Origin of the sequence: Pseudomonas veronii, from assembly GCF_002028325.1 — a bacterium.
Classification (GTDB): domain Bacteria; phylum Pseudomonadota; class Gammaproteobacteria; order Pseudomonadales; family Pseudomonadaceae; genus Aquipseudomonas; species Aquipseudomonas veronii.
The window spans coordinates 1,992,700-2,105,459 of the sequence record NZ_CP018420.1; the positions used below are offsets into that span (position 1 = coordinate 1,992,700).

A 112,760-nucleotide genomic window follows, 5' to 3' on the forward strand; every position below is an offset into this window, starting at 1 on the left:
TAGGTTGGCGTAGTGTCCGCTGGGTCAGTGACTGAGCCTGCGTCAATCACCCGTGTTCCTTCGGGTTAACCAGGCCTCAGGCACTACCCAGAATAAAAATAATTCGGTAGGTGCCTTCATGAAACAGGTCAAACAGACGCTCTATGCCGTAACGATCACCCTCGGGCTGTTGTCGGTGGCCCATGCGCAGCCGCTGCGTTTCGCCACGGAGGGTGCTTATCCGCCTTTCAACTACGTGGACTCGAATAACCAACTACGTGGTTTTGACGTCGATATGGCGAACGCCCTGTGCGCCAGGCTCGGCGTCGAATGCACGATTGTTGCCCAGGACTGGGAGGGCATCATCCCGGGCCTGCTCGCGAAAAAGTACGACGCGATCATCGCCTCGATGGCCATCACCGAAGAGCGCCAGAAGACCGTCAGCTTCACCCAGCCCTACAACCGCACGCGCATGGTCCTGGCAGTGCCCAGGGGCAGCGACATTCAGGACGCCGCGCCGGCCACGTTGGCCGGCAAGACGGTCGGCGCTCAGTCGTCGTCCACCCAGGGTATCTACAACCAGGATGTCTATGGCGCCAATGGGGCGCGGGTCAAGTTGTACGTCGGCCAGGACGAGGCCAACAGCGACCTGCTCAACGGCCGCCTGGATGCGGTGGTCAACGACAGCGCGCCGATGCAGGAGTGGTTGAAGAGCACCGACCCGCAGTGTTGCCGGGTGCTGGCTATCCCCGGTACGCAAAGCGACGCCGGTATTGCCGTGCGCAAGGCCGATGAGGCGTTGCGCGCGAGGCTGAACCAGGCCATCGCGGACGTGATCGCCGACGGCACGTATCGACAGCTCAAGTTGGCCCATGGCCTTGAGGATGATTAAGCGCGGGGGCGTCTTCCATGTTCGAGTCATTAGGGTTGTTGTCGTTGGGCGCCGGTGGGTGGGGCGGCGCGCTGCTGGCGGGCGCAGGGGTCACGATGGCGCTGGCATTGGCGTGTGTGCCGCTGGGGTTGCCATTGGGGTTGTTGGTGGCGCTGTGCAGCAGATCGGCAAACGCCACGGTGAGGGCGATGGCTGCGCTGTTCTCCACCTGTTTTCGTGGCCTGCCGGAGTTGCTGACGTTATTGATCGTGTATTACGGCATCCAGATCGCGCTGCAGAAGTTCCAGGCGTATTGGGGCGGTTCGGCCGAGTTTGGCATCAACGCCTTCGTGGCGGCGGTGATCGCGTTCAGCCTGGTGCTGGCGGCCTTTTCCAGCGAGGTGTGGCTGGGGGCGTTGAAGACCGTGGCGCGCGGCCAGTACGAAGGCGCCCAGGCACTGGGCTTGAGCCGCAGGCACACGTTTTTCAAGGTGGTGCTGCCGCAGGTGATGAGGATCGCCTTGCCGGGGCTTTCGAACAACTGGTTGAGCCTGCTCAAGGACACGGCGTTGGTGTCGACCATTTCCCTGGTGGACCTGATGCGCCAGACCAGCCTGGCGGTGAACGCCACCAAGGAACCGATGCTGTTTTATCTGGCGGCGTGTGGCCTGTACCTGCTGCTGTCGTCGATGTCGGGGTTTTGCATCGCGCAGCTTGAAAAGCACTACGGCCAGGGTCGGGAGCGTGCCTCATGATGGGGGGCGAGCGTTTTGCCGAGTGGCTCGGGCTTGAACTGCTTCAGCGCTACGGTGCGCAGTTGTTCGATGGCTTGTTGCTGACCCTGCAATTGGTGGCGATATCCAGCAGCGCCGGGATGGTGCTTGGCGTGCTGTTGGCGTTGGGCAGGACTTCACGCTGGCGTTTGTTGCAGTACGGGTGCAGGGCCTATCTCTACTTTTTCAGGGGCTCGCCGCTGTTGGCGCAGTTGTTCCTGATCTATTACGGCTTGGGTTCCTTCCACGGTTTCTGGCGCGACCTTGGCCTGTGGGGCTGGTTCGGCGACCCGTGGTTTTGCGCCGTACTGGCGTTCACCTTGAATACGGCGGCCTATCAGGCCGAGATCTTTCGCGGCGGGTTGCTCTCCGTGCCTCGTGCCCACTATGAAGCCTCGACGGTGTTGGGGTTGAGCCGCACCACCACGTTTTTCAAGGTGACCTTGCCGCAGGTGCTCATCGTGACGGTGGGGCCACTGGGCAATGAACTGATTTTGATCATCAAGGCCAGCGCGATTGTGTCGCTGGTGACCTTGCTGGATTTGATGGGCGTGGCCAAGCTGGCGTTCTCACGCACTTTTGATTTCCAGGTGTATGTGTGGGTGGCGCTGGTCTACCTGCTGGTGGTCGAGTGTGTCCGGCGAGGGGTGAACCGGATCAATCGTCGACTCACCCGCCACATGCGGCCAACTGACGAATGATAGGGAAGGGTGGATACATGGGGTCATCAGGGGAGTTTGAGCGGTCGATCTGCGCGCCTGCGCCGGTGGTGATCGACGTCGAAGGGCTGAGTAAATGGTACGGCCCATACCAGGTGCTGCACGGTATCGACCTGCGCGTGGTGCAGGGCGAGCGGATTGTGCTGTGCGGCACCTCGGGCTCCGGCAAGTCCACATTGATCCGTTGCCTCAATCGTCTGGAACCGGCGCAGCAGGGCCGAATCCAGGTGCTGGGCGCCGACTTGAGCGCTTCGCCGACGCTCTGCCGCGCGGCCTTGCGTGAGGTCGGCATGGTGTTTCAGGGCTTCAACCTGTTTCCGCACCTGACCGTCTTGCAAAACTGCATGCTGGCGCCGATGTCCGTGCGCGGCATGCCCCGCGACAGCGCGCAGGACCAGGCGATGGCGCTGCTGAAAAAAGTCGGGATCGATCAACACTGGAAAAAATACCCGGCGCAACTGTCGGGCGGCCAACAGCAGCGGGTCGCGATAGCCAGGGCATTGTGCATGACCCCGAAAATCATGCTGTTCGATGAGCCGACGTCGGCACTCGACCCGGAGGCTGTCGGCGAGGTGCTGGACGTGATGGTCATGCTCGCCGAAAGTGGCATGACCTTGCTCTGCGTCACCCACGAAATGGGCTTTGCCCGGCAAGTCGCCGGGCGTGTGCTGTTTCTCGATGGCGGGCGGATCATCGAAGACCAGCCGCCGGAGGCGTTTTTCACTGCGCCACGCACACCTCGCGCGCAAGCGTTTCTGGCGCAGGTGCTGGGGTAGGCGGCTGGTATCGAGCAGGCAAAAAAAAGCCATTCGAGCGCGTCGAATGGCTTTTTTACCGCGCGCTGCGCTTATTCGGCAATCTGCAACTTGCGCGATTCCGTATAGATGTAGCGCACCTTTTCGTACTCGAACGGCGAGTTCAACTGACCGTAGCGGAAGCTGGTCTGGTAACGCTTGTCGACCACGCGCAGGGCCCAGATCTCCGGATGGTTGGAGCTGACTTCGGAGACGTTCAGGAAGTTGATCTGCGATTCGGCGCTGTAGTCGACCACCAGGCCGCTGGTATCGCGCAGGTTCGATGGGCCCAGGATCGGCAGCACCAGATAGGCGCCGCCAGGCACGCCGTAGAAGCCCAGGGTCTGGCCGAAGTCTTCGCTCTGGCGCGGCAGGCCCATGGCGGTAGCCGGGTCCCACAGCCCGGCAACGCCGATGGTGGTGTTGAGCAGCAGGCGCCCGGTGGTTTCCAGGGAGCGGTGACCCTTGAGTTGCAACAGGCTGTTCAACAGGTTGGGCACATCGCCCAGGTTGTTGAAGAAATTGCTTACGCCGGTACGCAGGAAGCTCGGCGTGACGTAGCGGTAACCGTCGACCACCGGCAGGAACACCCATTGGTCGAAGCGGTAGTTGAAGTGGTAAACGCGACGGTTCCACGATTCCAGCGGGTCGTACACGTTGAGGGCGGTCAGTGACGAGCGTTCGAACTCGCGCTGGTCCAGGCCCGGGTTGAACTTGAGCTTGCTCAGCGGCTCCTTGAAGCCGTCGGCACCCACGACGGTGGGCGCGTGCGCCTTGCTGTTGTCGGCATTGGCCACGCTTGCGCACATCAGGGCGGCAAGCAGCAGAAGATATTTAGCCACGGAAAAACTCCAGCATGGCGTCGGCGTTGACGCGGTAATTGAGGTTGCCGCAATGGCCGCCCAGCGGGTAGACAGTCAAGCGATCGCCGAAGGTTTGACGCAGGAAGCCGAGGTCGCCCGGGCCGAGGATCACGTCGTCGGCGTTATGCATGACGGCGATTTTCGGGCTGGTGTGCAGGTAGTCCTTGAGGGCGTACAGGCTGACCTGATCGACCAATTGCAACAGGCTGCCGCCATCGGAACGGGCGCGCCACATCGGGATGACCTGTTCGGTGAGGTAGCAATCGAAGTCACATTGCAGCGCGCGCTTGAGGAACGGCGTGAGGCTGGTGCCTTCGGTGATCGGGTACTTCGGCGGGATGATCAGGCCGCGGCGGTTGATCAGGTCCGAGGTGAACGCGATGTCGGCCGCCGAAAAACGGAACGTGGTGCCGATCAGCATGGCCATCTGTTCGTTGGTCAGGTGCTGCTTGGAGTTCTGGAAGTCGTAGAGCAGGGCGTCGTTAAGGTCGATGTAGCCCTTTTGCTGGAAGTAGCGGGTCAGCTTGTTCAACACCAGTTCATAAAAGGTCGTGGTGTTGTTGATGCCCTTGACCTCGGTCTGCACCAGCTTGTCGAGGTTGGTGATCGAGGTGTACAGGTTGACCGGTGGGTTGAGCAGCAGCACTTTCTTGAAGTTGAAGCTGCGGCGGGTTTCGTCGAGCTTGCTGACAAAGGCCGCATCCAGCGCACCGAGGCTGTAGCCGCTGAGGTAAAAGTCGGTGACCGGCAGTGAGGCGTTCTGCGCACGCACTGCTTGCATCACGCGGTACATGTCTTCGGCGTCTTCCTGGGTGATACCCGGCGTGGCGAAGCGCGAGGCGGCGCTCATGAAGTCGAAGCTGGTCGGCGATGACAGTTGCACGACGTGGTAGCCGGCCTGGTAGTACAGTTTTTTCAGGTATTCGTTGATGCTGCTGTCAAACCGCGCACCGGTGCCCGAGATCAGGAAGATCAGCGGCGCGGCGCGGTCTTGCTTGGCGATGCGGTAGGTGAGTTTCTTCACTGCCCAGAAGTTGTCGGGCAGGCTGAACTCGCGCTCGGGACGCATGTTCAGGGTGTAGTCGGACTGGTTGATTTCGTCGTCGCTCGGCAAGCTGGGCCGAAGGTCAGGCGGGGTGGTGGCGATGGTCGCTTCGAACGGGTTGGTCAAAGGGAAGCCATAGCTGGCCTGGTCGATGTCGACGGCCAGTGCTGACGCACTCAAAAAAAGGCTGCCCAGCAAGGCAGCGCAGCGCAAGGAACGGAGCATGACTTAATCCCTAAGAGGAAACGTGCTGAATGAAGTTCGCAGGCTATGACCACCGCGTTGCCACCGAAGTGCCAGCCATCGGCACGAAAAGTCGGATAAAAAACGTCGGAGTCGGGGTAATAGTAGGCAGAAGATACACTTTGCCGCGTATTGATGGACACTTATCTGCGTACACATCTTGCTAACGGCCACCGGGGGATTAAGCTGAGCGCCGTTTTTGCCTATCGGAGTGCTCCATGTCCCGCCGCTTGCCGCTGACCCTACTGCTCATTGCCTTGCCATTATGGCTGGCCGCCAGTTATGCCGCGCGTTACGGCTTCATGGAGGATGGCCGGTGGGTCGGCATTTGCGCGGATGAAGCCAACCGCTGGGAATGCCAGGTGCGTTCGAACCTGGGCTTGATGATTCACTTCCAGGTGATGGGCTGGGCTGCGCTGATCGCGTCGGTGCTGGCGTTTTTCGTGCCGGGCCGTGCGGGGTGGGGGTTGGCGGTGCTGGGGCTGGTGTTCGGGTTGCCGGCGTTGGCGTTGTACAACACCACATTTGCGGTGTTTGCGGTGGTGATTGCCGGGTTGCGCTTGGTCCGCAAGCCACGGGCGGCCTGATAGGGGCAATCGGGGCAAATCGAATCGTCGCACCGCCCCTTCCACATGGGAACGCATTCCAAATGTGGGAGGGGCTTGCTCCCGATGGCACTCTTAAGCCTTGCGCATCCGCAAGCACCGCCACAAAGCCACAACCATCAACCCACTGACCAGCGCCCAACCCCACGCCTGCTGGTTCAACAGACCTTCGCGGAACAGCTGCGGCGCAATGCCTGCACCGATGATAAAGGCCAGTAGGGCAATTTCCCGACGTGGCCCGGTCACCGGGCGAATCAGATAGACCAGGGCAGGCAGCACCAGCGCCGCACTTGGGAAGCTGCGGTAGCGCGGGTCAAACACCAGCGCCAGCATCATCACCGCGCCAGCGAACCCGGCGATTGCCACCAGCCAGCCCGCGCGCGGCTCCAGCCAGTTGAACGCCCGCTCGCGCCAACCCTCGCGGCTGCTCAAGGCCAGGGCCGCATGTGCCAGTACCAGCAGGTTCAACGCGACCAGCAGCCCCGCCCACACCCATTCATCATTGAAGCGTGCGGTTACGCGGGTCAGTTCGGCCCAGGTGCCGATGGAACAGGCGGCGACGGCCCCGAGCAGCGGCAGCAGCCAGGCGGCGCGCACGCTGCGCACCCGCCCGCCGAGCGCCAGGGTGCCCAGCAGGATGAGTCCACCGACTCCCAGCCACAGTGGCCAGTACGGTGCGTTGGTCACTGGGCCTGCGAGGATGCCTTTGTCCTGGCGATCGGCGTCGAACAAGCCCCAGTAGCCGCCGACAGCGCCTTCACTGGCACGCTTCCACGGCTGGTCGAAGGCTTCTATCAGGTTGTAGTGCCAGCCATTGGCTTCGGCCATGGCCACGAAACCGCGCATGAACTTGGCCTCATTGACCCGGCTCGGCACCGCGGTTTCGCGCTGGCGGCCTTCGCTGGGCCAGCCGGTCTCGCCGATCATTACGTCCTTGGGCGCGAATTTATTGCCGAAGGTCTGGCGCACGTCGCCGACATGCTTGAGCGCCTGGTCGATTCCCGAGGGGGCGTCTTCCCAGTACGGCAGCAAGTGGATGGTCAGGAAATCCACCGCCGGGGCAATTTCCGGGTGTTGCAGCCAGAACTCCCAGACGTCGGCATACGTGACCGGCTGCTTGATCTGGCTTTTGACCTTATGGATCAGCTTCACCAACTGTGCGGCCGTGACTTCCTTGCGCAGCAGGGTTTCGTTGCCGACGATCACCGAAGTCACCACGTCGGCGTTGGCGTTGGCCGAGGCGATCAAGGCGTCGACTTCTTTTTCGGTGTCGACCGGGTTGCCGTTGACCCAGGCGCCGATCATCAGTTTCAGCCCGTGCTTGCGCGCCAGGTCCGGCAAGGCTTCCAGGCCGGTCATGGAGTAGGTGCGGATGCATTCGAAGCGGGTGGCCAGCAGGGCCAGGTCGGCGTCCATGCGCTCGGGGCGCAGCTTGAACGGCTGGTCGAACGGTGATTGGTCCTTGTCGAACGGTGTGTAGGAGGCGCATTGCAGTTTGTGGCTGGCGCTGGCCACGTCCGGCAGCACCACTGGCCGGCCGAGGCCATACCAGTACCCGACCAGCGCAAGCAGGCCGAGGATCAAGGCGAATAAATAGGGCAGGGCAGGGAAGCGGGCAGTTGCGGGCATGGTCGGCTTATCTGGGGAGCAAAGGCGCGCATCTTACCCGGATTTGTCGCGTCCCAGTGGGGCTGCATGATTTAGACATGCAAAGTTCGGGCGGGGTATGAGGTGAGCGTCCCATAACAGCGCTAGCTGGCGATGTGATGTCGTTTCTTGCTTACCTGAGGTCGCTGACAGAGCAGGACAAAGGCCCCGGCAGGTTGATGATCGAAGTATCAGCACTCCACTGATGTCGTTGCCGCCGGATCGATGCGCGTGAAGGGGGCGTGGCGCACCACATAACAACAGGTTGACGTCGCTCGACATCCGTCGGGCGCAGCACTTTCGGGGAAGTACGATGAAGATGCGACGACTCTTGGGCGCAGTTGCCACTCTGGTAGTTGCGATGAGCTCCACACTGGCCAGCGCCGACAGCAAAACCCTGAGCATCGGCTACGTGGACGGTTGGTCCGACAGCGTTGCCACCACTCATGTGGCGGCAGAAGTGATCAAGGCAAAGCTCGGTTATGACGTCAAGTTGCAAGCGGTCGCCACTGGGATCATGTGGCAGGGTGTTGCCACCGGCAAGCTCGACGCCATGCTCTCTGCCTGGCTACCCGTGACCCACGGTGAATACTGGGCCAAGAACAAGGACAAGGTGGTCGACTACGGCCCCAACTTCAAGGATGCGAAGATCGGCCTGATCGTGCCGGAGTACGTCAAGGCCAAGTCCATCGAAGACCTCAAGACCGACACCACCTTCAAGAACAAGATCGTCGGTATCGACGCCGGTTCAGGCGTGATGCTCAAGACCGACGAAGCGATCAAGGCCTATGGCCTGGACTACAAGCTGCAAGCCAGCTCCGGTGCCGCGATGATCGCCGAACTGACCCGCGCCGAAGACAAGCAGGAATCCATCGCAGTCACCGGGTGGGTGCCGCACTGGATGTTCGCCAAGTGGAAACTGCGGTTCCTGGACGATCCAAAAGGGATCTATGGCGCTGCTGAAACCGTCAACAGCATTGGTAGCAAGGGCCTGGAGAAGAAAGCCCCGGAAGTCGCGGCGTTCCTGAAGAAATTCCAATGGGCTTCCAAGGACGAAATCGGTGAAGTCATGCTCGCCATCCAGGAGGGTGCCAAGCCCGATGCAGCCGCCAAGGACTGGGTTGCCAAGCACCCTGAGCGGGTTGCCGAGTGGCTCGCCAAGTAACCCCCCTTTGATGTAACCCCTTGTGGGAGGGGGCTTGCCCCCGATAGCGATGGATCAGTCAGATCATCAGCGACTGACACACCGCAATCGGGGACAAGCCCCCTCCCACATTATTATTTTCGCCGCCCGCAAATGTTTCTGCGCCCTCGCAAACCCTCGCTACACTCCCTCTAATACTAAGGTCGTCTGGAACCTGCCCCGTAGCCGCATACAGTGGCTATTGTTTCAATAATAACAAAGCTGTGCTGCGAGGATAAAAACAATGAACGACAGCATTTACCTCTCGATTCAAAACAGCCCGCGCTTCAAGGAGCTGGTTAGAAAAAGGGAAAGGTTCGCCTGGATTCTCTCGGCGATCATGCTAGGGCTTTACTCCGGATTCATCCTGTTGATTGCCTACGGGCCACAATTGCTGGGGGCTAAGATCAGCTCCACTTCGTCCATCACCTGGGGAATCCCTATCGGTGTCGGGCTGATTCTATCGGCCTTTGTCCTCACTGCGATCTACGTGCGACGCGCCAACGGCGAATTCGACGATCTGAACAATGCGATTCTCAAGGAGGCTGCGCAATGATCCGTCGTCTATTGGCTGTACTGGGTGCTTCGGTCTTCGCGCCTGCTATATGGGCGGGGGAGGCGTTGACCGGTGAAGTGCAAAAACAACCGCTGAATATTCCAGCGATCCTGATGTTCGTGGTCTTTGTCGGCGCGACGTTGTGCATTACCTACTGGGCGTCCAAGCGCAACAACTCGGCGGCCGACTACTATGCGGCCGGCGGCAAGATCACCGGTTTCCAGAACGGCCTGGCGATTGCCGGCGACTATATGTCGGCCGCGTCCTTCCTGGGTATTTCCGCACTGGTATACACCTCCGGCTACGACGGCCTGATCTACTCGATCGGCTTCCTGGTGGGCTGGCCGATCATTCTGTTCCTGATCGCCGAGCGCCTGCGTAACCTGGGCAAATACACCTTTGCCGACGTGGCGTCCTATCGCCTCGGGCAAACCCAGATCCGTAGCCTGTCGGCTTGCGGTTCGCTGGTGGTGGTGGCGTTCTACCTGATCGCGCAGATGGTAGGCGCGGGCAAGTTGATCCAGCTGCTGTTCGGCCTTGATTACCACGTAGCGGTGATCATGGTGGGTGTCCTGATGTGCCTGTACGTGCTGTTCGGCGGCATGCTGGCGACCACCTGGGTGCAAATCATCAAGGCTGTGTTGCTGCTGTCCGGCGCCACGTTCATGGCGGTGATGGTGATGAAGCACGTCAACTTCGACTTCAGCACGCTGTTTTCCGAGGCGATCAAGGTTCACCCTAAAGGTGAAGCGATCATGAGCCCTGGCGGTTTGGTGAAAGATCCGGTCTCCGCGTTCTCCCTGGCTCTGGCACTGATGTTCGGTACCGCCGGCCTGCCGCACATCCTGATGCGCTTCTTCACCGTGAGCGACGCCAAGGAAGCGCGCAAGAGCGTGTTGTACGCCACTGGTTTCATCGGCTACTTCTACATCCTGACCTTCATCATCGGTTTCGGCGCGATCCTGCTGGTCAGCACCAACCCGGCGTTCAAGGATGCTGCAGGCGCCTTGCTCGGTGGTAACAACATGGCGGCGGTTCACCTGGCCAACGCGGTGGGTGGCAGTATCTTCCTGGGCTTCATCTCGGCTGTGGCGTTTGCCACCATCCTCGCGGTGGTTGCGGGCTTGACCCTGGCCGGTGCTTCGGCGGTGTCCCATGACCTGTATGCCAGCGTGATCAAGAAAGGCAAGGCCAACGACAAAGAGGAGATTCGCGTCTCGAAGATCACCACTATCGCCTTGGCGGTGCTGGCAATCGGTCTGGGTATCCTGTTTGAAAGCCAGAACATTGCGTTCATGGTCGGCCTGGCGTTCTCTATCGCTGCCAGCTGTAACTTCCCGGTGTTGCTGCTTTCCATGTACTGGAAAAACCTCACCACCCGTGGCGCAATGATTGGCGGCTGGCTCGGGTTGGTCAGTGCCGTGGGCCTGATGGTCCTGGGGCCGACCATCTGGGTGTCGATCCTGCATCACGAAAAAGCCATCTTCCCGTATGAGTACCCTGCGCTGTTCTCGATGTTCATCGCGTTCGTCAGCATCTGGTTCTTCTCCATCACCGACAAGTCGGCGGCGGCAGTCAAGGAACGGGCGCTGTACTTCCCGCAGTTTGTGCGTTCGCAGACTGGCCTGGGGGCGAGTGGGGCGGTTTCTCACTAAGGTTGTAGCTCAATAGGAAGTGCCCCGGTCGATAGGCTGGGGCATTTTTTTTTGGCTGGAGTTTTGTGGTGGCTGGGCCATTGCTATCGGGGGCAAGCCCCCTCCCACAGCTGATTGCATTCCAAGGTGGGTAGTTGGTCAGGTTTGGGGGGGCTTAATAGGAAGTGTCCTGGTCGATAGGCTGGGTTTTTTGTGTTGGTGGGCTAGTGTCATCGGGAGCAAGCTCCCTCCCACATTCGACCGGGTATCTATCTTGGAATGCAGTCGGATGTGGGAGGGGGCTTGCTCCCGATAGCTGAATTTCAGACAAAACAGTTTCTTGGTTCCTGCACAAATAAAAACGGCCTCCATGAAGGAGGCCGCTTTTTTATTGCGCGTCGGTCAGATGCTTACTTGCGATCTTCCAACTTGGTAATGTCACGCGACTCGTAGCCGGTGTACAACTGGCGCGGGCGGCCAATCTTGTACGGGCTGGAGAGCATTTCTTTCCAGTGGGAGATCCAGCCCACGGTCCGCGCCAGGGCGAAGATCACGGTGAACATGCTGGTTGGAATGCCGATCGCCTTGAGGATGATCCCCGAGTAGAAGTCGACGTTCGGGTACAGCGAGCGCTCGATGAAGTACGGGTCGGTCAGAGCGATCTCTTCCAGGCGCATGGCCAGTTCGAGTTGCGGATCGTTCTTGATGCCCAGTTCCCTCAACACTTCGTCGCAGGTCTTCTTCATGACGGTGGCGCGCGGGTCGCGGTTCTTGTAGACCCGGTGACCGAAGCCCATCAACTTGAACGGATCGTTCTTGTCCTTGGCCTTGGCGATGTATTTGTCGATGTTCGAGACATCGCCGATTTCATCGAGCATGGTCAATACGGCTTCGTTCGCACCGCCGTGGGCAGGGCCCCACAGCGCGGCGATACCGGCGGCGATACAGGCGAACGGGTTGGCACCCGAAGAGCCGGCCAGACGCACGGTAGAGGTGGAGGCGTTCTGCTCGTGGTCGGCATGGAGGATGAAGATCCGGTCCATTGCCTTGGCGAGCACCGGGCTGATCGGTTTGATCTCGCACGGGGTGTTGAACATCATGTGCAGGAAGTTTTCCGCGTAAGTCAGGTCGTTGCGCGGGTACATCATGGGTTGCCCCATGGAGTACTTGTAAACCATTGCGGCCAGGGTCGGCATCTTGGCAACCAGGCGGATCGCGGAGATTTCGCGATGCTGCGGGTTATTGATGTCGAGGGAGTCGTGATAGAAGGCCGACAGGGCGCCGACCACGCCGCACATGACGGCCATCGGGTGGGCGTCGCGACGGAAGCCGTTGAAGAACGTCTTCAACTGCTCGTGAACCATGGTGTGGTTCTTTACAGTACTGACAAACTGGGCTTTCTGCTCGGCGGTTGGCAACTCGCCATTTAGTAGCAGATAGCAGGTTTCCAGGTAGTCCGATTTCTCAGCCAGTTGCTCGATCGGGTAGCCCCGATGCAGCAAAATGCCATTATCGCCATCAATATAGGTAATCTTCGACTCGCATGAAGCGGTCGACATGAAACCTGGGTCGAAAGTGAAACGGCCCGTGGCCGTCAGGCCCCGTACGTCGATAACATCAGGACCAACGGTGCCGGTTAAAATGGGCAGCTCGACGGGGGCTGCGCCCTCGATGATCAACTGCGCTTTTTTGTCAGCCATGTGGCCTCCTATTTATGCTTCAAATCATCAGACAGACCCCCCACGCAGGGCCCGCACCACTATAGTGAGATAAATTCAGATGTCAATTTGCCTAAAGTCTTGCCCCAGAAGGCTTTAACCGGACTTTTTCCTCGAAATTTACCGCCATTTACGCCTTTTATCCTGCCAACGCAATGCGCTATTAGGGTGAGGTCAGCGCGTTGTCATTAGTAACCTAACTGTCTATACTCGGCCACCGACCGCCAAGGGCTTTTGGGCTTGCTTTCATTGGGGGTCGCACTCCCTGGGTGGTGTTACCTGACCAGTCCGCTCCCCAACAACTTTGCCCTGATTGTTAGGGGCTCTTCAGTGTGAAAAAAAGCCGTGAATAGCCAACGACCTGTAAACCTAGACCTAAGGACCATCAAACTCCCCATCACCGGCGTTACGTCGTTCCTGCACCGTGTTTCCGGCATCATCCTCTTCCTGGGCCTGGGCTTCATGCTTTATGCATTGAGCAAATCCCTGGGTTCCGAGGAAGGTTATGCCGAGGTGAAGGCATGCTTGACCAGTCCGCTGGCCAAGTTCGTAGCATGGGGCCTCTTGTCCGCTCTGCTGTATCACTTGGTAGCCGGCGTGCGCCACTTGATCATGGATATGGGCATCGGTGAGACGCTGGAAGGCGGCCGCCTGGGCTCGAAAATCGTCATCGCCGTTTCCGTGGCGCTGATCGTTCTGGCAGGAGTTTGGATATGGTAACCAGCGTAACGAATCTGTCGCGTTCGGGCCTCTATGACTGGATGGCACAGCGTGTGTCTGCGGTCGTTCTCGCGGCTTATTTCATTTTCCTGATCGGATACCTCGTCGCCAATCCGGGCATCGGCTATGAGCAATGGCATGGCCTGTTTTCCCACAATGCGATGCGAATCTTCAGTCTGCTGGCCCTTGTAGCCCTGGGCGCTCACGCCTGGGTCGGCATGTGGACCATTTCGACCGACTACCTGACGCCGATGGCGCTGGGCAAGTCTGCGACAGCAGTACGGTTTCTCTTCCAGGCAGTATGCGGCGTCGCGATGTTCGCTTACTTCGTCTGGGGTGTGCAGATTCTTTGGGGTATCTGATCCATGGCTAACATTCCAACTATTTCCTTCGACGCCATCATCATTGGTGGCGGCGGCGCCGGCATGCGCGCAGCGCTGCAACTGGCTCAGGGTGGTCACAAGACTGCCGTGATCACCAAGGTGTTCCCGACGCGTTCCCACACCGTATCGGCCCAGGGTGGCATCACCTGCGCCATCGCCTCCGCCGACCCGAACGATGACTGGCGCTGGCACATGTACGATACCGTCAAGGGTTCCGACTATATCGGTGACCAGGACGCTATCGAATACATGTGTCAGGAAGGCCCGGCTGCCGTGTTCGAGCTGGACCACATGGGTCTGCCGTTCTCGCGTACCGAGCAAGGTCGTATCTACCAGCGTCCATTCGGCGGTCAGTCGAAGGATTACGGTAAAGGCGGCCAGGCTGCCCGTACTTGCGCCGCGTCCGACCGTACCGGTCACGCGCTGCTGCATACCCTGTATCAGGGCAACCTGAAAGCCGGCACCACGTTCCTGAACGAGTACTACGCGGTTGACCTGGTAAAAAACCAGGACGGCGCATTCGTCGGCGTGATCGCCATCTGCATCGAAACCGGTGAAACCACCTACATCCGCGCCAAGGCTACCGTTCTGGCGACTGGCGGTGCAGGTCGTATCTACGCCTCGACCACCAACGCACTGATCAACACCGGCGACGGCGTTGGCATGGCGCTGCGTGCCGGCGTGCCGGTGCAAGACATTGAAATGTGGCAGTTCCACCCGACCGGCATCGCCGGCGCCGGTGTACTCGTCACCGAAGGTTGCCGTGGTGAAGGTGGCTACCTGATCAACAAGCACGGTGAGCGTTTCATGGAGCGTTATGCTCCGAACGCGAAAGACCTTGCCGGTCGTGACGTTGTAGCCCGTTCCATGGTCAAGGAAATCATCGCCGGCAACGGCTGTGGCCCGAACGGCGACCATGTGCTGCTCAAGCTCGATCACCTCGGCGAGGAAGTGCTGCACAGCCGCCTGCCAGGTATCTGCGAACTGTCCAAGACCTTCGCGCACGTTGACCCGGTGGTTGCTCCGGTTCCGGTTGTTCCGACTTGCCACTACATGATGGGCGGCGTGCCGACCAACATCCATGGCCAGGCAATCACCCAGAACGCCGACGGCGTGGACGAGATCATCCATGGTCTGTTCGCGGTGGGCGAAGTGGCTTGCGTATCGGTACACGGCGCCAACCGTCTGGGCGGCAACTCGCTGCTCGACCTGGTGGTCTTCGGCCGCGCTGCCGGCCTGCACCTGGAAAAGGCGCTGACCGACGGCATCGAATACGATGACGCTACCGACGCCAACATCGAAGCTGCCCTGGCGCGTCTGTCCGCTCTGAACGAGCGTACCGAAGGCGAAGACGTGGCTACCCTGCGTCGCGAGCTGCAAAGCTGCATGCAGAACTACTTCGGTGTATTCCGTACCGGCGAATACATGCAGAAGGGTATTGCCCTGCTGGCTGACCTGCGCAAGCGCATCGCCAACGTCAAGATCAACGATAAGAGCCAGGCGTTCAACACCGCTCGTATCGAAGCCCTTGAGCTGCAAAACCTGTTGGAAGTGGCTGAAGCGACTGCGATTGCCGCCGAGGTTCGTAAAGAGTCCCGCGGTGCTCACGCTCGTGAAGACTACGAAGACCGTGACGATGAAAACTGGCTGTGCCACACCCTCTACTTCCCGGGTGAAAAGCGCGTCACCAAGCGTGCCGTTAACTTCTCGCCGAAGACGGTTCCGATGTTTGAACCGAAAATTCGGACTTACTAAGGGTGGCTGCCATGTTGAAAGTCAGTGTGTATCGCTACAACCCTGATCGGGACGCTGCGCCGTTCATGCAGGAATTCCAGGTCAATACCGGTGGTAAAGACTTGATGGTGCTGGATGTGCTGGCCCTGATCAAAGAGCAGGACGAAGGGTTCTCCTATCGTCGCTCTTGCCGTGAAGGTGTTTGCGGCTCCGACGGTATGAACATCAACGGCAAGAACGGCCTGGCGTGCATCACGCCGCTGTCCGCCGTGGTCAAAGGCAACAAGCTGATCATTCGTCCTCTGCCAGGTTTGCCGGTTATCCGTGACCTGGTCGTCGATATGAGCATCTTCTACAAGCAATACGAGAAGGTTAAGCCATTCCTGCAGAACGATACGCCGGCTCCGGCCATCGAGCGTCTGCAGTCCCCGGAAGAGCGCGAGAAGCTCGACGGCCTGTACGAGTGCATCCTGTGCGCTTGCTGCTCGACGTCGTGCCCGTCCTTCTGGTGGAACCCGGACAAATTCCTGGGCCCGGCTGCTCTGCTGCAAGCATATCGCTTCCTGGCAGACAGCCGTGACACCCAGACCTCCGAGCGTCTGGCTTCACTGGATGACCCGTTCAGCGTATTCCGCTGCCGCGGGATCATGAATTGCGTCAACGTATGTCCTAAAGGCCTGAACCCGACTAAGGCCATTGGTCACATCCGTAACATGCTGCTGCAAAGCGGCGTGTAATTGACGTTGTAGCAAAGCAGGACCGTTGTGCCCGTAAATGCTACGGCGCAGGCTTCAACCGGCGCCGTAGTCTTAACTTGAGCAGCGACTTACAAAGCCGCGGCTCTTATTTTGAAGAAATGAGACAAGCAGGGGCATTCGGGTTGGTACCCGAACTATCAGCGTGATCCTAAGTGGCTTGTTTTGGTCGCTGCACTTGGCCTTTTGCAAGCAAACTCGGTGTCGCCGCCGGTGGTGTCCCCAAATCGAGGGTGACCAAGCATGCAAGAAAGCGTGATGCAGCGCATGTGGAACAGCGGCTATCTTTCAGGTGGTAACGCTGCCTATGTGGAAGAGCTTTATGAGCTCTACCTGCACGACCCTAACGCTGTGCCAGAAGAATGGCGCACCAAATTTCAGACGTTGTCTTCAGACGGCAACGCTGCCACCGATGTATCGCACGCAACAATTCGCGATCAGTTCGTGCTGCTGGCAAAGAACCAGCGCCGCGCCCAACCGGTTTCAGCCGGAAGCGTGAGCAGTGAGCATGAGAAGAAGCAAGTTGAAGTACTGCGACTGATCCAGGCCTACCGTATGCGCGGCCACCAGGCGGCCCAGCTCGACCCGCTGGGGCTCTGGAAGCGTCCTGCACCTGCAGACCTGTCGATCAATCATTACGGCTTGACCAATGCCGATCTTGATACGACCTTCCGTGCCGGAGACCTGTTCATCGGCAAAGAGGAAGCGAGCCTACGCGAAATTCACGAAGCGTTGCAGCAGACATATTGCCGCACCATTGGCACTGAGTTCACGCACATCACCGACTCCGAACAGCGTCACTGGTTCCAGCATCGCCTGGAAGGCGTGCGTGGCCGTCCGGTGTTGTCTGCCGATGTGCGCAGCCACCTGCTTGAGCGCGTGACCGCAGCCGAAGGCCTCGAAAAATACCTGGGCACCAAATACCCGGGCACCAAGCGTTTCGGCCTGGAAGGCGGCGAGAGCCTGATTCCGATGCTCGACGAGCTGATCCAGCGTTCCGGCTCCTACGGCACCAAGGAAATCGTGATCGGCATGGCCCACCGTGGCCGTCTCAACGTGCTGGTCAACACCTTCGGCAAGAACCCGCGCGACTTGTTCGACGAGTTCGAAGGCAAGAAAAAGGTCGAGCTGGGTTCCGGTGACGTTAAATACCACCAGGGCTTCTCGTCCAACGTGATGACCACCGGCGGTGAAGTTCACCTGGCCATGGCCTTCAACCCGTCCCACCTGGAAATCGTTTCTCCAGTGGTCGAGGGTTCGGTGCGCGCTCGCCAGGATCGTCGTAACGACGCGACCGGTGAGAAGGTTCTGCCGATTTCCATCCACGGCGACGCGGCATTCGCCGGTCAAGGCGTGGTCCTGGAAACCTTCCAGATGTCGCAGACCCGCGGCTTCAAGACCGGCGGTACCGTTCACATCGTCATCAACAACCAGGTGGGCTTCACCATCAGCAACCCGTTGGACGCGCGTTCCACCGAGTACGCCACCGACGTTGCCAAGATGATCCAGGCGCCGATCCTCCATGTGAATGGTGATGATCCGGAAGCCGTGCTGTTCGTGACCCAACTGGCTGTCGACTACCGCATGCAGTTCAAGCGTGACGTGGTGATCGACCTGGTTTGCTACCGCCGTCGCGGTCACAACGAAGCGGACGAACCAAGCGGCACCCAGCCGTTGATGTACCAGCAGATCACCAAGCAGCGCACCACCCGTGAGCTGTACGCCGAAAGCCTGACCAAGGCCGGTGTGGTTGACGAAGCGCGTGTTCAGGCGAAAGTCGACGAATACCGCAACGCGTTGGACAACGGTCTGCATGTTGTAAAAAGCCTGGTCAAAGAGCCGAACAAAGAGCTGTTCGTCGACTGGCGTCCGTACCTGGGCCACGCCTGGACTGCGCGTCACGATACGTCGTTCGATCTGAAGACTCTGCAGGAACTGTCTGCCAAGCTGCTGGAAATTCCTGACGGCTTCGTCGTACAGCGCCAGGTCGCGAAGATCTACGAAGACCGTCAGAAGATGCAAGCCGGCGGCCTGCCGATCAACTGGGGTTACGCCGAAACCATGGCGTATGCGACCCTGGCGTTCGAAGGTCACCCGATCCGCATGACCGGCCAGGACATCGGCCGTGGTACGTTCTCGCACCGTCACGCGGTTCTGCACAACCAGAAAGACGCAGGCACCTACATCCCGCTGCAACACCTGTACGAAGGCCAGCCACGTTTCGACCTGTACGATTCGTTCCTGTCCGAAGAAGCCGTACTGGCGTTCGAATACGGTTACTCGACCACCACGCCTAACGCGCTGGTGATCTGGGAAGCCCAGTTCGGCGACTTCGCCAACGGTGCCCAGGTGGTTATCGACCAGTTCATCACCAGCGGCGAGCACAAGTGGGGCCGTCTGTGCGGTCTGACCATGCTGCTGCCACACGGTTATGAAGGTCAGGGTCCGGAGCACTCCTCGGCCCGTCTGGAGCGTTACCTGCAGCTGTGCGCCGAGCACAACATCCAGGTGTGCGTGCCGACTACCCCGGCCCAGATCTACCACTTGCTGCGTCGCCAGGTCATTCGCCCACTGCGCAAGCCGCTGGTAGTGCTGACGCCGAAATCGCTGTTGCGTCATAAATTGGCCATCTCGACCCTGGAAGATCTGGCGGAAGGCTCGTTCCAGACCGTTATTCCAGAAATCGATACACTGGACGCGGCCAAGGTCACTCGCCTGATCCTGTGCAGCGGCAAGGTCTACTACGATTTGCTGGAAAAACGCCGTGCCGAAGGCCGCGAAGACATCGCCATCGTGCGTATCGAGCAGCTTTACCCGTTCCCGGAAGATGACCTCATGGAGATCATCGCGCCTTACACCAACCTCACTCATGTAGTGTGGTGTCAGGAAGAACCGATGAACCAGGGCGCCTGGTACAGCAGCCAGCATCATCTGCGTCGCAGCATTGGTAACCACAACAAGGCCCTGGGCCTGGAATACGCCGGTCGCGATGCTTCTGCCGCGCCTGCCTGTGGTTATGCATCGATGCACGCCGAGCAGCAGGAAAAACTCCTGCAAGATGCTTTCACTGTTTAACGCCTTCGCGCTGACTGAAACCGAATTTTAAGGACCCACAGATAATGGCTATCGAAATCAAAGCCCCGACATTCCCGGAATCGGTTGCCGATGGCACCATTGCCACTTGGCACAAGAAACCAGGCGAGGCTGTAAAGCGTGACGAACTGATCGTCGACATCGAGACCGACAAAGTCGTTCTGGAAGTGTTGGCTGAAGCTGACGGCGTGTTGGGCGCGATCATTGCCAACGAAGGCGATACCGTCCTGTCCAACCAGGTACTGGGCTCGATCGAAGCGGGCAGCGCTGCTGCCGCTCCGGCTGCCGCTGCACCGGCTGTTGCGGCTTCTGCTCCAGCTGCCGCTCCGGCGGCGGGTGGCGAAGATCCAATCGCTGCACCGGCTGCTCGTCAGCTGGCCGAAGAGAACGGCATCAACCTGGCTTCCATCAAAGGCACCGGCAAAGACGGCCGTGTGACCAAGGAAGACGTGGTTGCTGCCGTTGAAGCCAAGAAAAACGCTCCAGCTGCCGCACCTGCCAAGGCTGCAGCACCTGCTGCCGCTGCTCCTGTGTTCGCCGCTGGCGACCGCACCGAGAAGCGCGTGCCGATGACCCGCGTGCGTGCCACCGTGGCCAAGCGTCTGGTTGAAGCACAGTCGAACATGGCGATGCTGACCACCTTCAACGAAGTCGACATGACCGAAGTCATGGCCCTGCGTTCGAAGTACAAGGACCTGTTCGAGAAGAGCCACAACGGCGTGCGCCTGGGCTTCATGTCGTTCTTCGTGAAAGCGGCCACCGAAGCGCTGAAACGCTTCCCGGCAGTCAACGCTTCCATCGACGGCAGCGACATCGTTTACCATGGTTATGCAGACGTCGGCGTTGCCGTGTCCAGCGACCGCGGCCTGGTGGTTCCGGTTCTGCGTAACGCCGAGCTGATGAGCCTGGCTGAAATCGAAGGCGGCATCGCCGGCTTCGGCAAGAAAGCCCGTGACGGCAAGCTGACCATCGACGAGATGACCGGCGGCACCTTCACCATCACCAACGGTGGTACCTTCGGTTCGATGATGTCGACTCCGATCGTCAACCCGCCGCAAGCTGCGATCCTGGGCATGCACAACATCATCCAGCGTCCGATGGCCATCAACGGCCAAGTCGTGATCCGTCCGATGATGTACCTGGCGCTGTCTTACGATCACCGCCTGATCGATGGTAAAGAAGCCGTGACTTTCCTGGTGACCATCAAGAACCTGCTGGAAGACCCAGCTCGTCTGCTGCTGGATATCTGATAGAAGCAGCTGCGGGCCTCAAGTGACAGGCTGCCGGATACGGCAGTCGGGCTTGGGGCCTGCGGCTTGACAGCTTGCTGCTAAATAGAGGAACTATTTTCATGTCGCAGAAATTTGACGTTGTAGTGATTGGTGCAGGTCCTGGCGGCTATGTTGCCGCTATCAAGGCCGCACAACTGGGCCTCTCGACTGCTTGCATCGAAAAATACACCGACAAGGAAGGCAAACTGGCACTGGGCGGTACTTGCCTGAACGTTGGTTGCATTCCTTCCAAGGCGCTGCTGGACAGCTCCTGGAAATTCCACGAAGCGCAAAGCGGTTTTGCCATCCACGGCATCAGCCACGCTGGCGTGACCATGGACGTACCCGCGATGGTTGGCCGCAAAGCCAACATCGTCAAAGGCCTGACCTCCGGCGTTGCCACCCTGTTCAAGGCCAACGGCGTAACTTCCCTGCAAGGCCACGGCAAGCTGCTGGCCGGCAAGAAAGTTGAAATCACCAAGCCGGACGGTTCGGTCGAAATCATCGAAGCCGAAAACGTGATCCTGGCTCCAGGTTCGCGTCCGATCGACATTCCACCAGCACCTGTTGACCAGAAAGTCATCGTTGATTCGACCGGCGCCCTGGAATTCCAAGCAGTTCCCAAGCGTCTGGGCGTGATCGGCGCTGGCGTGATCGGCCTGGAACTGGGTTCGGTCTGGTCCCGCCTGGGTTCCCAGGTCACTGTGCTCGAAGCCCTGGACACGTTCCTGCTGGCTGCTGACACCGCAGTGTCCAAGGAAGCCCTGAAAACCCTGACCAAACAGGGTCTGGACATCAAGCTGGGCGCTCGCGTGACCGGCTCGAAGGTCAACGGCGAAGAAGTGGTCGTGACCTACACCGACAAGGATGGCGAACAGACCATCACCTTCGACAAGCTGATCGTAGCCGTTGGTCGCCGTCCAGTGACCACCGACCTGCTGGCAGCCGACAGCGGCGTGAACATCGACGAGCGTGGTTTCATCCACGTTGACGATCACTGCGCTACCACCGTTCCTGGCGTCTACGCCATTGGCGACGTGGTTCGCGGCATGATGCTGGCGCACAAGGCTTCCGAAGAAGGCATCATGGTTGTCGAGCGCATCAAGGGCCACAAAACCCAGATGAACTACGACCTGGTCCCATCGGTTATCTACACCCACCCGGAAATTGCATGGGTCGGCAAGAACGAACAGCAGTTGAAAGCTGAAGGCGTTGAAGTTAACGTCGGCACCTTCCCGTTCGCTGCTTCTGGTCGTGCCATGGCAGCCAACGACACCGGTGGTTTTGTCAAAGTCATCGCTGATGCCAAGACTGACCGCGTATTGGGCGTCCATGTGATTGGCCCAGGCGCAGCAGAACTGGTCCAGCAGGGCGCAATCGGTATGGAATTCGGCACCAGTGCCGAGGACATCGGCATGATGGTTTTCTCCCATCCGACCCTGTCCGAAGCATTGCACGAAGCCGCGCTGGCAGTGAATGGTCATGCCATTCACATCGCGAACAAGAAGAAGCGCTAAAACGAGATAATAAGAAACCACGGCGGTTGCCCGTCGTGAGCCTTGCGCGCAAGACTCACCGCGGAATATCCGCTGGACGCAGTCTTGCGCAGCTTGACCGGGCTTGAGTCCGGCAAGTTGCGTAAGCAGCAGTCACAGGTGGCGCGGCACTCATAATGAGCGCAGCGCCGAATGCGCAGTACCTAACGAAGACGGTAAAAAGCATGAATCTTCACGAGTATCAGGGTAAGCAGCTGTTCGCTGAATACGGCCTGCCAGTATCCCAGGGCTACGCAGTAGACACCCCGGAAGCAGCAGCAGAAGCTTGCGATAAAATCGGCGGGACCGAATGGGTTGTAAAAGCCCAGGTTCACGCAGGTGGTCGCGGTAAAGCGGGCGGCGTTAAGCTGGTTCGCAGCAAAGAAGACGCCAAGGCCTTCGCACAGCAGTGGCTGGGCAAGCGTCTGGTGACTTACCAGACTGATGCCAATGGCCAGCCAGTCACCAAGATCCTGGTTGAATCGTGCACTGATATCGCTAAAGAGCTGTACCTGGGCGCTGTCGTTGACCGTTCGAGCCGTCGCATCGTGTTCATGGCTTCCACCGAAGGTGGCGTGGACATCGAGAAGATCGCTCACGATACCCCTGAAAAAATTCTGAAAGCCACTATCGATCCACTGGTTGGCGCTCAGCCATTCCAGGGTCGCGAGCTGGCTTTCCAGCTGGGTCTGGAAGGCAAGCAAGTTGCCCAGTTCGCCAAGATCTTCGTAGGTCTGGCCAAACTGTTCCAGGATCACGATCTGGCCCTGCTGGAAGTGAACCCGCTGGTGATCAAGGCTGACGGCGATCTGCATTGCCTCGACGCCAAGATCAACATCGACGCCAACGCCATGTACCGTCAGCCTAAGCTGAAGACTTTCCACGATCCGTCGCAAGACGATCCGCGCGAAGCGCACGCTGCCAAGTTCGAACTGAACTACGTAGCCCTGGAAGGTAACATCGGCTGCATGGTCAACGGTGCCGGCCTGGCCATGGGTACCATGGACATCGTCAACCTGCATGGCGGCAAACCAGCCAACTTCCTCGACGTGGGCGGTGGTGCTACCAAAGAACGCGTAACCGAAGCCTTCAAGATCATCCTGTCCGACTCCAACGTCGCTGCAGTACTGGTCAACATCTTCGGCGGCATCGTTCGTTGCGACATGATTGCCGAAGGCATCATCGGTGCAGTGAAAGAAGTCGGCGTGAAAATCCCGGTTGTTGTTCGCCTTGAAGGTAACAACGCTGAACTGGGCGCTAAAGTACTGGCAGAAAGCGGTTTGAACATCATCGCGGCTACCAGCCTGACCGACGCTGCTCAACAAGTTGTCAAAGCTGCGGAGGGCAAATAATGAGCGTCCTGATCAATAAAGACACCAAAGTTATCTGCCAGGGTATTACCGGTTCGCAAGGTAGCTTCCACACCCAGCAAGCCATCGAATACGGCACCAAGATGGTTGGTGGTGTAACGCCGGGCAAAGGCGGCACCGAGCACCTGGGCCTGCCAGTGTTCAACACCGTTAAAGACGCAGTAGCTGCCACTGGCGCGACCGCCAGCGTGATCTACGTTCCGGCTCCTTTCTGCAAAGACTCGATCCTGGAAGCGGCGTTCGGCGGCATCAAGCTGATCGTGTGCATCACCGAAGGCATTCCTACCCTGGATATGCTGGACGCCAAGGTCAAGTGCGACGAGCTGGGCGTGGTCCTGATCGGTCCTAACTGCCCAGGCGTGATCACTCCAGGCGAATGCAAGATCGGCATCATGCCTGGTCACATTCACCTGCCAGGTAAAGTCGGTATCGTTTCCCGTTCCGGCACCCTGACCTACGAAGCTGTGAAGCAGACCACTGACGCCGGTTTCGGTCAGTCGACTTGCGTCGGCATCGGCGGTGACCCGATCCCAGGCTCGAACTTCATCGACATCCTGAAGCTGTTCCAGGAAGACCCGAAGACCGAAGCGATCGTCATGATCGGTGAGATCGGCGGTTCGGCTGAAGAAGAAGCGGCTGCCTACATCAAGGCCCACGTGACCAAGCCGGTTGTTTCCTACATCGCTGGTGTGACTGCCCCTGCTGGCAAGCGCATGGGCCATGCTGGCGCAATCATCTCTGGCGGCAAAGGCACTGCAGACGAGAAATTCGCTGCACTGCAAGACGCAGGCGTAAAAACCGTGCGTTCGCTGGCAGACATCGGCAAGGCCTTGGCCGAGCTGACCGGTTGGGCAGTCAAGTAAGCCTCGCGCTTAACTGACGCTTCACCAGCAAAGGCCACCTTCGGGTGGCCTTTGTGCATTCTGGGCGGTCCATTTATTGAAATGTACTTGGTCCCATGTGGGAGGGGGCTTGCTCCCGATAGCGGTGGCTCAGTCACTGATGATGTGATTGAACCTCCGCTATCGGGAGCAAGCTCCCTCCCACATTTTTTGTCTGTATTGCCACATTAAGTATGAAAACACGACATTCCAATGTCGCTTATCGGACAGTTCGCCCTGCAACAGTGCGTTTATCGGCCAAATTCTGTAACCTTGCCGCCTCTTTAAGCGCTCGCATCCCAAAAGGAAGCCGCGCGCTAGACCGGTCGGTGCCCACAAGGGCCGGCAGCATTTCCCTCATCCATAGGGAAGCCCTCTCTAAATTCCGATTCAGTAGTGTGGTATTTCCTCAAATGAAAGTGTTGAAAAGCCAGGACATCCTGGCGTTGGGCTTCATGACTTTTGCCCTGTTTGTGGGGGCCGGCAACATCATCTTCCCGCCTATCGTTGGTTTGCAGTCCGGGCCCCATGTCTGGATGGCGGCGTTGGGTTTCCTGATCACCGCAGTCGGGCTCCCGGTGGTCACCGTGATCGCCCTGGCCAAGGTCGGTGGTGGTATGGATGCGTTGAGCAGCCCGATCGGCAAGATCGCCGGTGGCCTGCTGGCGGCGGCAGCGTATCTGGCGGTAGGGCCGCTGTTCGCCACCCCGCGTACCGCGACCGTGTCCTTTGAAGTGGGCCTGGCGCCGTTGACCGGTGAAAGCCCGCTGGCGCTGTTCCTCTACAGCGCGGTGTACTTTCTGGTGGTGTTTTTCGTCTCCCTGTACCCGGGCCGTCTGTTGGACACCGTGGGCCGTTTCCTGGCACCGCTGAAAATCATCGCGCTGTCCATCCTTGGTATCGCCGCGTTTGCCTTGCCGGCCGGTGACGTGGGCGTCGCCAACCCGGAATACGTGGCCGCGCCGTTCTCCCAAGGCTTTATCTATGGTTACCTGACCATGGATACCCTGGGCGCGCTGGTGTTCGGTATCGTGATCGTCAACGCGATCCGTTCTCGTGGTGTCGAATCGCCTAAATTGATCACCCGCTACGCGATCATTGCCGGGCTGATTGCCGGCGTCGGCCTGGCGTTGGTGTATGTCAGCCTGTTCCGCCTCGGGGCGGGCAGCCATGAGATCGCCGCCGGTGCCGCCAATGGCGCCGCTGTCCTGCATGCCTACGTGCAACACACCTTTGGCTCCCTGGGCAGCGGCTTCCTGGCCGTGCTGATCTCCCTGGCCTGCCTGGTCACCGCCGTCGGCCTGACCTGTGCCTGCGCCGAGTACTTCAGCCGGATCCTGCCGCTGTCCTACAAGACCCTGGTGGTGATCCTGGCGCTGTTCTCGCTGTTCGTGTCCAACCTGGGCCTGACCAAACTGATCGCGTTTTCGATCCCGGTGCTCACTGCGATCTACCCGCCATGCATCGTGCTGGTGGCTTTGAGCTTCTGCAAAGACTTCTGGCAGGAGCAGAGCCGCATCGTTGGCCCGGTGATGTTGGTGTCGTTCATCTTCGGCTGCATCGATGCGCTCAAGGGCGCCGGCCTGGCGGGCTGGATGCCGTCGCAATTGGCCAACCTGCCGTTGAGCGAGCAGGGCCTGGCGTGGCTGGTGCCATCGGTGATGATGCTGGTGGCCGCGGTGGTGGTTGACCGCATGCTGGGCAAGCGCAGCGAAGCGGTCGCGTAACCCCCGGCTTCAGGCTGTATTGAAATGCCCCGTATCGATTGATACGGGGCATTTTTTATGGGCGGCGGGCAGTGTCTTTTTCCGTGGGCTAACGTCGAAGGAGTAACGCAAAGCTCAAGCTGGAACCCGGCGCCCACACTTAACCGGGTTCATGAAATCTGTCGTGTATAAGGACCCGCATGCCGTTTATCGAAGCCAACCTGATCCACTTGCTTGCCGCCCTCTGGTTCGTCCTCTGTTGGGGCGGCTACACCCGTTATGCCACCTGGAAAGCCCGCGACACTGCCTGTCTGGCCAGCGTGCTGCACCTGTATCGCGAAGACTGGATGCGTCGCATGCTGCTGCGTGACAACCGCATCGCCGACGCCAGTGTGATTGGCAATCTTGAGCGCAACGCCTCGTTCTTCGCCTCCAGTACCTTGATCATCCTTGCGGGCATTCTCACCGTGTTGGGCGCCTCAGAGCGGGCGGTTTCATTGCTGGCCGATATTCCGCTGGTGCAGCAGGCATCCCAGGGTATGTCGGAGATCAAGCTGCTGTGCCTGGCACTGGTGTTCGTCTACGCGTTCTTCACGTTCAGCTGGTGCATGCGCCAGTACAACTTTGCCGCGGTGCTGGTGGGGTCGGCGCCGATGATCGGTGAGCGGCACGTGTCGGAGCAGGAGCGCAAGGCGTTTGCCCTGCGGGCGGCGCGGGTGATTTCGATGGCGGCCAACCAGTTCAACTTTGGCTTGCGCGCTTATTACTTCGGGATGACCATGCTGGCATGGTTTGTCAGCCCCTGGCTGTTCATGTCGATGAGCGCCGGGGTGGTGTTGGTGCTGTATCGCCGAGAGTTTCATTCCGACGTGCTGCAAGTGATGGTGTATACGCAGACCGATACGTCGCTGCCGGACGTGGCCAAAGACCCGGTGGCGTAAAGCGCTGCGGGCATAGCGCCGGTTTATCGCACTGCGCGCCAACAGCAGACAAAGTAAAGCCCGCTATCTAAGCGGGCTTTCTTTTTGCAGCCAAGCTATTTCAAGCCCCGGTATCAAGAACCGGTTGCTGGGGTAGCAGGTGCTGCTTCTTGTGCTGCGGCTTTGTTCGATTCGGCCTGAGCTTTGGCAGCATCGCCGTTTTCTTTCGCAGCTTCGTTCACTTTATCCTGTGCTGCAGCCATATCTTTCTGAGCTTGCTCAGAGTGCGCGGCGGCATCTTGGGCTTTGTTTTCGGATTTCTTGTCGCAGGCAGCGAGACCGAGGGCAGCGGCCAGCATCATGGAAATAGCTAAAGTCTTGCGCATTGGGTGTTTCTCCTTAGTGAAGATATCTACTGGCCTTTCGAGCACATGGGGCCAGCATTAGTTCCTTATATCCCACAGATATATAAAGCATTTTCCCAAGGAACTTTTTCCGACGGTCCATACTGCGTCGGACCCACATTCATCAGAGTCTGAACCGAATGACCGAAAATCCCTTGTTAGAGCGTGCCAAGCGCTTTATTTCAGCGTTGCGCCATTGCCAGGTGCTGGGCATTACCGTTCATCAAGCCAGCGAAGAGGGGATTACCCTGGTTCTGCCCTACAGCCCGATGATCGTGGGTGATCCCCAGACGGGCGTGATCCATGGTGGCGCATTGACCTCGCTGATGGACACCGCCTGCGGCATGGCCACCCTGTGCGTGTTGCCGGAGTTCGAGGTGTGCCCGACCCTCGACCTGCGCATCGACTACATGCATCCCGCCGAACCGCACAAGCCGGTGTATGAGTGCTACCGGGTGACCACCGACGTGATTTTCACCCGTGGTTTCGCTTACCAGGATGACCCGCAACAACCCGTCGCCCACACGGTGGGGACATTCATGCGTATGGGCAAGCGCCTCAAGGGCGTGCAGGGGCTGGGCAGTACGGTCACGGGAGAACAGGTATGACACATCACTTCAAGACACGTCTGGAGCAGGCCCATGAGCACGGTAACTACAAGGCGCTGCTCGATCTGATCCCCTACGCCAAGCTGATCGGCATCGAATGCACGCGGATAGGCGATGAGCTGCTGTTCCGCCTGCCGGCCAACAAGGACAACATTGGTAACCCGATATTACCGGCACTGCACGGCGGTGTGATTGCAGGCTTTATGGAACTCTGCGCCGCGTTGCACCTGCTGGTGTTCACCGGCGCACCGGGCCTGCCGAAAATCATCGACTTTTCCCTGGATTACCTGCGCGCCGGCCAGTTTCGCGACACTTACGCCAAGTGCCAGGTCTGGCGCCAGGGTCGACGGGTGGCGAACGTGTCGATCACCGCCTGGCAAAGCACCGCGGCCGAACCCATCGCCACCGCCCGCGCGCATTTCAAGATCGGAGAAGTGTCCCGCCCTTGAAATCCTGGTCTTAGCCCCCAACTTTGATGACAACCCGCCGCCAACCCTTCAGGGCGCGGCCACTGCCATCCAATTGGAGTTTGATGACCATGAGTGTGGAAACTCAAAAGGAAACCCTGGGCTTCCAGACCGAGGTGAAGCAACTGCTGCACCTCATGATCCATTCGCTGTATTCCAACAAGGAAATTTTCCTTCGTGAGTTGATCTCGAACGCCTCTGACGCTGTCGACAAATTACGTTTCGAAGCCCTGTCCAAGCCGGAGTTGCTGGAAGGCGGCGCCGAACTGAAAATCCGCGTGAGCTTCGACAAAGACGCCAAGACCGTCACCCTCGAAGATAACGGTATCGGCATGAGCCGTGAGGATGCGATCACCCACCTGGGGACCATCGCCAAATCCGGCACTGCCGATTTCATGAAGCACCTTTCGGGCGACCAGAAGAAAGATTCGCACCTGATCGGCCAGTTCGGCGTGGGCTTCTACTCGGCCTTCATCGTCGCCGACAAGGTTGAAGTGTTCAGCCGCCGCGCCGGCCTTGACGCCAGCGAAGGCGTGCATTGGTCTTCGAAAGGCGAGGGCGAGTTTGAAGTCGCTACCCTCGACAAGGCTGATCGCGGTACGCGCATCGTGCTGCACCTGAAACCCGGTGAAGACGAATTTGCCGATGGCTGGCGCCTGCGCAACATCATCAAGAAGTATTCCGACCACATCGCCCTGCCGATCGAATTGCCGAAAGAGCAGGCCGCCGCCGAAGGCGAAGAAGCACCGGCCGTTGAGTGGGAAACCGTCAACCGCGCCAGCGCTCTGTGGACACGTCCGCGTACCGAGATCAAGGACGAGGAATACCAGGAGTTCTACAAGCACATCGGGCACGACTACGAAAACCCGCTGAGCTGGAGCCACAACAAGGTCGAAGGCAAGCTGGAATACAGCTCGCTGCTCTACGTACCGGCCCGCGCGCCGTTCGACCTGTACCAACGCGAAGCGCCAAAGGGCCTGAAGCTCTACGTGCAGCGCGTGTTCGTGATGGACCAGGCGGAATCGTTCCTGCCGCTGTACCTGCGCTTTATCAAAGGCGTGGTCGACTCCAACGACCTGTCGCTGAACGTGTCGCGGGAAATCCTGCAGAAAGACCCGATCATCGACTCCATGAAGTCGGCGCTGACCAAGCGCGTCCTCGACATGCTGGAAAAACTGGCGAAGAACGAGCCTGAGCAATACAAAGGCTTCTGGAAGAACTTCGGCCAGGTCATGAAAGAAGGCCCGGCGGAAGATTTCGCCAACAAGGAAAAAATCGCCGGCCTGCTGCGTTTTGCCTCCACCCAGGGCGAAGACGGCGAGCAGGTGGTGTCCCTGGCCGAGTACCTGGCACGCGCCAAGGAAGGTCAGGACAAGATCTACTACCTGACCGGCGAGACCTACGCTCAGGTCAAGAACAGCCCGCACCTGGAAGTCTTCCGCAAGAAAGGCATCGAAGTGCTGCTGCTGACCGACCGTATCGATGAGTGGCTGATGAGCTACCTCAGCGAATTCGACGGTAAGACCTTTGTCGACGTGGCGCGTGGCGACCTGGACCTGGGCAACCTGGATTCCGAAGAAGACAAAAAAGCCGCTGAAGAAGTGGCCAAGTCCAAGGAAGGCCTGGTTGAGCGGATCAAGGCCTCCCTGGGCGACGCCGTCAGCGAAGTGCGGGTTTCCCACCGTCTGACCGACTCCCCGGCGATCCTGGCCATCGGCGAGCAGGACCTGGGCATGCAGATGCGTCAGATCCTCGAAGCCAGCGGTCAGAAGGTGCCGGACTCCAAGCCGATCTTCGAATTCAACCCGGCTCACCCGCTGATCGAGAAACTCGACGGCGAACAGAGCGAAGAGCGTTTTGGCGACCTGTCGCACATCCTCTTCGACCAGGCAGCCCTGGCTGCCGGCGACAGCCTGAAAGACCCGGCCGCCTATGTGCGCCGACTGAACAAGCTGTTGGTTGAACTGTCGGTTTAACCCCGTTGTAGAAAAACCCGCTTCGGCGGGTTTTTTCGTTCTTGTGCAACCTCAACTGGAGTAAATGATGAGCCAAGTCACTGTGCGTTCCGTGGTCTATCAGATTGATGGCCAGTCTTATGAAAGCCGCCTGGCCTTCGATGCCAGCCAAACCGGCCCGCTGCCGGGCCTGTTGATGGCACCGAACTGGATGGGCGTGAGTGCAGGGGCCGAAGAGATTGCCAAGCGCGTCGCCAGCAAAGGCTACGTGGTGCTGATCGCCGACCTGTACGGGCAAACCGTGCGCCCGTCGAATAACGATGAAGCCGGTGCGGCGATGATGCCGTTGAAGAATGACCGCCCGTTGCTGAACAAGCGCATGCAGGCCGCGTTAGCGCAACTGCAAGGCCAGAGCGAAGCTGCGGTGGATACGTCCAGGTTGGCCACCTTCGGTTTCTGCTTCGGCGGTTGCTGTGCGCTGGAGCTGGCGCGCACCGGCGCAGCGTTGAAGGCTGCGGTGTCGTTCCACGGCACCCTCGACACGCCAAACCCGGCGGATGCGAAGAACATCAAGGGCTCCGTGCTGGTGTTGCATGGTGCTTCCGACCCGCTGGTGCCGAAAGCACAACTGCCAGCGTTCGAAGATGAGATGAACGCGGCTGGTGTGGATTGGCAACTGCTGAGCTATGGCGGTGCGGTGCATTCCTTCACCGACCCGCATGCCAACGTGCCGGGCATGATGATGTACGACGCGAAGACCGCTGCGCGGGCCTTCCAGTCGATGCATAACTTGTTGGATGAAGTGTTCAAGGGCTAAGTCTCTGGCGTCTGTCCTGGCCTCATCGTGAACAAGCCTGCTCCCACATTCGAGCGCATTCCTACAGGGTAAACGCGGTTAAATGTGGGAGCAGGCGGCTATCTCACCGGCAACTCAATTCTTTCGGTTTCACCGGGCACCGTTGGCCAATCCCCAGCCGCCCAACGCTGCCGGGCCTGCTCGATCACGGCCGGGTCGCTCGCGACAAAATTCCAGTTGATCCGGCGTGGCCCATCCAGCGGCGCGCCACCGAACACCACCAGGTGACAATCGCTGTCGGCAGACAGGGTCATCGCCTGTCCGCTCGGCAACACCACCAGGCTGTGTGCCTCAAGCGGCTCACCGTCCAACTGCACGTCACCCTCCAGCACATACACCGCGCGTTCTTCATGCTCGTCGGGGATCAGCAGGGTGGTGGCCGTCTGCATCTGCACATCGGCGTACAGCGTGGGCGACAGCACCGGCACCGGTGATTTGAGGCAGAAGCCATTGCCGGCGATCAGGCGGATCTGCACGCCCAGGTTGTCGCTGGTGGGCAAGCTGGCTGCCGGATGGTGGCTGTAATGCCCCGGGCCGCTCTCGTGGTCCTTGGGGGAGGCGAGCCACACTTGCAGCCCATGCAGGCTGAACCCCTTGGCCTTGAGCGCCTCAGGCGTGCGCTCGACATGGGCAATCGCGCTGCCGGCGGTCATCCAGCTCACATCGCCGGCCTGCACCATTTGGTCCGAACCGAGGCTGTCCTTGTGCTGCAAGGTGCCTTCGAACAGGTAGGTGAGGGTCGACAGGCCGATGTGCGGATGCTGGCGGATATTCATGCCGCTGCCCGGTGCATAGCGGGTCGCCAGCATATGGTCGAAAAACACGAACGGCCCGACGCTACGGCATTCTCGCGATGGCAGCGGGCGCAGGATGGGCTGGCCTTCGACATCTTCGAGGCGAGGGCGGATCACGGTGAGGGTGGTCATGGTGCGTCCCTGTCGGAGCGGGTTGGATAGCCCTGAGCATAACCCGCTCGACCGGAGGTTGCCGCTATTGGCTGAAGGCACCTTCCGACAATTTCGTCTCGATACTCACCTCGGCGGTGGTCATCAGCTTGTGTATCGGGCAGCGGTCGGCGATGCGGTGCAGTTCGTCGCGTTGCTGATCGGTGAGCACGCCCTTGAGCGTCAGCTTGACGTTGAGGTGGTACTTGCCCTTTTGCTCTTCGCTGTCGTCGTGGGTGATTTCCACGGTTACGCCGGTCAGCGGGATGCCCTTTCTCTGCGCATACAGCTTCAGGGTCAGGGCCTTACACGACGCCAGGGCTGCGTCGAAATAGTCGTGGGGCGAGGGCGCGGTGTCGTCACCGCCCAGGCTTTTGGGCAGATCGGTGAACAACTCGTGGTTATCGATGTTGAGGCTGTGGCGGAAGTTGTCGGCATTCAGGGTGTTGACGGTAACAGGCATGGCGAACCTCTCAAGCGTGGCAGGAAGAAAGTCATGCAGTTATAGAACATGCTGGCACTCAAGTGTTCCAGGATTTTTTCCAGGTAGCGGCGGGCAGGATTCCCAGCATCAGTTCGAGGCAACGGAGCAACACCCGCGTACAAGCGAGGCGACCCCGAATTCAAGCGCAAAAAAAACGCCCCGAACCAGTCGGGGCGTTTTCATCTGATCAAGCTGCGGGGCTTACTTGCCCTGCCAGCGTTTCAGCACCAGGGTGGCGTTAGTGCCACCGAAGCCGAAGCTGTTGCTCATCACGGTGTCGACTTTTACGTTTTCGACGGTCTTGGTCAGGATCGGCATATCGGCCACGACCGGGTCCATCTCTTCGATGTTGGCCGAGCCGGCCATGAAGTTGCCTTCCATCATCAGCAGGCAGTAGATCGTTTCGTGAACGCCGGCGGCGCCCAGGGAGTGACCCGACAGGCTCTTGGTGGAGCTGATGGCCGGTGCCTTGTCGCCGAATACCGCGCGCACGCCTTCCATTTCCTTGGCGTCGCCGACCGGAGTCGAGGTGCCGTGGGTGTTCAGGTAGTCGATCGGGGTATCCACGGTGGACATGGCCATCTGCATGCAGCGGATGGCGCCTTCACCGCTTGGCGCAACCATGTCGTAACCGTCGGAAGTGGCGCCGTAGCCGACGATTTCCGCGTAGATCTTCGCGCCACGGGCCAGAGCGTGTTCCAGCTCCTCGACCACCACCATGCCGCCGCCGCCGGCGATGACGAAACCGTCACGCTTGGCGTCGTAGGCGCGGGAGGCCTTTTCCGGGGTGTCGTTGTACTGGGTGGACAGCGCGCCCATGGCGTCGAACAGGAACGATTGGCTCCAATGTTCTTCTTCGCCGCCGCCGGCGAACACGATGTCCTGCTTGCCCAGCTGGATCTGCTCAACCGCGTTACCGATGCAGTGAGCACTGGTGGCGCAGGCGGAGGAGATCGAGTAGTTCACGCCCTTGATCTGGAACGGCGTGGCCAGGCAGGCGGAAACGGTGCTGCCCATGGTCCGCGTGACACGGTACGGGCCAACGCGCTTCACGCCTTTCTCGCGCAGGATGTCCAGCGCTTCCATCTGGTTCAGGGTGGACGCGCCGCCGGAACCGGCGATCAGGCCGGTACGCACGTTCGAGACCTGATCGTGGCTCAGGCCGGAATCGGCGATGGCGTCCTTCATGGCCAGGTAGGCGTAGGCGGCAGCGTGGCCGACGAAGCGGTAGATCTTGCGATCGATCAACTCTTCGAGGGGCAGGTCGATGGAGCCGGAAACCTGGCTACGCAGACCCATTTCGGCATATTCCGGGTTGAAGCGGATGCCAGGGCGACTTGCACGCAGGTTAGCGGTGACGGTCTCTTTGTCATTGCCCAGGCAAGAAACGATGCCCAGACCAGTGATAACGACGCGGCGCATGCGGATAACCCTTAAAAGTTGTCAGTGGAAGTGAATACGCCGACCCGAAGGCCTTCGGCAGTATAGATCTCGCGACCGTCGACAGTCACCGAACCGTCGGCGATCGCCAGGTTCAGCTTGCCCTTGAGGACGCGCTTGATTTGAATGTTGTAGGTGACTTTCTTGGCGCTCGGCAGAACCTGGCCAAAGAACTTCACTTCGCCCGAACCCAGGGCGCGACCGCGGCCCGGCAAGCCTTGCCAGCCGAGGTAGAAACCGACCAGTTGCCACATGGCGTCGAGGCCCAGGCAGCCCGGCATGACAGGGTCGCCTTCGAAATGGCAGGCGAAGAACCACAGGTCCGGGGTGATATCCAGCTCGGCGACCAATTCACCTTTGCCGTACTTGCCACCTTCTTCACTGATATGGGTGATGCGATCCACCATCAGCATGTTCGGGGCGGGCAGTTGCGCGTTACCTGGGCCGAACAGCTCACCGCGACTGCAGCGCAGCAGGTCTTCCCGAGTAAAGGCGTTTTGTTTGGTCATGCGAGCTCCTCAATAATCCCATGCGGCAGGGTAGGGCAAATCTTCCCGAACCGACTGAAGCGTTCATGCCTCACATCGGCAGCCTACACATAGACTATTGCGTTGTAGTGAAAGTCACAGCGTCAAGGCACTGAATGTACACTTGTTCACTGAAATTTTAAACCGGGCCTGTTTATCGGTCCGTTCGGGTGCCTAAGACTGCCGCACTTTCGTCTTTCACGCCAGTCGCAGTTGGCTGATGGCGCGGCGCTATTGCACCCAACGCTGCAGGATTTGCTGCAAATCCGTGCGTTTGAACGGCTTGGCCAGGTAATCGTTCATTCCGGCGGCCAGGCAGAGTTCCCGATCGCCCTGCAAGGCGTTGGCGGTGAGGGCGATGATCGGCAGGTCGGCGCAGCCCGGCAGTTGGCGAATCTGGCGGGTGGCTTCGTAGCCGTCGATCAGCGGTAGCCGGCAATCCATCAGGATCGCGGTAAAAATCAGGCTCTCGGCGCTGCGGATCGCTTCGGCGCCGTCGGTGGCCAGGCTGACTTCAAAGCCCAGGCTGCGCAGCATGGCTTCGACCACGGTGCGGTTGACCGGGTTGTCTTCCACCAGCAGCACATGGCGGCCGTCGCCCGCGCTGGCTTTGCCTTCGGTGTTGGCGGCGATGGCCGGCACGCTGTGCTGGTCGATGGCCAGCGGGATTTCCAGGGTGAATACCGAACCGCGACCTTCTTCGCTCTGCGCGCGCAGGGTGCCGCCCATGCGTTCGGCCAGGGTGCGGGCGATGGGCAGGCCCAGGCCGGTGCCGCCGTAACGTCTTGAAATGGAACTGTCGGCCTGCTGGAACGCATCGAACATCAGTTCCAGGCGCTCGGCGGAAATGCCAATGCCGCTGTCGCGCACGGTGCAGGTGAACCACACCAGTTCATGGTCGAGGGGTTGCCAATGGGGCTCGACGCTGACGCTGCCGTGCTCGGTGAACTTGAGCGCGTTGCCGATCAGGTTCACCAGAATCTGGCGGATACGCGTCGGGTCGCCCTGCACGCGCAACGTGTCCAAGCCCGGCGGGATCGGCAGTTCGAGGCTCAGCCCGCGCTGCTGGGCGCTGTGCTGGAAGGCCTGGGCGCAGCTGTTGATCAGGTCCGCGAGGTTGAACGGAATGTGTTCCAGCTCCAGGGCCGCGCGTTCGATGCGCGAGAAGTCGAGGATGTCATTGATGACCTTGAGCAAATGTTCCGTGGACTCGGAGGCCAGCGCCGCATATTCGGTCTGCTCTTCGGTCATCTCGGTGGTTTCCAGCAACTGCAGCATGCCCAGCACGCCGTTCATCGGCGTGCGCAGCTCGTGGCTCATCATCGCCAGGAAGTCCGACTTGGCGTTGTTCGCCCGTTCGGCTTCCTCGCGGGTCTGGATCAGTTGCGCCATGGCCTGCTGCTGTTCGCGGCTGGCCTGGTTGAGGCCTTCGGCAAGGTTGTTGATGTGCCGCGAGAGGTCGCCCAGTTCGGAGTCATCGACAATCGGCAGCGGGGTCTTGTAGTCGCCTTGCTGGATCGCCTTGACTGCATTACCCATCGCGCTGATCGGCTGCGACAGGCTGGCGGCCAGGCGCCGCGCGAGCAAAAAGGTGAACAGCAGGGCGAACAGCGCGAGCACGCCGGCCTTGAACAGAATCTCCTGTTGGCGCTGGCTGAAGGCATCGTTGGACATGCCGACGATCACCCGGCCCAGGTAGTCGGCACGCGGCGCCTTGGGTTCGTTGAGGTTGTCCTGGAAAAAGTCATTGCCCAATTGAATATGTTGCAGGCGGATCGGGGCCTGGAACACTTTGACCGACAGCGAGCGGTCGTGGTTTTCCGACGGTTGCTCGACGTACACCAGGATGTTCTCGGCGCTGTCTTGGATCTCCAGGAAGCGCACATGGGGCGTGGCCAGCGTCGCGCGCAGCAGGCTGTCGAGCACGTCGTTGTTGCCGGAGATCACCCCGTATTCGGTGGCCGGGGCCAATTGGTTGGCGATCAACTGGCCGGTGTGGTCGAGTTCCTGGCGCAGGTCCTGGATCCGCACGAAGGTGAAGAAGCTGATCAACAGCAACGTCAGCAACAGCGCCGGCCCCAGGGTGATGAGCTGGGTGCGGGTGTTGATGTCCCAACGACGACGTAAGGTCATGGGCGTTGTTCTCCTTCGGCCAGGCGGGCGGCGACGTTGGCTTCGTCGACCTGTTCGATGCCCAGTGAGCGTGCGACTTGCGGGTTGCCCACGACTTTGAAGCGCTCCGGGTACACGGCGCGCGGCCAGCCGGCCGGCGGGTGATCGAGCAGGCGGTCGAGCACGGCCAGCCAGTCGGTCTGGTCGCTGTAAGTACTGGCCAGGCTGCCGGCCTTGACGAAGCCGGCATTGGGCCCCACCAGCGGCAGTTGCCGGGCATAACTGCTCAGTAGCAGGTTCTTCGCGGTTTTCGGGTTGTATAACTGCGGGTCGTCAAGGCCGAGCAGCACATCGCTGTTTCTGAACAAATGCTGCAGCGGGCGACTGTCGTTAATGTCGTCCCAGCGCTGGGGCACGATCTCCAGGCCCATCGGCGCGGCGTACTGGCGCAACTCGCGGAGCAGGAATTCACTGTCGGCGCCGTAGAGCACGCCGATGCGGCGGGCCTGGGGCAGGATTGTGGCGATCAGCCGCAGTTGGCGCTCCAGCGGCGGGTCACTCCACAGCAGGCTGATTTTGCCCGGCACGCCCTGGCCCAGGCGCTGGTGGGCCTGCAGGCGGCTGATGCGCAACACCAGGGTCGACGGCCCCTGGGTATCCTGCAGGCGCCAGTCGAGGCTGGGCAGGTCCAACAGGATCAGGCGCGTATTGGCCGGTAGGCGGCTGGGCACGGGCAGGTTGGCGAGGGGGGTGAAGGTTACGCGGTCGTCGGGGCGCTGCTGGGTGAGCGCCTGGACGAAGGCCTGCACCCCGGCGCCGTCTTCGGCGGCGGTCAGCAGGATATCGGCGCTCCAGGCCGGTACGCTGAGCAGCAGGCACAGCAGCAGCAGGCCGCGTTGCCAGCGTCTGGGGAGAGAGAGGAGGGTCATCCGTGACTGAGCGCCCATGTCAGAACTCTAACTCCGCGCTGAAGTAGAGCACTTGGCGATGGTCGTAGTTGTTGTCGGCCCAGGTGGTGGGCTGGTTGTCCAGGCGTTGTTGCAACATGCCGGCCAGTTCCACGTTGGCGTTGCCCAGGGCCATGCGCTTGGCGACCCGCAGGTCGACCCGTTCGAAGCGATAGCGGTTAAGGGCGTCGTCGCCATAGTAGAACAGGGCGCTGGACCAGCCTTGCCCCCATTCGCGCAACCAGCCGGCCGAACCGCTGTTGCGTGCGGTTTGCGCCTTGTCCAGCGGGTTGCTGGTGCTGGCGTCGACGTAAGCGTAGGTCAGCCGCAGGCGGTCGGCGTTGCTCATGCGCCAGTCGAATTGGGATTCCGCGCCGGTAAAGCGCGAGCTGTTGGCGTTGCTGGCAATGTACTGATTGTTGCGCAGCGGCGAACTGATCATGTCGGTGATTTCGTCGTAGAACAGTTTCACGTCCATGTTCAGCCCGATGTCGGCAAAAAAGCCGTTATAGCCCAATTCGCGGGATTTCATCAGTTCTTTGTCGAGGTTGCCCGGACCGCGCGTGACCACGAAGTACTGCCCGGAATTCTGCCCGTAGGCCGGCGAGTCGAGGTTGGTGACGCGATAGCTCCAGTTGACGTTGTTCTCGAACATGTCCGGCGAACGGATCGCCTCGGAGTACACCGCGCGCAGGCCGTGGCGCGGGTTGATCAGGTAGTTGACTGCCACCCGCGGCGTCAGCGAGTTGCCGCTCAGGTGGGTGTCTTCGTACATGGCGCCGCCCTGCAGCAACCAGTGCTCGCTGGCGCGCCATTCAAGCTGGCCGAACAGGCGCCAGGTGGTGTCATCCAGAGTGCCGTTGAAATAGGTGTCGGAGTCGGCGCGGTCATAGCGATAGTTCATACCGCTGACCAGGCGCAGGCTGTCGGACAGGCTCAGGGTGTCCTGGATCTCCAGGTCGTAGCGGCTTTCGCGGGTGCTTTGGTCGATGTCGCCGCATACGCTCTGGCTGGCGCCGTTGCGCCATTGGTCCAATACTTGGTTGCCCAGTGCTTGTTCGTCGGCGCTGCCGGGAGGCGCAACACCTTGGCTGTAGGTGTCCATATGCCGGGCCAATCGCTCGGCATAATTGGGGTTGAGCTGCCACAGCCGGGTCAATTCCGGGCTGAACGACACCTTGGCGTCACAGGCTTTCCAGATCTGCCGGCGGTCCCATTGTTGGGCCGAGCCCTGGATATACAGGCTGTGTTCGGGATTGAAATCGAAATTCCAGCGCAGGGAGCCGGCATAGTCCTTGGCGGTAACGTCGGAATTGTTGCCGCCCTCGGTAATCCCGGCGAATACCGGCGTGTAGGTATAAGGACGCTGGTTGGTCCCTTCCTTGGCATTCAGTTGCCAGTCGATGCTCTGTTGCGTGTTCAGCGTCTGGCTCACCGCCAGGCTGAAGCGGTTGAGACGCCGGCCGTCACGACGGTCGGCGCCCACCGCGTTGCTGTCAAAGCCATCGTCCTGCTGCCCGGACATCGACAGGCGCAGGTCGCCGGTTTCCCAGCCTACGCCCTGGCTGGCATAGAAGTCGTTGATCCCGCGTTCGCCGCGTACCACTTTTACCCTTGAACCGTGGCTGTCGGCCGGTGAGCGCGTGAGGATATTCACCACAGCCATCAACGCATTGGCGCCGTAGCTGACGGTGTTGGGCCCGCGGAACACTTCGATGCGCTCGATGTCTTCCATGGCCACCGGAATATCGCTCCAGTCCACCGTGGCCAGGCCTGCGCGGTACACCGAGCGGCCGTCGATCAAGACCTGCATGCGTCGCGCATCGCTGGCATTGGTGCCGTGGTAGTTCACCGCCGCCTGGTTGCCGCTGGTGTAGCCGACCATCATGCCCGGCACCAGCCGCAGCAACTCAGCGATGTCCCGCGCGCCGCTGGCCTTGATCAGTTCGCTGTCGATCACGGTCATGCTGCCGGGCACGGCGGCGGCCGATTGTTTGAGGCGAGTGGCAGTCAGCACCTGTGGCAGCGGTTGGTTGTCGAGGAACAGGTCGTCGGCGAACACCGCGCCGCTGCACAACAGCATCAACCACAACGATGAACGGGGAGGAGGGCCCAAATACACGGCACGGCCTTGATAATTACGGATAGCCGACCATGTTAACCGAGGCCGGGCCATTTGCCAGTCGTCGCCTTTGCAATTACCCCGCGTCGCTATGGCATTTTCCGACAGGCGTGTGAATTGATACGGGGGCTGGCCGCAAGCGGGGGGCTCCGTATAATGCGGCCATCGCCACTGGTATGGATTAACGGATTGCATATGACTGAACAGCGCCCTATTGCGGTCCTGGGAGGCGGAAGTTTTGGTACCGCCGTGGCTAACCTGCTGGCTGAGAACGGTCATGCGGTGCGCCAGTGGATGCGCGATCCCGAACAGGCCGAGGCCATTCGCGTCCATCGAGAAAACCCTCGTTACCTTAAAGGCATCAAGATTCATCCGGCGGTCGAGCCGGTCACCGACTTGCAGGCGACCCTGGAGGCCTGCGAGCTGTGTTTCGTCGCGCTGCCTTCGAGTGCCTTGCGTTCGGTGCTCGCGCCTCACGCCGAACGCCTGGCGGGCAAGCTGCTGGTCAGCTTGACCAAGGGCATCGAGGCGCACACCTTCAAGCTGATGAGCGAAATCCTTGAAGAGATCGCCCCGCAGGCGCGCATCGGCGTGCTGTCCGGGCCGAACCTGGCGCGGGAAGTGGCCGAACATGCACTGACCGCCACCGTGATCGCCAGTGAAGATGAAGCACTGTGTGAGCGGGTCCAGGCCGTGCTGCATGGGCGCACCTTCCGCGTGTACGCCAGTGGCGATCGTTTCGGCGTCGAGCTGGGCGGTGCGCTGAAAAACGTCTACGCGATCATTGCCGGGATGGCGGTGGCGCTGGGCATGGGCGAGAACACCAAGAGCATGCTGATCACCCGCGCGCTGGCGGAAATGACCCGCTTCGCGGTGAGCCAGGGCGCCAACCCGATGACGTTCCTGGGCCTGGCGGGCGTGGGCGACCTGATCGTCACCTGCTCGTCGCCGAAAAGCCGTAACTATCAGGTCGGTTTCGCCCTCGGCCAGGGCCTGAGCCTGGAGGACGCCGTGGCGCGCCTGGGCGAAGTGGCCGAAGGGGTCAATACCCTCAAGGTGCTCAAGGCCAAGGCCCAGGAGGCCGGCGTGTACATGCCGCTGGTCGCCGGGTTGCACGCGATCCTGTTTGAAGGGCGCACCCTGAATCAGGTCATCGAGTTGCTGATGCGCGCCGAGCCGAAAACCGATGTCGACTTTATTTCCACCAGTGGTTTCAACTGAGGAACGCGTCATGAACGATCCGAAAGCAGCTCCCAAGTACGAGTCCATCGCCCTGCGCATCTTGTGGATGCTGGTGTTTGCCCTGGTGTGGCAAGTGGCGCAGTTCCTGCTCGGTGCGTTGGTGGTGGTGCAACTGATTTACCGGCTCGTCTACGGCGCGCCGAACCTGGGCCTGATGAATTTTGGCGACAGCCTGAGCCAGTTCCTCGCGCAGATCGGCCGCTTCGGCAGTTTCCACACCGAGCAAAAGCCCTGGCCATTCGCCGACTGGCCGACGCCGCGTGCGCCGGAAGGCGAAGCCGCCCACAGCGTGCCGCCAGCACCGCACCCGGTGCGCGATGAAGAGCCAAAACTGTGAAACTGTGGATTTTGCGGCATGGTGAAGCCCAAGCGCATGCCCGCACCGATGCCGAGCGCGAGCTGACCGAGCATGGCCGCGCCGAAGTCTTGCGCAGCGCGGCGCACCTGATCGGCCAGCCCATCAGCGCGATCATTGCCAGCCCGTATGTACGGGCGCAGCAGACCGCGCAGCTGGTGCGTGAAGCGCTGGGCTTCGTGCCGGACATCCGCACCGTGCCCTGGCTGACACCGGACGGCAATCCGCAGCAGGTGCTGGAAAAGCTCGACACGGATGAGAATGTGCTGCTGGTCAGCCATCAGCCGCTGGTCGGCAGCCTGATCAGCTTTTTGCAGCATGGTCATCAGCGTCAACCGCTGCCGATGTACACCGCCAGCCTGGCGGAGTTGGAGGGGGAATGCCCGCTGGCGGGGCTGATGAGCCTGGTCAGTGTGAAACACCCGTAGGCGCTTTCACTGCTTTGTGTGTGCTATATAGTCAGCCGAGCAAGTGCTTGGTTGGCTATCATCGGACCACAAAGGAGCGCGTCCCATGCCCGTCGCTTTTCGTTTGCCGTTGCAGGTCTTCTTCGAACGTGAAGCGCGGCATCCGCGCAAACCCTTCCTGGTGCAGCCCGTCGGCGGCGACGAGGTGCAGACCCTCACTTGGGCCGAGGTCGGCCACCAGGCCCGCTGCGCCGCGCATTGGCTGCGCGCGAGGGAACTGCCCCAGGGTTCGCACATAGCCCTGATCTCGAAAAATTGCGCGCACTGGATCATCGCCGACCTGGCCATCTGGATGGCCGGGCATGTCTCGGTGCCGCTCTATCCCAACCTCACCGCCGATTCCGTCGCCCATGTGCTGAAGCACTCCGAGGCGGCGCTGGTGTTCATCGGCAAGCTCGATGACTGGCCCGCCATGGCGCCCGGGGTTCCGGCCGACGTGCCCACCATCGGCCTGCCGCTGTGTCCGGCGGGTGACTTGGATTTCAGCTGGACCGAGCTGCAAGCCTGTTCACCGATCCAGGATCAGCCGCTACCTGCCGCGTCGGATCTGGCCACCATCATCTACACCTCCGGCACCACCGGCCTGCCCAAGGGCGTGATGCACAGCTTCGGCGCCCTGGGCTTTGCCGCCACCGGAGGCACCGAATTGTTCGGCCTGGGGGAGGGTGACCGGCTGCTGTCGTACCTGCCCTTGTGCCATGTGGCGGAGCGGATGTTTGTGGAATTGGCGGCGATCTATACCGGGCAAACCGTGTATTTCGCCGAAAGCCTTGAGACTTTTCTGAGGGACCTGCGTCGGGCACGGCCGACGGCGCTGTTCGGGGTGCCGCGTATCTGGACCAAATTCCAGATGGGCGTCTACGGCAAGATCCCGGCGACGCGCCTGGAGCGCCTGTTGCGGCTGCCCTTCATCGGCAAACGCGTGGGCCGCAAGGTGCTGGCCGGCCTGGGCCTGGACGCGTTACGCATTGCGCTGTCCGGCGCGGCGCCGGTGCCCGAAGCCTTGTTGCGCTGGTATCAGCGCCTGGGCCTGGATGTGCTGGAGGTGTACGGCATGACCGAGAGTTGCGGCTATTCCCATGTGTGTCGCCCCGGCCAGCAGACAATCGGCTGGATCGGCCTGCCATGCCCGGGCGTTGAAGTGCGTATCGACCCGCTCGGCGAAGTGCAGGTGCGCAGTGGCGCGACCATGCTCGGTTACTTCAAGGACCCGGAAAAAACCGCCGAAACCCTCACCCCGGACGGCTTCCTGCGCACCGGCGACAAGGGCGAGCAGGACGCCGAGGGCCGTCTGCGCCTGACCGGGCGTCTCAAGGAAATCTTCAAGACCAGCAAGGGCAAGTACGTGGCCCCGGCGCCGATCGAAAACCGCCTGGCCGAACATACACGGATCGAACAGGTGTGTGTGGTCGGCGACGGCCTGCCTGCGCCGATGGGCCTGTGCGTGCTGTCGGCGGCGGGCCCGGCGGATGCGCGCCAGGCCTTGCACGACAGCCTTGAACGCTGGCTGGAGCAGGTCAACGCGGCGTTGGACAAGCATGAGCGCCTGCGTCAATTGGTGGTGGTGAAAGACAGTTGGGCGGTGGAAAACGGCTTCCTGACACCGACCTTGAAGATCAGGCGCAATGTCATCGAATCGACCTACGGCCCACAGTTTCAGGTGTGGAGCGAGCGCACCGAAGTCATTCTGTGGCAGGATTAGGGCCATCATAAAATCAATAGGGACAACGGTATGAGCCTGTGGCGCACCCAACCCAATATCGAGCAACTCAACGCTCTGCAGAAAAACACCATCGGTGAAGTGCTGGATATTCGCTTCGAAAGTTTCGACGAAGAATCCCTGACCGCCAGCATGGTGGTCGATCAGCGTACCCATCAGCCCTATGGCCTGCTGCACGGCGGCGCGTCGGTCGTGCTGGCCGAAAGCGTCGGCTCCATGGCGGCCTACCTGTGCATCGATGCGAGCAAGTTCTATTGCGTCGGCCTCGAGGTCAACGCCAACCACCTGCGCGGGGTGCGCAGCGGGCGGGTGACGGCGGTGGCGAGGGCGATTCATATCGGCCGCACCACCCAGGTGTGGGACATCCGCCTGACCAACGATGATGGCAAGTCCAGCTGCGTCTCGCGCCTGACCATGGCCGTAGTGCCCCTGGGCGAGAACCCGCCGGCGCGATAGGCGTGGCGTGAGTGTCATCATTCCTGGCGGTTACGGTCATTGCCGTAACGGTCGGGCGTGGTGACAATCAATGTCTGTTTTTATAGATGGAACCGGTATGTCGCAGCACGTGTTTTTTGCCCACGCCAATGGCTTCCCTTCGGCTACCTACGGCAAGTTGTTTGCCGGCCTGGCCCCGGAATATACCGTCGCGCACCTGCCGCAGCACGGCCACGATCCACGGTTTCCGGTGGACGACAACTGGCAGAACCTGGTGGACGAACTGATCCACCATCTGCAACAGCAGCCCGAGCCGGTGTGGGGCGTGGGCCATTCCCTGGGCGGCGTGTTGCATTTGCACGCGGCCATGCGCTGCCCGCAGTTGTATCGCGGCGTGGTGATGCTCGACTCGCCGGTGCTGACCCGTGCCGACCGCTGGGTGATCCGCGCCGCCAAGCGCTTTGGTTTTATCGACCGCCTCACCCCGGCCGGGCGCACCCTGGGCCGCCGTGAAGAATTCGCCGACCTGGACGCCGCGCGCAGTTACTTCGCCGGCAAGACCCTGTTTCGCGGCTTCGACCCGGAATGCTTCGACGCTTACCTGCAACATGGCCTGTATCAGGTCGGCGATCGTCTGCGCCTGCGTTTCGATCCGGCCACTGAAATCAGTATCTACCGGGGCGTGCCCCACACCAGCCCGGGCCAGGTGCGCCAGTTGAAAGTGCCGCTGGCGGTGGTGCGCGGGCGCCAGAGCCGGGTGGTGATGCGCCACCACGCCAGCGGCGTCGGGCGCCTGCCCATGGGAGAAATGCTCACCATGCCCGGCGGCCACATGTTCCCCCTCGAACGCCCCCAGGACACCGCGACCTTGCTCAAGCAGCTGTTCGCCCGTTGGGAAGCCCGCGAGCGCAGTTGCGCATGAGTACGCCGGTCGAAGAAGTGCGCCTGAGCCTGCCGCATATCGAATTGGCCGCGCATCTGTTCGGTCCCGAAGACGGTCTGCCGGTGATCGCCTTGCATGGCTGGCTGGACAACGCCAACAGCTTCGCGCGGTTGGCGCCGAAACTGCAGGGCATGCGTATCGTCGCCCTCGACATGGCCGGCCACGGGCATTCGGCGCATCGTCCGACGGGGGCCGGTTATGCCTTGTGGGATTACGTCCACGATGTGCTGCAGGTCGCCGAACAACTGGGCTGGAAACGTTTTGCATTACTTGGCCATTCCCTCGGCGCCATCGTCTCCCTGGTATTGGCCGGTGCCTTGCCGGAGCGGGTGACGCACCTGGGTTTGATCGACGGTGTGATCCCGCCGACCGCCACTGGCGAGAACGCCGCCGAGCGGCTGGGCATGGCGTTGCAGGCGCAATTGAACCTGCAGGGCAAGCGCAAGCCGGTCTACAGCAACCTTGATCGCGCCGTCGAAGCGCGGATGAAAGGGCTGGTGGCCGTCAGCCGCGAAGCCGCTGAACTGCTGGCCCAGCGCGGTTTGATGCCGGTGCCGGGCGGTTACACCTGGCGAACGGACAGCCGCTTGACACTGGCATCGCCGATGCGTCTGACCGACGAGCAAGCCATGGCTTTCGTGCGCCGCGTAGGTTGCCCTACTCAACTGGTGGTCGCCGCTGACGGCATGCTGGCGAGACATCCCGAATTGCTTTCCCAGCTACCGTTTACCGTGACGACCCTGCCCGGTGGCCATCATTTGCACTTGAATGACGAGGCGGGCGCGGTCCTTGTTGCAGACTGTTTCAATCGGTTCTTCTCTGCACCTTGACTTGGCGCGGTCAACTGCCGAGGCTGGGCGGATTGAAAGGGAGTCAACCATGAACGATCTCAACACCGATCTTGAAACTGCTGCGACCTCCGATGGCCAGGGCTCAACTATCCGATGAGCGTGCGTAAAGGCTGTATCCGTGCCCTCGGGCTGTGTGTGTTCAGCCCGTTGGTGTTCGCCGCCGATGTGCCGGGTAGCCAGGACTTGCCCGCCGTGGCCCGTCAGGTCGACGCGCAAATCGTCGATTATCGTCCCGCCGAAGAAAAAGAGCGCATCTACCCCATGGGCGCGATCCGCAAGATCAGCGGCCAGTTGCGTTACGAAGCCCAGGCCACCGCGCGCGGCCAGGCCACCGCCATCACCTATGAACTGCCCGCCGAGCACACCTCCAGCGCTGCGTTCACCGCCACGCGCGAAGCGCTGCAGCAGCAGGGCGCGCAGCTGTTGTTCTGGTGCCAGGCCCGTGACTGCGGTGAAAGCAGCCTGTGGGCCAATGAAGTGTTCGGTAATGCCAAGTTGGTCGGCGCCGATGGCCAGCAGGAATACCTGCTGTTGCGTCTGGCTGCCCCGCAGGACAATTCCCTGGTGGCGTTGTACGGCATCACCCGCGGCAATCGCCGGGCTTACCTGCATGTCGAACAGATCGATGCCGACGCCCCGCTCGGGGAACTGCTGCCGACCTCCGCCACGCTGTTGCGCGAACTCAAAAGCACTGGCGAGCTGGATTTCCCGGCTTTGGGTGCAGACCCCGATGCCACCTGGTTGACCCTGATTTCCCGCGGTTTGAACCTCGACACCACCCTGCGTGTCAGTTTGACCGGCCCCCATGCCGAAGCGTGGCGCCAGGCCCTGATTGACAAGGGCGTGCGGGCCGCACGCCTGGAAACCGGTACCGAGCCAGCCAAAGGCCTGCACCTGCATCTGATACGCTGACCGAAACAGGGCGAACGGACCCGCGCCGTTCGCCTAAACTGACTGCCTTCAGCCTTTTCCTAGAGAAACTCCATGCTCAATAACGATCGCCTGCTGGTGCAAATCCTGCTGCTGGTGCTGTTCGGTGCCAGCTTCTGGGTGATGGCGCCGTTCTGGTCGGCGCTGTTCTGGGGGGCGGTGCTGGCGTTTGCCAGTTGGCCGCTGATGGTGTTGCTGACCCGCTGGCTGGGCGGCCGCGAATCCCTGGCCGCTGGCATCCTGACCTTGGGCTGGATGCTGCTGGTGGCGGTGCCGCTGGTATGGCTGGGGTTCAACCTCGCGGACCATGTGCGCGACGCGGTGGCGTTGATCAAGGATATTCAGGTCGACGGTTTGCCGGCGGCGCCGGCCTGGTTGGGGTCGATTCCCTTTGTCGGAGAACGGCTGGTGGCGATGTGGGACAGCATCGACCAGCAAGGCGCGGCGCTGATGGTCAGCCTCAAGCCGTACCTGGGGCAGGTGGGCAACTGGCTGCTGGCGCGCAGCGCGCAGATCGGCGGCGGCATCCTGGAGCTGACCCTCAGCCTGGTGTTCGTGTTCTTTTTCTACCGTGACGGGCCGCGCCTGGCGATGTTCGTCCACCGCCTGCTGGAGCGCTTGATCGGCGAACGTGCCGGTTACTACATCGAACTGGTGGCCGGCACCGTGCAACGCGTGGTCAATGGCGTGATCGGTACGGCGGCCGCCCAGGCCGTGCTCGCGCTGATCGGCTTCCTGATCGCCGGGGTGCCGGGCGCGCTGGTGCTGGGTATCGTCACGTTCCTGCTCAGCCTGATCCCCATGGGGCCACCGCTGGTGTGGATTCCGGCCACGGCCTGGCTGGCGTGGAAGGGCGATTACACCTACGCAGTGTTCCTCGGCGTGTGGGGCACGTTCATCATCAGCGGCGTGGACAACGTGCTCAAGCCGTACCTGATCAGCCGTGGTGGCAACCTGCCGCTGGTGATCGTGTTGCTCGGGGTATTCGGCGGCCTGATCGCGTTTGGCTTCATCGGCCTGTTTATCGGCCCGACCTTGCTCGCCGTGGCGTACAGCCTGCTGATGGATTGGAGCGCGACCCAGGCCCAGAGCCGCCGCGAAGACGAACCGCTGTAGCTGAGTGGCCAAGATTTATGGGGGAGCTGGCGGGCGTTGGCCGTCAGGCGCGGGGCAACCACATCACGGCGGTCAACCCGCCGCCCGGGGTTTCCTCCAGGCTCAACCGTCCGCCCAGGCGTTCCACCGCGTCCTTGGCGATGGTCATGCCCAGGCCCACGCCGCCGGAGTTGCGGTTGCGCGAGCCTTCGAGTCGATAGAACGGTTCGAACACCGCCTCGCGCTTGTCGGCGGCAATCCCGGGGCCGTGGTCAATCACGCGGATGGTCAGGGCCTCGCGGCTGTCCTCCAGCTCCACGCGCGCGCTGCCGGCGTAGCGCAAGGCGTTGTCGATCAGGTTGTTGAGGCATGAACGCAACGCCATCGGCTGCACCTGCAAAGGCGCACAGGTGCCGGCACATTGCACATTGGAACCTTGGTCCTGGGCATTCTCACTGATCGACTCCACCAGCGCCTGCACATCCAGCCAGTGCCGGCTTTCGCTGGTGCGTTGTTCGTGCAGGTAGCTCAAGGTGGCGTCGAGCATGCCGATCATGTCGTTCAGGTCCTGGCGCATCTGGCCTTGCAGCTTGGCGTCTTCGATCTGCTCCAGGCGCAGCTTGAGGCGCGACAGCGGGGTGCGCAGGTCATGGGAGACCGCGCCGAGCATGCGCGCGCGCTGACCGACTTGTTCGCGAATACGTTTTTGCATCAGGTTGAAGGTTGACGCGGCCTGCTGGGCTTCCCGGGGGCCCGATTCGTCGAGAGGCGGGCTGTCGAGGTCCAGGCTCAAGCGCTCGGCGGCCTCACTCAGGCGCTGGATCGGCCGGCTCAACAATTTGGCGCCATACCAGGCGGCGATGATCAACGAGAAAAACTGAAACGTCAGCGGCACCACCGGGCCGCCAAACCATGGACGAGGGCGTTTAGGCAGCGGCCTCATCGTGCCGTCCGGTTGCTCGACGAAGGTGTCCTTGCGCGGTGGCGGAGGCGGGTCATAGTGGTGGAACCAGAAAAATGCCAACGCATGGGCCAGTACAATCGCCAACAGCAACACACCGAACAACCGGCCGAACAGCGTGTTGAGGGCGTTGCGCATCAGCCGATATCCCGTGCGTCGAACAGATAGCCTTCACCGCGCACGGTCTTGATCAACTGCGGTGCTTTGGGGTCATCGCCCAGCTTCTGGCGCAGGCGCGAGACCAGCAGGTCAATGCTGCGATCGAAGGCCTCGATGGAACGACCGCGGGCGGCATCCAGCAACTGTTCGCGGCTCAACACCCGGCGCGGCCGCTCGATAAACACCCACAGCAGGCGGAACTCGGCGTTGGACAGCGGCACCACCAGGCCATCGTCGGCCACCAATTGGCGCAACACGCTGTTGAGCCGCCAGTTATCGAAGCGGATATTGGCGCGCTGCTCGGTGCGGTCGTCGCGCACCCGGCGCAGGATGGTCTGGATGCGCGCCACCAATTCACGCGGCTCGAACGGCTTGGACATGTAGTCGTCGGCGCCCAGTTCCAGGCCGATGATGCGGTCGGTGGGTTCGCAGCGGGCGGTGAGCATCAGGATCGGAATGTCCGACTCGGCGCGTAGCCAGCGGCACAGTGACAGGCCGTCTTCGCCCGGCAGCATCAGGTCGAGCACCACCACATCAAAGGTTTCGGCTTGCATCGCCACGCGCATCGCGGTGCCGTCGGTGACGCCGGTGGCGAGAATGTTAAAGCGTGCCAGGTAGTCGATCAGCAGTTCGCGGATCGGCACATCGTCGTCGACAATCAGCGCGCGGGTGTTCCAGCGCTTTTCATCGGCGCTCACCGCGTTTTTTTGCTCGTCGTTCAGCGGGACGGAAGTATGCATAGTGCGATCATCTGCCTGGTGGTAGCGGTCAGCATAGGCGCCCAGCCCCATGGCTGGTAGTGCTGGTCGGTGGGTCGTGCGGGCGAGGCTAGCGGTAGGGCGTGTTGAGGGCATGTCGTGAATGTATCTGGTTTGATACAAATGGCCGAAAGGTCCGCCTGAGTGCGCTTGGTCAGTATTTACCGATCATCGGATCCCGCAACGGCGTCGCTTGCGCTACAATTCGCGCCGATTTCGACTTGCCTGAGAGCCCATTCCAATGTCCGTCTGCCAGACTCCTATCATCGTCGCCCTGGATTACCCCACCCGTGACGCCGCACTGAAGCTGGCTGACCAGTTGGATCCGAAGCTGTGTCGGGTCAAGGTCGGCAAGGAACTGTTCACCAGTTGCGCCGCGGACATCGTCGGCACGCTGCGTGACAAAGGTTTCGAGGTGTTCCTCGACCTGAAATTCCACGACATCCCCAACACCACCGCGATGGCGGTCAAGGCGGCCGCCGAAATGGGCGTGTGGATGGTCAATGTACACTGCTCCGGCGGCCTCCGCATGATGGCCGCCTGCCGTGAAGTGTTGGAACAGCGCAGCGGCCCTAAACCCTTGCTGATCGGTGTGACCGTGCTGACCAGCATGGAGCGCGAAGACCTGGCCGCGATCGGCCTGGATATCGAACCTCAGGAGCAAGTGCTGCGCCTGGCGGCCCTGGCGCAAAAAGCCGGCCTCGATGGCCTGGTCTGTTCGGCGCTGGAAGCCCGGGCGCTCAAGACCGCCCACCCGTCGCTGCAATTGGTCACCCCGGGGATTCGCCCGGCGGGCAGCGCCCAGGATGACCAGCGCCGTATCCTCACGCCGCGTCAGGCCCTGGACGCCGGCTCGGACTACCTGGTGATCGGCCGCCCGATCAGCCAGGCGGCGGACCCGGCCAAGGCATTGGCGGCAGTCGTCGCCGAGATCGCCTGATCGATCACCGATCAACCATGTGGGAGGGGGCAAGCCCTCTCCCACATTGACATCTGCTGTGTATCAGCTGACTTTGAGCACCAGCTTGCCGAAGTTCTCCCCGTTGAACAGCTTCATCAGCGTCTCCGGGAACGTCTCCAGTCCCTCCACAATGTCCTCCTTGCTCTTGAGCTTGCCCTGCGCCATCCAGCCGGCCATTTCCTGCCCGGCGGCGGCAAAGTTCGCCGCGTGATCCATCACCACGAAGCCTTCCATGCGTGCGCGATTGACCAGCAATGACAGGTAGTTGGCCGGGCCTTTTACCGCGTCCTCGTTGTTGTACTGGCTGATTGCACCGCAGATCACCACGCGGGCTTTGAATGCCAGGCGGCTGAGCACGGCGTCGAGAATGTCGCCGCCGACGTTATCGAAATACACATCCACGCCCTTGGGGCACTCGCGCTTGAGCGCGGCGGGCAGGTCTTCGTGTTTGTAATCGATGGCGGCGTCGAAGCCCAGTTCATCAACCAGGAACTTGCACTTGTCGGCGCCACCGGCAATGCCCACCACACGGCAGCCTTTGATCTTGGCGATCTGCCCGGCAATGCTGCCCACCGCCCCGGCCGCGCCGGAGATCACCACGGTTTCGCCGGCCTTGGGTGCGCCGGTCTCGAGCAGGGCGAAGTAGGCGGTCATGCCGGTCATCCCCAGCGCCGACAGGTAGCGCGGCAGGGGCGCAAGCGTGGGGTCGACCTTGTAGAAACCACGCGGCTCGCCGAGGAAGTAATCCTGCACCCCCAGGGCGCCGTTCACGTAGTCCCCGACGGCGAATTTAGGGGTGTTCGAGGCGATTACCTTGCCTACGCCCAGCGCCCGCATCACTTCGCCGATGCCGACGGGCGGAATATAGGATTTGCCCTCATTCATCCAGCCGCGCATGGCCGGGTCGAGGGACAGGTATTCGTTGCGCACCAGCACCTGCCCATCCTGTGGCGTGCCCACCGGCACTTCCTGGTAGGTGAAGGTCTCCCGCGTGGCCGCGCCGACCGGGCGTTTGGCGAGCAGGAACTGGCGGTTGGTCTGGGCAGTCATGGCAAGGACTCTTGAGAAATGAAGCCTGATTGATAGACCCATACTGGCCTGCGAGCAAGGTCGGCCGAGGACTGCGAATGCTTGGCGATAGGCTTCGATGATAGTCAGCCGGGCGGTCTTATCATTGTGATTCATGCAGCGCTAACCGGCCTTCTGATAGTGCTGACGCGCCCGTGTCGGGCTTGGCTAGACTCGGCCCACGGCTATCTCTCCCATAGGACATCCCCCATGAGCATGACGTTTTCCGGCCAGGTCGCCCTGGTCACCGGCGCCGCCGCCGGTATTGGCCGCGCCACCGCGCTGGCGTTTGCCGCCGAAGGTTTGAAGGTAGTGGTTGCCGACCTCGACGTAGCGGGCGGCGAAGGCACTGTCGCGCTGATCCGCGAGGCCGGTGGCGAGGCGCAGTTCGTGCGCTGCAACGTCACCCTGGAAGCCGATGTGCAGCAATTGATGGCGCAGACCATTGCCGCGTATGGCCGCCTGGACTACGCCTTTAACAACGCCGGGATCGAGATCGAGAAAGGCAAGCTGGCGGACGGCACCCTCGATGAGTTCGACGCGATCATGGGCGTCAACGTCAAGGGCGTGTGGTTGTGCATGAAGTACCAATTGCCGTTGCTGCTGGCCCAGGGCGCTGGTGCGATCGTCAACACTGCGTCGGTGGCGGGGCTGGGCGCCGCGCCGAAGATGAGCATCTATGCCGCGTCCAAGCACGCGGTGATCGGCCTGACCAAATCGGCGGCCATCGAGTACGCGAAAAAGAACATCCGCGTCAACGCGGTATGCCCGGCCGTGATCGACACCGACATGTTCCGCCGTGCCTATGAAGCTGACCCGCGCAAAGCCGAATTCGCCGCGGCCATGCACCCGGTCGGGCGCATCGGCAAGGTCGAGGAAATCGCCAGTGCGGTGTTGTACCTGTGCAGTGACGGTGCGGCGTTCACCACCGGCCACGCCCTGGCGGTGGACGGCGGTGCCACCGCGATCTAGGACTCCAAGCCGCACCTCATTCGAAAAAGTTTGAGGTGCTGTGGGGCGTTTCCATAGCTGGCAAAACGCCGTGATCCAATGTGTATCAGGAGGTAAATAAGTCAATAAAATCAATACTTTAGTTACTGTTGGCGACCGGTTGGAGCGGGCTTCTGTGCTTAACTGTTTTGGGTTGAATAACAGATAGTTAAGTGAGTGGCTCATGGATTTAGGGATCGATCGACAAGCCCTTGTACCGGTGGTGCAGCAAATCGTCAGCGCGGTGGCGGAATGGATTCGCAAGAGCGGGGTCAGCCCCGGTACACGCTTGCCGTCCATCCGCCAACTGGCCCTCGACAACCTGCTCAGCCAGTCCAGCGTGATCGAGGCATTCGAGCGCATGGAGGCCCAGGGCCTGCTGACCTCGAAGCAGGGCTCCGGGTTTGTGGTGGCGCAGCCGCCGGTGGCTCAGGAACGCCACTGGTATGAAGGCGCGGAGCGAGAGTGGGGCGCTTTCACCGACAGCCCGTTGGGCGAGTTGAAACTCGGCTGCGGTTGGCTGCCGGACGCCTGGCGCGAAAGCGATGACATCAGCTACGCGATCCGCGAAGTCAGCCGCATCGATACCGGCGGCCTGTTCAACTACAGCACGCCACTGGGGCTGCCGGCGCTGCGCGAGCAACTGCTCAAGCGCCTGACCCAGATTCACGTGGCCACCAGCCTCGACCGCATTCTCACCACCCATGGCGCCAGCCATGCCCAGGACCTGCTGATCCGCACCTTGCTCAAGGCCGGCGACACGGTGGTCGTGGAAACCCCCGGTTATGGCAACCTCTTTCGTCAGTTGGCCTTCCACGGCGTCACGCTGCTGGAAGTGCCGCGTACCCAGGGCGGCCCGGACGTCCCGGCGCTGGAAGCCCTGCTGCGTCGCCATCGTCCCAAGTGCCTGTTTATCAACAGCCTGTATCACAACCCCACCGGCACCAGCCTGTGCCGCAAGGTGGCCGAGCGTTTGCTGGCGCTGGCGCACAGCGAAGACTTCCTGATCATCGAAGAAGATGTCTACGCCGACCTGCAACACGCCAGTTGCACGCGGCTCTCGGCGTTGCCCCATGATGACCGGGTGATCTATGTCTCGAGTTTTTCCAAGACCCTCAGCAGTGCCCTGCGCGTCGGCTACCTCAGCGCCAGTTCGCCGATCATTGCGCAATTGGTACACCTCAAGACACTCACCGGCATCGGCACCTCGCGTTTTGCCGAAGCGGTGATGGCCACGTTGCTGGCCAACGGCACCTATCGCAAATGGGTGCAGCGCCTGCGCAAACGCCTGAACGCGCAAATGGCCGCGACCTTGCAGGTGCTGGAGGATGAGGAATGGCAGGTGTTCGCCGTGCCCGCCGGCGGCATGTTTGTCTGGGCGCGGCCTCGCATGGCCGACCGTTCACGCTTGCAGGCGTGTGCGCGGCAACTCGGCGTGTTGATGTCGCCGGGGGCGCTGTTCAGCCCCACGGGTGAACACAGCGAGTGGCAGCGCATCAATGTGGCCTATGCTGCTGATCAGCGGGCCCTGGCGTTGTTCCGCGCCGCGGGGCCTGCCAGATCGACCTCGACCATTCTGAAAACGACGAGTGTGTAGCTTTTTGCCATTATTGTGGCGCCAACGACTTGTGTTCAGGGCCTTGGGGTTGCGAATCTCGCTGCTGGGAAACCGGACTTGATGGCATCCGCCATTGCAAGAGGATTCAAGTGCAATGATTTCGGCCGTGCAACGACGTTTCGCCAACCTCGGTATGGCGAAAAAACTGGGTTTGGGCTTCAGCCTGGTGCTGCTGTTGACTGCGTTGGTCGCAGCGATTGGCGTGTGGTCCCTGCAAACCGTTGGCCTGCGTTTCGAGGGCCTCAAGAGCATGTCTTCGCTCAACAGCGGGCTGCTCAAGGTGCGTTTGATCGAGCAGGACTACGCGCTGCACGCCGACCCCAAGTCCGTCGACGCCCTGCATGAGCAAGTCGACGCCTTGGCCGCCCTGGCCGCCAGTCTCAAGGCCGAGTCTGCGACCAACGTGCCGCTGATGACCGAGGTCGAACAGGCCCTGGCGGCTTACCGCAAGGCGTTCGATGAGTTCGTCGAACTGACCCAGACCAAGGACCTGGCACTGGAAATGGCCAGTTGGTCGGTGTCCAGCGTGGCCAATAACCTCGATGTGTTGCAGGCCGGCCTGGCCGACGATGGCGCCTATGGCCTCAAGGAAAGCCAGGGCAAGGAGGGCGCCGAGTTTATCGAGCAGGCGGGGCAGGTCAGCCAGGTTTCGCGGTTGATGCTGCAAGCCATGAACGAGGCCCATGTGCGCCTCGATCAGAGCCGCAAAGGGCAGGAAGACAACGCCGAACAAGGCAAGATCGAACAGGCCGAGCAGGCGCTGGCCCAGGTCGAGTTACTGAAGACCTCGGTCAAGGACGCCGGTTACCAGACGGTGCTCAATGAGGTCGGCGGGCATATCGCTGCGTTCAATGAAAAGCTCGGCGAATACACCGGCCTGCTGGCCCAGGAAAAAGTGGTCTACAAACAATTGCATGATCGCGCCGATCAAGTGGTCAGCCGCGTCGACCAGGCGTATGCCGCCGAAGATCAGTCGATGCAGGCGCAGTTGAAGAAAAGCGCGCTGCTGATTATCGGCTCCTCGGCCCTGGCGCTGTTGATGGGCTTGATTGCGGCCTGGGTGATTACCCGGTTGATCGTCGCGCCGCTGCGCCGGGTGATCGCGGTGGCCCAGCAGATCGCAGCCGGCGATTTGAGTGGGCGCATGGACGTCAGCCGCCGCGATGAAATCGGCCAACTGATGCAGGCGATGCAACAGATGGGCAGCGGCTTGAGCGATATGGTCAGCAGGCTGCAAGCGGGCATCGAGCAATTGGCCAGTTCGGCGCATTCGCTGTCCAGCGTCACCGAGCAGACCAACATCGAGGTCAGCAGCCAGAAGGAAGAAACCGAGCAGGTCGCCACGGCGATGAACCAGATGACCGCCACGGTCCACGATGTGGCGCGCAACGCCGAAGAGGCCGCACAGGCTGCGCAGACCGCCGATGACAAAGTCGACAGCGGCCAGCAGGTGGTGCGCCAGAGTTTGCAGCGCATCGAACAGCTGGCCACGTCCAGCACCAGCGCGAGCGCCAGCATCGACAGCCTCAGCAGCGAAATCCAGAACATCGGCAGCGTGTTGAGCGTGATCAAAAGCGTGGCCGAACAGACCAACCTGCTGGCGCTCAACGCAGCCATCGAGGCCGCGCGCGCCGGTGAGCAAGGCCGTGGTTTTGCGGTGGTGGCCGATGAGGTGCGGGCGCTGGCCAAGCGCACCCAGCAATCGACCGAGGAGATCGAGCGCCTGGTCGGCACCTTGCGCAGCGCGGCGCAAGCGTCGGTGCAGCAGATCCAGCAGAGCGGCGAGTTGGTGAAGCTGGCCGTCAGCGATGCGCTGGAAACCGAAAGCGCGCTGGGCAGCATTGCGGTCGCGGTGTCATTGATCCAACAAATGAATCAGCAGATTGCGGCGGCGGCCGAGCAACAGAGCTCGGTGGCCGAAGAGATCAACCGCAGCGTCACCAGCATTCGCGCGAGTGCCGATCAATCGGCGTTGAGCATGCAAGGCAATGCCGCGTCGAGTATTGCGCTGGCGCGGTTGGGCGCGGAACTCAAGGGCATGGTGGGGCACTTCCGCCTTTGATCGCCGCCGCCGGGCCGCGATCAAAGGGCCGGGGCGCGATCAGGCGTGGTTGGCGAGGAAGGTCAGCAGCGCTTCATTGACGAAGTCCGGGTTCTCGCGGCTGGAGATATGCCCGGCGTCGGGAATCAGGCTCAGGCCGCAGCCGATCAGGCTGGCCATCTGCTCGGACTCGGCGGGTGGGCGAGGCGTGTCCTGTTCGCCGCACAGCACCAGGGTGGTGTCGGCGTCCAGGCGTGACAACTGCTCCAGCACATCTGCGCGGCTGAAGATCAGCCGACCCAGGGGCACGATGCTGTCCAGCAGGCGCGCCGTGGGGTAGCCCTGCAAGACTTTGCGGAAATCCTGGTACAGCGCCGATGCGCGGTCGATACCCGGGCGAAAAAAGATCGGCGCGACCACATCCAGCAGCGGCTCGGGGATGGCGCCGGCGTCTTCGATCATCTTGAACAGCGAAAAGTAGTGCTGGCGCGTGGCCTCGGGCTCGGCGCCGAGGTAGGTGTCCATCAGCACCAGGCTGTTGACCCGCTCGGGTGCCAGCAGGGCCAGGCGTGCGCCCCACATGCCGCCGACCGACAAACCCACCAGATTGACCTGGGCAATCTGCAATTGGTCGAGCAGTGCCAGGGCCTGGCGCGCCAGGTCGTCCAGGGAGCGCGTGTGCGCCGGCAGCGGCCCGGACTCGCCGTGGCCCCACAGTTCGGGGACGATCACGCGGTATTGCTGCGACAGCGCTTCGATCTGCGGTGCCCACATGTCGCGGTCCCACAGGTAACTCGAACCCAGCAGGACGACCGGGCCGCGGCCCTGGTCAACATAGTGCAGCGGTTGTCCATCAATCACGGCGACAGGCATAGCGGGCCTCTAACTTCACGGAGTGAGGGAGACTTTTGTACGCGAGTCGGCGGCGAGGGGATAGATGCTAAATGATGGCATGTGGCGAGGAGCGCTCGCCACATGGGGTGGGGGAGGTCAGTCGTAGATGACTTTTTTCTTCCACTCGGCGTCGGTGTCGGCGACTTTCAGGCCTTCGGTCAGTTCGTTGACTTCATCTTCCGCCGGTTTGCTGTTGGTCAGCACCGTGGAGTTGGCGCGCGCCAATTGACTCTCCAGCAATTGCAGTTGCTCTCTGTAGATCGCCGGCTCAGGCTGTTTGCGCAGGTACTGCACGCCGCGCTCGAAGGCCAGGCGCGCCTGGCCCGGCTGGTTCTGTTGCAGGGCATGCTGGCCGAGGTTGTTGAAGAACTCGATGTGCAGCAGGACCAGGATGTGGCGAATCTCCCTGATCCAGTGCTTGGCTTCATTGGCCGGCAGGAAACCGTCCTGGGCGGCGCGGGTGACCTGGCCGTGCAGGGCTTCGAGCAGGAAGCGCACGTCCTTGGCCTTGGCTTCGGTCTGGATCGGGCCGGGCGGGTTGTTGACCGGGATCGATTCGCCCTGGGCCACCAGCGCATTCAGTTCGGCGATCCGCGCCTTGAGCGGTGCGCTGGACTTGTTGAGGTGCAACAAGCGCTGGTTGACGTTGAGTTCCAGGCGGGTCAGCAGCAGCTTGAGTGCCGGAGTCATCAACTGGCCGGGGAAGGTCTCGGTGATTTCACCACAGCGACGCAGCCGGTCATTAAGCTCGATCACGGTGCGTTGCTTTTCCAGTTTGTTGTTTTCCACCACATGGTTCATATAGCCAATGGCGATCAGTATTGCGATCCCGGCTATTACCAGCAGGGTGATCATGAGTGGTGTCACCGGTGCGACCTCTTTATAGGGTTTGCTGTTGAGTGTAGTGACTGAGACATCTGCCGGATAGGACTGTTCGACCAGTTGCCCAGGTAGTTTCTTCTATATACGTAAGCATTCCCTGCGTAGATGCACAATGCCATCAGTTGCTGAGCGAACTATAGCGTCTTGTCGGGCGCCAGAATATAGGCGTCAAGGCGCGGACGCGCAGAATGCCCGCACGGGCCTGGAAAGGGGGGCGAAGTCATTGATTTAAATAAATTTATCCTGGGGGGTTGACGACCTTTCAATCCATCCATAGAATGCGCGCCACTTGCAGCGTAAAGCACACAGCGAAACGCGGCAGGGAGTGAATGTTGTACGTGTGTCCCCTTCGTCTAGTGGCCTAGGACACCGCCCTTTCACGGCGGTAACAGGGGTTCGAGTCCCCTAGGGGACGCCAATGCGGGAATAGCTCAGTTGGTAGAGCACGACCTTGCCAAGGTCGGGGTCGCGAGTTCGAGTCTCGTTTCCCGCTCCATTTTTAAGCAGTGTTGCCTTCGGGCGGCATTGAGTGAAACCAGGACCAAGTCTTCGGACGAGGCCTCTGGGCACTGAAATACACACCATGTGTTTCAGTAGCGTGTCCCCTTCGTCTAGTGGCCTAGGACACCGCCCTTTCACGGCGGTAACAGGGGTTCGAGTCCCCTAGGGGACGCCATTTGCGGGAATAGCTCAGTTGGTAGAGCACGACCTTGCCAAGGTCGGGGTCGCGAGTTCGAGTCTCGTTTCCCGCTCCAATTTTTGATTTGCAGTGTCCATCGGACCTGGGAGTCAGCGAAAAAAAGACGCTTCGGCGTCTTTTTTCGTTTCTGCGATAAATCAAATATTGCATCTGCTGAGGGTGGCTTGAGCGCTTCGGGCTATCCGGCACACCTCAACCGCACCTGCACAAAAAACAATGCCCTCCATAGAGGAGGGCATCGGTTTGAGGTTGGCTGCATCAATCCCGTCAGCGAGCGTCCATGCCGTTCAATCGGACACGAGCGTGTGCGCGCAGCGTTCGGGCTTGATGGAAACGGCCTAGAGCTTTTTCGCCATGTCGCGCAGCATGAACTTCTGGATCTTGCCTGTCGACGTCTTCGGCAGCTGTGTGAACACCACCGTGCGTGGCACCTTGAAGCCCGCCAGGTGTTCGCGACAGAAGCTGATGATGTCGGCTTCGCGGACGTTCTGGTGGTCGGCCTTGAGGGTGACGAAGGCGCACGGCGTTTCACCCCATTTTTCATCGGGGCGGGCGACGACCGCGGCTTCGAGGATTGCCGGGTGGCGGTACAGCACACCTTCGAGTTCGATGGTGGAGATGTTCTCGCCGCCGGAGATGATGATGTCCTTGAGCCGGTCGCGGATTTCGACATAGCCGTCAGGATGGGTCACCGCCAGGTCGCCGGTGTGGAACCAGCCGCCTTCGAACGCTTCGGCGGTTGCCGTCGGGTTCTTCAGATAGCCTTTCATCACCGTGTTGCCCCGCATGAAAATCTCACCGATGGTGTGGCCATCATGGGGGGTGGGTTCGAGGGTTTTCGGGTCGGCGACCATCACGCCTTCCAGGGTCGGGTAGCGCACACCCTGGCGCGCCTTGATCTGGGCGCGTTCTTCCAGGGGCAGCTCATCCCATTCCGAGTGCCAGGCGCACAGGGTCACCGGGCCATACACTTCGGTCAGACCATAGACGTGGATCACCTTGATGCCCATTTCTTCCACGGCGCCGATGACCTTGGCGGGTGGCGCCGCGCCGGCGACCATCGCGTTCACCGGGTGGTCGATGGCAGCCTTGGCCGAGTCGGGCATGTTCACCAGGGCGTTGAGCACGATTGGCGCGCCACACAAGTGGGTGACCTGATGCTCGCGGATCAGGTTGAGGATTCTCTGTGGGTCGACGCGGCGCAGAAACACATGGACCCCGGCCAAGGCTGTGATGATCCACGGGTAGCACCAACCGTTGCAGTGGAACATCGGCAGCGTCCACAGGTACACCGGGTGGTTGCCGATCGCCCAGATCATTTGGTTGCCCAGGGAGTTCAGGTAGGCCCCGCGGTGGTGGTAGACCACACCCTTGGGGTTGCCGGTCGTGCCCGAGGTGTAGTTCAGCGAGATGGCTTGCCATTCGTCTGCAGGCCACTGCCAGGCGAAATCCGGATCGCCTTCGGCGAGAAACGCCTCGTAGTCCAGGTCGCTGACCGGCTGGCCTTCGCCGTATTCCGGGTCGTCGACATCGATGACCAGCGGCGGATGGTCAAGCATGCCGATGGCCGCATGCACCACATCGTGGAACTCACGGTCGGCGATCAGTACCTTGGCTTCGCCATGCGCGAGCATGAAGGCGATGGCCTCGGCATCCAGGCGCACGTTGAGGGCATTGAGTACCGCGCCAATCATCGGCACGCCAAAATGCGCTTCGAGCATGGCCGGGATGTTGGGCAGCATGACGGCCACGGTGTCGTTTTTGCCGATCCCGCGACCGGCCAGGGCCGAGGCCAGGCGCCGGCAACGGCTGTAGGTTTGCGCCCAGGTGGCGCGTATCGATCCGTGGATCACGGCAGGGTAATCGGGATAAACGCTGGCAGTGCGTTCAATGAAGCTTAAAGGCGAAAGAGCAATGTGATTAACGCTGGTCGGCTCGAGGCCTTGGTCGAAAATGGACATGGTGCGGATACCCGGTGGCTGATTATTAGCTCTATTGTTCGAGACGCTGGTAACGGCAGTTAAGCTGACGGTGCCGGCCTTGAGGCTTTATCGTTGGCACGCCGGTCCCTGCGGGAAAAGCTCAATGACTTCTCCGGCGGCTTTTATATACTGTCCGCGCAGATATATGGAAGTACTACCTGTGTTGTATAGTATATGTACTATATCTTGATGAAACGCTTCCGCTAACCTCGACGTTCCCCTCCCTGTATAGGTTCTATGATGATCGGCAACTCCGTGCGCTTGACAGGCGGTTCGCCGCTGCTCAGGCATGACCCGCAGCCGAGTCTGCTGCTCGATGCCCAGGCTCGGCCGCTGGAGTTCAACGCGGCGCTGCTGGCGTTGCTTGAGCAGTTGTCCCCGGTCGATTGTATGAGCCTGTTGCCGATCAATTGCTTGCCGCTGGTGCAGGCGTGCCTGGGGCAGCAGCGGGCGATCGAAAACGTCGAGGCACAGTTCGCCGAGCGCATTCTGGTGTGGACGTTCATTCCCGACCCGGGTGAAAACCGCGTGCTGGCGCGCTGCCGGGAAGCCAGCGCGCAGATTGTCGCCGAGCGCGAATCCACCAAGGCGCGGCGCCTGTATCGGCTGATCATCGAAAACACCACCGACCTGATTTCCCGGCACACCCCGGATGGCGCTTTTCTCGACGCTTCACCGGCTTCCTGGGCCTTACTGGGCTATTGGCCGGGGGAATTGCGCGGGACTCGGGCACAGCGCCTGTTCCATCGGCAAGGCTTGGCGGGGTTGGTGCGGCGCGCCCGGGAGGGCCTGGAGCAGGACGGTTATTACACCATGACCTATCGCATCCGCCATCGCCAGGGCCATTACCTGTGGTTTGAAACCGCCTGCCGGGCGATCCGCGAGACCTACACCGGCGCGGTGGTGGAGGTGGTCAGCGTGTCCCGCGACATCACTGCCAGGGTCCAGGCCGAGGAAACCACCCTGACCGAACGCGAGCTGCGCGAGGCCCAGCAACGCCATCATCAGGACGAACTGGCGCACACCGCGCGCGTGGTGACCCTGGGTGAACTGGCATCGGGTATCGCCCATGAAATGAATCAGCCGCTGGCGGCGGTGGTCAATTACGCCAACGCCAGCCAGCGTTATCTGGCCGCGATGGGCAGCGATTCGCCGGCGGCCGAACGGGTGGCTCAAGGCCTGGAGCGGATCTCGGTGCATGCCAATCACGCCGCGCAAGTGATCAAGCGCTTGCGTGCGTTTCTGCGCAAGGGGCGCCGCCGCATGGAGGCGCTGAACCCCGGCGAGGTCGCCCGCGAAGCGGTGCGCCTGTGTGCCTGGGAGGCCAGCGACTGTCAGGTGACGATCGAGGATCGCCTGCCGGATAATCTGCCGCTGATTTACGCCGACCGGGTGTTGCTGGAACAGGTGCTGCTGAACCTGCTGCGCAATGCCATCGAGGCGAATCGCGAAGCCCATCCCGGCCAGCCCTCGCTCATCGTCATGAGTGCCTTGGCGCAGCGTGACGGGTGGGTGCAGATCGACGTGAGCGATCAGGGCCCCGGTGTCTCGCCGGCGCAGTTGGAACAGATATTCACGCCGTTCTATACCAGCAAGGCCAATGGCCTGGGCCTGGGCTTGTCCATGAGCCGCAGCATTATCGAAGGCTTCGGTGGCGAGTTGCAGGCCGAACCGATGCCGGTCGGGCTGCAAATGTGCTGCCGCTTGCCCACGCTCGCGCAGAGCGGCGCTCCACAATAAGAAGAGGAATCAAGCGATGGTGAGCGTGACGGAACAGGTGGTGTATGTGGTGGATGACGACCAGGGGATGCTCGACTCGACCGTCTGGTTGCTGGAGTCGGTGGGCCTCAAGGCGCTGCCGTTTACCAGTGGCCGCGAGTTTCTCGACGCCTGCGACAGCCGCCTCAACGCCTGTGTGCTGCTGGATGTACGCATGCCGGGCATGGGCGGCCTGAATGTTCAGGAGCACATGCGCAGCCGTGATTTGCACCTGCCGGTGATTTTCGTCAGCGGCCACGCCGATGTGCCGATTGTGGTCCGCGCGTTCAAGGCCGGGGCGCATGACTTTATCGAGAAGCCCTACAACGAACAGTTACTGCTGGACAGTGTCCTGCAGGCCCTGAGCAAGGCCGATCATCGCCAGAGCCTCGGTGAAGGACCGGCGCGGGTACAGGCGCGGCTGCAGCAACTCACGCCACGCGAGCGCGATGTATTGCTGCCGTTGGTGCAGGGTTATACCAACCGCGAAATCGCCGAGCAGTTGGGCGTCAGCGTCAAGACCATCGATCTGTATCGCGCGCGGGTCATGAAGCGCATGGCGGCCAGCCATTTGCCGGAGCTGGTGGGGATGGCGATTGCCGCCGGCCTGGTGGACCCCCTGCAATTGCGCTGATAGGCCTCAGGCCACGGCAATCTGCAGGCTCGGCCGGTCGCTGGCCCTTGTTGCCAGCACGCGCTCGATGGCGCCGGTCAGCAGGTTTTCCAGTAACTCGGTGCGTTCGGCATCATCCAGCGCCTGCCCGGCCAGCCAGCTCGGCGCATTGTTCAGCAGCGTGGCGATCGCGTGGCCGGCCGCTTGCAGGGCGTGGACACTCAGCCGCCGCGGTCGCCCGAGCATTTGCAGCAGTCGGCGCTCGTATTGTTCGCGCAACTGCCGGACCCGTAGCTGCTGGTCTTCCGTGAGGCAGCCGCAATCACGCTCCACCAGGCGGAAGTGCCATGGCATCTCTCGATGCAAATTCAGGTGGGCGTGGATCAGCCGTTGCAGGTTGTCCTGGCGTGAGCGCGGCCGTTGCTCGACGCGCCCCAGGGTGGTCAGCAGTTCTTCGTAGAACTCTTCGATCCAATCCAGCAGCAGGTGCTGCTTGCTGGGGTAGTGGTGGTACAGCGAGCCCGGGGTCAACCCCAGGCTGCTGGCCAGCTCGCGCATGCCGACTTGACCGAAGCCTTTACTGGCGAGCAACTCCAGGGCCTTGTTGCGGTGTTCGCACAAGCGCGAGCGATACTCAGCCATAGGTATGGAAGCCGCGCCCGGTCTTGCGCCCCAGGTAACCGGCGGCCACCATTTCCTTGAGCAGCGGCGCGCTGCGGTATTTGCTGTCCTGGAAGCCCTCGTAGAACGCTTCGAGGATCGCCAGCAAGGTGTCCAGGCCGATCAGGTCGGCCAGGGCCAGCGGGCCGATCGGCTGGTTGCAGCCCAGGCACATGCCGGCGTCGATGTCTTCGGCGCTGGCCAGGCCTTCCTGGAACACCAGGATCGCTTCGTTGATCATCGGCACCAGAATCCGGTTGACCACGAAACCCGGGCGGTTGCCGGCGGTGATCGCAGTCTTGCCCAGGTGCTGCGCCAGCTCGATGGCCTGAGCGTGGGTCGTGTCGCTGGTCTGCAGGCCACGGATCACTTCGATCAGGCCCATCACCGGCACCGGGTTGAAAAAATGCAGGCCGATAAAGCGCTCGGGGGCGTTAACGCCAGCCGCCAGTTCGGTGATGGACAGCGAAGACGTATTGGAGGCAATCACGCATTGCTCATCGACGTGAGCGGCGATCTGTTGCAGCACGCGCCGCTTCAGTTCGAGGTTTTCCGTGGCGGCCTCGATGACCCATTGGGCATTCGCCAGGCTGGCGTAGTCGGTACTGGTGCGGATCTTGCCCAGCGCCGTATGCTTCTGGGGTTCGCTGAGGATGCCCTTGCTGACTTGGCGATCAAGGTTCTTGCCCACGGTGGCCAGGGCTTTTTCCAGGGCGCCGGCGGAAATGTCCAGCAAGGTCACGTTGATGCCGGCCACGGCGCAGATCTGGGCGATGCCGTTACCCATGGTGCCCGCGCCGATCACGCCGATATTCTGCAGATTCATCGTCAGTCTCTCTTCAATTGTGCGCTGCCGTCGCACGGCAGACATGCCTTGCAATACGGTCCATTGGGCGAGAGTCTAGGGCCCGACAATGTGGCGGCCTATGCCGAAACCTGTCAGTTGTATTGGCGTTTCTTACCATGTGTCCGCTACAGGAACTCAGAATGATGCCCACCCGGGAAAAGGATTCGGTTGCCGTCTACTTCGTGCAGGTCATGATCCATGCGCTACGCGATCAGCCCGAGCGGCTCGCCGCGGTGCTGTGCGAAGCGGGCATCGCGCCGGCGTTGCTGACCCAGCCCGAGGCCCGGGTGCCGGCCAGCGCGTTTGCGGCGTTATGGCTGATTCAGATTCGGGAGTTGAACGACGAGTTCTTCCGCCTGGACTCCCACGGCATGCCGCCGGGCAGTTTCGCCCTGATCTGCCGTGGCCTGATCCAGGAGCCGAACCTGGGCAAGGCGCTCACCCAGTGCCTGGCCAGTTTCGCCCTGTTCCTGCGCGATTTTCGCGGCAGCCTCAGCGTGCATGGCAAGCGCGCGGTACTCAGCCTGGAAGTTGGCGGCGGCGATGAGGACACCCGGCGTTACGGTGAGGAAACCTTCCTGGTGCTGATGATCAGCCTGCTGTGCTGGCTGGGCGGACGCCGCGTGCCCATCGATCGCGCCGACTTTCGCCATGTGCGTGCGCCGCTCAGCGACGATCAATTGCTGTGGGGCTACAACCTGACGTTTGGCGCGGCCCGCACCGAAATCGAGTTTGCCAGCAGCTACCTGCGTCTGGCCGTGGTGCAGGACTTGGCGTCGCTCAAGGTGTTTCTGCGCAGCGCGCCGCAATGGCTGGTGATCCGCTTTCGCAACCAGGACGGCATGGCGACCCAGGTCTACCAACGCCTGCGTGGCAGCCACTACAGCCAGTGGCCGGCGCTGGAGGATCTGGCCGTGGATTTGCACATGAGCCCCAGCACCTTGCGCCGCCGATTGGAGCGCGAAGGTTGCTCGTTTCAGGAGATCAAGGACGAAGTGCGCCGCAGCCTGGCGCTGGAACTGCTCTGCCAGACGCGCGCCAGCATCGGTGAAATCGCCGCGCAATGCGGTTTTCAGGAACCCAGCGCATTCCATCGCGCGTTCAAGAAGTGGACCGGCGAAAGCCCGGGGCGTTACCGCGAGCGGGTCCAGGGCAAAGTGTCGCGGCCTGCGCGCCTGGACGCCTGAGTCATTTTCGGTTGAGCGCCGCGTCGCGGTAAGTCCTGGGTAACTCGCCGGTCCATTGGCGAAAGGCCCGGGTGAACGCCGAAGGGTCCGAGAACCCCAGCTGTTGCGAGGTCTGGTTGATCGACATCGACGTCTGGCTCAAGTAGTGAATGGCCATGTCGCGGCGTACCCCGTCCTTGAGTTTCTGGAACTTGCTGCCTTCGGCCAGCAGCTTGCGCCGCAGCGTTCTTTCCGTCAGGTGCAGCTCACTGGCGGTGCTCTGGATGGTGGCCTTGGCGAGATCGCTGACGTTCTCCAGGTGGTCCAGCACCCGTCGCGTGTAAACCGGGTAATAGGCGGGGCGGGTGAACCAGTCCACCGGTGCGCGCTGCAGGTGGTAGGCCAGGGTTTCCGCGGTTTGTACCAGCGGCGCGGTGAGCATCCGGGCGTCGAACACCAGGCAGGTCTCGGGTTGGTCAAAATGCGTGGGGCACGGAAACATCAAGCGGTATTCCGCTGAATGGGCAGGCTCGGGATGGTCGAACGTCACCCGCTTGAGCGTGATCCGCTGGCCGATCAGCCAACTGGGGAAACGATGCCAGAGCAAGAGTAAAAAACCCCTCAACAGGTAACCGGGGTCCAGGCTCGGGTCGCTCAAGGCCATGGAAAACATGGCCTCATCACCGACGACTTTCAGCTCCAGGTGCAGGGAGTCGTTCATCACGTTGTAGAAATGGCTGAGCTTGTAATACACCGAATGCAGGTTGTGCGAGTGGATCACTTGCTTGGCCATTATCGCGAAGCAGCCCTTCGGGCAGCGCTGTGAGCCTGCGCCGAAAAACTCATCATCACTCAAGCGCCACACGGCCTGCATCAAGCGACTGAACTGGTCGGGGGTGATGCGCAGGTGCAGGTTGTCCAGGCGCTTGCGGCTGATGCCGGCTTCCTTGAGCAATACCTCTTCGTCCAGCGCGAGGTGGCGCGCAGCCGTCATCAGGATGTGGGCGAAGTACATGGAGATGGAATAACGCTCGATGCCCATCGTTCAGGAGTCCGGCAGCAGGGGAGGTTAGTTTAGCCAAAAGTGACTGTCCGTTTATGTCTGTTTTTCGACTGATTTGGTAATTGCCACGCGGGGCTGGATCGGAGGAAGCTGAATAGAGCTTTGCGCTGCTGGCTTCGTCCCTGCTTGCTACCGACCCGGGTTTTTAAGGTAATGGCCGTTTTGGTCAATTACCCGGCATGGGGTAGCGGGCGAAGGGTGTAGCGGCCTGTCTAACGAGTGAATGAGGAAAGTAACAATGAGTGGTTATGCCCATCCGTACCGCGACACCGAATTCGTGCTGGAGGAACTGGTCGGCTTTGAGCAGTTGTGCGCGAGCGCCCAGCTTCAGGATGTCAACAGCGAGTTGGTCAGCGCCATCTTGAGCGAGGCAGGCCGCTTGGGCTCCGGCGTGCTGGCGCCGCTCAACCGGGTCGGTGATACCCAAGGTACGCACCTGGGGGAACAGGGTGTGCAAGAGGCACCGGGTTTTGCCGAGGCATATCGGCAATTCCAGGAAGGCGGCTGGCCCTCGTTGACCGCTGCGGAGCAACACGGCGGGCAGAACCTGCCGAACGTGATCGGCACGGCCGTCAATGAGATCTGGCACTCAGCCAATATGGCGTTCGCCTTGTGCCCCATGTTGACCCAAGGCGCCATCGAAGCCATCGCCCATCACGGCTCGGCCGAACTGCAAGGCGCCTACCTGGAAAAACTGGTGAGCGGCGAGTGGACCGGGACGATGAACCTGACCGAGCCGGATGCCGGCTCCGATCTGGCGGCCATCAAGAGCCGCGCCGTGCCCCAGGGCGACCACTACCTGATCACCGGGCAGAAGATTTTCATCACCTGGGGCGATCACCAGATGACCGACAACGTCGTGCATTTGGTCTTGGCACGCTTGCCGGATGCGCCGGCGGGCGTCAAAGGCATTTCGCTGTTCGTGGTGCCCAAGTTCCTGCTCGATGCCCAGGGCCAGCCGGGTGTGCGCAACCGCGTGCAGTGCATCTCCCTGGAACACAAACTGGGCATTCATGGCAGCCCGACCTGCGTGATGAATTTCGGCGATCCCGAAGGGGCCGTCGGTTATCTGCTTGGCGAGCCGCACATGGGCCTGGCCTGCATGTTCACCATGATGAACCACGCCCGCCAGAGTGTCGGCCTGCAGGGGCTGTCGATTGCCGAGCGCGCTTACCAGCAGGCCCGTCAATACGCCAAGGACCGTCTGCAGGGCACGCGCAAGGATGGCAGCCGTTTCTCGATCATCCACTTTCCCGATGTGCGCCGGATGCTGTTGCAGATGAAAGCGTCCATCGAAGCGATGCGCGCGTTGTCGCTGGTGGCCGCCGCCGAAGTCGACCGTGCCGCGCATGCGCCCACGCCGGAGCTGGCGCGCCATCACCAGGGGCGGGTCGATGTGTTCACCCCGATCGTCAAAGGCTGGCTGACCGAACTGGCCCAGGAAGTCACCTCCCTCGGCGTGCAAATCCACGGCGGCATGGGCTTCATCGAAGAGACCGGCGCGGCGCAGCATTATCGCGATGCGCGCATCCTGACCATTTATGAAGGCACCACCGGCATTCAGGCGCTCGACCTGGTGGGGCGCAAGACCCTGCTGAACCAAGGCGCGTTACTGAACAGCCTGCTCGAGGAAATGGATGAAACCGTCGAGCAACTGCGTCACATCGATGCCCTCGACTATCAGGCCGTGGCACTGGCCGCTGCGCTCGGCGCCGGGCGCGAGGCCTTGTCGCGGTTACTCGACAACGCCAAGCACGATGCGGATTGGGCCGGCAGTGTCAGCGTCAACTTCCTGATGCTCTTCGGCTACCTGTCGGGCGGCTGGCTCATGGCGCGTTCTGCTGTGCAGGCGCATGCGCAGTTGGAAGCCGGCACGGGCGATGCGGCCTTCCTCAAGGCCAAGGGCGTCAGCGCACGCTTCTACGCGGAGCAATTGTTGCCGCGGGTACACGCATTGTTGGCGGCGGTCAGCGCTGGGAGCGCGAGCATCATGGCGTTGGATGAAGAACAGTTCTGACAGCGCGTTGATTTTTGTGCCTAACTTTTTTGAGGTTCACCCCATGCATCACCAGCGCATCCGCCTGGATTCCTTGCACGAAAAAATCATGAGCGCGGCGCAGGCCGCCGCGTTCATTCAAGACGGCATGACCGTGGGCATGAGTGGTTTCGGTGGCGCAGGGGACGCCAAGGCCGTGCCGCTGGCGCTCATCGAACGAGCGCGGCAGGATCCGCTCAAGATCAATCTGATCACCGGCGCGAGCCTCGGTCGTGGCCTGGACGGGCAGATGGCCGAGGCCGGGCTGCTGGCGCGGCGCATGCCGTTTCAAGGCGACCCGGTGCTGCGCAAGGCGATCAACGAAGGCCGTGTGGTGTTTATCGACCAGCACCTGAGCGAAGTGGTCGAACAACTGCGTGACGGCAGCCTGCCCAATCCGGATATTGCGGTGATTGAAGCGGTGGCGATCACTGAGCAGGGCCATATCGTGCCGACGTCTTCGGTCGGCAATTCGGCCAGTTTCGCCCAGACGGCACGGCAGGTCATCGTTGAGCTGAACCTGGCCAGCAGCCCCTATTTCGAAGGGATGCACGATATTTTCCTGCCCCACGGGCGCCCTGGCCGCGGGCCGATTCCGGTCATCCGCGCGGATGATCGCATCGGCACCCAGGCCATCGAAATTGACCCTGCCAAGATCGTCGCCATCGTGCTCTGCGACACGCCGGAATCTGCGATTCCGATGCTGCCGCCCGATCATGAGACCCAGGCGATTGCCGACCATCTGGTGGCTTTTTTCGAGCAGGAAGTGGAGCACAAACGCTTGGGCAGAAGCCTGGCGCCGTTGCAAGTCGGCGTCGGCTCCATTGCCAACGCCGTCATGTGCGGGCTGATCGATGCGCCGTTCACCGACCTGGTGCAGTACTCGGAGGTGTTGCAGGATTCGACCTTCGAATTGCTCGACGCGGGCAAGCTGAAGTTTGCCTCCGGCTGTTCGATTACCTTGTCCGGCCCCTGCGGCCAGCGGGTGTTCGGCAACCTGGGAAAATACGCCGACCGCCTGGTGTTGCGGCCCCAGGAAATTTCCAATAACCCGGAAGTGATTCGACGCTTAGGCGTGATTGCCATCAACACCGCGCTGGAGTTCGACCTGTACGGAAACGTCAATTCCACCCACGTTTGTGGCACGCAGATCATGAATGGCATCGGTGGCTCGGGAGACTTCGCCCGCAACGCGCTGCTGTCGATTTTCGTGACCAAGTCGATCGCCAAGGACGGTGCGATTTCCCGCGTGGTGCCGATGGTCAGCCATGTCGACCACACCGAGCATGACGTCGATATCCTGGTGACTGAGCAAGGGCTGGCCGACCTGCGCGGCCTGGCGCCGAAAGAACGGGCCGAGTTGATCATCAACCACTGCGTGCATCCGGATTATCGCGAGGCGTTGCGCAGCTACTTCAAGGCCGCGTGCGCCAAAGGTGGGCATACGCCGCATGTGTTGAGCAAGGCCTTGAGCTGGCACATCAACCTGCAGGAAACCGGTTCGATGCAGGCGGCCGCCGTCGGCGTCTAGGGTGTCTGCGCCAACTGAAACAAGCCCGCCATTGCGGCGGGCTCCTGCCGCATTCAGAGCTGCGGTAACTGACCGACCCGCGCCATCATTTCGGTGACGATTTGCAGGTCGAGGAGGAACTGCTCGACGGTCTTGAACTCATTGTCGGTGTGCCCGGTGTACTTCTCTTCCGGGCGTGCCAGGCCGAACTGCACGCCGTTGCGCAGTTCATGCACGGAGGTGGCGCCGGCCGAGGTGCCGAACGCGTGTTTCATGCCCAGGTTTTCCGTGGCCACCGCCAACAAGGCCTTGACCCACTCACCTTCCGGGTTGCGGTACATCGGTTCGGCGATCGAGTAGGTGAAGTTCACGTTGACCTTGGTTTTCTTGTCCCAGGCGCTGAGCTTGTCGGCAATTTGCGCTTTGAGTTTCTCCGGCGACTGACCCTTGGGCACGCGCAGGTTCACCGCCAGCTTGAAGCTCTTGTCGTCGAGGTCGACGAACGTCAGCGAGGTGGTCAGTGGGCCCATGAAGTCATCGGCGAAGCCCACGCCCAATTTGCCGCCCAGGTAATCCAGGCCCCAATTGTCGGCGGCATAACGCGCCGCGTCGGTGATGTGGTTGTGCTTGAGGGCGATCTTGCCATCGACGCTGTGGATCAGCTCCAGCATGCGCGCAACCGGGTTCACCCCGGATTCCGGTTCGGACGAATGCGCCGAGACCCCGGTGACCGTCAACTGCACCTGTTTGCCGACCACCTTGGCGCTCACCTGGAAGTCACCGCCATTGCGCTCGGCGTATTGCGTACCGGCCTCTTGCAGGCTGGCCGCCAACTCGGCGGGCTTGTCGCTGAGCAACGTGGCGACCGACGCCGAGGGAATCTGGTTGGTGGCCTTGCCGCCGGTCATGGCGATGATCTCTGCGCCTTTGCCTTCGCCTTTGCGGCGTGGGAAGGTGGCCATGATCGTGCCGTAACCTTTTTCGGCAATGACCACCGGGTAGCCGCCATCCAGCGCCAGGTTGTACGGCGGCGTCGGGTTGCGTTCGAAGTAATAGGGGATCGCGTCGCCGGAGGTTTCCTCGGTGGTGTCCACCAGCAGCTTGAACGTGCGCGCCAGCGGCAGCTTCTCTTCCTTGATCACCTTCATGGCGTACATCGCCACCACGATGCCATTTTTGTCGTCTTCAGTCCCGCGGCCGTACATGCGGTCGCCAATCAGCGTGACCTTGAACGGATCGAGCCGGGTGCCGTCTTTCAACACCCAGTTTTCCGGCGTCACCGGCACCACATCCGCATGCGCGTGGATGCCCACCACTTCATCGCCGCTGCCTTCCAGGGAGATTTCGTACACGCGGTTATCGATGTTACGGAAGTTCAGGTTGAAGGCTTTCGCCAGGCCCTGCAGCTTGTCGGCGATCTTGAGGAATTGCGGGTTTTTGTACTGCGGCACGCCGTCGACGTTGAACGTCGGAATTTCCACCAGCTCGCGCAGGGTCTCGGTGGCGGCCTTGGCGTATTTCAGCCGCGCATAAATGCCCAGCAGGCGATTGATTTCGTTCTGTTGCTCGGCGCTCAGGGGTTTGTGCTCGAGAAAGGCGCTGATCGCCGGCCCCGTATCGCTGGTTTTGCCCAGCTCGCCCTGGGCCAGGGTGCCGAGGAAACCGTTGAAGTCAGTGACCGAGGTTGCGCTGAAGTCCTTCAGAATCGCCGTGCTCTGCTGTGGGGTGATATTGGCGAAAGCCGGGCTGACGAGGGTCGAAAGGCTCGCGGCGAACACGCTGGCGACAGCCAATTGCTTGAGTGGAAAGTACATGGCGGGACGCATTCCTTTGCTGGTAGTGAGTGGGGGATTTCTGATCATTAAGTCAGAAATATTTCCACACACTACCACCACAGGGACTGAGAATGGCAGACCTTGGCGTAGGAAATTTCTCAGTCAAACGCCCCCGCGTCGAAGGGTACATCCCTGTGCGCGCGGGCGTTGAATCGTGTTCAGGTCAAGGTTGGCCAGGGTGCGGCGCAGGGTAATCGGCCGTTACGTCCAGTGCTTTGGCGTAGGGCCCATCCCACAACTGCTCATGCAATTGGCCTATACGCTTGGCCATCGCTTCGCTGTGCATGACCACCTCCAGGTTGCGCGAATTATCCAGATAACCGCCCAGCCAATTGCTGGTGCCGACCCAGGCCACTTGCCCGTCGATCTCCAGGGTCTTGCTGTGGATCACCCGTGCGTAGGGGATAAACCCTTGCTTGGCCTGGGGCAGGGTGACGATCTTGATCTGCACGTTGGGCAGCACCGCGAGGCTTTTCAAATAGGGCAGTTCCAGCGCATCGGTGTTCCAGTTGGACACCATCAGCTTGATCGACACCCCGCGTGCGGCGGCGGCACGCACCGCGTTGTCGATCACCGCATAGTAGGGCCGGGTTTTATCCGGGCCGTAGGACAGCGGCGCGTAGTCCAGCAGTTGCACGCGCACTTCGTGCTTGGCTTCGCCGAGCACGCGCGGCAGTTCGAGTTGGGAGTCGCCCACCCCGGGCGGGTTGTAGCGTTGCGGGCTGGCCACCAGGTAATTGCCGCTGCGCGCAGGCGCCTGGCCGGCCATCGGCAGCGGCACCGGGCTGTGTGCGCTCAGCGCCGCCTGGGCTTGCCAGTCCTGATCGAAAATCGCCTGGACCTGGCCGACCACCGTGGCGTCGGTGATGCGCAGCCCGGTTTCGTGGATATGTTCCAGGGAACGCCAGTCGAAATTCTGGCTGCCGACAAACGCCTGCTGCCCATCCACCACCATGTATTTGGCGTGGATGATGCCGCCACTCAGTTGCGCGTAGGGCAGCACGCGCAAGGTCAGGTTGGGAATCGCGCGCAGGCGTTCCAGGGTGGAAGCTTCTGATAGGCGAATGCCTTTTTCCTCCAGCAGGAAGCGAATTTTCACGCCGCGTTTACCGGCGGCTTCCAGGCGCTCGATCACCCGCTCCAGCACCGAGCCTGGATGGTCGGCGGCATAAAACTGGCCGATGTCGATCGTGCTTTTCGCGCCGTCGAACAGCTCGATCCATACCGGGCCCGGCTGGCGTAGATCGGCGCTCGCCAGGTCGGTGTCCAGCGGCACGGTGTGTACCAGTTCAAACCCCGGAATTGAAAAGTCCGCCTGGGCCAGCGGACTGAGCAGCAAGCCGGCGAGGCCGGCGATACGGCATTTCATCGATAGGGACATAGGCATCTCGTCAGGGAAAAAGACAGGGCGGGCGCCTCACGCGCCCGCCCTGACAGTCATGCCGTGCGGCTGTGCAACGAGGCGGGCACCAGGTGCGGCACTTCGCCTTGCACGCGGGCCCCGGTGGCAGCGCGGATCAGCAGGATCTTTAACTGATCGTTGATGCGTTCCAGGCTGTCCTGGAAGAAGTTGTGGAACACCACGCAGAACAGCGCGATGGCGATCCCCAGGCCCGTCGCGAACAACGCGGTGCCGATACCGCCGGAAATCTGCCCAGGGTCGGACACCCCCGCGCTGGCCAACGCCTTGAAGGTGTCGATGATGCCGAGGATGGTGCCGAGCAAGCCCAGCAACGGCGCGGCGGTGGTGATGGTTTCGATGATCCACAGGCTGCGGGCCAGTGGGGCGCGGGTGGTCAGGTACTGGGTTTCGATCACATCATCCAGGTCCTTGCGCGAACCCTGCGAGGCTTTCTGTGCCAGCACCGGCATCACCATGTTCAGCGGCAGGCTGTCGCGGCGGCTCAGGCTTTCCGGCAGGTCACGTTCGCTGTGTACGTGGGCGCCCAGCACCTCGGTCAAGGCACGGGCCTGGCGGCGCACATAGGCGAAGTAAATACCGCGCTCGATGGTGATAAAGATGGCGATGGCCATCGCGGCGTACATCACATAGAAGGTGATGTCGTGGAGCAGGTTCATGTTCATGTTCGATTACCTCGCCGTTAGAAATTGGCTTCCAGGGACACCGTCACGGTGCGTTCCAGGCCAACGATGTAGGCCGGGTCGCCGTCGCGGAAACCGCTGTAGCTGGCCGCGTTGGTCTTGGTGGTGTACACGCCGTCCAGGTACTTCTTGTCGAACAGGTTGTCGACGTTCAGGCGCAGGGTTGCGTCCTTCACCACTTTCTTGTCCACCGGCAGGTAGATACCGGCGCCGGCATTGAACACAGTGCGGCCGGAGATGGCTTCGTCGTTGGTCAGGTCACCGTAGAGCTTGCTGGTGTATTTGCCGCCGAAGGTGCCGTAGAAGCGTCCGTCGTCATACCCGATGTTGGCGGCCAGCATGTTTTTCGGCACGTTGGCGAACTGCTTGCCGCTGGTGGGCAACAGGATGGCTTTGCCCGCGTTGTACACGGTCAAGTCGTCCTGTTGCTCGGCCTTGGTATAGGTGTAGGAGGTGTAGTAGTTGAAGTGGTGGGGCAGCAGGCCGCTCCATTCCAGCTCCAGGCCGCTGTTGTTGACCGATCCGGCGTTGATGTCGGCGAAGTCGCCGTTGACGTCCTTGGACGAAACCTGGCGATCCTTGAACTGCATGTAGAACAAGGTGGCGGCCACGGTCATGTCGTCGCCGGTGAAGCGCCAGCCCAGCTCATGGTTCCAACTGGTTTCCGGCTTGGAGTTGATCGAGTCCACGCCCTTGTCGTACAGCACGTAGTTCTGTGGGATACGCATGTTGCGCGACAGGCTGTAGAACAACTGGTCGCGTTCGTCGAGCTGGTACTTGAGGCCGGCGTTGGGCAGCAGCTTGTTGTAGGTCTGGTGACGTTTTTCCGGCTGCTCGGTGAGGCTGCCGTTGTTGGTGCCGTCGCGCTTGACGTTCATGTAGGCCAGGCCGGCCACCAGGGTCCAGTCCGGGTTGATGTACCAGGTGTCCTGGGCCCAGACTTTCTGCGCCGGCGTGACGGTGAAACGATCGCGGCCTTGCACGGTGTTGCCGTTGGCATCGACCACGGAAGTGCCGTCCGGCCAGGTGTCGGTAGGCTTGCCGTTGCTCTTGAGCGCGATGAACGGTTGGGTCTGGCTTTGGCGCGCTCGCTCGTACCAGTAGCCGAATTGCAGGCTGTGATCGCCCAGGTCCCAGTTCAGTTTGGTGGTAATGCCGGGGCGCCAGGTCTGGGTGCGGGAAGGGCGGTAGTACACGCCGGTGGTGGAGGAGCCGTCGGCATTGTATTGCGCGGCGGTGGGCAAGTTGCCCAGGTCGAAGACGCCGCCTGCGTTTGAGCCGCGGTTCAGCGCGTAGCTCGACGAACCGACGCCGCTGCCGTTACCCCAGTAGTAATACGGGATCACCGACAGGGCCAGGTTGTCGGCCAGTTTGAACTGGGTATTGAGCACGCCGGTAAAGGTCTGGAACGGGTTCTGCGCGAGGGCGTAGTAGCTGTTGAGCTTGCCGTTGCTGCCGACCGTCGGTGTGGCGGGGTAGGGGTCGAACTTGCGGCCGTTCTGCTGGAACTGCGATTTGGTCAGTTGGCTGTAGCTGTTGTTGTCCTGCTCGTGGTACTTGAGGATCAGGTTGGCGGTGTTGCCGTTGCCGGCGTCGAAGAAGCTGTTCCACTCGACCTTGTCCGCACGCACGGCGCCCGAGCCGCGCCACATCTGCCCTTCGGTATGGGACGCCGACAGCCAGTTGCTCAGGCCGTTGACCTCACCGGTGTTGAGCCGGGCAAAGGTCTTGCGGGTGGCGTTGCTGCCGATGGTCTGTTTGACGAAGGCCCCGGTTTCCTTGGTGGGGCGAATGGTCACGATACCGATGTTGCCGCCGCTGGAACCGATGTGCGGGCCGTCGGCCTCCGACGAGCCTTGGGTGACGAAAATCTGGTCGATGTTTTCCGGGTCGCCCAACAGGTTGGAGTACAGCGCGTAGTTGCCGGAGTCGTTGATCGGCATGCCGTCCACCGACATCCCCACCTGGTCGGAGTTAAGCCCGCGCATGGTGAAGCGAAAACCCGACAGGCCGGTGGCATCTTCGCTGGAGATGTTCAGGCCCGGGGTGTACTTGAGCTTGTCGATGGCGTTGCCGGTGGCGGTTTGTTTATCCAGCGCTTCCTTGGTTATCGTGGAGCGCCCCTTGATGCTTTCTTCCTGCACCATGTAACCGCCACCGGCAGTGGCCTTGCCCTGTACGCCGATGGTGCCGACGTCGCTGTCGCCGGTGTCGGCCATGACCATGCCATGCCCCATGCTCGCGGCAACGAGTGCCAGATGAATCCGTGTGAACCTCATCAGTGTCGTCCTAGTGTCGGGTGCTTATTGCACGCTGTAGTTGAAGGTGGCGGTGAAGCGCTGCTCGTTGCGCCCCCCGAAGGCTTGCTCGGGGAACGGCTTGACCTGCTTGATACGCCGCAGGCTGTTGGCGGCGGCCCGGTTGAGCAACATGCTCGAGGCCGGGGTCTGCACGCCGGAGTCGAGTACCCGACCCTGGCGGTCCACCAGCAGCCAGACCACCACGTCGCCACTTGGGCGTTCGAGGGAGGCCTGGCGTCCGGTGGGGTATTGCTTGTAAGTGTCCAGCTCGTTACGCAAACCCTTGAGGTAACCGCCCTCCAGGGCCTGGCCGTCGACCTTGGGCGGTGCGGGCGGGGCCGGAGTCGGCGCAGCCTGGGCGACCGCCGCCGGCGCGGGTTTGGCCGCCACCGGGGGCGGTGTCGGCGTGGGTTTGGCGACCACGGGCTTGGGCACCGGCTTGGGCTTGGGTTCAGGTTTCGGCACCGGCTTGGGCGGTGGCGGGGGCGGTGGTGGAGGGGCCGGCTCGGCCTCTTCATCCTCGATCACCGGCGGTGGCGGTGCTTGCTCCACCACGGGTGGCGGCACCACCTCGGGCTCCGGCTCGACCAATGCCAACTCGACCGCCGACTCGTCGTACACCGGTTCGACCTTCAACGTCTGGGACTGGATACCCAGTGCAATCAGCACCAGGGCGATCAGGGCCGGGACACTGCCCAGCAGCCGACGCGCACGAAACAGGACATACATGATCAGGACTTACGCGTGGCGATGGACACGGAGGTAAAGCCACCCAGACGCAGGGTGTCCATCACCTCCACCAGGCGCGAAACCTCCACGCCCTTGTCGCTGTTGACGATGATCGTCGACTTGGTATCCGGCTTTTCCGCCGCCTTCAGCGCCGGTACCAGAGCGTCGACCGTGAGGTCCTTGCCATCCAGTTGCAACTGGCCTTCCAGGCCCAGGGTGAGGATGAATTTGTTCTGCGGCTTGAGCTGCTGCGAACTGCTGGCGCTGGGCAGTTGAGTCTTCATGCCGAGTGCCGGAATCACGTTCAGACTCACGAGTACGAAAAACACCAGGAGGAACATCATCACGTCGATCATCGGGATCAGTTCGATGTGTGCCTTGCGTTTTTTCGGTTCGTCCCAGGTTCTCATTCCGCTACCCCGTTATTGAATTAGGGGCGACACGCTAACAACGAAAAATGACCGAACGGTTAACTTTAATTTACGTTTTGACGTGTCTAGGACGTGTCTTACAGATCGGTTTCCGGTCAATTTCACGACGTAATGAAACTGAAACGCCGGGGGTACATTCTCGAAAAATTTACACCGAGAGCCGTCTTGTATGAGTCAGTCATTGCCGCATTTGTTGACTTCGCGTTTGCTGTTGCGGGCGCTGGAAAGCGACCAGGCCGCGGTACTTTCCAGCCTCGCCAACGGGCCGAAGATTGCTGACAACACGGCCAACATTCCATCGCCCTATACCCTGGAAACGGCCCGGACGTTTATTGACGGGATGCAAGACAAATACCGCGCCGGCAACCTGTTGAGCCTGGGCATGCACCTGCGCGAAACCGGCGAATTGATCGGCATCGTCAGCCTGCGTCTCAATGCGCGTCACCACTACGGGCACCTGGGCGGATGGGTGGCGGCGCACTGTCGCAACCAGGGCTATGCCGCCGAGGCAGCGCGTGCGGTGATGGACTTCGGGTTCGCCGAACTGGGTCTGTACCGAGTGGGCAGCCAATGCTTTGCCCGCAACAAGGAGTCGGCGCGGGTCATGGAGAAAATCGGCCTGCTGTACGAAGGCTGTATGCGCGCCGCGTTTCTCAAGAATGGGGTGTATGAGGACTTGCTCGGGTTTGCGACCGTGCGCAATGACTGGGAGCGCCGGGCGTGAGTCGCGCGGTTGACCATGATCGGCGCCGGGTGCTGGCCGGGCTGGCGCTGGCCACCACCTTTTCGATCCTCAGCCCGTTTGCCCGCAGTGCGGGGATCGATTATCCGTTCACGTTGGGCGTGGCCTCGGGTGATCCGTTGCCGGATGGTTTCGTGATCTGGACGCGCCTGGCGCCGTTGTTCAATGCGGCGGACGGTCGCGGCGGGTTGGCGCGTGCGGTGCCGGTGCGTTGGCGGGTCGCCAGCGATGCGGGGATGACGCGCATTGTGAGGCAGGGCGAGGTGATGGCGAGTGAGCGCTTTGCCCACTCCGTGCATGTGGAGGTCGCGGGGCTGGAAGCCGGCAGGCCGTATTGGTATCAGTTCGAAGGGCTGGGGGCGCAGAGCGCGGTGGGGCAGTCGCGTACCGCGCCGGCTTTGCATGCCCTGGCGACGGCGCGCTTGGGGTTCGTGTCGTGCTCCCACTGGGAACGCGGGTACTTCAGTGTCTATCGTCACCTGGCGGCGGAGCAGCCGGACCTGGTGTTTTTCCTCGGTGACTATATCTACGACAGTTCCTACGCGGCCGATTCGGGAAAAGTCATTCGTTCCCACGGCAGCGGCAACGCGCTGACCCTGAGCGACTATCGCAACCGCTATGCGCTGTACAAGACCGATCCGGATCTCCAGGCCTTGCACGCGGCGGCGCCCAGCGTGGCGACCTGGGACGATCACGAGGTGCAGAACGACTATGCCAGCCGCTGGTCCCAGGACCCGAAGGTTGCCGTGGCACAGTTTCTCAAGCAGCGGGCGGCGGCGTATCAGGCCTATTACGAGCATATGCCGCTGCGCGTGAGCAGCCTGCCCAACGGGCCGGATATGCGCGTTTATCGGCGCCTGGACTACGGCCGCCTGGCACGTTTCCATGTGCTCGACGGTCGACAGTATCGCTCCGAGCAACCGTGCATTCAGGCCAACGGCAGCCATCAGGGCCACATCGCCGCCAACACCTGCAGCGACTTGCGCGACCCCGCTCGCACCATGCTCGGTTGGCAGCAGGAGGCCTGGCTGGACCAGGGGTTTGCCCAGTCGAAAGCGCAATGGAACGTGATCGCCCAGGACTTGCTGGTGGCGCCGCTGCTGCAGCGCGACCTGACCCAGCACACGCTGGGCCATTGGACCGATGGTTGGGATGGCTACATGGCGAACCGTTCACGGATGCTCGCGTCCATCGCGCGCCACCAGCTCAACAACCCGGTGTTCTGGGGCGGCGATATACATTCATTCTGGGCCACCGATTTGCATGCCGATGCCAACAACCCGGACTCGCCCGTGCTCGCCACCGAGTTCGTCGGCACCTCGGTGACCTCCGATGGGCCGCCTTATGACGTCTTCACCCAGATGCTGCCGCAGAATCCCCATGTGAAGTTTTTCGACAGCCGCCAGCGCGGGTATGTATCGGTGGCGTTGGATAGCCAGCGCATGCTCACGGACTTTCGTGTGATTACCGATCCGCGTGACCCGGCCGCCACGGTGTCGACGCTCAAGTCGTTCGTGGTGGAACCGGGGCGGGCCGGGGCGATCGCGGTTTAATCCAGGCTGTAGCGCACCGACAGCGTGCCCTTTTTCTCCGACACGGCCAGGATCGTCACCTGGCCCAATTCGCCTAATGCCTGGACATGCGTGCCACCACAGGCATACGCGGGCAACTCGCCGAAGCCGACTTCGCGGATGCCGTCTTCCAGGCGCATCTGGCGCGGGTAGTCGGCGGCGATCCAGTGGTCGAGCTGTTGTTGAAGCGTGTCGGCCTCCATGGCTTGTGCGCTTTCGCCGCGGATAAAGGTGATCTTGCCTTCGCCCGGCCAGTGGTGAGCCTTGATCGGCATCCAGCCCAACGCCTCGCCGGCGTTGCCGATCAAGTGTCCGGCGGAATGCAAGCGGGTGTGCAAGGCACGGCGTGGTGCATCGACCCGTGCGTTGATCGGGCCCGGTTCTACGGGCTGGTCGAGGTAATGCACCACGCGCTCCGCCTCCTGGGTCACCCGCAGCACCCGGCTGTCGCCCAGCCAGCCGGTGTCGAATGGCTGGCCGCCGCCCTGGGGGTGGAAAATCGTCGACTGCAGCGTGACCGCAAACTGCTCTTCGTGGGCGGTGCAGCTCAGCACTTCAAGCTCGGCGGTCAGGTGGTCGTGGGTGAAAAACAGGCGCTCGGTCATCGTCTACATCCGCATCAAGGTTCTGCGGGCAGTATAAATAGTGCGCAGATGGGTGATAATCCGTTCAATTATCAATGGACTTGTGCGTCATGAGCATCAATCTTCCTTTGCCGCTGCTGGGTGAAATGGCGATTTTCGTCAAAGTGGTGGAAGCCGGCAGTTTTTCTGCGGCAGCGCGACAACTGGGCGTGTCGCCTTCGGCGGTGAGCCGCAGCATCTCGCGTCTCGAACAGGCGTTGGCCACGCGCCTGCTGCAACGCACCACGCGCAAACTGCGTTTGAGCGAGGGCGGCGAAGAGGTGTTCAAGCGTTGTCAGGAGATGGTCAACGCGGCGCGCTCGGTGATGGAAATCAGCGGCCAGTTCACCCACGAAGCCGAGGGCCTGGTGCGGGTCAGCGTGCCCAAGGCGGTGGGGCGGTTCGTGGTGCATCCGTATATGCCGGAATTTCTGCGGCGCTATCCCAAGGTCGATGTGCAACTGATCCTCGAGGACCGGCAGGTGGACCTGATCGATGACAACGTCGACCTGAGTATCCGTATCACCGACAGCCCGCCGCCGGGCCTGGTGGGGCGGCAATTACTGCCCATCGAACACGTATTGTGCGCGACGCCGCAGTACCTCGCCGAGCACGGCACGCCGAGTCATCCCCATGATCTGCTGGCGCACAGCTGCATCTACCTGGGCGAAACCCCGGGGGACTCGCGCTGGAAGTTTCGCCGGGCGGGCAAGGCGGTCACGGTGGGCGTGCGGGGGCGGTATGCGGCGAACCACACCGGCGTGCGCCTGGATGCGGTGTTGCAGCATGTGGGGATTGGCAGCTTGCCGTATTTCACTGCACGGCATGCGTTGGATGAGGGGCGCCTGGTGCAGGTGTTGCCGGCGTGGGACTTTATTGCGTCCTACCATGGCGAGGCCTGGCTGCTGCACTCGCCGACGCGGTACCTGCCGCCGAAGGTGCGGGTGTTCATTGATTATCTGGTGGCGTGCATGGCCACCGAGCCGACGCTGCGCCGACGGTAGTGTGGGAGGGGGCAAGCCCCCTCCCACATTGAATGATCAGTGCTTGCTCTGGTCCTGCGGCATCGCCAGCAGCTGTTTTTCCTGGTTCCAGTCGAACGGTTCGTCGTTCTGTTCGGCTTCAAAGCGACGCTCTTCCAGGGCCTGGTACAGGTCCAGTTCTTCGTCGGGCATGAAGTGCAGGCAATCGCCGCCGAAGAACCACAGCAGGTCGCGTGGCACCAGATGAGCGATTTGCGGGTAACGCAGGATGACCTGGCTCATCATGTCCTGGCCCAGGTACTGGCTCTCGATCGGATCGATTGGCAGCAGGGCGCGCAGTTCATCGAAACGCTCCAGGAACAGCAGGTGGCTTTCCTCGGGCACCTGTTCGGCTTCGCCGACGGCAACCAGGATGCTGCGCAGGTGGTCGAGCAAGACGAGATGATCGGCAACGACGTTGGACACGAGATAAGTCCTCAAAGCAAAAACGGGCGCGAGAGTATATAGCTCAAGCGCCCGTAATTATATGGCCTGGGGGATCAGCGGACTTTACCCGCGGCCTGGGCCAGTTCTTCCTTGCTGAAATCATCCACGTCGATCACCTTGCGCCGTGCCGCTTCGGCTTCACGCAGGGTTTGCGCCTCGGCCGGTTGCAGCACCCCGGCGTGCAGTGCGGCGTCGATGGCCGGTTCGCCGGCAGCCGGTTTGACCTGGCCGCTTTTGAGGGCCGCATGCAGTTTTTTCTGCAGCGGATGGCTGGCGGCGAGCAGGTCGCAGGCATGTTGCAGGGCGCCCACCGGGTCTTGCGCCGATTGCGGGCGGTAGCAGCCAGCCAGCAGTTCTTCGAGGGTCGGATCGCCCTTGGCGCGACCGATCACCGCGGCCACTTCGGCATCCAGCGCATCGGACGGGCCGGTATGGCGACGGCCGAACGGGAACACGATGACCCGCAGCAGGCAACCGAGCAGCTTGTTCGGGAAGTTGCTCAGTAGTTCATCCAGTGCGCGTTCGGCTTCGCCCAGGCTTTCTTCCATGGCCCAGGTGAACAGCGGTTCCAGGTGGTCCGGCGAATCCAGGTCGTGATAACGCTTGAGCGCCGCCGAAGCCAGGTACATATGGCTCAGCACATCGCCCAGGCGTGCCGACAGGCGTTCGCGGCGTTTCAACTCGCCGCCCAGCAGCATCATGCTCAGGTCGGCGAGCAGGGCGAACGCCGCAGCCTGGCGGTTCAGCGCACGGAAGTAAGCCTGGCTCAAGCGGTTGCCGGGGGCTTTTTCGAAGTGGCCGAGGCCCAGGTTGAGCACCAGGGTGCTGGCGGCGTTGCTCACGGCAAAGCCGATGTGCTGCATCAGCAGGCCATCGAATTCCTTGAGCGCCTGGTCGTGGTCTTCGCGACCGGCCAGGGCCATTTCCTTGAGTACGAAGGGGTGGCAACGGATCGCGCCCTGGCCAAAGATCATCAGGTTGCGCGACAGGATGTTCGCGCCCTCCACCGTGATGAAGATCGGCGCGCCTTGCCAACTGCGGCCCAGGTAGTTGTTCGGGCCCATGATGATGCCCTTGCCGCCATGGACGTCCATGGCGTGGCTGATGCATTCGCGGCCGCGCTCGGTCAGGTGGTACTTGAGGATCGCCGACAGCACCGAGGGTTTTTCACCGAGGTCCACCGCGTTGGCGGTGAGCATGCGCGCGCTGTCCATCAGCCAGGCGTTGCCGCCGATGCGGGCGAGGGCTTCCTGGATACCTTCGAAGGCTGCCAGCGGCACGTTGAACTGCTCGCGTACCTGGGCGTATTGGCCGGTCACCAGGCTGGTGAACTTGGCTGCGCCGGTGCCGACCGCCGGCAGGGAAATCGAGCGGCCCACCGACAGGCAGTTCATCAGCATCATCCAGCCCTTGCCTAGCATGTCCTGGCCACCGATCAGGTAGTCCAGGGGGATGAACACGTCCTTGCCGGAGTTGGGCCCGTTCATGAATGCGGCGCCCAGCGGCAGGTGACGACGACCGATGTCAACGCCTGGCGTATCGGTGGGAATCAACGCGAGGCTGATGCCCAGGTCTTCTTCTTCGCCCAGCAAGTGGTCCGGGTCATGTGCCTTGAACGCCAGGCCGAGCAGGGTCGCGACCGGGCCCAGGGTGATGTAGCGTTTTTCCCAGTTCAGGCGCAGGCCGAGGGTTTCCTCGCCTTGCCATTGACCTTTGCAGATCACCCCGGTGTCGGGCATGGCGCCGGCGTCGGAGCCGGCCAGCGGGCCGGTCAGGGCGAAGCAGGGAATATCGTCGCCACGGGCCAGGCGCGGCAGGTAGTGGTTGCGTTGTTCATCGGTGCCGTAATGCAGCAGCAGCTCGGCCGGGCCGAGGGAGTTGGGGACCATCACGGTGGACGCCAGGTCGCCGCTGCGGGTCGCGAGTTTCATCGCCACCTGGGAGTGGGCATAGGCGGAGAAGCCTTTGCCGCCGTACTCCTTGGGAATGATCAGGGCGAAGAAACCATGGGTCTTGATGTGTTCCCAGGCGGCGGGCGGCAGGTCCATGGCCTGGCCGATTTGCCAGTCGCTGACCATCGCGCACAGTTCTTCGGTCGGCCCATCGATGAACGCCTGCTCTTCTTCGGTCAGGCGTGCCTTGGGGTAGGCCAGCAACGTGTTCCAGTCGGGGCGGCCGCTGAACAGCTCGCCGTCCCACCAGACGGTGCCGGCGTCGATGGCATCGCGCTCGGTCTCGGACATTGGCGGCAAGACCTTCTGAAACCAACTGAACAGCGGCTTGGTGAAGTATTCGCGGCGCAGGTCGGGCAGCAGCAGCGGCGCGGCGACGATGGCAATCAACACCCAGCAGATCAGCAGCAGCCAACCCGGTGCGTGGCTCCAGGCGCCCATCGCCAGCAGGTATACGGCGACCACGCCGAGGGCGGGCAGGGGCGCGGTGCGGCGGTGTGCCAGGTAGGCAATGCCGACCACCAGAACCAGTATCCACAACAACAACATATTCAATCCTCCGTGAAACCAGGGGCGAAACCACCGTTGAGCTTAGTCGGCATCCGAGAAAGCGCGGTGATCAGGGTGTGGCGAGTTGTACTGGAAGCACCTTGGGATCACCGATCACCAGGCGCCGACATTTGGCCGAATCGTCGTTATCGCAGTGGCGGACCTGTCGTTAGACTCCAGGCTTCCCCCGGAGATCAAACCCATGGAAACGTACCTGAATCCCAGCCGCTTCATCGATAGTGACCACCCTGCGGTGGTGGAGTTCGCCGAAAAACATCGCGGTTCCAGCGCGGATTCAGGTGACCAGGCAGTCAGTCTTTATTACGCCGTGCGTGAGGCGGTGCGCTACAACCCCTATACCTTCAGCCGCGACCCCAACACCCTGAACGCCAGCTTCGCCCTGGCTGCCGGCCAGAGCTACTGCGTGCCCAAGGCCACCTTGCTCGCCGCCTGCGCACGGCACTGCGGGATTGCGGCGCGCATCGGCCTGGCGGATGTGCGCAATCACCTGTCGACGCCACGCCTGATCGCGCTGCTCAAAAGCGATGTGTTCGCCATGCACGGTTATACCGAGCTGTACCTGAACGGGCGCTGGGTCAAAGCCACGCCGGCGTTCAACCAGCAATTGTGCGAGCTGTTCGATGTGCCGCCGCTGGCGTTCGATGGGATCAACGACAGTGTGTTCCACGCCTTCAATCGCCAGGGCAAGCGCTCGATGGAGTACCTGGTGGACCATGGGCAATTTGCGGATGTGCCCGAAGATTTCTTCTTTGCCCACCTGGAGAAATGTTACCCGCACCTGTTTGGCGAGCAGATGCCGAGCGTGCTGGGTGACATGCAGGACGATTTAAGCCGCCCGTGAACCGGCGTATGCTGCTGCGTTCATCAAGCCATGTTCATCAACAATAAGGCGCGGTCATGCTGAAGATCTGGGGGCGTAAAAATTCATCGAACGTCAGGAAAGTCCTGTGGTGCGCCGAGGAACTCGGCCTGGACTATGAGGCCATCGATGCGGGCGGGGCGTTTGGCGTGGTGGACACGCCGCAATACCGCGCATTGAACCCGAATGGCCGGGTGCCGATGATCGAAGACGGCGACTTTGTGCTGTGGGAATCCAACACCATCGTGCGTTACCTCTGCGCCAAGCAGGCGTCGAACTGGTACCCGAGCGACGTGAAGGCGCGGGCCAGTGCCGAAAAATGGATGGACTGGACCACCTCGACCCTCGCCGAGCCGTTCAAGGCGGTGTTCTGGGGCGTGGTACGCACCCCGGCGGAAAAACAGAACTGGGACAGCATCAACGCCGGGCGCCAGGCCTGCATCGATGCACTCGGCACCGTGGAGAAGGCGCTCGCCGAACAGCCTTACCTGTCGGGCGACGCCATCGGCATGGGCGATATCCCCCTGGGCTGCTTTGTTTACGCCTGGTTTGAAATGCCCATCGAACGCCCGGCCATGCCCCACCTGGAGGCTTGGTACCAACGCCTGCAACAGCGCCCGGCGTACCGCAAAGCGGTGATGACCGCGTTGACCTGATACTGACTATTAATACAGGTGACTGTACTTGTGCGGCGCGGGCAAGCACCATGTTTGTCATGCGCCGCCGTTGAACGATGCGCGGTGTGCCCTCATCTATTGTCCCTATTCCCTTCTTTGGTGCGTATTCCGCTATGAGTTCCGCTCTGTCCATCCGGCAGCTAACCAAAACCTACGGCAACGGTTTCCAGGCCCTGAGTGGTATCGATCTGGACGTTGCCGAAGGTGATTTCTTCGCCTTGCTCGGCCCCAATGGCGCCGGCAAATCCACCACCATTGGCATTCTCTCGACCCTGGTCAACAAGACCAGCGGCACGGTGAATATCTTCGGCCATGACCTGGACAAATCCCCGGCGGCGCTCAAGCGTTGCATCGGCGTGGTGCCCCAGGAATTCAACTTCAACCAGTTCGAAAAGACCTTCGACATCGTCGTGACCCAGGCCGGCTACTACGGCATCCCGTCGAAAATCGCCAAGGAACGCGCCGAGCAGTACCTGACCCAACTGGGCCTGTGGGACAAGCGCGACGTGCCTTCGCGTTCGCTCTCCGGCGGCATGAAGCGACGCTTGATGATCGCCCGCGCGCTGGTCCACGAACCGCGCCTGCTGATCCTCGATGAGCCCACCGCGGGGGTGGACATTGAACTGCGTCGCTCGATGTGGACCTTCCTCACCGAGCTGAACCAGAAAGGCATCACCATCATCCTCACCACCCATTACCTGGAAGAGGCTGAGCAGCTGTGCCGCAACATCGGCATCATCGACCACGGCACCATTGTCGAGAACACCAGCATGCGCAACCTGCTGGGCCAGTTGCATGTGGAAACCTTCCTGCTCGACCTGAAGACCGAACGGTCGGCGCCGCCGCAATTGCTCGGCTACCCATGCCGCCTGGTGGACAGCCGTACCCTGGAAGTCCAGGTGGATAAAGCCATGGGCATCACCGCGCTGTTCGGCCAATTGGCGACCCAGCACATCGAAGTGCTGAGCCTGCGTAACAAAACCAATCGCCTTGAGGAGTTGTTCGTGTCCCTGGTGGAAAAAAACCTGGCGAAGGTGGCGGTATGAATTCTGAACTGCAACCCAACCTCATCGCCCTGCAAACCATCGTCTACCGCGAAGTGAAACGCTTTACCCGGATCTGGCCGCAGACCCTGCTGCCGCCGGCGATCACCATGGTCCTGTACTTCGTGATCTTCGGTAACCTGATCGGCCGGCAGATCGGCGGCATGGGCGGTTTCACCTACATGGAGTACATCGTGCCGGGCCTGATCATGATGTCGGTGATCACCAACTCCTACGGCAACGTGGTGTCGAGTTTCTTCGGCAGCAAGTTCCAGCGCTCCATCGAAGAACTGATGGTTTCGCCGGTGTCGCCGCACACCATTCTGATCGGCTACACCTTGGGCGGCGTGCTGCGTGGCTTGATGGTCGGCGTGATCGTGACCTTGTTGTCGCTGTTCTTCACCCAACTGCAAGTGCATCACCTCGGCATCACCCTGGTGGTGGTGGTGCTGACGGCGACGATCTTCTCGCTGCTGGGCTTCATCAACGCGGTGTTTGCACGCAACTTCGATGACATTTCGATCATCCCGACCTTCGTGCTGACGCCGCTGACCTACCTGGGCGGGGTGTTCTACTCCATCACCTTGCTGCCGCCGTTCTGGCAGACCGTGTCGCTGGCCAACCCGGTGCTGCACATGGTCAACGCCTTCCGCTACGGCATCCTGGGCGTGTCGGATATCCGGATCAGCGTGGCGATCACCTTCATGGTCGTGGCCACGGCGGTGTTGTACATCGGTTGCGCGCGGTTGCTGGTGAGCGGGCGCGGGATGCGGACGTAACGCCGGATTACACGCCGTAAAAAATGTGGGAGCGGGCAAGCCCGTTCCCACATTGGTTTCTGAATAACGTCTTTACCCTTGCAGCGCCAACTCGATCAGCGCGTGCAGCTCATCCACCGCCAGTGGCGCGGGGGAGAACAGAATGCGAAACACCGTCGGCGCCGCCAGCAGGTTGATCAGGCGGTCCGCGCTCGGCGGTGGCGGCGTGGCGTTCGGGTAGCGCTCGACGATGGTTTGAAGCTGCCCGCTCAGGATGCTCACGCAATACCCCGGCGTCTGGCTGGATTGCACATCGCGCATCATGTTGCGCCCCGGCTCCGAACTCATCTCATCCAGGTATTGCTCGGCCCACGCCCGCAGGTCGCCGCGCAGGCTGCCGGTGTTGGCCGGCGCGCTGTCCGGGCGCATGCGCGCCAGGGCCACATCGGCGAGCAACACCGAGAGGTCGCCCCAGCGGCGGTAGATGGTCGACGGCGTGACGCCCGCGCGCGCCGCGATCATCGGTACGGTGACGCTGGACCGCTCATGGGTTTCCAGCAGTTCGCGCACCGCCGAATGGACGGATTCTTGTACCCGGGCACTACGGCCCCCCGGGCGGAGGCCTTCTTTTATCGCCATGCCTGTGACCTTAACACAAAGAATTTGCTTTAAGCGGCGAGCAGTAGCACACTCGACAAAAGCAAAATATTAGCTTTAGCGGAGCGTGCCCATGTCCAGCCTCACTTCTCATCGTTCCAGCCTGGTGTTCCTGGCGATCACCTTGCTGACGTTCCTGGCGGCCTCCAGCGCGCCGACGCCGTTGTATCACCTGTACCAGGAGGGCCTGCATTTTTCCTCGGGCATGCTCACACTGGTCTTCGGGGTCTACGCCTTGAGCTTGCTGGCGGCGCTGTTGACCGTGGGCTCGCTGTCGGATCACCTGGGGCGCAAGCCGGTGATTTTTGCCGCACTGGCCCTGAATATGCTGGCGATGCTGCTGTTTATCAATGAGAGCAGCGTGGCCTGGCTGATCGCCGCACGGACGCTGCAGGGGTTCGCCACCGGCATGGCCACCGCGGTATTGGGCGCGGCCCTGCTCGACACCGACCGCCAACAGGGGCCGCTGGTCAATAGCGTCGCGCCCTTGCTGGGCATGGCTTGTGGCGCGATGGGCAGCAGCTTGCTGGTGGAATTCGCGCCGCTGCCCACCCAGTTGATCTACTGGACACTGCTCGCGCTGATGCTCGGGCAGGCCATGTATGTGTGGCGTTTGCCGGAAACCGTCAGTCGCATCCCCGGCGCGCTGGCGTCATTGCGCCCGACCCTGCACGTGCCGCCGCAAGCGCGCCGGGCGTTGTGGCTGTCGTTGCCGGTGGACGTGGCGGTGTGGGCCATGGGCGGCTTCTATTTGTCCCTGGCGCCGTCGCTGGTACGGGCGGCGACCGGCTCGACCTCCAACCTGATCGGTGGCGGCCTGGTCGCGGTGTTGACCTTGAGCGGCGCGCTGATGATTTTCAGCCTGCGCAATCGCCCGGCCCACAAGGTCCTGCGGTTGGGCGCCAGCCTGCTGGCCGTTGGCGTGGCACTGATCCTCGCGGCGGTCCACAGCGCCAGCCTGCCGCTGTTTTTCATCGCCACGTTGATCGCCGGCAGTGGTTTTGGCGCGGGCTTTCTCGGGGCCTTGCGCAGTGTGGTGCCGCTGGCCTTGCCCCATGAGCGGGCGGGGTTGATGTCGGCGTTTTACGTGCTGAGCTACCTGGCGTTCTGCCTGCCGTCTTTGCTGGCGGGCAATCTGATCCGCAGTTTTGGCCTCATCGCCACCACGGACGGCTATGGTGTCGTGCTGATCATGCTGACCCTCGGCGCCCTGGCCGTGTTGCTGCGCCAGGATGCATTGCGGGTCGGGTGCAAGGGCAGCGTCTGACGCTATATTGGTAAAATAGATAACAGTTAGAGATATTACCCGTTATATAGATATGCGCTCAGGTTCTACCATGGCCCCAACCTCCTACGAGGAAGAGGATTGCCATCATGACCTGCTCGACCACCCTGAACTACAAACCCTTCAGCCACCTGGCCCGTCCTCGGGAAGTGATCCGCCAGTTCACCCCGAACTGGTTCGCCGCCACCATGGGCACCGGGGTGTTGGCGCTGGCGCTGGCGCAACTGCCGGTCAATCTGCCCGGCATGTACGCCATCGCCGAAGGGTTGTGGCTGTTCACCATCGGCCTGTTCATCCTGTTCAGCGCCTTGTATGCGGCGCGCTGGGTGATGTTTTTCGACGAAGCGCGACGGATCTTCGGGCACTCCACGGTATCGATGTTCTTCGGCACCATTCCCATGGGCCTGGCTACGCTGCTCAACGGTTTGCTGCTGTTCGGCCTGCCGCGCTGGGGTGCTGGCGTGGTGCCGCTGGCCGAAGCGCTGTGGTGGCTGGACGTGGCGATGGCAGTGGCCTGCGGTGTGCTGATTCCGTTCATGATGTTCACGCGCCAGGAACACAGCATCGACCAGATGACCGCCGTCTGGCTGTTGCCGGTGGTCGCCGCTGAAGTCGCCGCTGCCAGCGGTGGCTTGTTGGCGACGCACCTGGCGGATGCCCACGGGCAACTGGTGATGCTGGTGACCAGCTACGTGCTGTGGGCATTTTCCCTGCCGGTGGCGTTCAGCATTCTGACCATCCTGATGCTGCGCATGGCCCTGCATAAGCTGCCCCACGCCAACATGGCCGCGTCGAGCTGGCTGGCACTTGGCCCGATCGGCACCGGCGCCCTCGGTATGCTGCTGCTGGGCGGCGATGCACCGGCGATCTTCGCCGCCAATGGCTTGCCCACTGTCGGTGAAATCGCCTACGGTCTGGGCCTGATCGCCGGGATTACCCTGTGGGGCTTCGGTTTGTGGTGGATGCTGATCGCGGTGCTGATCACCCTGCGTTACCTGCGCGCCGGTATCCCGTTCAACCTGGGCTGGTGGGGCTTCACCTTTCCGTTGGGGGTCTACGCCCTGGCCACGTTGAAGCTGGCGAATGTGTTGCACCTGGGGTTCTTCAGCGTAGTGGGCGGCATGCTGGTGCTGGCGTTGGCGCTGATGTGGCTGGTCGTCGCCAAGCGCACCGTGCAGGGGGCCTATAAAGGTGAGCTTTTTGTTTCGCCGTGTATTGCAGGATTAGGGAATAAGTAAGCGGGATTAGGTAAAGTCGTGGCCTGAAAAAAAACCAGGCCACGCAGGAACACGGACGATGAGCCACCCCTCACAATTCACCTTGCTGCGCACACGGCGCTTTCTGCCGTTCTTCATTACCCAGTTACTGGGTGCCTTCAACGACAACATCTTCAAGCAATCGCTGATCCTGGCGATTCTCTACAAGTTGAGCATCGACGGTGACCGCGCCATCTGGGTCAACCTGTGCGCTTTGTTGTTTATCCTGCCGTTCTTCCTGTTCTCGGCGCTGGCCGGGCAGTTTGGCGAGAAATTCAACAAGGACGCGTTGATCCGCGCGATCAAGGTCGGCGAGATCGTGATCATGGCCGTCGGCGCCACCGGCTTTTTGTTCAATCATCTGGAATTGATGCTGCTGGCGTTGTTTGCCATGGGTACCCATTCCGCGCTGTTCGGCCCGGTGAAGTACTCGATCATGCCTCAGGCCCTGCGTGAGGATGAGCTGGTGGGCGGCAACGGCCTGGTGGAAATGGGCACGTTCCTGGCGATCCTGGCCGGCACCATTGGCGCCGGGATCATGATGTCGTCCGCCCATTACGCGCCGGTGGTGGCGGTGGCGATTGTCGGCGTGGCGCTGCTGGGTTACCTGGCCAGCCGCGGCATTCCGCGGGCGGCGGCGTCTTCGCCGCAACTGCGGCTGGACTGGAACATCTTCAGCCAGTCCTGGGCCACCTTGCGCCTGGGCCTGGGGCAGACCCCGGCGGTGTCGCGCTCGATCGTCGGCAACTCGTGGTTCTGGTTTGTCGGCGCGATCTACCTGACGCAGATCCCGGCCTACGCCAAGGAATGGTTGTACGGCGACGAAACCGTGGTGACCCTGATCCTCACGGTGTTCTCGGTGGGCATCGCGCTGGGCTCGATGCTCTGCGAAAAACTCTCCGGGCGTAAAGTGGAAATCGGCCTGGTGCCGTTTGGCTCCTTCGGCCTGACGGTGTTCGGTCTGCTGCTGTGGTGGCATTCCGGCGGCATGCCGCAGAACGTGCAGGCTAACGACTGGCTGGCGGTGCTCGGGTACGGCCAGGCCTGGTGGGTGTTGTTCGATATCCTCGGCCTGGGTGTGTTCGGCGGCTTCTATATCGTGCCGTTGTACGCACTGATCCAGTCGCGCACCGCCGAGAACGAACGGGCGCGGGTGATCGCCGCCAACAACATCCTCAACGCGCTGTTCATGGTGGTCTCGGCGATTGTGTCGATCCTGCTGCTGAGCGTGGCCAAGCTGTCGATCCCCGAGCTGTTCCTGGTGGTGTCGCTGCTCAACGTGGCGGTCAACGCCTACATCTTCAAGATCGTCCCCGAGTTCACCATGCGTTTCATGATCTGGCTGCTCAGCCATTCCATGTACCGCGTCGAGCATCGCAACCTGGAACTGATCCCGGACGAAGGCGCGGCCTTGCTGGTGTGCAACCACGTCTCGTTCGTCGATGCGCTGTTGATTGGTGGCGCGGTGCGTCGGCCAATTCGCTTTGTCATGTACTACAAGATCTACCGCTTGCCGGTGCTCAACTTCATCTTTCGCACCGCCGGGACGATTCCGATTGCCGGGCGTAATGAAGACATCCAGATCTACGAAAAAGCCTTCACACGAATTGCGCAGTACCTGAAGGACGGCGAGTTGGTGTGCATCTTCCCGGAAGGCAAGTTGACCAGTGATGGCGAGATGAACGAGTTCCGCGGTGGTGTGACGCGCATTCTGGAAGAGACGCCGGTGCCGGTGATTCCATTGGCGTTGCAGGGCTTGTGGGGGAGTTTTTTCAGCCGCGACCCTAACAAGGGCTTCTTTCATCGCATTTGGTCGCGCGTGACACTGGTGGTCGGCCAGCCGGTAACGGCGCAGGTAGCGACACCGTCGCACTTGCAGGGTTTGGTCGGGGAACTGCGGGGGGCGGTGAAGTAGCGAGCCGGGTTTACTCGGCATGCGTGCTGCTGGCGAGCGGTGTGGCGCCAGGATGTTCCGGCGTGACGCGGCTCCTTCATGCCCAGTCCGGTAATTTTTCACTCTATTGGAGGAACGTTTTCGGTCAGCACGCCACAGAGTTATCGTCTTCCTCTGCGTATGACGGGAGCTAACGATGGACTCAACTTCTACTACTGCTTCTGCTGCTTCACCGCAGCCGCAGCTGGCTTACTCCGGCGAAGATCAAAAAGCCAACTCGGCCTATCGCGCGGCGAGTGATCCCGTCAGACAGGCCGCCCATGCGGCTCCGATCACTGCCAATGTGCCGTTTATGTACAACAATACTCATGGGCCATCCAGGGTGGAGATTGGTTCAGTCGAGGCTGGCCCGGTGACTTATGGCAGTGACTCCGATCTCCAGCGGCGTGCAAGGCAATCTGATGCTGCGCCGGCCGATTCATACTTCCAGAGCGCGCCCAGTCGTGAACAGATTCGCGCCAAGGCCGAGGGCCGGCAAGGCAGTATTGATTTTGGCAGCCCTTCATCACCGTCTGCGCCGACCAAGGTCGACCCGAGTCGGGGATACCATGATGGCAATGTCAGCATTACTCGCGAACGTGGCACCTCGTCTCGTGCACAACGGAACCATGAGACCCTTCGCATCAAAACCGGCAATGGTGATGATTCTATCCATATCGAAGAAAGCCGGGACGGTGGGCTCCTCGCGCAGATCAATGGGAAGTCCTACGACATTCAACATCATGAAAATCCCGCAATCAAACAGGGCGTTGTGGTCGAAACCGGCGGGGGGAATGATGGCGTCAGCATCGGTTACGGGGGGAGTCGGGAAACGTTTATCTATGCCGGCGCGGGTAACGATACGGTTTACGCCGGGTCGGGCAAGACGAATGTGTTCGGCGGGGAGGGTTCTGACGTGATTAACCTGGGCAGCGGTGAAAGCTACGCCGAAGGTAATGATGGAAATGACTTTATCACCGGGGGCAGTGGCAATGCTGTGATTTACGGTGGCAAAGGCAGCGATGAATTGCGTGCAGGCGGAGGGCCAGATACCAAAACCAACTACGTGGATGGCGGGGAGGATAACGATCTGATTTATGGCGGAAGGGGGCACAACATTCTGCATGGCGGACCGGGCGATGACCATATCGTCGGGGGAGACAGCAATACTATTTATACCGGGAGGGGGCGGGATACTGTCCAGACAACCAATGAAAATGATCGTGTCTTCGGACGGCGAGGGGTCGACGATCTGAGCCAGCTCCGTTCCCAGTCAGGCTTTCGGGAAGTCGCCCCCCTTGACGTCGGTCATCGAGGGATCAAAGTCGAAGGAAGCCCGGAGTTCCGCCAGCGTGTAAATGATGACCTTGAGTTTCTCAGAGGCTCGCCGGTGGGGCAGAGGGTGCTTGCAAAAATCGATTCGCTTGAAGCACCTGTCAAGATCCGACAAGGGGCCGATGGTAGTTTCTATGACTACAGTGATCCAGGTCTCGGAGTTACGCGCAGCGATGAAGGCCGCCGTGCTGATTATGGCGACGGTTTTGTCAAAGACGGCGTTGCGGGCATACCTGCAACAGATCCGGTCCTGACGTATCAACCTAACTTCATTGTTCCGGGGGACCAACGGCCTCCGATCATTGTTCTGCAACATGAGCTCGCCCATGCGATCAATTTTGGTGAAGGCTCTGCGCTGACAGGTACGACTTTTTCAGGCACCAAAATGGTGGGTTACGACTCAAATGGCCGACCCCGGTTCATGCCGGTGTACGAGGATAATTTTGAGCGCCAGGCGGTCGGACTCTTCACCAGCCACGCCCCCTATAAATTCGACCCGAATCTGCCGGCCTCCACCTCCAACGTCTGGCCTTTCACCGAAAACGCGCTGCTCTACGAGCTTGGTTTGCCATTACGCCAGCGCTATACGTAACCGTGCGTCGATCGTTGCTGCGGGGGTAATTATGTAGGTGGGGGCGAGACTGCGTGCCGGCAGAGGCTACGCGCTGATCTTGAGCCCCACCAACCCGGCGATGATCAACGCCACACTGGCCAGCCGGAACAGCGCCATGGATTCCCCGAACAGGATAATCCCGGCGATCACCGTGCCCACTGCACCTACGCCGGTCCAGATGGCGTAGGCGGTGCCCAGCGGCAATTCCTTCATGGCTAGCCCCAGCAGGCCGAGGCTGATGGCCATGGCGGCAATCGTCAGGGCGGTGGGCAGCGGCTTGCTGAAGCCGTCGGTGTATTTCAAGCCGACGGCCCAGCCGACTTCGAACAGCCCGGCGAAAACCAGAATGATCCAGGACATGATGACCTCCCTCTATAAAAGCGGGGTCGTCCCCTGATGTGTACGCGATAGCGTCGCGGGGTCGTCCCCGCGGCGTTCGGTAGAGTGCCGAAGATTGATCAAACGATCAAGTTTTCGCAGTGGCTTCCAGGGTGCGGCGGTCTTCCTTTTCGCTCATGCGGCGGAAGTACGTCGACAGCAGCGCCCCGGAAATATTGTGCCAGACGCTGAACAGCGCACTCGGCACCGCGGCCAGCGGCGAAAAATGCGCGCTGGCCAGCGCGGCACCCAGCCCGGAATTCTGCATGCCCACTTCCAACGCCAGCGACTTGCGTTGCGCCAACGGCAGCTTGAACAGGCGGCCGGTGAAATAGCCCAGCACGTAACCGAAGCTGTTGTGCAGCATCACCACGGCCATGATCAGCAGGCCCGACTCGGCGATCTTGGCCTGGCTGGCGGCCACCACGGCGGCGACGATGATCACGATGCTCACCACCGATACCAGCGGCAGCACCTCCACCGCATGGCGGACCCGCTCGCCGAGCACACGTTGCGCCACCACGCCAAGCACGATCGGCAACAGCACCACTTGCAGGATCGACCAGAACAATTCCATGAACGATACCGGCAGCCAGGCCGAAGCCAGCAGCCAGATCAGCGCCGGGGTCAGCAGTGGCGCGAGGAGGGTGGTGACGGCGGCGATCGCCACCGACAACGCCAGGTCGCCACGGGCCAGCCAGGTCATCACGTTGGACGAGGTGCCGCTTGGGCAGCAGCCGACGAGGATCACGCCGACGGCGATTTCGGGCGGCAGGTTGAAGGTCCGGCACAGCAACCAGGCCACGCCCGGCATGATCACAAAGTGCGCGACCACGCCCAGGGCCACGCGCCACGGATGGCGGGCGACTTCGGCGAAGTCTTCGAGTTTGAGGGTCAGCCCCATGCCGAACATCACCAGGCCCAGCAGCGGGACGATGGCGCTTTTCAAACCGATGAACCAGCCGGGTTCGACGAAGGCCAGCACAGCAAAGATCAACACCCAGTAGGCGAAGGTATTGCCGACGAAGCGACTCAAGGCGGCGAGTGCGCGCATGGGGAAGTCCTTATTATTAGGTGTACGGAAAAACCATTGTAGGAGCGAGCTTGCTCGCGAAAATCGTCAACGATGACGCGGGCATTTTGAATGCACGCGGCGCGCTCAGGTTTTTCGCGAGCAAGCTCGCTCCTACAGTAAGGCGATAGTGCGCTTAGATACCCTGTGGGGTCTCTTCGCCGCCCAGTGCTTCGATCAGCGCCGGCAGGAATTCGCCGAAGGTCAGCATCATCAGGGTAAAGCTGGCGTCCAGTTGGCCCAGGGCTTCGTCGCCACCGTCCTGTTCGGCCTGGTCCTGCAGCAGGTCTTCGAACTTCAGGCGCTTGACGGTCATCTTGTCGTCGAGCATGAAGGACAGCTTGTCCTGCCAGGCCAGCGACAGTTGGGTCACCACTTTGCCGGTGCTCAGGTGCAGCTGGATTTCTTCGCTGGTCAGGTCCTGGCGCTTGCAGCGCACGATGCCGCCGTCTTCGTGGGTGTCGCGCAGTTCGCATTCGTCGAGGACGAAGAAGTCATCGGCCGGTTTCTGGGTGGTGACCCAGTCGGTCATGACCGCGGTTGGCGCGGTTTTCACGGTGAGAGGGCGCACCGGCAGGGTGCCGATCACTTCACGCAGGGTCGACAGCAGGTCTTCGGCGCGTTTCGGGCTGGCCGAGTTGACCAGGATCAGGCCCTGTTTCGGCGCGATCGCGGCGAAGGTCGACGAACGACGGATAAACGCGCGCGGCAGGAAGGCCTGGATGATTTCATCCTTGATCTGGTCCCGTTCCTTTTTATAGACCTTGCGCATTTGCTCGGCTTCGATCTCTTCGACCTTCTCTTTCACGGCGTCACGCACCACGCTACCCGGCAGGATGCGTTCTTCCTTGCGCGCAGCGATCAGCATGAAGTCACCGCTGACGTGAACCAGGGGAGCGTCTTCGCCTTTACCGAAAGGTGCGACGAAACCGTAAGTGGTCAACTCCTGGCTTGCACAAGGGCGCGCCAGTTTGGTGGCCATTGCAGTTTCCAACGCCTCGGCATCAACAGGCAGATCTTGGGTCAGGCGATAGATAAGCAGGTTCTTGAACCACATGGGGTGAGTCTCTCCTTTATACAAAGGGGGGCATTATTGTCTTGATAGCGGCTGAGGCCAACCCTGCCTAAGCCATTGGAAGGGCTGAAAAAAAAGATTTAAGAAAGTGCTTGCCAGACCTTGGGTCGCTCCGTAGAATGCGCGCCACACCGAAACGAAGGGTGATTAGCTCAGCTGGGAGAGCATCTGCCTTACAAGCAGAGGGTCGGCGGTTCGATCCCGTCATCACCCACCATTCGCTTCAAGTGTTACGCGCAGCGGTAGTTCAGTCGGTTAGAATACCGGCCTGTCACGCCGGGGGTCGCGGGTTCGAGTCCCGTCCGCTGCGCCATATTCGGTAACCTGGAACGCTGAACGCCAGGTCACCACAGAAAGCCCGCTCATTGAGCGGGCTTTTTTTTGCCTGGGATTCAGCTCGGCGATCTCAAGGTCAGCTTATCGCCGTTTATTGGATCTAGAAGAAATCAGCAATCACCAAGATTTTTTCCGTGGCGAAAAGTGACTCATATATCGCTTCATGTGGAACTTCACGCGCTAACCAAGCGCTTGCGTTGTAGACCCGCGCCTTGTTGAAAAACACTAGGTGCGTCTCGTCTCCACGCTCAAACAGTTTGAATTGTTGCTCCTCCATGTCGGCGCAAAGCTCGTCGAATAGCGTGGGGTCTCTTTTTGACAGCGCGACGAGGATATCGGCCCTGTCCAGGCCGGCTTCACTGGCCGCCCACAAGACGATACGCGTTGCCACCTCCATTTTTTCGCTTGGGGTGCCAGCGTTCGAAGCGTGTTGGACATCGGGATAGCTGGAGGCCAGGCGCGAAGCAATGGTCTTTTTTCTCGTGGCGCTCATGACTGACTCCCGATGACTTTTCTCGATGACTTCGCGTGCGTTCATCTACCCCGGCGATCTGTTTGCCTTTAGACAGGGTCCGGTTGACCGGCTGGCTTTCCGTCGACGGCCTGGCCGGCAAGAACGCGTGCGGCGATATAACCGAAGGTCATGCCGGGACCGAGTGTGATGCCGCCGCTGGGGTAATGGCCGTTCATGATGCTGTTCATATCATTGCCCACAGCGAACAGCCCCGGAATCGGCGTGCCGTGTTCGTCTAATGCGCGGGCATAGGCGTCGGTGTTCAGGCCGGCGAAGGTGCCGAGGCTGCCGGGCACCAGCTTCACCGCATAGAAGGGGCCTTTGTGCAGGCTGCCGAGGGACGGGTTCGGCCCGTGTAGAGCGTCGCCCTGTGCTCTGTTGTACAGCGATTCACCGCGCTGGAAGAGCGGGTCGTGACCTTGTTCCGCACCCAGATTGAAGGCGCTGACGGTCACTTCCAACTGTTGCGCATCGATGCCGCATTTGTGTGCCAGTTCGATCAACGTCGGCGCCTTGAACAGGTAGCCCGCGCGCACGTACTTTGCCGTCGGAAACGGAAAGGGTTTGGACCAGCCCAGGCCATAGCGACGTTGGGCGCGGTGATCGCAGATCAGCCAGGACATCGGCGTTTCTGCTGGCCCCGTGGCGTTAAACAGTGCGCACATGTAGTCGTGGTAGGAGTCAGCTTCGTTGACGAAGCGTCGGCCATCCTGGCGCACGGCAATGAAGCCGGGTTTGGCGCGTTCCATCAGGTGCGGAAAACCGCTGAAACCACCGTCTTCGCGCGGCACCCGGGACACGGGTGCCCACGCGGCCGCATGGGCGAAGTCGGACGCCACGCAGGCCCCGACGCGCTCGCCCAGTCGCAGGCCATCGCCGGTATTGCTCTTGGGCGCTGCGCTCAAATGTTCGGTGCCGTTGGGAGCCTGCTTGAACAGATGGGCGATGCGCTGCTGGTCGTGGGGGAACCCACCGCAAGCGAGCACCACGCCACGTCGAGCGCGGATCTCGATCAGGCGCCCGGCAGATTCGACGCGAGCCCCGAGCACGCGCTCGCCGTCACGCAGCAGTTCGCGCACGGGCGTGTCAGTCAGTAGGCGCACCTTGCGATCCAGCGCGCTTTTGAGCAGCCGGGCAACCAGTGCGTTGCCGTTCACCAGGTGCAGGCCGCGGCCATGAAGCAGCAGGTCGCGGGCATGGCGTAACAGGCGCTTGCCGGCGTAGAGCAATGAGGACGGCGACTGGCGCGCGTTGAGAAAATGATTGAGGTCGGCACCGCCGGCGATGCCCATTCCTGCCAGGCTGATCACGTCGAGCGGGCGTCGGAGTTTATTGATCCAAGGGCCGAGGCGACGACCGTCGAACGGTTGCGCACAGACCGAACGGCCGCCTTTTGCATAACCTTCGCTGGCGTGAAAATCAGGCATTTTGCTGCCGGAGAAAAACTGCACCTCGGTGTGGCGTTGAAAAAAATCGACCATCTGCGGGCCTTGTGCGAGGAACATCTCCACGCGCGGGTCGAGCACTTCGCTGCGCAGTTCATGGCGCAGGTAAATCCGCGATTGTTCCAGGTCTTCAACGATACCGTCGGCGACGGCCAATGGGTTGCGCGGAATCCACAGCCAACCGCCCGACCAGGCGCTGGTGCCGCCTAGCTGCGGCTCCTTCTCCACCACGATGACGTCGAGGTTCAGGTGCGCGGCGGTCACCGCCGTTGCCAGGCCGGAGGCGCCGGAGCCGACGACCAGAACATCACACAGTAGGGGGGCGTTGATGGGCATAGGCATTACCGCGAAAAGAAATGAGGTTGGCCGCTCCCGATCAGAAGCGGCGCAACGCTGTGATGGGGTTATTTGAGCGGCGAAAAATCGGTCGGACGCAGCAGCCGTGATTCCAGCGTCACCACGGCGTCCAGTTCCTTGTTCTGCCGTGCGAAGTCCTGCCAGCGGGGATCGGCCGCCATGGCATTGCGGCGGGTCATGCGCTCGTCAAGGCTGGCGTAGCCCCAGATGTGCACCACTTGATTGACTTCACCGATTTCGGTGGTGAAAAAGCCGACCAGATTGCCCAAGTGCTCTTGCTGCACGGCTAAGGCGGCGCTTTTGTACAGGGCCAGCCAGTCGCCGAGCTTGGTGGGTTTAATCGTGTAGGTGCGCAGTTCGTAATACATGCTGTTCTCCAGTGTGGGATGGGTGTGCGCGGCTGTGGTCGAGCCGCTGAGCGATATCGCTGGCGGCGAGGTAACCGAACGTGATGCCTGGGCCGAGGGTGATACCGGGGCCGGGGTAAGTGCCGTCCATGATTGAATTCATTTCGTTGCCCGCCGCGTAGAGGCCGGGGATCGGTGCGCCGCTGCGATCCAGCACGTTGGCCTGGGCGTTGGTGACCAGGCCGCGTGCCGAACCGAGGTCGCCGGTAAATAAACACACGGCGTAGAAGGGCGCCTTGCGCAGGGCTTTCAGGCAGGGATTGGGCTGATGCAGCGGGTCACCCATGTAGCGGTTGTAGGCCGTACTGCCCTTGCCGAATTGGCGGTCGACGCCTTGATCGGCATCCGCGTTGTACTGCGCCACGGTCTGCTCCAGTGTGTTCGCCTCCAGGCCGGCGATGAGTGCCAATTCGCCGAGGCTGTCGGCACGCAGCAGATAACCGGCGTCGATCAGTGCGCTGTTGTCGACGGGGCGCGGACGCGCCAGGCCCATGCCGTAGCTGTTCATCGCTTCGCTGTCACAGATCAGCCAGCAGGGCGCATTGGCGCCGCCATTGGCGAACATGGCTTCGACGAAACAGTGATAGGAGTTGGATTCATTAACGAAGCGCCGCCCGGCACGGTTGACCGCAATAACGCCGGGTTTGGCGCGGTCGGTGACCAGATGCGGAAAGCGCTCCACGCTGCCGTCGCTCTTGTGCAGCACCGAAACCGGGGCCCAGAAGAAATTCGCCGCCAGGTTGTCGCCGATTGCCGCGTTGACCGAGGCCGCCAGGCGTTGCCCGTCACCGACGTTGGCCGGCGGCGACATGCTCCAGTGCTCCGAATCAGTCGATGGCCGCTGTTCGGCGGCGTGTGCGCTTGCGGCAAAACCCCCCATGGCCAGCACCACACCGCCACGCGCGAACACGGAATGAGTTGTTCCGCGCCTGGAAATCTGCACGCCCTTGACCGAACCCTGTTCAACGATCAAGGCCTCGGGGGTTGCTTGCAGCCACAGGTCGACACCCTTGGCCAGCGCAGTGGTGGCCAGGCGTGCGATCAAGGCATTGCCCACGGTCAGGCGGGTGCCGCGTGGATGGTTGAGGCGGTCGACGGCGTAACGTCCTATCAGTTTAAGGCAGTGCCAGAGGGATTTGGGCGAACGCTTGAAGCTGAGGAAGTGCTGGATATCGACACGATTGACCATCATGCCGCCGAAAAGAAGCATGCCGTCCGGCGGGCGTTTGAGGTCTTTGAAATGCTCACCGAGGTGGCGGCCGTCGTACTCGTCGATTTCCAGCGCGCGACCTGTTTGCGTGCCACCCGGCAAGTCCGGGTAATAGTCGGGCGACAACGGTCGCAGGCTGTACTTGAGTTCGCTGTGGGTTTCCAGGTAACGCAGGGCTTCACGGCCGTGTTCGATGAAGGCATCGATCAATGGCGGGTTGTAGCCGCTGCCGATCACCTCTTTCAGATAACGGCGCATCTGTTCGGCAGGCAGGCAATGCCCGGCGGCTCGGGCCTGGTCGGTGTCGTGCAGCCACACCGCACCACCGGAAATCGCCGACGTACCGCCGAAGGCCTCGGTCTTTTCCACCAACAACACCTTGAGGCCGCGGCAACTGGCAGTCACCGCTGCGGCGAATCCGGCCGCGCCGCTGCCCAGGACAATCACGTCATAGGTCAGCTCGGCATGGGCGGAGGGCAGGGAAGTCTTCGTGTTCATTATTGTTATCGCCTGTTAAGGACGCCCCCGGAGAGTCAGATCTCCAGCGGCGTCACGCCCATGAAGTGACCGAGGTTGCCCAACTGCGCCAACGCCATTTCCGGCCCGGTCTGGATCGGGCAGCCGAGGCGTCGGGCCATGGCGAGAAACGGGGTCACCGCCGGCGATGTCACGACATCCGCCACCAGGGTTTTGCCGTTCAGGGTTTCCATCAGCGCAGTCGGCAACGGCATCGGGCCGTTGTCATTGGTTGCACTCATGCCGACGGGCGAGGCGTTGACGACCAGGTCGAAGTGCTCAAGCGACGCCGGGCTGGCGCTGATCACAATCTGCGGGAAGGCACTGCGTAGAAGGTCGCCGAGCACCTCGACGCGCGCGTCGTTGATGTCGCTGATGACCAAATGGCTGACCCCGGCCTGGCACAACGAATACGCAATCGCGCTGCCGACGCCGCCGGTACCGATTACCAGAACCTGTTGGTCCTTGGGGTTGAAACCGTGTTTGCGCGCAGCGTTGAGAAAACCTTCGCCGTCGACGATATCGCCCACCAGTCGACCGTCGGTCTCGCGGCGGATCACATTGACCGAGCACAGCGCCGCCGAGCGTTCACTGACGCCGTCCAGGCGGCTGGCCAGCAGTTGCTTGTAAGGAACGGTGACCACGCATCCGCGCAGGTTTTGCCAGCCGCGCAGGGTCTGGACGAAATCATCCAGGGCGCTCTGTGCAAGGTCGATGGCGAGCATGGCGACGTTCTGCTGGTGGTCGGCGAACCAGCGATTGAAGTTTTCCGGCGATTTCACCTGGGCTACAGGTGAGCCGACGATGGCGACCAGTTCAGTCGAACCCTGAATCATGGGAGGTACCCGCTTATTAGCTGTGTTGTGCCGCTGATACTGCAAGCGGTGAAGGCAGCGAACAATCGAGCTTGTGAGGGATTAGGTTGATAATCGCAGTGTCAGTGCGATAATCGCAGTCTATGCACGATAAAGAATCCGAGTGATGAAGAAACCCACCATCCACCCGCGGGATTTGATCGTCGGCCTGCAAAAAGGCCTGGCGCTGTTGCAGTTGTTTTCCCAGGAGCATCCGCGCCTGAGCGTGCCGCAAGTGGCGCGCATGGCCGATATGACCCAAAGCGCCGCGCGGCGTTTTTTGCTGACCTTGGTGCATGACGACTTTGCGCAGACCGATGGCCGCCATTACTGGCTGACCGCGAAGGCCTTGCGTATTGGCCAGGCTTACGTCGATTCCGCGATACTGCCGCGCATGCTGCGGCCCATCGTCGAGCAGGTGGCGCGGACCACCCAGGAGCATGTGTCGGTGGGTGTTCGCGACGGTGATGACATTGTGCATGTGGTGCGCAGTCGCTATAGCCACATCACCTCGATGTCGATTCGTCCCGGTTCACGGGTGCCGATGTATTGCACCGGCAGCGGACGGCTGTGGTTGGCGAGTTTTTCGCCAGAGGCGCTGTGTGCTTACTTCCAACGCAACCCTCCTCGAGCCATCACGCCTTATACGCTCACCGACGAAGCCCTGATCCGCCGCGAAATCTCCCTGGCGGGCGAGCGTGGTTACGTGATGGTGGATCAGGAATATGAAGTGGGCATGCGGGTGCTGAGCGTGCCGCTGCTGGATCGGGAAGGGCAATTGCAGGCAACGCTGACGCTGACGACTCACGCGTCGCGCATGACGGTTGAGGACATGCGCGAGCGGTACCTGTCGCCGCTGTACGAAGGGCAGGCGCTGCTGCGGCCGATCATGACACTTTGAATGTCAGAACAGGCTTCAGTTGAACGGTGTTACGCGACGTCCTGGGCATTCGAACTCGCATCGGTTGAATGCTGCGCAGCGGCCGCATGAAGCCCCGCAATATAGCCGAACGTCATGGCCGGCCCGAGGTTGATCCCACCGGAAGGGTAGTAACCGCCCATGACGCTCGCCATGTCGGTGCCGACTGCGTAGAGCCCGGTGATGGCGGCTCCACTGCGGTCCACTACCTGGGCATGGCCATTGGTCTTGAGGCCCGCGAATGTGCCGAAGCTGCCAGGGCGGACCTTCACGGCATAGAACGGGCCGTGTTCGATCGGGGCCACGCAGGGGTTGCCTTCGGTAATGAGGGGATCGCCTTGTTTGCGGTTGTAAGGCGTGGAGCCACGACCGAACGCAGGGTCCTGACCGTTGCGGGCGTGCTCGTTGAAGTTGCGTACCGTTTCAGACAACCCCGCCGGATCGATACCGCAGGCTTCGGCCAGCGCATGGATGGATGCGGCGCGGTGTAAATACCCACTGCGTACCGACGGCCCCACCGGTAGCGGGAACGGCCGCGAATGACCCAGCCCGAAGCGGCGCTGGAAGCGGTGATCGCAGATCAGCCAGGACGCAACTTCTTCGCCTTCAGGCGCCGCGGTCATCATGGCAGCGGTGTAATCGTAGTAGCCGTCGGCTTCGTTGACGAAGCGCTTGCCGGTGGACAGCACGCCAATCAGGCCGGGTTTGGCGCGGTCGATGATGTGGGGGAAATGCCCCGTGCTGCCGTCCGCGTGCGGGACCAACGAAACCGGGGCCCATGCGGCGGGTGATGCAACGTCTACCTCCAGCACGCCACCGGCAGATTCGCCCAGTGAAATGCCATCGCCCGAACAATCGACAGGGGGCAAGGCCAGGTGGTCATTGTCTGTCGGCGTGCGCGGGAAAAGCGCCTTGCGCCGACGCATGTCGTTGGGGAAACCACCGGCTGCCAACACGACGCCTCGGGTGGCATAGATGTGCGTGGTGCCGTCTGGCGTGTCGACAATAGCTCCCAAGACCGTGCCTTGATCCAGGATCAATTGGCGAGCGGGGGCAGACTCGATCAGCGTCACACCTCGATCGACCGCCGATTTGGCCAGGCGTGCGACCAACGCCTGGCCGTTGACCAAGTGCATGGCCCGACCGTGGAGGGCCAGATCTCGCAGGTGGCGTAGAAAACGCTTGCTGACATGGATAAAGGATTTGAGCGATTGGGTCATGCTCAAAAAGGCCGCCAGATCAGGCCCGGCCATGATCGGCATGCCGAGGAAAGACGTCTCTCTCATGGGTTTGCGCATGCGTCGGATCAACCGCCCCATGTTTCTCGCATCGTAGGGCGCCGCGATCACCTGATGGCCTTGAACGGCGGCGCCGGGAACATGCCCATGAATGTCGGGGATGCCGTTGCCATCGACCCATTTTAACGCAGTGTTTTCTTCAAAAAACGCCACCATCCGTGGCGCATTGTCCAGAAAAGCATCGACCCGTTCGGCGTTGTAGCGTGAACCCAGTTCATTCTTCAAATAGGTGCGCGGTTGCTGTGGATCTTCATCAATACCCGCGCGCTTGGCCAATGGATTGCCGGGAACCCACAGCCATCCACCCGACCATGCTGTCGCGCCGCCGAATGTTGCATGCTTTTCCACCACGATGACCTTAAGGCCCTGGGACGCGGCGGTCACGGCGGCGGCAAGGCCGGAAGCGCCGGAGCCGATCACTAACAGATCACAATCGAGACGTTTTGGCCTGGGGTTGTTCTGGGTGTTCACACTGAGTCACCTTGACTGATATTAATTGCGGTGAGCCCTGGACTCATCAGGGCGGGAGACCCCGGAATCAACTGCTGGATTTCTGCTACGGCAGCGATGAGTGACGGGGCGATTTGATGCAGCCGCGCTTCGGAAAGCCGGAAAACCGGGCCCGCAACACTGACCACCCCAATCACCTTGCGGCTGATTGGGTGAAACAGGGGGACAGCGATGGCTGACATCCAGTCGGCAAATGTCTGAATGGCCATCGCATAGCCGAGGGTCCGTGCCGATTCGATTCTTGGCAGCAATGCCTCAACGGTTTGCGGGGCAGAGGGACCATAGTCCTGGACCAGACCGAAGCCCTGTCGACCGACCAGCGCCAACGCCTGCTCGTTATCCATGCTTGCCAACCACGCATAGCCGCTCGCGGAGCATGAGAGCTTGGCCGCCATGCCCATGTCCGGGTCATAACGCAGCCCGGAGCGTGCGCCTTGCGCACGCGCAACCCATGTCAGCCGATCCTCGTCCACCACGGACAACCGCACCAGCTCACCGACGTCTGCCGCCAGACGATTGAGCACCGGCTGCACCGCATCAACCGTGCCGTCGGCGCTCAGGTGGGTGAAGGCGAGGACCTGCAACTTGGAGGTCAGCACATACGTGCCACGTTCCTGCTCCTGGCGTGCATAGCCGGTTTCACACAAGGTGTTCAGCAGACGATGGGTTGCGCTTCGAGGGATGCGCAGCTGTTCCGCAATCGCGGTCAGGGGAATCCCTTCACCGCTGTTGGCCAGCATTTCCAGAATGGCCAGACCACGGTCAAAGCGCCCTACATAACTGCTTTCGGTGTGACTCGCTGCGCTTGGCATAACCTGGCTCCTCATTGGTTTTGTGACGCTCGTCGTTTCGCTGGAATTGGCTTTCGATGATTCTGGAAAACTATTCCAGTTCCATCGGCAGTGTCAATTCGCCCGGTTGCGCCGACAGGGCGCAAGTCCCGGATTACGGGGGCTTCGGGGGGAGTCTTATTTAGTGTTCGGTTTTTAAGGAAGAATGATCAATCGGAAAATCAGGCTTTTGTGCGGTTATCGAACACAAACCAACCGCGAAAACTGCTTTCCTCCACGCGTGTTTTTTCCACTTGATTTAAAACTGGAACTCAGTTCTAACTAAAAAAGACAGCGGCTCAGGTCGTCACTTTTCGTGACCGAAGCACGTCGCTTTTTTTGGAATTCGAGAACGAGAGTCGACCATGAGCGAACAGATATTTTCCCTGGCTGCCCTGACCGTGCTGGAGCTGTCGCCTCCGGACATGGTCGAGGTCGCTGCCCGCGCCGGATATAGCCATGTCGGCTTGCGGCTGGAACCGGCAACGCCGCAAGAACATCACTTCCCCTTGATGGCAGATGCCGAGTTGCGGCATCGAACGCACCAGCGTCTGCGCGACACCGGGATCAAGGTGCTGGACATTGAGATCCTGCGATTGAAGCCGGAAACCCGCGTGCAGGATTTCCTCGGACTTCTGGACGTCGGTGCCGAGTTTGGCGCGACTGAATTGTTGATCGCCGGCAACGACCCGGACGAAGCCCGCCTGGGCGATAACTTCGCGGCGCTGTGCGACATGGCGGCCCCGCTCGGCATCCACCCGCACCTGGAATTCATGCCTTGGACAGACGCACGCGATCTTTCGCAGGCATGGCGCATTGTCGAGAGCGCTGCCCGTCCCAACGGTGGGGTTCTGATTGACGCGTTCCACTTCGATCGGTCTGGCTCATCGCTCACGGAACTGGCCGCCGCCACGGCCAAGGCGCCGCATCGTTTCCGCTACGCACAGCTGTGCGACGTAGCGGGACCGCGCCCCGACGATATGGATGAAATCCTGCGTCAGGCGCGCAATGAACGACGTTTCCCGGGTGACGGCGATTGTGACCTGGACGGTCTGTTGAGCGCGCTGCCCGCCGGTATCCCGCTGAGCCTGGAGACCCCCTCTCGACAGTTGTTGGAGCAAGGCGTTAGCGCTTTCGACCGGGCGAAGAGGGCGCTCGACAAGGCTCATCACGTATTGCAACGGCGCTGATCGGCAGCGTCGCCCGGACATCGGGCGTACACTTTCGCGGCACCGGACACCTCGAAGGCGGCTAAATACGTTGAATATCGACACCCGAATCAAATTCCGCCATCTGGTGTGCTTTCTCGAAGTGGCGCGCCAGGGCAGCCTGGCGCGCGCCTCGGAAAAACTGGCGATCAGCCAGCCGGCGCTGTCCAAGACCCTCAAAGAACTCGAAACCCTGCTGACCGCCACTTTATTCGTGCGCAGCAAAAGTGGCGCGGCGTTGACTGAAGCCGGAGTGGCTTTTTTGCGTTATGCCGGGCCGAGCGTACAAGCGCTGCGAGAAGGGGTGAATAGCCTGCGTGCCGGCGAGCACGAACCCTTCACCGCCAGGCTCGGCGTGCTGTCCACCGTGGAAAGTTTGCTGGTGCCCGAGGTCGTCTGTCGTTTGCATGCCCGACATCCCGCGTTGGTCGTGAGCGTGGTGACCGGGCCGAGCGCGTACCTGTTGTCGCAATTGCGTGTAGGGGAGTTGGACCTGGTGGTCGGACGCATGACCGATAGCCCGCAGATCCTGGGGCTGATGTTCGAGCATCTGTACAGCGAATCCATGACCCTGGTGGTGCGTAATGGCCATCCGCTATTGGCTGACCCGCAGGCGCATGAACATATCGAAAATTATCCGCTGGTGTTGCCGCTGGCGGGGACGACGATCCGCAAATACGCCGACAGCCTGTTTGTGCAGCACGGCATCAGCCCGCCGCGCCAGCGTCTGGAAACCCTGTCGTTGATCTTGAGTCGGCGTTATGTGCAGGGCAGTCAGGCGATCTGGGTCGCGCCTTTTGATGCGGTCAGGCAGGACCTGAATCGAGGTGATCTGTTTGAGTTGGAGTTGGGTATTCGTGAACCCGGTGGTTCTGTGGGGCTGTGCAGCAATCCCGCGCTGACGATGTCCATGGCGGCTCAATGGTGCGTGGAGGTGTTGCGCGAGGTGGGCGCGGAATATCGCGAAGGCAGCTATCCATAACCATCTGGATATGGATAGGGTCGGTTTTTTCAGTGTTGGAGGGCGCCTGATCAGGCGAGACTGGGGCGGTGATTGCCGGTTACCCAGCGTTCACCCCTGATTTTCATCCATAACAAAAAGGAAACCGACATGTCTGATGCGGACAACAGCCGTTTCGTCATTCGTGATCGTAATTGGCACCCCAAAGCCCTGACGCCTGACTACAAAACCTCGATCCTGCGTTCCCCGCGTCAAGCCTTGGTGAGCATTCCCCTATCCCGCTCGGAAACCAGCGGCCCGGACTTTTCCCACCTGAAGATGGGGCAGCACGATAACGATCTGCTGCTGAATTTCAACCACGGGGGCTTGCCCATCGGCGAGCGCATCATCGTCGCCGGTCGGATCTGTGACCAGTACGGTAAGCCGATTCCCCATACCCTGGTGGAAATGTGGCAAGCCAATGCCGGTGGTCGCTATCGACACAAGAAAGACAGCTATCTGGCCCCCATCGACCCTAACTTCGGCGGCGTCGGCCGTGCCTTGACCGACCGCGACGGCAACTACAGTTTCCGCACGGTCAAGCCCGGCCCGTATCCGTGGCGCAATGGTCCCAATGACTGGCGTCCGGCGCATATTCACTTCTCCATCAGTGGCCCGTCGATTGCCACGCGATTGATCACCCAGCTGTATTTCGAAGGTGACCCGCTCATCCCGATGTGCCCGATCGTCAAGTCGATCGCCAATCCGGATGCGGTGCAGAGCCTGATCGCAAGGCTTGATATGAGCATGGCCAATCCCATGGATTGCCTGGCTTATCGCTTTGATATCGTTCTGCGCGGTCAGCGCAAGACCCACTTCGAAAACCGTTGAGGAGGCACGTCCATGCCCGTTGAACTTCTGCCTGAAACCCCGTCGCAAACCGCCGGTCCTTACGTGCATATCGGCCTGGCGCTGGAGGCGGCAGGCAACCCGCCCCGCGAGCAGGAAATCTGGAACGAAATGGCCAAGCCTGGTGCGCCGGGGGAGCACATCCTGTTACTGGGCCATGTCTATGACGGCAACGGTCACCTGATCCGCGATGCGTTCCTGGAATGTTGGCAGGCTGACCACGAAGGCGTTTACGACAGCGACTACAACCTGGAAAAGCCCTTCAACGGTTTTGGCCGCACGGCGACCACGGATACTGGCGAGTGGCAGATCCATACCGTCAAGCCGGGCACCGTGAAGAACGCTGCAGGTGTGCCGATGGCGCCGCACGTCAATGTTTCGCTGTTCGCGCGGGGCATCAATATTCACTTGCAGACCCGGGTGTACTTCGACGACGAAGCCCAGGCCAATGCGGTCGATCCGGTGTTGAATCTGATCGAGCAGCCTCAACGTCGGGAGACGCTGGTCGCCAAGCGTTGCACGGTTGATGGCAAGTTGGCTTATCGTTTCGATATCCGCATACAGGGCGAAGAAGAAACGGTGTTCTTCGACTTCTGACGGAGGTGGGGCACGGCAAGCCCGCTCATTGAGCGGGCTTTTTGCGGTCTGGGCTTTGGAAAACCCGGTGCAGGGTGACCTGATAACGGGCGATCGGGTAAACGTAATAGCGCCGCGTTTGGCCCAGAAGAAGCCCGTTTTTACCGGGGTGCGCCGCTCATTGAAAAATATTTAAAATAAATTGCATTTAAATCAACACATTGCGGATTTTTCGTATATGATGCGGCCCACACCGAAAGTGAAGGGTGATTAGCTCAGCTGGGAGAGCATCTGCCTTACAAGCAGAGGGTCGGCGGTTCGATCCCGTCATCACCCACCATTCGCTTCAAGTGTTACGCGCAGCGGTAGTTCAGTCGGTTAGAATACCGGCCTGTCACGCCGGGGGTCGCGGGTTCGAGTCCCGTCCGCTGCGCCATATTTGCTTCCACTAAGGCCCACTGAACGCCTGGAAGCCACGGAAATAGCGGCCTAGTGCCGCTTTTTTCGTTTTCTGAATTCCACTGGAATCCATCTCCAGCCACGGTTTTTAAGTACACATTTAAGTACACCGCTGGCACAGCCTTTTACGATTCCTTGCGCATCAATTTTCGTATTGGTCCGTCTACCGCTGGGTTGTATTCCCCTCCTTGATGCAGAAGGAGGTGTCTGATGGCTCTGACAGATACAGCGCTCAAGAAAGCCAAGCCCGCCAGCAAGCCTTATACGTTAACTGATGGGAATGTCTTATCTCTGCAAGTGCCCACGACGGGTTCGAAGCGCTGGCATTTCCGTTTCTATTGGCATGACAAGCAATTGCGTATTTGCCTCGGCACCTATCCCGACGTGGGTCTCAAGGAGGCTCGCCAGCGGAGAGAGGCTGCACGTGCGCTGGTGGCCAACAATATCGATCCCCGCTCACATCGTCGCGCCGAGCGCCAAAAAGCCTCTCACGCCGCCAACAACACGTTTGAAGCGGTTGCTGGTCGCTGGCATGAGTTCCGAAGTAAAAAACTGACGAAAAGTAAGAAGGGTACTGGTGGTGATCGTGGAGCTTCAGTCGAGTTTTGCGCGCCGGACTCGCCCGCAGGGTGCTGAACCAGACCTTGAGCTCGCATCAGCACTTCGGAGGTCTGGTTATTGAACGAGCGGGGGCGCTGGAGGACTAATAAGAATCTAGTATTTTGTTTGAGTTGACGGTAGCGAGCAGGGTGCGGCGAGTTCTCGAAGCCGGTCAGTGTTCCGGCAGGTTGGCGAAGATGTTCGCCAAGACTTGGTTAAGTTTGCGCAGTTGAGCTTCGGTTAGACCCTGGAAGCTTTTTTGGAATAACTCGTCGGTGAGTTCGTGCATGTCAAAAAACGCCTGGCGACCTGCCGCGGTCAGGCTGACTTGAGTTACGCGGCCGTCCTGGGTGCTCTGGCTGGTTTCCACCAGACCATCATCCTTCATTCGGTAGACGATTTTGGTGATGGTCGAAAGCTTGGCCACGGCGTGTTCGGATATCTCCGAAATGCTGGAGTCGTCGTTCTCGAAGAGAATGTTCAGCACTCGCCAACGCGGGATATCCAGGTCGATCCGCTTGAGCAGCTTTTCCATGGCCATGGCGTAGCGCCCGTACACGCGTGCCAGCCAGTAAAAAGGAAACTCTTCCTTGTGAAAGTCTTCGCTGGCAGGGTTGTAGCGGTTACGGCGTTTCTTGGGAATGGACATCAAAGGAACTGCTTTGTGAAAGTCGACGGACAATCATAGACATTTCTACTAAATTTGGCATCCGCCGCTATGCCGGCGGAGGGCGCTCAATGGTGCTGCAGGTGTGTGGATCTGTCCGAACAGATGGTCAGCTGTTGTTTTCCAATGCCGGATCGAAGCGTGTCGTAAGCCATGTGGCATCGGGCAGACGAAAGAATTCCTGCGTGCGCTGCGCTTTCTAGGCATCGATATTCTGGCCGGCGCGCAGCACTGCTTCGGAGCCAGGGAGGCCGGTTTCCACCAGCTAGATGCCCTTGGCTGGATTCTGCCCGTGATACTTCAGCACCATGGCGATCTGGCCATAGGAGTCATAGGCGTTGACGCCGACGGTCTTGCTCTTGAGGTCTGTA

100 protein-coding genes, 8 tRNA genes and 1 pseudogene are annotated in these 112,760 nt (G+C 61.2%); 67 read left to right on the forward strand and 42 right to left on the reverse strand.

Features of this window, described 5'->3' with window-relative positions:
* Positions 1-118: 118 nt before the first annotated feature.
* From PverR02_RS09290 to PverR02_RS09305, 4 genes are read left to right on the forward strand one after another with little or no spacing between them, the layout of a single operon-like run.
* On the forward strand, positions 119-871 hold the full coding sequence (locus PverR02_RS09290; RefSeq protein WP_079443175.1) for a transporter substrate-binding domain-containing protein: 753 nt from the start codon (positions 119-121) through the stop codon (positions 869-871).
* A gap of 17 nt (positions 872-888) precedes the next feature.
* Positions 889-1,605, forward strand: coding sequence for an ABC transporter permease (locus PverR02_RS09295; protein WP_046384204.1), 717 nt, complete (start codon positions 889-891; stop codon positions 1,603-1,605).
* Entirely contained in the window at positions 1,602-2,324 is a 723-nt protein-coding gene (locus PverR02_RS09300; RefSeq protein WP_079443176.1) for an ABC transporter permease, read from the forward strand. The genes PverR02_RS09295 and PverR02_RS09300 overlap by 4 nt, the downstream gene beginning before the upstream one ends.
* 17 nt (positions 2,325-2,341) lie before the next feature.
* Entirely contained in the window at positions 2,342-3,118 is a 777-nt protein-coding gene (locus PverR02_RS09305; protein ID WP_046384202.1) for an amino acid ABC transporter ATP-binding protein, read from the forward strand.
* A gap of 71 nt (positions 3,119-3,189) precedes the next feature.
* Here the strand turns inward: PverR02_RS09305 and PverR02_RS09310 are convergent, their stop codons facing one another.
* A complete protein-coding gene (locus tag PverR02_RS09310) occupies positions 3,190-3,978 on the reverse strand; it encodes an MlaA family lipoprotein (protein WP_046384201.1) in 789 nt (262 codons plus the stop codon).
* The gene (locus tag PverR02_RS09315; RefSeq protein WP_046384200.1) at positions 3,971-5,269 is read right to left on the reverse strand and encodes a serine/threonine protein kinase; all 1,299 of its coding nucleotides are present in this window, start codon (positions 5,267-5,269) and stop codon (positions 3,971-3,973) included. The genes PverR02_RS09310 and PverR02_RS09315 overlap by 8 nt, the downstream gene beginning before the upstream one ends.
* A 236-nt stretch (positions 5,270-5,505) precedes the next feature.
* Between PverR02_RS09315 and PverR02_RS09320 the strand changes: the two genes are divergently transcribed.
* A complete protein-coding gene (locus PverR02_RS09320) occupies positions 5,506-5,874 on the forward strand; it encodes a hypothetical protein (protein ID WP_046384199.1) in 369 nt (122 codons plus the stop codon).
* Between the two features lie 93 nt (positions 5,875-5,967).
* Here the strand turns inward: PverR02_RS09320 and PverR02_RS09325 are convergent, their stop codons facing one another.
* Positions 5,968-7,521 carry a glycoside hydrolase family 17 protein gene (locus PverR02_RS09325; RefSeq protein WP_079443177.1) on the reverse strand — a complete coding sequence of 518 codons (1,554 nt, stop codon included), beginning with the start codon at positions 7,519-7,521 and terminating at the stop codon, positions 5,968-5,970.
* 331 nt (positions 7,522-7,852) lie between these two features.
* On the opposite strand from PverR02_RS09325, the gene PverR02_RS09330 reads away from it, so the two are divergent.
* The 3 genes from PverR02_RS09330 to PverR02_RS09340 all read left to right on the forward strand — a co-directional run bounded on the left by PverR02_RS09330 (position 7,853) and on the right by PverR02_RS09340 (position 10,933).
* Positions 7,853-8,704, forward strand: coding sequence for a glycine betaine ABC transporter substrate-binding protein (locus PverR02_RS09330; RefSeq protein ID WP_057003706.1), 852 nt, complete (start codon positions 7,853-7,855; stop codon positions 8,702-8,704).
* A gap of 262 nt (positions 8,705-8,966) precedes the next feature.
* Positions 8,967-9,278: a DUF485 domain-containing protein gene (locus PverR02_RS09335; protein WP_017846760.1), complete on the forward strand. Its 312-nt coding sequence runs from the start codon at positions 8,967-8,969 to the stop codon at positions 9,276-9,278.
* Positions 9,275-10,933 carry a cation acetate symporter gene (locus PverR02_RS09340; protein WP_017846761.1) on the forward strand — a complete coding sequence of 553 codons (1,659 nt, stop codon included), beginning with the start codon at positions 9,275-9,277 and terminating at the stop codon, positions 10,931-10,933. The genes PverR02_RS09335 and PverR02_RS09340 overlap by 4 nt, the downstream gene beginning before the upstream one ends.
* A gap of 389 nt (positions 10,934-11,322) precedes the next feature.
* On the opposite strand, the gene gltA is transcribed toward PverR02_RS09340, so the two are convergent.
* Entirely contained in the window at positions 11,323-12,612 is a 1,290-nt protein-coding gene (gene gltA, locus PverR02_RS09345; RefSeq protein ID WP_017846762.1) for a citrate synthase, read from the reverse strand.
* Between the two features lie 363 nt (positions 12,613-12,975).
* On the opposite strand from gltA, the gene sdhC reads away from it, so the two are divergent.
* The 11 genes from sdhC (at position 12,976) to PverR02_RS09400 (ending at position 27,019) form a co-directional block, all read left to right on the forward strand.
* Positions 12,976-13,350 carry a succinate dehydrogenase, cytochrome b556 subunit gene (sdhC, locus tag PverR02_RS09350; RefSeq protein WP_017846763.1) on the forward strand — a complete coding sequence of 125 codons (375 nt, stop codon included), beginning with the start codon at positions 12,976-12,978 and terminating at the stop codon, positions 13,348-13,350.
* Positions 13,344-13,712, forward strand: a complete 369-nt coding sequence (gene sdhD / locus PverR02_RS09355; RefSeq protein WP_017846764.1) for a succinate dehydrogenase, hydrophobic membrane anchor protein — start codon at positions 13,344-13,346, stop codon at positions 13,710-13,712. The genes sdhC and sdhD overlap by 7 nt, the downstream gene beginning before the upstream one ends.
* Positions 13,713-13,715: 3 nt before the next feature.
* Positions 13,716-15,488: a succinate dehydrogenase flavoprotein subunit gene (sdhA, locus tag PverR02_RS09360; protein WP_017846765.1), complete on the forward strand. Its 1,773-nt coding sequence runs from the start codon at positions 13,716-13,718 to the stop codon at positions 15,486-15,488.
* 11 nt (positions 15,489-15,499) lie between these two features.
* Positions 15,500-16,204 (forward strand): succinate dehydrogenase iron-sulfur subunit, encoded by a 705-nt coding sequence (locus tag PverR02_RS09365; RefSeq protein ID WP_017846766.1) that lies wholly within the window; start codon positions 15,500-15,502, stop codon positions 16,202-16,204.
* A 261-nt stretch (positions 16,205-16,465) separates the two neighbouring features.
* Entirely contained in the window at positions 16,466-19,297 is a 2,832-nt protein-coding gene (locus PverR02_RS09370) for a 2-oxoglutarate dehydrogenase E1 component (protein WP_079443178.1), read from the forward strand.
* A gap of 44 nt (positions 19,298-19,341) precedes the next feature.
* On the forward strand, positions 19,342-20,565 hold the full coding sequence (gene odhB / locus PverR02_RS09375; protein WP_017846768.1) for a 2-oxoglutarate dehydrogenase complex dihydrolipoyllysine-residue succinyltransferase: 1,224 nt from the start codon (positions 19,342-19,344) through the stop codon (positions 20,563-20,565).
* A gap of 101 nt (positions 20,566-20,666) precedes the next feature.
* The gene (gene lpdA, locus PverR02_RS09380; RefSeq protein ID WP_046384196.1) at positions 20,667-22,103 is read left to right on the forward strand and encodes a dihydrolipoyl dehydrogenase; all 1,437 of its coding nucleotides are present in this window, start codon (positions 20,667-20,669) and stop codon (positions 22,101-22,103) included.
* Positions 22,104-22,306: 203 nt separating this feature from the next.
* Positions 22,307-23,473 (forward strand): ADP-forming succinate--CoA ligase subunit beta, encoded by a 1,167-nt coding sequence (gene sucC, locus PverR02_RS09385; RefSeq protein WP_017846770.1) that lies wholly within the window; start codon positions 22,307-22,309, stop codon positions 23,471-23,473.
* Positions 23,473-24,354, forward strand: coding sequence for a succinate--CoA ligase subunit alpha (sucD, locus tag PverR02_RS09390; RefSeq protein ID WP_003172813.1), 882 nt, complete (start codon positions 23,473-23,475; stop codon positions 24,352-24,354). Before sucC ends, sucD begins: the two co-directional genes overlap by 1 nt.
* Positions 24,355-24,785: 431 nt before the next feature.
* Positions 24,786-26,099, forward strand: a complete 1,314-nt coding sequence (gene brnQ / locus PverR02_RS09395; RefSeq protein ID WP_079443179.1) for a branched-chain amino acid transport system II carrier protein — start codon at positions 24,786-24,788, stop codon at positions 26,097-26,099.
* A gap of 179 nt (positions 26,100-26,278) precedes the next feature.
* Positions 26,279-27,019, forward strand: coding sequence for a DUF599 domain-containing protein (locus PverR02_RS09400; protein ID WP_017846772.1), 741 nt, complete (start codon positions 26,279-26,281; stop codon positions 27,017-27,019).
* A gap of 113 nt (positions 27,020-27,132) precedes the next feature.
* On the opposite strand, the gene PverR02_RS09405 is transcribed toward PverR02_RS09400, so the two are convergent.
* Complete coding sequence (locus tag PverR02_RS09405; RefSeq protein WP_017846773.1) at positions 27,133-27,384, reverse strand: hypothetical protein; 252 nt, start codon at positions 27,382-27,384, stop codon at positions 27,133-27,135.
* A gap of 158 nt (positions 27,385-27,542) precedes the next feature.
* Here PverR02_RS09405 and PverR02_RS09410 point away from each other — a divergent pair, with 158 nt between their 5' ends.
* The 4 genes from PverR02_RS09410 to PverR02_RS09425 all read left to right on the forward strand — a co-directional run bounded on the left by PverR02_RS09410 (position 27,543) and on the right by PverR02_RS09425 (position 31,249).
* Positions 27,543-28,010: a PaaI family thioesterase gene (locus PverR02_RS09410; RefSeq protein ID WP_079443180.1), complete on the forward strand. Its 468-nt coding sequence runs from the start codon at positions 27,543-27,545 to the stop codon at positions 28,008-28,010.
* A complete protein-coding gene (locus PverR02_RS09415; RefSeq protein ID WP_017846775.1) occupies positions 28,007-28,459 on the forward strand; it encodes a PaaI family thioesterase in 453 nt (150 codons plus the stop codon). Before PverR02_RS09410 ends, PverR02_RS09415 begins: the two co-directional genes overlap by 4 nt.
* 89 nt (positions 28,460-28,548) lie before the next feature.
* Positions 28,549-30,453 (forward strand): molecular chaperone HtpG, encoded by a 1,905-nt coding sequence (gene htpG, locus PverR02_RS09420; RefSeq protein WP_017846776.1) that lies wholly within the window; start codon positions 28,549-28,551, stop codon positions 30,451-30,453.
* 67 nt (positions 30,454-30,520) lie between these two features.
* Positions 30,521-31,249, forward strand: a complete 729-nt coding sequence (locus tag PverR02_RS09425; RefSeq protein ID WP_046384193.1) for a dienelactone hydrolase family protein — start codon at positions 30,521-30,523, stop codon at positions 31,247-31,249.
* A 98-nt stretch (positions 31,250-31,347) separates the two neighbouring features.
* Here PverR02_RS09425 and PverR02_RS09430 read toward each other — a convergent pair whose 3' ends face one another.
* The 7 genes from PverR02_RS09430 to PverR02_RS09460 form a co-directional block, all read right to left on the reverse strand.
* Positions 31,348-32,214 carry a pirin family protein gene (locus tag PverR02_RS09430; RefSeq protein WP_079443181.1) on the reverse strand — a complete coding sequence of 289 codons (867 nt, stop codon included), beginning with the start codon at positions 32,212-32,214 and terminating at the stop codon, positions 31,348-31,350.
* A gap of 64 nt (positions 32,215-32,278) precedes the next feature.
* Positions 32,279-32,695, reverse strand: coding sequence for an OsmC family protein (locus PverR02_RS09435; RefSeq protein ID WP_046384191.1), 417 nt, complete (start codon positions 32,693-32,695; stop codon positions 32,279-32,281).
* Positions 32,696-32,917: 222 nt separating this feature from the next.
* On the reverse strand, positions 32,918-34,138 hold the full coding sequence (gene fabB / locus PverR02_RS09440; RefSeq protein WP_017846780.1) for a beta-ketoacyl-ACP synthase I: 1,221 nt from the start codon (positions 34,136-34,138) through the stop codon (positions 32,918-32,920).
* Positions 34,139-34,149: 11 nt separating this feature from the next.
* Positions 34,150-34,665 carry a 3-hydroxyacyl-[acyl-carrier-protein] dehydratase FabA gene (fabA, locus tag PverR02_RS09445; protein WP_003190035.1) on the reverse strand — a complete coding sequence of 172 codons (516 nt, stop codon included), beginning with the start codon at positions 34,663-34,665 and terminating at the stop codon, positions 34,150-34,152.
* Between the two features lie 249 nt (positions 34,666-34,914).
* The gene (locus PverR02_RS09450) at positions 34,915-36,816 is read right to left on the reverse strand and encodes an ATP-binding protein (RefSeq protein WP_079443182.1); all 1,902 of its coding nucleotides are present in this window, start codon (positions 36,814-36,816) and stop codon (positions 34,915-34,917) included.
* Entirely contained in the window at positions 36,813-37,742 is a 930-nt protein-coding gene (locus PverR02_RS09455; protein ID WP_079443183.1) for an ABC transporter substrate-binding protein, read from the reverse strand. Before PverR02_RS09455 ends, PverR02_RS09450 begins: the two co-directional genes overlap by 4 nt.
* A gap of 1 nt (position 37,743) precedes the next feature.
* The gene (locus tag PverR02_RS09460) at positions 37,744-39,864 is read right to left on the reverse strand and encodes a TonB-dependent receptor plug domain-containing protein (protein ID WP_318533470.1); all 2,121 of its coding nucleotides are present in this window, start codon (positions 39,862-39,864) and stop codon (positions 37,744-37,746) included.
* 195 nt (positions 39,865-40,059) lie between these two features.
* Here PverR02_RS09460 and PverR02_RS09465 point away from each other — a divergent pair, with 195 nt between their 5' ends.
* From PverR02_RS09465 to PverR02_RS09505, 9 genes are all read left to right on the forward strand, one after another.
* Complete coding sequence (locus tag PverR02_RS09465; protein WP_017846784.1) at positions 40,060-41,085, forward strand: NAD(P)H-dependent glycerol-3-phosphate dehydrogenase; 1,026 nt, start codon at positions 40,060-40,062, stop codon at positions 41,083-41,085.
* 10 nt (positions 41,086-41,095) lie between these two features.
* Positions 41,096-41,443: a DUF4389 domain-containing protein gene (locus PverR02_RS09470; RefSeq protein ID WP_017846785.1), complete on the forward strand. Its 348-nt coding sequence runs from the start codon at positions 41,096-41,098 to the stop codon at positions 41,441-41,443.
* Positions 41,440-41,889: a phosphohistidine phosphatase SixA gene (sixA, locus tag PverR02_RS09475; RefSeq protein WP_057003702.1), complete on the forward strand. Its 450-nt coding sequence runs from the start codon at positions 41,440-41,442 to the stop codon at positions 41,887-41,889. The genes PverR02_RS09470 and sixA overlap by 4 nt, the downstream gene beginning before the upstream one ends.
* A gap of 85 nt (positions 41,890-41,974) precedes the next feature.
* Positions 41,975-43,630 carry an AMP-binding protein gene (locus PverR02_RS09480; protein ID WP_079443184.1) on the forward strand — a complete coding sequence of 552 codons (1,656 nt, stop codon included), beginning with the start codon at positions 41,975-41,977 and terminating at the stop codon, positions 43,628-43,630.
* A 30-nt stretch (positions 43,631-43,660) separates the two neighbouring features.
* A complete protein-coding gene (locus PverR02_RS09485; protein ID WP_017846788.1) occupies positions 43,661-44,104 on the forward strand; it encodes a hotdog fold thioesterase in 444 nt (147 codons plus the stop codon).
* Between the two features lie 97 nt (positions 44,105-44,201).
* Positions 44,202-45,005 carry an alpha/beta fold hydrolase gene (locus PverR02_RS09490; protein ID WP_017846789.1) on the forward strand — a complete coding sequence of 268 codons (804 nt, stop codon included), beginning with the start codon at positions 44,202-44,204 and terminating at the stop codon, positions 45,003-45,005.
* A complete protein-coding gene (locus PverR02_RS09495; RefSeq protein WP_079443185.1) occupies positions 45,002-45,856 on the forward strand; it encodes an alpha/beta hydrolase in 855 nt (284 codons plus the stop codon). Before PverR02_RS09490 ends, PverR02_RS09495 begins: the two co-directional genes overlap by 4 nt.
* Positions 45,857-45,970: 114 nt before the next feature.
* Positions 45,971-46,789, forward strand: coding sequence for a DUF4892 domain-containing protein (locus tag PverR02_RS09500; RefSeq protein ID WP_057003699.1), 819 nt, complete (start codon positions 45,971-45,973; stop codon positions 46,787-46,789).
* Between the two features lie 72 nt (positions 46,790-46,861).
* Positions 46,862-47,923, forward strand: a complete 1,062-nt coding sequence (locus tag PverR02_RS09505) for an AI-2E family transporter (RefSeq protein WP_017846792.1) — start codon at positions 46,862-46,864, stop codon at positions 47,921-47,923.
* Positions 47,924-47,966: 43 nt separating this feature from the next.
* Here the strand turns inward: PverR02_RS09505 and PverR02_RS09510 are convergent, their stop codons facing one another.
* Complete coding sequence (locus PverR02_RS09510) at positions 47,967-49,001, reverse strand: sensor histidine kinase (RefSeq protein WP_046384182.1); 1,035 nt, start codon at positions 48,999-49,001, stop codon at positions 47,967-47,969.
* On the reverse strand, positions 49,001-49,762 hold the full coding sequence (locus PverR02_RS09515) for a response regulator (RefSeq protein WP_046385333.1): 762 nt from the start codon (positions 49,760-49,762) through the stop codon (positions 49,001-49,003). Before PverR02_RS09515 ends, PverR02_RS09510 begins: the two co-directional genes overlap by 1 nt.
* Positions 49,763-50,021: 259 nt before the next feature.
* Between PverR02_RS09515 and pyrF the strand changes: the two genes are divergently transcribed.
* Positions 50,022-50,720 carry an orotidine-5'-phosphate decarboxylase gene (gene pyrF / locus PverR02_RS09520; protein ID WP_017846795.1) on the forward strand — a complete coding sequence of 233 codons (699 nt, stop codon included), beginning with the start codon at positions 50,022-50,024 and terminating at the stop codon, positions 50,718-50,720.
* Positions 50,721-50,783: 63 nt separating this feature from the next.
* On the opposite strand, the gene PverR02_RS09525 is transcribed toward pyrF, so the two are convergent.
* Positions 50,784-51,791: an NADP-dependent oxidoreductase gene (locus tag PverR02_RS09525; RefSeq protein ID WP_017846796.1), complete on the reverse strand. Its 1,008-nt coding sequence runs from the start codon at positions 51,789-51,791 to the stop codon at positions 50,784-50,786.
* Between the two features lie 228 nt (positions 51,792-52,019).
* On the opposite strand from PverR02_RS09525, the gene PverR02_RS09530 reads away from it, so the two are divergent.
* The 4 genes and pseudogenes from PverR02_RS09530 to PverR02_RS33055 all read left to right on the forward strand — a co-directional run bounded on the left by PverR02_RS09530 (position 52,020) and on the right by PverR02_RS33055 (position 56,479).
* A complete protein-coding gene (locus PverR02_RS09530) occupies positions 52,020-52,781 on the forward strand; it encodes an SDR family oxidoreductase (RefSeq protein ID WP_046384180.1) in 762 nt (253 codons plus the stop codon).
* A gap of 202 nt (positions 52,782-52,983) precedes the next feature.
* Positions 52,984-54,396 carry an aminotransferase-like domain-containing protein gene (locus PverR02_RS09535; protein ID WP_057003696.1) on the forward strand — a complete coding sequence of 471 codons (1,413 nt, stop codon included), beginning with the start codon at positions 52,984-52,986 and terminating at the stop codon, positions 54,394-54,396.
* Between the two features lie 1,060 nt (positions 54,397-55,456).
* Positions 55,457-55,618: pseudogene (locus PverR02_RS33050) on the forward strand (HAMP domain-containing protein); the annotation flags it as partial.
* 18 nt (positions 55,619-55,636) lie between these two features.
* A complete protein-coding gene (locus PverR02_RS33055) occupies positions 55,637-56,479 on the forward strand; it encodes a methyl-accepting chemotaxis protein (RefSeq protein WP_371928132.1) in 843 nt (280 codons plus the stop codon).
* Between the two features lie 39 nt (positions 56,480-56,518).
* On the opposite strand, the gene PverR02_RS09545 is transcribed toward PverR02_RS33055, so the two are convergent.
* Both PverR02_RS09545 and PverR02_RS09550 read right to left on the reverse strand, forming a co-directional pair.
* Entirely contained in the window at positions 56,519-57,331 is an 813-nt protein-coding gene (locus PverR02_RS09545) for an alpha/beta fold hydrolase (protein WP_017846801.1), read from the reverse strand.
* 117 nt (positions 57,332-57,448) lie between these two features.
* Positions 57,449-58,219, reverse strand: a complete 771-nt coding sequence (locus PverR02_RS09550) for a hypothetical protein (protein ID WP_046384177.1) — start codon at positions 58,217-58,219, stop codon at positions 57,449-57,451.
* Positions 58,220-58,576: 357 nt separating this feature from the next.
* On the opposite strand from PverR02_RS09550, the gene PverR02_RS09555 reads away from it, so the two are divergent.
* From PverR02_RS09555 to PverR02_RS09570, 4 genes are all read left to right on the forward strand, one after another.
* Positions 58,577-58,652, forward strand: a tRNA-Glu gene (locus PverR02_RS09555).
* A gap of 2 nt (positions 58,653-58,654) precedes the next feature.
* A tRNA-Gly gene (locus PverR02_RS09560) sits at positions 58,655-58,730 on the forward strand.
* 104 nt (positions 58,731-58,834) lie between these two features.
* A tRNA-Glu gene (locus PverR02_RS09565) sits at positions 58,835-58,910 on the forward strand.
* A gap of 3 nt (positions 58,911-58,913) precedes the next feature.
* Positions 58,914-58,989, forward strand: a tRNA-Gly gene (locus PverR02_RS09570).
* A gap of 283 nt (positions 58,990-59,272) precedes the next feature.
* Here the strand turns inward: PverR02_RS09570 and PverR02_RS09575 are convergent.
* Positions 59,273-60,895 (reverse strand): acyl-CoA synthetase, encoded by a 1,623-nt coding sequence (locus tag PverR02_RS09575; RefSeq protein WP_017846813.1) that lies wholly within the window; start codon positions 60,893-60,895, stop codon positions 59,273-59,275.
* A 261-nt stretch (positions 60,896-61,156) separates the two neighbouring features.
* On the opposite strand from PverR02_RS09575, the gene PverR02_RS09580 reads away from it, so the two are divergent.
* A complete protein-coding gene (locus PverR02_RS09580) occupies positions 61,157-62,656 on the forward strand; it encodes a PAS domain-containing sensor histidine kinase (protein WP_079443187.1) in 1,500 nt (499 codons plus the stop codon).
* Between the two features lie 16 nt (positions 62,657-62,672).
* Entirely contained in the window at positions 62,673-63,308 is a 636-nt protein-coding gene (locus tag PverR02_RS09585) for a response regulator transcription factor (protein ID WP_017846815.1), read from the forward strand.
* Positions 63,309-63,314: 6 nt separating this feature from the next.
* Here PverR02_RS09585 and PverR02_RS09590 read toward each other — a convergent pair whose 3' ends face one another.
* Positions 63,315-63,929, reverse strand: coding sequence for a TetR/AcrR family transcriptional regulator (locus PverR02_RS09590; RefSeq protein ID WP_017846816.1), 615 nt, complete (start codon positions 63,927-63,929; stop codon positions 63,315-63,317).
* Positions 63,922-64,773: a 3-hydroxybutyryl-CoA dehydrogenase gene (locus PverR02_RS09595; RefSeq protein WP_017846817.1), complete on the reverse strand. Its 852-nt coding sequence runs from the start codon at positions 64,771-64,773 to the stop codon at positions 63,922-63,924. Before PverR02_RS09595 ends, PverR02_RS09590 begins: the two co-directional genes overlap by 8 nt.
* Before the next feature lie 161 nt (positions 64,774-64,934).
* Here PverR02_RS09595 and PverR02_RS09600 point away from each other — a divergent pair, with 161 nt between their 5' ends.
* Positions 64,935-65,981, forward strand: coding sequence for an AraC family transcriptional regulator (locus tag PverR02_RS09600; RefSeq protein ID WP_046384175.1), 1,047 nt, complete (start codon positions 64,935-64,937; stop codon positions 65,979-65,981).
* Between the two features lies 1 nt (position 65,982).
* Here PverR02_RS09600 and PverR02_RS09605 read toward each other — a convergent pair whose 3' ends face one another.
* Positions 65,983-67,002: an AraC family transcriptional regulator gene (locus PverR02_RS09605; protein ID WP_079443188.1), complete on the reverse strand. Its 1,020-nt coding sequence runs from the start codon at positions 67,000-67,002 to the stop codon at positions 65,983-65,985.
* A 259-nt stretch (positions 67,003-67,261) separates the two neighbouring features.
* Between PverR02_RS09605 and PverR02_RS09610 the strand changes: the two genes are divergently transcribed.
* The gene (locus PverR02_RS09610) at positions 67,262-69,040 is read left to right on the forward strand and encodes an acyl-CoA dehydrogenase (RefSeq protein ID WP_046384173.1); all 1,779 of its coding nucleotides are present in this window, start codon (positions 67,262-67,264) and stop codon (positions 69,038-69,040) included.
* A gap of 43 nt (positions 69,041-69,083) precedes the next feature.
* Positions 69,084-70,589: an acetyl-CoA hydrolase/transferase family protein gene (locus PverR02_RS09615; RefSeq protein WP_057005314.1), complete on the forward strand. Its 1,506-nt coding sequence runs from the start codon at positions 69,084-69,086 to the stop codon at positions 70,587-70,589.
* A gap of 53 nt (positions 70,590-70,642) precedes the next feature.
* Here PverR02_RS09615 and PverR02_RS09620 read toward each other — a convergent pair whose 3' ends face one another.
* The 6 genes from PverR02_RS09620 to PverR02_RS09645 form a co-directional block, all read right to left on the reverse strand.
* Complete coding sequence (locus PverR02_RS09620; protein ID WP_079443189.1) at positions 70,643-72,382, reverse strand: dipeptidase; 1,740 nt, start codon at positions 72,380-72,382, stop codon at positions 70,643-70,645.
* Positions 72,383-72,566: 184 nt separating this feature from the next.
* Positions 72,567-73,784: a phospholipase D-like domain-containing protein gene (locus PverR02_RS09625; protein ID WP_079443190.1), complete on the reverse strand. Its 1,218-nt coding sequence runs from the start codon at positions 73,782-73,784 to the stop codon at positions 72,567-72,569.
* Between the two features lie 56 nt (positions 73,785-73,840).
* Positions 73,841-74,488: a MotA/TolQ/ExbB proton channel family protein gene (locus tag PverR02_RS09630; RefSeq protein WP_079443191.1), complete on the reverse strand. Its 648-nt coding sequence runs from the start codon at positions 74,486-74,488 to the stop codon at positions 73,841-73,843.
* A gap of 17 nt (positions 74,489-74,505) precedes the next feature.
* Positions 74,506-76,785: a TonB-dependent receptor gene (locus PverR02_RS09635; protein ID WP_079443192.1), complete on the reverse strand. Its 2,280-nt coding sequence runs from the start codon at positions 76,783-76,785 to the stop codon at positions 74,506-74,508.
* 24 nt (positions 76,786-76,809) lie between these two features.
* A complete protein-coding gene (locus PverR02_RS09640) occupies positions 76,810-77,535 on the reverse strand; it encodes an energy transducer TonB family protein (RefSeq protein ID WP_079443193.1) in 726 nt (241 codons plus the stop codon).
* A 2-nt stretch (positions 77,536-77,537) separates the two neighbouring features.
* Positions 77,538-77,945, reverse strand: a complete 408-nt coding sequence (locus PverR02_RS09645) for an ExbD/TolR family protein (protein ID WP_005786670.1) — start codon at positions 77,943-77,945, stop codon at positions 77,538-77,540.
* 190 nt (positions 77,946-78,135) lie between these two features.
* Between PverR02_RS09645 and PverR02_RS09650 the strand changes: the two genes are divergently transcribed.
* Together PverR02_RS09650 and PverR02_RS09655 are read left to right on the forward strand one after the other, a co-directional pair.
* Positions 78,136-78,690: a GNAT family N-acetyltransferase gene (locus tag PverR02_RS09650; protein WP_079443194.1), complete on the forward strand. Its 555-nt coding sequence runs from the start codon at positions 78,136-78,138 to the stop codon at positions 78,688-78,690.
* Positions 78,687-80,261 (forward strand): alkaline phosphatase D family protein, encoded by a 1,575-nt coding sequence (locus tag PverR02_RS09655; RefSeq protein WP_079443195.1) that lies wholly within the window; start codon positions 78,687-78,689, stop codon positions 80,259-80,261. Before PverR02_RS09650 ends, PverR02_RS09655 begins: the two co-directional genes overlap by 4 nt.
* On the opposite strand, the gene PverR02_RS09660 is transcribed toward PverR02_RS09655, so the two are convergent.
* Positions 80,258-80,884 (reverse strand): alanyl-tRNA editing protein, encoded by a 627-nt coding sequence (locus PverR02_RS09660; RefSeq protein ID WP_017846825.1) that lies wholly within the window; start codon positions 80,882-80,884, stop codon positions 80,258-80,260. The genes PverR02_RS09655 and PverR02_RS09660 overlap by 4 nt on opposite strands.
* A gap of 89 nt (positions 80,885-80,973) precedes the next feature.
* Between PverR02_RS09660 and PverR02_RS09665 the strand changes: the two genes are divergently transcribed.
* Positions 80,974-81,906, forward strand: coding sequence for a LysR family transcriptional regulator (locus tag PverR02_RS09665; protein WP_079443196.1), 933 nt, complete (start codon positions 80,974-80,976; stop codon positions 81,904-81,906).
* A 36-nt stretch (positions 81,907-81,942) separates the two neighbouring features.
* On the opposite strand, the gene PverR02_RS09670 is transcribed toward PverR02_RS09665, so the two are convergent.
* Together PverR02_RS09670 and PverR02_RS09675 are read right to left on the reverse strand one after the other, a co-directional pair.
* Complete coding sequence (locus tag PverR02_RS09670) at positions 81,943-82,350, reverse strand: PA2817 family protein (protein ID WP_017846829.1); 408 nt, start codon at positions 82,348-82,350, stop codon at positions 81,943-81,945.
* Between the two features lie 74 nt (positions 82,351-82,424).
* Positions 82,425-84,872 (reverse strand): acyl-CoA dehydrogenase, encoded by a 2,448-nt coding sequence (locus PverR02_RS09675; RefSeq protein ID WP_017846830.1) that lies wholly within the window; start codon positions 84,870-84,872, stop codon positions 82,425-82,427.
* 202 nt (positions 84,873-85,074) lie between these two features.
* Here PverR02_RS09675 and PverR02_RS09680 point away from each other — a divergent pair, with 202 nt between their 5' ends.
* From PverR02_RS09680 to PverR02_RS09695, 4 genes are all read left to right on the forward strand, one after another.
* A complete protein-coding gene (locus PverR02_RS09680) occupies positions 85,075-85,734 on the forward strand; it encodes a transglutaminase-like domain-containing protein (RefSeq protein ID WP_079443197.1) in 660 nt (219 codons plus the stop codon).
* 56 nt (positions 85,735-85,790) lie between these two features.
* A complete protein-coding gene (locus PverR02_RS09685) occupies positions 85,791-86,408 on the forward strand; it encodes a glutathione S-transferase family protein (protein ID WP_017846832.1) in 618 nt (205 codons plus the stop codon).
* A 134-nt stretch (positions 86,409-86,542) separates the two neighbouring features.
* Positions 86,543-87,475 carry an ABC transporter ATP-binding protein gene (locus tag PverR02_RS09690; RefSeq protein WP_057005849.1) on the forward strand — a complete coding sequence of 311 codons (933 nt, stop codon included), beginning with the start codon at positions 86,543-86,545 and terminating at the stop codon, positions 87,473-87,475.
* Positions 87,472-88,251: an ABC transporter permease gene (locus PverR02_RS09695; protein ID WP_017846834.1), complete on the forward strand. Its 780-nt coding sequence runs from the start codon at positions 87,472-87,474 to the stop codon at positions 88,249-88,251. Before PverR02_RS09690 ends, PverR02_RS09695 begins: the two co-directional genes overlap by 4 nt.
* Positions 88,252-88,323: 72 nt before the next feature.
* Here the strand turns inward: PverR02_RS09695 and PverR02_RS09700 are convergent, their stop codons facing one another.
* Positions 88,324-88,869 carry a TetR/AcrR family transcriptional regulator gene (locus tag PverR02_RS09700; RefSeq protein WP_046384160.1) on the reverse strand — a complete coding sequence of 182 codons (546 nt, stop codon included), beginning with the start codon at positions 88,867-88,869 and terminating at the stop codon, positions 88,324-88,326.
* A 91-nt stretch (positions 88,870-88,960) separates the two neighbouring features.
* On the opposite strand from PverR02_RS09700, the gene PverR02_RS09705 reads away from it, so the two are divergent.
* The 4 genes from PverR02_RS09705 to PverR02_RS09720 all read left to right on the forward strand — a co-directional run bounded on the left by PverR02_RS09705 (position 88,961) and on the right by PverR02_RS09720 (position 95,288).
* Positions 88,961-90,154: an MFS transporter gene (locus tag PverR02_RS09705; protein ID WP_079443198.1), complete on the forward strand. Its 1,194-nt coding sequence runs from the start codon at positions 88,961-88,963 to the stop codon at positions 90,152-90,154.
* A 107-nt stretch (positions 90,155-90,261) separates the two neighbouring features.
* On the forward strand, positions 90,262-91,410 hold the full coding sequence (locus PverR02_RS09710; protein WP_057005847.1) for a TDT family transporter: 1,149 nt from the start codon (positions 90,262-90,264) through the stop codon (positions 91,408-91,410).
* A 58-nt stretch (positions 91,411-91,468) separates the two neighbouring features.
* Positions 91,469-93,343, forward strand: a complete 1,875-nt coding sequence (locus tag PverR02_RS09715) for an MFS transporter (RefSeq protein ID WP_057005846.1) — start codon at positions 91,469-91,471, stop codon at positions 93,341-93,343.
* A 175-nt stretch (positions 93,344-93,518) separates the two neighbouring features.
* Entirely contained in the window at positions 93,519-95,288 is a 1,770-nt protein-coding gene (locus PverR02_RS09720) for a M91 family zinc metallopeptidase (protein WP_079443199.1), read from the forward strand.
* Between the two features lie 66 nt (positions 95,289-95,354).
* Here the strand turns inward: PverR02_RS09720 and sugE are convergent, their stop codons facing one another.
* The 3 genes from sugE to rdgC all read right to left on the reverse strand — a co-directional run bounded on the left by sugE (position 95,355) and on the right by rdgC (position 97,816).
* Positions 95,355-95,669, reverse strand: a complete 315-nt coding sequence (gene sugE, locus PverR02_RS09725; protein ID WP_017846842.1) for a quaternary ammonium compound efflux SMR transporter SugE — start codon at positions 95,667-95,669, stop codon at positions 95,355-95,357.
* A 106-nt stretch (positions 95,670-95,775) separates the two neighbouring features.
* A complete protein-coding gene (locus PverR02_RS09730) occupies positions 95,776-96,741 on the reverse strand; it encodes a bile acid:sodium symporter family protein (protein WP_079443200.1) in 966 nt (321 codons plus the stop codon).
* Between the two features lie 154 nt (positions 96,742-96,895).
* Positions 96,896-97,816, reverse strand: a complete 921-nt coding sequence (gene rdgC / locus PverR02_RS09735; RefSeq protein ID WP_079443201.1) for a recombination-associated protein RdgC — start codon at positions 97,814-97,816, stop codon at positions 96,896-96,898.
* Between the two features lie 159 nt (positions 97,817-97,975).
* Here rdgC and PverR02_RS09740 point away from each other — a divergent pair.
* Together PverR02_RS09740 and PverR02_RS09745 are read left to right on the forward strand one after the other, a co-directional pair.
* Positions 97,976-98,051 (forward strand) — tRNA-Val (locus PverR02_RS09740).
* 19 nt (positions 98,052-98,070) lie between these two features.
* Positions 98,071-98,147 (forward strand) — tRNA-Asp (locus PverR02_RS09745).
* A 123-nt stretch (positions 98,148-98,270) separates the two neighbouring features.
* On the opposite strand, the gene PverR02_RS09750 is transcribed toward PverR02_RS09745, so the two are convergent.
* From PverR02_RS09750 to PverR02_RS09770, 5 genes are all read right to left on the reverse strand, one after another.
* On the reverse strand, positions 98,271-98,663 hold the full coding sequence (locus PverR02_RS09750) for a hypothetical protein (protein WP_079443202.1): 393 nt from the start codon (positions 98,661-98,663) through the stop codon (positions 98,271-98,273).
* A 68-nt stretch (positions 98,664-98,731) separates the two neighbouring features.
* Positions 98,732-100,465, reverse strand: a complete 1,734-nt coding sequence (locus PverR02_RS09755) for an FAD-dependent oxidoreductase (protein ID WP_079443203.1) — start codon at positions 100,463-100,465, stop codon at positions 98,732-98,734.
* Positions 100,466-100,533: 68 nt separating this feature from the next.
* Positions 100,534-100,854 (reverse strand): NIPSNAP family protein, encoded by a 321-nt coding sequence (locus tag PverR02_RS09760; RefSeq protein ID WP_079443204.1) that lies wholly within the window; start codon positions 100,852-100,854, stop codon positions 100,534-100,536.
* Positions 100,823-102,601, reverse strand: coding sequence for an FAD-dependent oxidoreductase (locus tag PverR02_RS09765; RefSeq protein WP_079443205.1), 1,779 nt, complete (start codon positions 102,599-102,601; stop codon positions 100,823-100,825). Before PverR02_RS09765 ends, PverR02_RS09760 begins: the two co-directional genes overlap by 32 nt.
* 35 nt (positions 102,602-102,636) lie before the next feature.
* Positions 102,637-103,455: a shikimate dehydrogenase family protein gene (locus tag PverR02_RS09770; protein ID WP_079443206.1), complete on the reverse strand. Its 819-nt coding sequence runs from the start codon at positions 103,453-103,455 to the stop codon at positions 102,637-102,639.
* Between the two features lie 145 nt (positions 103,456-103,600).
* Between PverR02_RS09770 and PverR02_RS09775 the strand changes: the two genes are divergently transcribed.
* Positions 103,601-104,374 carry an IclR family transcriptional regulator domain-containing protein gene (locus PverR02_RS09775; RefSeq protein ID WP_079443207.1) on the forward strand — a complete coding sequence of 258 codons (774 nt, stop codon included), beginning with the start codon at positions 103,601-103,603 and terminating at the stop codon, positions 104,372-104,374.
* A 29-nt stretch (positions 104,375-104,403) separates the two neighbouring features.
* Here PverR02_RS09775 and PverR02_RS09780 read toward each other — a convergent pair whose 3' ends face one another.
* Positions 104,404-106,161 (reverse strand): FAD-dependent oxidoreductase, encoded by a 1,758-nt coding sequence (locus PverR02_RS09780; RefSeq protein WP_079443208.1) that lies wholly within the window; start codon positions 106,159-106,161, stop codon positions 104,404-104,406.
* Positions 106,158-107,012: an IclR family transcriptional regulator gene (locus PverR02_RS09785; protein ID WP_079443209.1), complete on the reverse strand. Its 855-nt coding sequence runs from the start codon at positions 107,010-107,012 to the stop codon at positions 106,158-106,160. Before PverR02_RS09785 ends, PverR02_RS09780 begins: the two co-directional genes overlap by 4 nt.
* A 383-nt stretch (positions 107,013-107,395) precedes the next feature.
* On the opposite strand from PverR02_RS09785, the gene PverR02_RS09790 reads away from it, so the two are divergent.
* From PverR02_RS09790 to PverR02_RS09820, 7 genes are all read left to right on the forward strand, one after another.
* Positions 107,396-108,220, forward strand: coding sequence for a sugar phosphate isomerase/epimerase family protein (locus PverR02_RS09790; RefSeq protein WP_079443210.1), 825 nt, complete (start codon positions 107,396-107,398; stop codon positions 108,218-108,220).
* 70 nt (positions 108,221-108,290) lie between these two features.
* Complete coding sequence (gene pcaQ, locus PverR02_RS09795) at positions 108,291-109,220, forward strand: pca operon transcription factor PcaQ (RefSeq protein WP_079443211.1); 930 nt, start codon at positions 108,291-108,293, stop codon at positions 109,218-109,220.
* Positions 109,221-109,349: 129 nt separating this feature from the next.
* The gene (gene pcaH, locus PverR02_RS09800) at positions 109,350-110,069 is read left to right on the forward strand and encodes a protocatechuate 3,4-dioxygenase subunit beta (protein ID WP_079443212.1); all 720 of its coding nucleotides are present in this window, start codon (positions 109,350-109,352) and stop codon (positions 110,067-110,069) included.
* A gap of 12 nt (positions 110,070-110,081) precedes the next feature.
* The gene (gene pcaG / locus PverR02_RS09805; RefSeq protein WP_057005844.1) at positions 110,082-110,684 is read left to right on the forward strand and encodes a protocatechuate 3,4-dioxygenase subunit alpha; all 603 of its coding nucleotides are present in this window, start codon (positions 110,082-110,084) and stop codon (positions 110,682-110,684) included.
* Between the two features lie 243 nt (positions 110,685-110,927).
* A tRNA-Val gene (locus PverR02_RS09810) sits at positions 110,928-111,003 on the forward strand.
* A 19-nt stretch (positions 111,004-111,022) separates the two neighbouring features.
* Positions 111,023-111,099 (forward strand) — tRNA-Asp (locus PverR02_RS09815).
* Between the two features lie 233 nt (positions 111,100-111,332).
* Complete coding sequence (locus PverR02_RS09820) at positions 111,333-111,758, forward strand: integrase arm-type DNA-binding domain-containing protein (RefSeq protein WP_079443213.1); 426 nt, start codon at positions 111,333-111,335, stop codon at positions 111,756-111,758.
* A gap of 136 nt (positions 111,759-111,894) precedes the next feature.
* Here PverR02_RS09820 and PverR02_RS09825 read toward each other — a convergent pair whose 3' ends face one another.
* A complete protein-coding gene (locus tag PverR02_RS09825) occupies positions 111,895-112,371 on the reverse strand; it encodes a MarR family winged helix-turn-helix transcriptional regulator (RefSeq protein WP_017846849.1) in 477 nt (158 codons plus the stop codon).
* Positions 112,372-112,760: the final 389 nt, after the last annotated feature.

Excerpts from the sequence above, each read along its gene's own strand:
- PverR02_RS09600 (WP_046384175.1), top strand. The coding sequence starts at position 64,935 with ATGATGCCCACCCGGGAAAAGGATTCGGTTGCCGTCTACTTCGTGCAG.
- PverR02_RS09450 (WP_079443182.1), bottom strand. The coding sequence starts at position 36,816 with ATGACCTTACGTCGTCGTTGGGACATCAACACCCGCACCCAGCTCATC.
- PverR02_RS09685 (WP_017846832.1), top strand. The coding sequence starts at position 85,791 with ATGCTGAAGATCTGGGGGCGTAAAAATTCATCGAACGTCAGGAAAGTC.
- PverR02_RS09305 (WP_046384202.1), top strand. The coding sequence starts at position 2,342 with ATGGGGTCATCAGGGGAGTTTGAGCGGTCGATCTGCGCGCCTGCGCCG.
- PverR02_RS09535 (WP_057003696.1), top strand. The coding sequence starts at position 52,984 with ATGGATTTAGGGATCGATCGACAAGCCCTTGTACCGGTGGTGCAGCAA.
- odhB (WP_017846768.1), top strand. The coding sequence starts at position 19,342 with ATGGCTATCGAAATCAAAGCCCCGACATTCCCGGAATCGGTTGCCGAT.
- fabB (WP_017846780.1), bottom strand. The coding sequence starts at position 34,138 with ATGCGCCGCGTCGTTATCACTGGTCTGGGCATCGTTTCTTGCCTGGGC.
- PverR02_RS09575 (WP_017846813.1), bottom strand. The coding sequence starts at position 60,895 with ATGTCCATTTTCGACCAAGGCCTCGAGCCGACCAGCGTTAATCACATT.
- PverR02_RS09590 (WP_017846816.1), bottom strand. The coding sequence starts at position 63,929 with ATGGCTGAGTATCGCTCGCGCTTGTGCGAACACCGCAACAAGGCCCTG.
- PverR02_RS09545 (WP_017846801.1), bottom strand. The coding sequence starts at position 57,331 with ATGCCTGTCGCCGTGATTGATGGACAACCGCTGCACTATGTTGACCAG.
- htpG (WP_017846776.1), top strand. The coding sequence starts at position 28,549 with ATGAGTGTGGAAACTCAAAAGGAAACCCTGGGCTTCCAGACCGAGGTG.
- PverR02_RS09530 (WP_046384180.1), top strand. The coding sequence starts at position 52,020 with ATGAGCATGACGTTTTCCGGCCAGGTCGCCCTGGTCACCGGCGCCGCC.
- PverR02_RS09790 (WP_079443210.1), top strand. The coding sequence starts at position 107,396 with ATGAGCGAACAGATATTTTCCCTGGCTGCCCTGACCGTGCTGGAGCTG.
- PverR02_RS09785 (WP_079443209.1), bottom strand. The coding sequence starts at position 107,012 with ATGCCAAGCGCAGCGAGTCACACCGAAAGCAGTTATGTAGGGCGCTTT.
- PverR02_RS09705 (WP_079443198.1), top strand. The coding sequence starts at position 88,961 with ATGTCCAGCCTCACTTCTCATCGTTCCAGCCTGGTGTTCCTGGCGATC.
- PverR02_RS09465 (WP_017846784.1), top strand. The coding sequence starts at position 40,060 with ATGACTGAACAGCGCCCTATTGCGGTCCTGGGAGGCGGAAGTTTTGGT.
- PverR02_RS09300 (WP_079443176.1), top strand. The coding sequence starts at position 1,602 with ATGATGGGGGGCGAGCGTTTTGCCGAGTGGCTCGGGCTTGAACTGCTT.
- PverR02_RS09640 (WP_079443193.1), bottom strand. The coding sequence starts at position 77,535 with ATGTATGTCCTGTTTCGTGCGCGTCGGCTGCTGGGCAGTGTCCCGGCC.
- PverR02_RS09610 (WP_046384173.1), top strand. The coding sequence starts at position 67,262 with ATGAGTGGTTATGCCCATCCGTACCGCGACACCGAATTCGTGCTGGAG.
- PverR02_RS09620 (WP_079443189.1), bottom strand. The coding sequence starts at position 72,382 with ATGTACTTTCCACTCAAGCAATTGGCTGTCGCCAGCGTGTTCGCCGCG.
- PverR02_RS09700 (WP_046384160.1), bottom strand. The coding sequence starts at position 88,869 with ATGGCGATAAAAGAAGGCCTCCGCCCGGGGGGCCGTAGTGCCCGGGTA.
- PverR02_RS09435 (WP_046384191.1), bottom strand. The coding sequence starts at position 32,695 with ATGCCTGTTACCGTCAACACCCTGAATGCCGACAACTTCCGCCACAGC.
- PverR02_RS09645 (WP_005786670.1), bottom strand. The coding sequence starts at position 77,945 with ATGAGAACCTGGGACGAACCGAAAAAACGCAAGGCACACATCGAACTG.
- pcaH (WP_079443212.1), top strand. The coding sequence starts at position 109,350 with ATGTCTGATGCGGACAACAGCCGTTTCGTCATTCGTGATCGTAATTGG.
- PverR02_RS09820 (WP_079443213.1), top strand. The coding sequence starts at position 111,333 with ATGGCTCTGACAGATACAGCGCTCAAGAAAGCCAAGCCCGCCAGCAAG.
- PverR02_RS09770 (WP_079443206.1), bottom strand. The coding sequence starts at position 103,455 with ATGATTCAGGGTTCGACTGAACTGGTCGCCATCGTCGGCTCACCTGTA.
- PverR02_RS09710 (WP_057005847.1), top strand. The coding sequence starts at position 90,262 with ATGACCTGCTCGACCACCCTGAACTACAAACCCTTCAGCCACCTGGCC.
- PverR02_RS09585 (WP_017846815.1), top strand. The coding sequence starts at position 62,673 with ATGGTGAGCGTGACGGAACAGGTGGTGTATGTGGTGGATGACGACCAG.
- PverR02_RS09365 (WP_017846766.1), top strand. The coding sequence starts at position 15,500 with ATGTTGAAAGTCAGTGTGTATCGCTACAACCCTGATCGGGACGCTGCG.
- PverR02_RS09480 (WP_079443184.1), top strand. The coding sequence starts at position 41,975 with ATGCCCGTCGCTTTTCGTTTGCCGTTGCAGGTCTTCTTCGAACGTGAA.
- PverR02_RS09505 (WP_017846792.1), top strand. The coding sequence starts at position 46,862 with ATGCTCAATAACGATCGCCTGCTGGTGCAAATCCTGCTGCTGGTGCTG.
- sucD (WP_003172813.1), top strand. The coding sequence starts at position 23,473 with ATGAGCGTCCTGATCAATAAAGACACCAAAGTTATCTGCCAGGGTATT.
- sdhA (WP_017846765.1), top strand. The coding sequence starts at position 13,716 with ATGGCTAACATTCCAACTATTTCCTTCGACGCCATCATCATTGGTGGC.
- PverR02_RS09330 (WP_057003706.1), top strand. The coding sequence starts at position 7,853 with ATGAAGATGCGACGACTCTTGGGCGCAGTTGCCACTCTGGTAGTTGCG.
- PverR02_RS09615 (WP_057005314.1), top strand. The coding sequence starts at position 69,084 with ATGCATCACCAGCGCATCCGCCTGGATTCCTTGCACGAAAAAATCATG.
- sucC (WP_017846770.1), top strand. The coding sequence starts at position 22,307 with ATGAATCTTCACGAGTATCAGGGTAAGCAGCTGTTCGCTGAATACGGC.
- PverR02_RS09470 (WP_017846785.1), top strand. The coding sequence starts at position 41,096 with ATGAACGATCCGAAAGCAGCTCCCAAGTACGAGTCCATCGCCCTGCGC.
- PverR02_RS09755 (WP_079443203.1), bottom strand. The coding sequence starts at position 100,465 with ATGCCCATCAACGCCCCCCTACTGTGTGATGTTCTGGTCGTCGGCTCC.
- PverR02_RS09405 (WP_017846773.1), bottom strand. The coding sequence starts at position 27,384 with ATGCGCAAGACTTTAGCTATTTCCATGATGCTGGCCGCTGCCCTCGGT.
- PverR02_RS09680 (WP_079443197.1), top strand. The coding sequence starts at position 85,075 with ATGGAAACGTACCTGAATCCCAGCCGCTTCATCGATAGTGACCACCCT.
- PverR02_RS09410 (WP_079443180.1), top strand. The coding sequence starts at position 27,543 with ATGACCGAAAATCCCTTGTTAGAGCGTGCCAAGCGCTTTATTTCAGCG.
- PverR02_RS09525 (WP_017846796.1), bottom strand. The coding sequence starts at position 51,791 with ATGACTGCCCAGACCAACCGCCAGTTCCTGCTCGCCAAACGCCCGGTC.
- PverR02_RS09630 (WP_079443191.1), bottom strand. The coding sequence starts at position 74,488 with ATGAACATGAACCTGCTCCACGACATCACCTTCTATGTGATGTACGCC.
- PverR02_RS09430 (WP_079443181.1), bottom strand. The coding sequence starts at position 32,214 with ATGACCACCCTCACCGTGATCCGCCCTCGCCTCGAAGATGTCGAAGGC.
- PverR02_RS09510 (WP_046384182.1), bottom strand. The coding sequence starts at position 49,001 with ATGCGCAACGCCCTCAACACGCTGTTCGGCCGGTTGTTCGGTGTGTTG.
- gltA (WP_017846762.1), bottom strand. The coding sequence starts at position 12,612 with ATGGCTGACAAAAAAGCGCAGTTGATCATCGAGGGCGCAGCCCCCGTC.
- PverR02_RS09485 (WP_017846788.1), top strand. The coding sequence starts at position 43,661 with ATGAGCCTGTGGCGCACCCAACCCAATATCGAGCAACTCAACGCTCTG.
- PverR02_RS09325 (WP_079443177.1), bottom strand. The coding sequence starts at position 7,521 with ATGCCCGCAACTGCCCGCTTCCCTGCCCTGCCCTATTTATTCGCCTTG.
- PverR02_RS09595 (WP_017846817.1), bottom strand. The coding sequence starts at position 64,773 with ATGAATCTGCAGAATATCGGCGTGATCGGCGCGGGCACCATGGGTAAC.
- PverR02_RS09495 (WP_079443185.1), top strand. The coding sequence starts at position 45,002 with ATGAGTACGCCGGTCGAAGAAGTGCGCCTGAGCCTGCCGCATATCGAA.
- rdgC (WP_079443201.1), bottom strand. The coding sequence starts at position 97,816 with ATGTGGTTCAAGAACCTGCTTATCTATCGCCTGACCCAAGATCTGCCT.
- PverR02_RS09715 (WP_057005846.1), top strand. The coding sequence starts at position 91,469 with ATGAGCCACCCCTCACAATTCACCTTGCTGCGCACACGGCGCTTTCTG.
- PverR02_RS09665 (WP_079443196.1), top strand. The coding sequence starts at position 80,974 with ATGAGCATCAATCTTCCTTTGCCGCTGCTGGGTGAAATGGCGATTTTC.
- PverR02_RS09335 (WP_017846760.1), top strand. The coding sequence starts at position 8,967 with ATGAACGACAGCATTTACCTCTCGATTCAAAACAGCCCGCGCTTCAAG.
- PverR02_RS09400 (WP_017846772.1), top strand. The coding sequence starts at position 26,279 with ATGCCGTTTATCGAAGCCAACCTGATCCACTTGCTTGCCGCCCTCTGG.
- sdhD (WP_017846764.1), top strand. The coding sequence starts at position 13,344 with ATGGTAACCAGCGTAACGAATCTGTCGCGTTCGGGCCTCTATGACTGG.
- PverR02_RS09290 (WP_079443175.1), top strand. The coding sequence starts at position 119 with ATGAAACAGGTCAAACAGACGCTCTATGCCGTAACGATCACCCTCGGG.
- PverR02_RS09765 (WP_079443205.1), bottom strand. The coding sequence starts at position 102,601 with ATGAACACGAAGACTTCCCTGCCCTCCGCCCATGCCGAGCTGACCTAT.
- sugE (WP_017846842.1), bottom strand. The coding sequence starts at position 95,669 with ATGTCCTGGATCATTCTGGTTTTCGCCGGGCTGTTCGAAGTCGGCTGG.
- PverR02_RS33055 (WP_371928132.1), top strand. The coding sequence starts at position 55,637 with ATGGTCAGCAGGCTGCAAGCGGGCATCGAGCAATTGGCCAGTTCGGCG.
- PverR02_RS09415 (WP_017846775.1), top strand. The coding sequence starts at position 28,007 with ATGACACATCACTTCAAGACACGTCTGGAGCAGGCCCATGAGCACGGT.
- PverR02_RS09690 (WP_057005849.1), top strand. The coding sequence starts at position 86,543 with ATGAGTTCCGCTCTGTCCATCCGGCAGCTAACCAAAACCTACGGCAAC.
- lpdA (WP_046384196.1), top strand. The coding sequence starts at position 20,667 with ATGTCGCAGAAATTTGACGTTGTAGTGATTGGTGCAGGTCCTGGCGGC.
- PverR02_RS09825 (WP_017846849.1), bottom strand. The coding sequence starts at position 112,371 with ATGTCCATTCCCAAGAAACGCCGTAACCGCTACAACCCTGCCAGCGAA.
- PverR02_RS09760 (WP_079443204.1), bottom strand. The coding sequence starts at position 100,854 with ATGTATTACGAACTGCGCACCTACACGATTAAACCCACCAAGCTCGGC.
- PverR02_RS09500 (WP_057003699.1), top strand. The coding sequence starts at position 45,971 with ATGAGCGTGCGTAAAGGCTGTATCCGTGCCCTCGGGCTGTGTGTGTTC.
- PverR02_RS09675 (WP_017846830.1), bottom strand. The coding sequence starts at position 84,872 with ATGTTGTTGTTGTGGATACTGGTTCTGGTGGTCGGCATTGCCTACCTG.
- PverR02_RS09580 (WP_079443187.1), top strand. The coding sequence starts at position 61,157 with ATGATCGGCAACTCCGTGCGCTTGACAGGCGGTTCGCCGCTGCTCAGG.
- PverR02_RS09340 (WP_017846761.1), top strand. The coding sequence starts at position 9,275 with ATGATCCGTCGTCTATTGGCTGTACTGGGTGCTTCGGTCTTCGCGCCT.
- PverR02_RS09455 (WP_079443183.1), bottom strand. The coding sequence starts at position 37,742 with ATGGGCGCTCAGTCACGGATGACCCTCCTCTCTCTCCCCAGACGCTGG.
- PverR02_RS09370 (WP_079443178.1), top strand. The coding sequence starts at position 16,466 with ATGCAAGAAAGCGTGATGCAGCGCATGTGGAACAGCGGCTATCTTTCA.
- brnQ (WP_079443179.1), top strand. The coding sequence starts at position 24,786 with ATGAAAGTGTTGAAAAGCCAGGACATCCTGGCGTTGGGCTTCATGACT.
- PverR02_RS09605 (WP_079443188.1), bottom strand. The coding sequence starts at position 67,002 with ATGGGCATCGAGCGTTATTCCATCTCCATGTACTTCGCCCACATCCTG.
- PverR02_RS09775 (WP_079443207.1), top strand. The coding sequence starts at position 103,601 with ATGAAGAAACCCACCATCCACCCGCGGGATTTGATCGTCGGCCTGCAA.
- PverR02_RS09695 (WP_017846834.1), top strand. The coding sequence starts at position 87,472 with ATGAATTCTGAACTGCAACCCAACCTCATCGCCCTGCAAACCATCGTC.
- PverR02_RS09660 (WP_017846825.1), bottom strand. The coding sequence starts at position 80,884 with ATGACCGAGCGCCTGTTTTTCACCCACGACCACCTGACCGCCGAGCTT.
- pyrF (WP_017846795.1), top strand. The coding sequence starts at position 50,022 with ATGTCCGTCTGCCAGACTCCTATCATCGTCGCCCTGGATTACCCCACC.
- PverR02_RS09315 (WP_046384200.1), bottom strand. The coding sequence starts at position 5,269 with ATGCTCCGTTCCTTGCGCTGCGCTGCCTTGCTGGGCAGCCTTTTTTTG.
- PverR02_RS09750 (WP_079443202.1), bottom strand. The coding sequence starts at position 98,663 with ATGAGCGCCACGAGAAAAAAGACCATTGCTTCGCGCCTGGCCTCCAGC.
- PverR02_RS09720 (WP_079443199.1), top strand. The coding sequence starts at position 93,519 with ATGGACTCAACTTCTACTACTGCTTCTGCTGCTTCACCGCAGCCGCAG.
- PverR02_RS09515 (WP_046385333.1), bottom strand. The coding sequence starts at position 49,762 with ATGCATACTTCCGTCCCGCTGAACGACGAGCAAAAAAACGCGGTGAGC.
- PverR02_RS09295 (WP_046384204.1), top strand. The coding sequence starts at position 889 with ATGTTCGAGTCATTAGGGTTGTTGTCGTTGGGCGCCGGTGGGTGGGGC.
- PverR02_RS09490 (WP_017846789.1), top strand. The coding sequence starts at position 44,202 with ATGTCGCAGCACGTGTTTTTTGCCCACGCCAATGGCTTCCCTTCGGCT.
- PverR02_RS09635 (WP_079443192.1), bottom strand. The coding sequence starts at position 76,785 with ATGAGGTTCACACGGATTCATCTGGCACTCGTTGCCGCGAGCATGGGG.
- PverR02_RS09625 (WP_079443190.1), bottom strand. The coding sequence starts at position 73,784 with ATGTCCCTATCGATGAAATGCCGTATCGCCGGCCTCGCCGGCTTGCTG.
- PverR02_RS09425 (WP_046384193.1), top strand. The coding sequence starts at position 30,521 with ATGAGCCAAGTCACTGTGCGTTCCGTGGTCTATCAGATTGATGGCCAG.
- PverR02_RS09320 (WP_046384199.1), top strand. The coding sequence starts at position 5,506 with ATGTCCCGCCGCTTGCCGCTGACCCTACTGCTCATTGCCTTGCCATTA.
- PverR02_RS09650 (WP_079443194.1), top strand. The coding sequence starts at position 78,136 with ATGAGTCAGTCATTGCCGCATTTGTTGACTTCGCGTTTGCTGTTGCGG.
- fabA (WP_003190035.1), bottom strand. The coding sequence starts at position 34,665 with ATGACCAAACAAAACGCCTTTACTCGGGAAGACCTGCTGCGCTGCAGT.
- pcaG (WP_057005844.1), top strand. The coding sequence starts at position 110,082 with ATGCCCGTTGAACTTCTGCCTGAAACCCCGTCGCAAACCGCCGGTCCT.
- PverR02_RS09730 (WP_079443200.1), bottom strand. The coding sequence starts at position 96,741 with ATGCGCGCACTCGCCGCCTTGAGTCGCTTCGTCGGCAATACCTTCGCC.